At 43.4% G+C, this 115343-nt stretch carries 105 protein-coding genes, 1 tRNA gene and 9 pseudogenes (2 of these 115 running past the window's edge); 47 read left to right on the top strand and 68 right to left on the bottom strand.

The genetic code is table 11. From position 1 onward, the window contains the following. Nucleotides 1-564: the 3' portion of a rhomboid family intramembrane serine protease gene (locus ACRQ5D_RS07510; protein ID WP_091169304.1), read on the top strand. It extends 66 nt beyond the left edge of the window; 564 of the gene's 630 nt are visible here — the last part of the coding sequence; its start codon lies off the left edge, out of view; it ends in the stop codon at nt 562-564. Here ACRQ5D_RS07510 and ACRQ5D_RS07505 read toward each other — a convergent pair. Continuing rightward, complete coding sequence (locus ACRQ5D_RS07505) at nt 533-1540, bottom strand: hypothetical protein (protein ID WP_431199342.1); 1008 nt, start codon at nt 1538-1540, stop codon at nt 533-535. The genes ACRQ5D_RS07510 and ACRQ5D_RS07505 overlap by 32 nt on opposite strands. 36 nt (nt 1541-1576) lie before the next feature. Between ACRQ5D_RS07505 and ACRQ5D_RS07500 the strand changes: the two genes are divergently transcribed. Next, the gene (locus ACRQ5D_RS07500) at nt 1577-2590 is read left to right on the top strand and encodes a dipeptide epimerase (protein ID WP_091169719.1); all 1014 of its coding nucleotides are present in this window, start codon (nt 1577-1579) and stop codon (nt 2588-2590) included. A gap of 114 nt (nt 2591-2704) precedes the next feature. After that, complete coding sequence (locus ACRQ5D_RS07495) at nt 2705-2890, top strand: CsbD family protein (protein WP_091169309.1); 186 nt, start codon at nt 2705-2707, stop codon at nt 2888-2890. A 32-nt stretch (nt 2891-2922) separates the two neighbouring features. Here the strand turns inward: ACRQ5D_RS07495 and ACRQ5D_RS07490 are convergent, their stop codons facing one another. After that, nucleotides 2923-3474, bottom strand: coding sequence for a Uma2 family endonuclease (locus ACRQ5D_RS07490; protein WP_091169312.1), 552 nt, complete (start codon nt 3472-3474; stop codon nt 2923-2925). A gap of 131 nt (nt 3475-3605) precedes the next feature. On the opposite strand from ACRQ5D_RS07490, the gene ACRQ5D_RS07485 reads away from it, so the two are divergent. The 5 genes and pseudogenes from ACRQ5D_RS07485 (at nt 3606) to lpxB (ending at nt 7165) form a co-directional block, all read left to right on the top strand. Continuing rightward, nucleotides 3606-4703, top strand: coding sequence for a hypothetical protein (locus tag ACRQ5D_RS07485; protein WP_432328613.1), 1098 nt, complete (start codon nt 3606-3608; stop codon nt 4701-4703). 80 nt (nt 4704-4783) lie between these two features. Beyond that, complete coding sequence (locus tag ACRQ5D_RS07480) at nt 4784-4957, top strand: hypothetical protein (RefSeq protein WP_432328612.1); 174 nt, start codon at nt 4784-4786, stop codon at nt 4955-4957. Nucleotides 4958-4999: 42 nt separating this feature from the next. After that, entirely contained in the window at nt 5000-5773 is a 774-nt protein-coding gene (gene surE / locus ACRQ5D_RS07475; protein WP_091169318.1) for a 5'/3'-nucleotidase SurE, read from the top strand. A 2-nt stretch (nt 5774-5775) separates the two neighbouring features. Next, nucleotides 5776-6042 carry a hypothetical protein gene (locus tag ACRQ5D_RS07470; RefSeq protein ID WP_091169321.1) on the top strand — a complete coding sequence of 89 codons (267 nt, stop codon included), beginning with the start codon at nt 5776-5778 and terminating at the stop codon, nt 6040-6042. Then, a pseudogene (gene lpxB / locus ACRQ5D_RS07465) lies at nt 6042-7165 on the top strand (lipid-A-disaccharide synthase). Before ACRQ5D_RS07470 ends, lpxB begins: the two are co-directional and overlap by 1 nt. Before the next feature lie 130 nt (nt 7166-7295). Here the strand turns inward: lpxB and ACRQ5D_RS07460 are convergent. From ACRQ5D_RS07460 to ACRQ5D_RS07440, 5 genes are all read right to left on the bottom strand, one after another. Continuing rightward, a complete protein-coding gene (locus ACRQ5D_RS07460) occupies nt 7296-7424 on the bottom strand; it encodes a hypothetical protein (RefSeq protein ID WP_413321523.1) in 129 nt (42 codons plus the stop codon). A gap of 377 nt (nt 7425-7801) precedes the next feature. Then, nucleotides 7802-7966 carry a hypothetical protein gene (locus ACRQ5D_RS07455; protein ID WP_158604167.1) on the bottom strand — a complete coding sequence of 55 codons (165 nt, stop codon included), beginning with the start codon at nt 7964-7966 and terminating at the stop codon, nt 7802-7804. A gap of 38 nt (nt 7967-8004) precedes the next feature. After that, nucleotides 8005-8133 (bottom strand): hypothetical protein, encoded by a 129-nt coding sequence (locus tag ACRQ5D_RS07450; protein WP_255485329.1) that lies wholly within the window; start codon nt 8131-8133, stop codon nt 8005-8007. 54 nt (nt 8134-8187) lie between these two features. Continuing rightward, nucleotides 8188-8364, bottom strand: a complete 177-nt coding sequence (locus ACRQ5D_RS07445) for a hypothetical protein (protein ID WP_167516293.1) — start codon at nt 8362-8364, stop codon at nt 8188-8190. 201 nt (nt 8365-8565) lie between these two features. Beyond that, nucleotides 8566-9777 carry an MFS transporter gene (locus ACRQ5D_RS07440; protein WP_218134436.1) on the bottom strand — a complete coding sequence of 404 codons (1212 nt, stop codon included), beginning with the start codon at nt 9775-9777 and terminating at the stop codon, nt 8566-8568. A gap of 772 nt (nt 9778-10549) precedes the next feature. On the opposite strand from ACRQ5D_RS07440, the gene ACRQ5D_RS07435 reads away from it, so the two are divergent. Next, nucleotides 10550-10623 (top strand) — tRNA-Ala (locus tag ACRQ5D_RS07435). 161 nt (nt 10624-10784) lie between these two features. Here the strand turns inward: ACRQ5D_RS07435 and ACRQ5D_RS07430 are convergent. The 4 genes and pseudogenes from ACRQ5D_RS07430 to ACRQ5D_RS07415 all read right to left on the bottom strand — a co-directional run bounded on the left by ACRQ5D_RS07430 (nt 10785) and on the right by ACRQ5D_RS07415 (nt 13781). Further along, nucleotides 10785-11027: a hypothetical protein gene (locus ACRQ5D_RS07430; protein ID WP_431199340.1), complete on the bottom strand. Its 243-nt coding sequence runs from the start codon at nt 11025-11027 to the stop codon at nt 10785-10787. A 65-nt stretch (nt 11028-11092) separates the two neighbouring features. Then, complete coding sequence (locus ACRQ5D_RS07425) at nt 11093-12295, bottom strand: DEAD/DEAH box helicase (protein ID WP_431200966.1); 1203 nt, start codon at nt 12293-12295, stop codon at nt 11093-11095. Between the two features lie 30 nt (nt 12296-12325). Then, nucleotides 12326-12792 (bottom strand): annotated as a pseudogene (locus ACRQ5D_RS07420) (DEAD/DEAH box helicase); the annotation flags it as partial. Nucleotides 12793-12863: 71 nt separating this feature from the next. Next, nucleotides 12864-13781 carry a TOTE conflict system archaeo-eukaryotic primase domain-containing protein gene (locus ACRQ5D_RS07415; protein WP_432328611.1) on the bottom strand — a complete coding sequence of 306 codons (918 nt, stop codon included), beginning with the start codon at nt 13779-13781 and terminating at the stop codon, nt 12864-12866. A gap of 247 nt (nt 13782-14028) precedes the next feature. Here ACRQ5D_RS07415 and ACRQ5D_RS07410 point away from each other — a divergent pair, with 247 nt between their 5' ends. Together ACRQ5D_RS07410 and ACRQ5D_RS07405 are read left to right on the top strand one after the other, a co-directional pair. Further along, entirely contained in the window at nt 14029-14250 is a 222-nt protein-coding gene (locus ACRQ5D_RS07410) for an AAA family ATPase (protein WP_432328610.1), read from the top strand. Continuing rightward, the gene (locus ACRQ5D_RS07405) at nt 14237-15127 is read left to right on the top strand and encodes an ATP-binding protein (protein ID WP_432328609.1); all 891 of its coding nucleotides are present in this window, start codon (nt 14237-14239) and stop codon (nt 15125-15127) included. Before ACRQ5D_RS07410 ends, ACRQ5D_RS07405 begins: the two co-directional genes overlap by 14 nt. 367 nt (nt 15128-15494) lie before the next feature. Here the strand turns inward: ACRQ5D_RS07405 and ACRQ5D_RS07400 are convergent, their stop codons facing one another. Further along, a complete protein-coding gene (locus tag ACRQ5D_RS07400) occupies nt 15495-15668 on the bottom strand; it encodes a hypothetical protein (RefSeq protein WP_176844487.1) in 174 nt (57 codons plus the stop codon). A 132-nt stretch (nt 15669-15800) separates the two neighbouring features. Then, entirely contained in the window at nt 15801-16160 is a 360-nt protein-coding gene (locus ACRQ5D_RS07395) for a winged helix-turn-helix transcriptional regulator (protein WP_091169620.1), read from the bottom strand. Nucleotides 16161-16291: 131 nt separating this feature from the next. Here ACRQ5D_RS07395 and ACRQ5D_RS07390 point away from each other — a divergent pair, with 131 nt between their 5' ends. The 12 genes and pseudogenes from ACRQ5D_RS07390 to ACRQ5D_RS07335 all read left to right on the top strand — a co-directional run bounded on the left by ACRQ5D_RS07390 (nt 16292) and on the right by ACRQ5D_RS07335 (nt 32301). Then, the gene (locus ACRQ5D_RS07390) at nt 16292-16666 is read left to right on the top strand and encodes a DoxX family protein (protein WP_091169623.1); all 375 of its coding nucleotides are present in this window, start codon (nt 16292-16294) and stop codon (nt 16664-16666) included. Nucleotides 16667-16669: 3 nt separating this feature from the next. Continuing rightward, the gene (locus tag ACRQ5D_RS07385; protein WP_091169625.1) at nt 16670-17383 is read left to right on the top strand and encodes a DsbA family oxidoreductase; all 714 of its coding nucleotides are present in this window, start codon (nt 16670-16672) and stop codon (nt 17381-17383) included. 30 nt (nt 17384-17413) lie between these two features. Further along, nucleotides 17414-18099 (top strand): annotated as a pseudogene (locus ACRQ5D_RS07380) (SDR family NAD(P)-dependent oxidoreductase). 497 nt (nt 18100-18596) lie between these two features. Beyond that, nucleotides 18597-18878 (top strand): annotated as a pseudogene (locus tag ACRQ5D_RS07375) (two-component regulator propeller domain-containing protein); the annotation flags it as partial. Nucleotides 18879-18892: 14 nt separating this feature from the next. Then, entirely contained in the window at nt 18893-20281 is a 1389-nt protein-coding gene (locus tag ACRQ5D_RS07370; protein WP_431199338.1) for a ligand-binding sensor domain-containing protein, read from the top strand. Next, nucleotides 20272-22737, top strand: coding sequence for an ATP-binding protein (locus ACRQ5D_RS07365; protein WP_432328608.1), 2466 nt, complete (start codon nt 20272-20274; stop codon nt 22735-22737). The genes ACRQ5D_RS07370 and ACRQ5D_RS07365 overlap by 10 nt, the downstream gene beginning before the upstream one ends. Before the next feature lie 474 nt (nt 22738-23211). Beyond that, nucleotides 23212-26274, top strand: coding sequence for a SusC/RagA family TonB-linked outer membrane protein (locus ACRQ5D_RS07360; RefSeq protein ID WP_431199335.1), 3063 nt, complete (start codon nt 23212-23214; stop codon nt 26272-26274). A gap of 10 nt (nt 26275-26284) precedes the next feature. Continuing rightward, nucleotides 26285-27637 (top strand): RagB/SusD family nutrient uptake outer membrane protein, encoded by a 1353-nt coding sequence (locus ACRQ5D_RS07355; protein WP_431199334.1) that lies wholly within the window; start codon nt 26285-26287, stop codon nt 27635-27637. Then, nucleotides 27553-28202: pseudogene (locus tag ACRQ5D_RS07350) on the top strand (RagB/SusD family nutrient uptake outer membrane protein). The gene ACRQ5D_RS07355 and the pseudogene ACRQ5D_RS07350 overlap by 85 nt, the downstream one beginning before the upstream one ends. A 357-nt stretch (nt 28203-28559) precedes the next feature. After that, nucleotides 28560-29350, top strand: a pseudogene (locus ACRQ5D_RS07345) (glycoside hydrolase family 95 protein); the annotation flags it as partial. Further along, nucleotides 29351-30976, top strand: a complete 1626-nt coding sequence (locus tag ACRQ5D_RS07340; RefSeq protein WP_431200965.1) for a glycosyl hydrolase family 95 catalytic domain-containing protein — start codon at nt 29351-29353, stop codon at nt 30974-30976. 254 nt (nt 30977-31230) lie between these two features. Next, nucleotides 31231-32301: a glycoside hydrolase family 43 protein gene (locus tag ACRQ5D_RS07335; protein ID WP_091169641.1), complete on the top strand. Its 1071-nt coding sequence runs from the start codon at nt 31231-31233 to the stop codon at nt 32299-32301. A gap of 134 nt (nt 32302-32435) precedes the next feature. Here ACRQ5D_RS07335 and ACRQ5D_RS07330 read toward each other — a convergent pair whose 3' ends face one another. Beyond that, nucleotides 32436-34436 carry a family 43 glycosylhydrolase gene (locus tag ACRQ5D_RS07330; RefSeq protein WP_176844488.1) on the bottom strand — a complete coding sequence of 667 codons (2001 nt, stop codon included), beginning with the start codon at nt 34434-34436 and terminating at the stop codon, nt 32436-32438. 515 nt (nt 34437-34951) lie between these two features. On the opposite strand from ACRQ5D_RS07330, the gene ACRQ5D_RS07325 reads away from it, so the two are divergent. The 5 genes from ACRQ5D_RS07325 to prfH all read left to right on the top strand — a co-directional run bounded on the left by ACRQ5D_RS07325 (nt 34952) and on the right by prfH (nt 42239). Next, entirely contained in the window at nt 34952-36958 is a 2007-nt protein-coding gene (locus tag ACRQ5D_RS07325) for an alginate lyase family protein (RefSeq protein ID WP_091169647.1), read from the top strand. Nucleotides 36959-37284: 326 nt separating this feature from the next. Beyond that, nucleotides 37285-38898 (top strand): glycoside hydrolase family 43 protein, encoded by a 1614-nt coding sequence (locus ACRQ5D_RS07320; RefSeq protein ID WP_091169649.1) that lies wholly within the window; start codon nt 37285-37287, stop codon nt 38896-38898. A 586-nt stretch (nt 38899-39484) separates the two neighbouring features. Beyond that, nucleotides 39485-40216: a hypothetical protein gene (locus ACRQ5D_RS07315; RefSeq protein WP_091169652.1), complete on the top strand. Its 732-nt coding sequence runs from the start codon at nt 39485-39487 to the stop codon at nt 40214-40216. A 5-nt stretch (nt 40217-40221) separates the two neighbouring features. Next, complete coding sequence (locus ACRQ5D_RS07310; protein WP_091169656.1) at nt 40222-41622, top strand: RtcB family protein; 1401 nt, start codon at nt 40222-40224, stop codon at nt 41620-41622. A gap of 11 nt (nt 41623-41633) precedes the next feature. Beyond that, nucleotides 41634-42239: a peptide chain release factor H gene (prfH, locus tag ACRQ5D_RS07305; RefSeq protein ID WP_256337459.1), complete on the top strand. Its 606-nt coding sequence runs from the start codon at nt 41634-41636 to the stop codon at nt 42237-42239. A gap of 391 nt (nt 42240-42630) precedes the next feature. Here the strand turns inward: prfH and ACRQ5D_RS07300 are convergent, their stop codons facing one another. Genes ACRQ5D_RS07300 through ACRQ5D_RS07275 form a run of 6 tightly spaced genes read right to left on the bottom strand, consistent with a single transcriptional unit; the run spans nt 42631 to nt 48524 of the window. Further along, nucleotides 42631-44004, bottom strand: a complete 1374-nt coding sequence (locus ACRQ5D_RS07300) for a leucine-rich repeat domain-containing protein (protein ID WP_139160028.1) — start codon at nt 44002-44004, stop codon at nt 42631-42633. Nucleotides 44005-44030: 26 nt separating this feature from the next. Beyond that, nucleotides 44031-44801, bottom strand: coding sequence for a hypothetical protein (locus ACRQ5D_RS07295; protein WP_091169664.1), 771 nt, complete (start codon nt 44799-44801; stop codon nt 44031-44033). 19 nt (nt 44802-44820) lie between these two features. Beyond that, nucleotides 44821-45918, bottom strand: coding sequence for a hypothetical protein (locus ACRQ5D_RS07290; RefSeq protein ID WP_091169667.1), 1098 nt, complete (start codon nt 45916-45918; stop codon nt 44821-44823). 2 nt (nt 45919-45920) lie between these two features. Next, nucleotides 45921-46502: a class I SAM-dependent methyltransferase gene (locus ACRQ5D_RS07285; protein WP_431199332.1), complete on the bottom strand. Its 582-nt coding sequence runs from the start codon at nt 46500-46502 to the stop codon at nt 45921-45923. 20 nt (nt 46503-46522) lie between these two features. After that, on the bottom strand, nt 46523-46777 hold the full coding sequence (locus ACRQ5D_RS07280) for a hypothetical protein (RefSeq protein WP_432328607.1): 255 nt from the start codon (nt 46775-46777) through the stop codon (nt 46523-46525). Next, nucleotides 46770-48524 carry an FAD-binding protein gene (locus ACRQ5D_RS07275; protein ID WP_091169674.1) on the bottom strand — a complete coding sequence of 585 codons (1755 nt, stop codon included), beginning with the start codon at nt 48522-48524 and terminating at the stop codon, nt 46770-46772. The genes ACRQ5D_RS07280 and ACRQ5D_RS07275 overlap by 8 nt, the downstream gene beginning before the upstream one ends. A gap of 71 nt (nt 48525-48595) precedes the next feature. On the opposite strand from ACRQ5D_RS07275, the gene ACRQ5D_RS07270 reads away from it, so the two are divergent. The 3 genes from ACRQ5D_RS07270 to ACRQ5D_RS07260 all read left to right on the top strand — a co-directional run bounded on the left by ACRQ5D_RS07270 (nt 48596) and on the right by ACRQ5D_RS07260 (nt 51220). Next, nucleotides 48596-49762 (top strand): aminotransferase class V-fold PLP-dependent enzyme, encoded by a 1167-nt coding sequence (locus ACRQ5D_RS07270; protein ID WP_091169678.1) that lies wholly within the window; start codon nt 48596-48598, stop codon nt 49760-49762. 236 nt (nt 49763-49998) lie between these two features. Further along, nucleotides 49999-50934 carry a DUF6268 family outer membrane beta-barrel protein gene (locus ACRQ5D_RS07265; RefSeq protein ID WP_091169681.1) on the top strand — a complete coding sequence of 312 codons (936 nt, stop codon included), beginning with the start codon at nt 49999-50001 and terminating at the stop codon, nt 50932-50934. Between the two features lie 55 nt (nt 50935-50989). Continuing rightward, complete coding sequence (locus ACRQ5D_RS07260) at nt 50990-51220, top strand: hypothetical protein (RefSeq protein ID WP_218134438.1); 231 nt, start codon at nt 50990-50992, stop codon at nt 51218-51220. Nucleotides 51221-51338: 118 nt separating this feature from the next. Here the strand turns inward: ACRQ5D_RS07260 and ACRQ5D_RS07255 are convergent, their stop codons facing one another. The 5 genes from ACRQ5D_RS07255 to ACRQ5D_RS07235 form a co-directional block, all read right to left on the bottom strand. Further along, a complete protein-coding gene (locus ACRQ5D_RS07255; protein WP_176844489.1) occupies nt 51339-52847 on the bottom strand; it encodes a carboxylesterase/lipase family protein in 1509 nt (502 codons plus the stop codon). Between the two features lie 66 nt (nt 52848-52913). After that, complete coding sequence (locus ACRQ5D_RS07250; protein ID WP_431199330.1) at nt 52914-54458, bottom strand: S8 family peptidase; 1545 nt, start codon at nt 54456-54458, stop codon at nt 52914-52916. A gap of 116 nt (nt 54459-54574) precedes the next feature. Further along, the gene (locus tag ACRQ5D_RS07245) at nt 54575-56248 is read right to left on the bottom strand and encodes a tetratricopeptide repeat protein (RefSeq protein WP_091169688.1); all 1674 of its coding nucleotides are present in this window, start codon (nt 56246-56248) and stop codon (nt 54575-54577) included. Nucleotides 56249-56308: 60 nt separating this feature from the next. Then, nucleotides 56309-57097 (bottom strand): c-type cytochrome, encoded by a 789-nt coding sequence (locus ACRQ5D_RS07240; protein ID WP_431199329.1) that lies wholly within the window; start codon nt 57095-57097, stop codon nt 56309-56311. A 110-nt stretch (nt 57098-57207) separates the two neighbouring features. After that, nucleotides 57208-58062 (bottom strand): PQQ-dependent sugar dehydrogenase, encoded by an 855-nt coding sequence (locus ACRQ5D_RS07235; protein WP_432328606.1) that lies wholly within the window; start codon nt 58060-58062, stop codon nt 57208-57210. 194 nt (nt 58063-58256) lie between these two features. Between ACRQ5D_RS07235 and ACRQ5D_RS07230 the strand changes: the two genes are divergently transcribed. Then, the gene (locus ACRQ5D_RS07230) at nt 58257-59132 is read left to right on the top strand and encodes an amino acid permease (protein ID WP_432328605.1); all 876 of its coding nucleotides are present in this window, start codon (nt 58257-58259) and stop codon (nt 59130-59132) included. Nucleotides 59133-59143: 11 nt separating this feature from the next. Further along, nucleotides 59144-59572: a hypothetical protein gene (locus tag ACRQ5D_RS07225; protein ID WP_432328603.1), complete on the top strand. Its 429-nt coding sequence runs from the start codon at nt 59144-59146 to the stop codon at nt 59570-59572. A 13-nt stretch (nt 59573-59585) separates the two neighbouring features. Here ACRQ5D_RS07225 and acs read toward each other — a convergent pair whose 3' ends face one another. Further along, complete coding sequence (acs, locus tag ACRQ5D_RS07220; RefSeq protein ID WP_090532845.1) at nt 59586-61487, bottom strand: acetate--CoA ligase; 1902 nt, start codon at nt 61485-61487, stop codon at nt 59586-59588. Nucleotides 61488-61983: 496 nt separating this feature from the next. Here acs and ACRQ5D_RS07215 point away from each other — a divergent pair. Next, nucleotides 61984-63641, top strand: a pseudogene (locus tag ACRQ5D_RS07215) (glutamine--tRNA ligase/YqeY domain fusion protein). A 193-nt stretch (nt 63642-63834) separates the two neighbouring features. On the opposite strand, the gene ACRQ5D_RS07210 reads toward ACRQ5D_RS07215, so the two are convergent. From ACRQ5D_RS07210 to ACRQ5D_RS07175, 8 genes are all read right to left on the bottom strand, one after another. Continuing rightward, a complete protein-coding gene (locus ACRQ5D_RS07210) occupies nt 63835-64617 on the bottom strand; it encodes an enoyl-CoA hydratase/isomerase family protein (RefSeq protein WP_091166976.1) in 783 nt (260 codons plus the stop codon). 46 nt (nt 64618-64663) lie between these two features. Next, a complete protein-coding gene (locus ACRQ5D_RS07205) occupies nt 64664-65041 on the bottom strand; it encodes a cobalamin B12-binding domain-containing protein (protein ID WP_431199326.1) in 378 nt (125 codons plus the stop codon). Between the two features lie 644 nt (nt 65042-65685). Then, nucleotides 65686-66324, bottom strand: a complete 639-nt coding sequence (locus ACRQ5D_RS07200; protein WP_431199325.1) for a hypothetical protein — start codon at nt 66322-66324, stop codon at nt 65686-65688. Beyond that, nucleotides 66312-67040 carry an archaeosortase/exosortase family protein gene (locus ACRQ5D_RS07195; protein ID WP_431199324.1) on the bottom strand — a complete coding sequence of 243 codons (729 nt, stop codon included), beginning with the start codon at nt 67038-67040 and terminating at the stop codon, nt 66312-66314. Before ACRQ5D_RS07195 ends, ACRQ5D_RS07200 begins: the two co-directional genes overlap by 13 nt. Continuing rightward, nucleotides 67021-69528, bottom strand: a complete 2508-nt coding sequence (locus tag ACRQ5D_RS07190) for an XrtN system VIT domain-containing protein (protein WP_091166983.1) — start codon at nt 69526-69528, stop codon at nt 67021-67023. Before ACRQ5D_RS07190 ends, ACRQ5D_RS07195 begins: the two co-directional genes overlap by 20 nt. A 51-nt stretch (nt 69529-69579) precedes the next feature. After that, a complete protein-coding gene (locus tag ACRQ5D_RS07185; protein ID WP_091166986.1) occupies nt 69580-69882 on the bottom strand; it encodes a winged helix-turn-helix domain-containing protein in 303 nt (100 codons plus the stop codon). Nucleotides 69883-69901: 19 nt separating this feature from the next. After that, entirely contained in the window at nt 69902-70159 is a 258-nt protein-coding gene (locus tag ACRQ5D_RS07180) for a hypothetical protein (protein WP_431199323.1), read from the bottom strand. Continuing rightward, nucleotides 70141-70494, bottom strand: a complete 354-nt coding sequence (locus ACRQ5D_RS07175; RefSeq protein WP_431199322.1) for a hypothetical protein — start codon at nt 70492-70494, stop codon at nt 70141-70143. Before ACRQ5D_RS07175 ends, ACRQ5D_RS07180 begins: the two co-directional genes overlap by 19 nt. Nucleotides 70495-70809: 315 nt before the next feature. On the opposite strand from ACRQ5D_RS07175, the gene ACRQ5D_RS07170 reads away from it, so the two are divergent. The 4 genes from ACRQ5D_RS07170 to ACRQ5D_RS07155 all read left to right on the top strand — a co-directional run bounded on the left by ACRQ5D_RS07170 (nt 70810) and on the right by ACRQ5D_RS07155 (nt 73973). Next, nucleotides 70810-71478 (top strand): DCC1-like thiol-disulfide oxidoreductase family protein, encoded by a 669-nt coding sequence (locus ACRQ5D_RS07170; protein ID WP_432328602.1) that lies wholly within the window; start codon nt 70810-70812, stop codon nt 71476-71478. Nucleotides 71479-71495: 17 nt separating this feature from the next. Beyond that, entirely contained in the window at nt 71496-71627 is a 132-nt protein-coding gene (locus ACRQ5D_RS07165) for a hypothetical protein (protein ID WP_432328601.1), read from the top strand. Nucleotides 71628-71629: 2 nt separating this feature from the next. Then, on the top strand, nt 71630-72559 hold the full coding sequence (locus ACRQ5D_RS07160) for a TIGR01777 family oxidoreductase (protein ID WP_091166995.1): 930 nt from the start codon (nt 71630-71632) through the stop codon (nt 72557-72559). Nucleotides 72560-73118: 559 nt separating this feature from the next. Beyond that, complete coding sequence (locus tag ACRQ5D_RS07155; RefSeq protein WP_431199321.1) at nt 73119-73973, top strand: DUF3800 domain-containing protein; 855 nt, start codon at nt 73119-73121, stop codon at nt 73971-73973. Between the two features lie 11 nt (nt 73974-73984). Here ACRQ5D_RS07155 and feoB read toward each other — a convergent pair whose 3' ends face one another. From feoB to ACRQ5D_RS07130, 5 genes are all read right to left on the bottom strand, one after another. Then, nucleotides 73985-76099, bottom strand: a complete 2115-nt coding sequence (gene feoB, locus ACRQ5D_RS07150; protein ID WP_091167000.1) for a ferrous iron transport protein B — start codon at nt 76097-76099, stop codon at nt 73985-73987. A gap of 10 nt (nt 76100-76109) precedes the next feature. Beyond that, the gene (locus ACRQ5D_RS07145) at nt 76110-76325 is read right to left on the bottom strand and encodes a FeoA family protein (RefSeq protein ID WP_091167002.1); all 216 of its coding nucleotides are present in this window, start codon (nt 76323-76325) and stop codon (nt 76110-76112) included. 587 nt (nt 76326-76912) lie between these two features. Then, entirely contained in the window at nt 76913-77302 is a 390-nt protein-coding gene (locus ACRQ5D_RS07140; RefSeq protein ID WP_091167004.1) for a VanZ family protein, read from the bottom strand. Between the two features lies 1 nt (nt 77303). Then, on the bottom strand, nt 77304-77684 hold the full coding sequence (gene gcvH, locus ACRQ5D_RS07135; protein ID WP_091167007.1) for a glycine cleavage system protein GcvH: 381 nt from the start codon (nt 77682-77684) through the stop codon (nt 77304-77306). 230 nt (nt 77685-77914) lie between these two features. Then, nucleotides 77915-78754, bottom strand: a complete 840-nt coding sequence (locus ACRQ5D_RS07130; RefSeq protein WP_431199318.1) for a tetratricopeptide repeat protein — start codon at nt 78752-78754, stop codon at nt 77915-77917. Nucleotides 78755-78893: 139 nt separating this feature from the next. Here ACRQ5D_RS07130 and ACRQ5D_RS07125 point away from each other — a divergent pair, with 139 nt between their 5' ends. From ACRQ5D_RS07125 to ACRQ5D_RS07115, 3 genes are all read left to right on the top strand, one after another. Further along, nucleotides 78894-80105 carry a serine hydrolase domain-containing protein gene (locus tag ACRQ5D_RS07125; RefSeq protein WP_091167012.1) on the top strand — a complete coding sequence of 404 codons (1212 nt, stop codon included), beginning with the start codon at nt 78894-78896 and terminating at the stop codon, nt 80103-80105. A gap of 123 nt (nt 80106-80228) precedes the next feature. Then, entirely contained in the window at nt 80229-80543 is a 315-nt protein-coding gene (locus ACRQ5D_RS07120; RefSeq protein ID WP_091167015.1) for a YbaB/EbfC family nucleoid-associated protein, read from the top strand. A gap of 294 nt (nt 80544-80837) precedes the next feature. After that, the gene (locus ACRQ5D_RS07115) at nt 80838-81515 is read left to right on the top strand and encodes a metal-dependent hydrolase (RefSeq protein ID WP_091167018.1); all 678 of its coding nucleotides are present in this window, start codon (nt 80838-80840) and stop codon (nt 81513-81515) included. 201 nt (nt 81516-81716) lie between these two features. Here the strand turns inward: ACRQ5D_RS07115 and ACRQ5D_RS07110 are convergent, their stop codons facing one another. The 8 genes from ACRQ5D_RS07110 to ACRQ5D_RS07075 form a co-directional block, all read right to left on the bottom strand. After that, nucleotides 81717-81902, bottom strand: coding sequence for a hypothetical protein (locus tag ACRQ5D_RS07110; RefSeq protein ID WP_091167020.1), 186 nt, complete (start codon nt 81900-81902; stop codon nt 81717-81719). A 71-nt stretch (nt 81903-81973) separates the two neighbouring features. Continuing rightward, complete coding sequence (locus ACRQ5D_RS07105) at nt 81974-83236, bottom strand: glucose-1-phosphate adenylyltransferase (RefSeq protein WP_090532368.1); 1263 nt, start codon at nt 83234-83236, stop codon at nt 81974-81976. Beyond that, a complete protein-coding gene (locus tag ACRQ5D_RS07100) occupies nt 83233-84657 on the bottom strand; it encodes a glycogen synthase (RefSeq protein ID WP_091167026.1) in 1425 nt (474 codons plus the stop codon). The genes ACRQ5D_RS07105 and ACRQ5D_RS07100 overlap by 4 nt, the downstream gene beginning before the upstream one ends. 340 nt (nt 84658-84997) lie before the next feature. Further along, a complete protein-coding gene (locus ACRQ5D_RS07095) occupies nt 84998-86743 on the bottom strand; it encodes a TonB-dependent receptor plug domain-containing protein (RefSeq protein ID WP_431199317.1) in 1746 nt (581 codons plus the stop codon). 74 nt (nt 86744-86817) lie between these two features. Beyond that, nucleotides 86818-87381 (bottom strand): carboxypeptidase regulatory-like domain-containing protein, encoded by a 564-nt coding sequence (locus tag ACRQ5D_RS07090; RefSeq protein WP_431199316.1) that lies wholly within the window; start codon nt 87379-87381, stop codon nt 86818-86820. A gap of 138 nt (nt 87382-87519) precedes the next feature. Beyond that, nucleotides 87520-90327: a DNA polymerase I gene (polA, locus tag ACRQ5D_RS07085; protein ID WP_091167032.1), complete on the bottom strand. Its 2808-nt coding sequence runs from the start codon at nt 90325-90327 to the stop codon at nt 87520-87522. Nucleotides 90328-90485: 158 nt separating this feature from the next. Further along, nucleotides 90486-91055, bottom strand: a complete 570-nt coding sequence (locus ACRQ5D_RS07080; protein ID WP_091167035.1) for a DNA-3-methyladenine glycosylase I — start codon at nt 91053-91055, stop codon at nt 90486-90488. A gap of 126 nt (nt 91056-91181) precedes the next feature. Next, entirely contained in the window at nt 91182-91526 is a 345-nt protein-coding gene (locus ACRQ5D_RS07075; protein ID WP_091167037.1) for a carboxymuconolactone decarboxylase family protein, read from the bottom strand. Nucleotides 91527-91638: 112 nt separating this feature from the next. On the opposite strand from ACRQ5D_RS07075, the gene ACRQ5D_RS07070 reads away from it, so the two are divergent. Together ACRQ5D_RS07070 and ACRQ5D_RS07065 are read left to right on the top strand one after the other, a co-directional pair. Then, entirely contained in the window at nt 91639-92016 is a 378-nt protein-coding gene (locus tag ACRQ5D_RS07070) for a VOC family protein (protein WP_091167039.1), read from the top strand. A 67-nt stretch (nt 92017-92083) separates the two neighbouring features. After that, a complete protein-coding gene (locus tag ACRQ5D_RS07065; RefSeq protein WP_091167042.1) occupies nt 92084-92443 on the top strand; it encodes a VOC family protein in 360 nt (119 codons plus the stop codon). Between the two features lie 218 nt (nt 92444-92661). Here ACRQ5D_RS07065 and ACRQ5D_RS07060 read toward each other — a convergent pair whose 3' ends face one another. The 21 genes and pseudogenes from ACRQ5D_RS07060 to ACRQ5D_RS06960 form a co-directional block, all read right to left on the bottom strand. Continuing rightward, complete coding sequence (locus tag ACRQ5D_RS07060) at nt 92662-92994, bottom strand: MGMT family protein (protein ID WP_091167044.1); 333 nt, start codon at nt 92992-92994, stop codon at nt 92662-92664. Continuing rightward, entirely contained in the window at nt 92994-93653 is a 660-nt protein-coding gene (trmB, locus tag ACRQ5D_RS07055) for a tRNA (guanosine(46)-N7)-methyltransferase TrmB (protein WP_091167047.1), read from the bottom strand. The genes ACRQ5D_RS07060 and trmB overlap by 1 nt, the downstream gene beginning before the upstream one ends. 326 nt (nt 93654-93979) lie before the next feature. Next, nucleotides 93980-94141 carry a hypothetical protein gene (locus ACRQ5D_RS07050; RefSeq protein WP_432328600.1) on the bottom strand — a complete coding sequence of 54 codons (162 nt, stop codon included), beginning with the start codon at nt 94139-94141 and terminating at the stop codon, nt 93980-93982. Between the two features lie 11 nt (nt 94142-94152). Then, nucleotides 94153-94374 carry a hypothetical protein gene (locus ACRQ5D_RS07045; protein ID WP_432328599.1) on the bottom strand — a complete coding sequence of 74 codons (222 nt, stop codon included), beginning with the start codon at nt 94372-94374 and terminating at the stop codon, nt 94153-94155. A gap of 3 nt (nt 94375-94377) precedes the next feature. Next, nucleotides 94378-94767, bottom strand: a complete 390-nt coding sequence (locus ACRQ5D_RS07040; RefSeq protein WP_091167052.1) for a phage holin family protein — start codon at nt 94765-94767, stop codon at nt 94378-94380. A gap of 22 nt (nt 94768-94789) precedes the next feature. Continuing rightward, nucleotides 94790-95056 (bottom strand): YtxH domain-containing protein, encoded by a 267-nt coding sequence (locus ACRQ5D_RS07035; RefSeq protein ID WP_090532345.1) that lies wholly within the window; start codon nt 95054-95056, stop codon nt 94790-94792. Between the two features lie 163 nt (nt 95057-95219). Further along, nucleotides 95220-96254: an AI-2E family transporter gene (locus ACRQ5D_RS07030; RefSeq protein ID WP_091167054.1), complete on the bottom strand. Its 1035-nt coding sequence runs from the start codon at nt 96252-96254 to the stop codon at nt 95220-95222. A 78-nt stretch (nt 96255-96332) separates the two neighbouring features. Next, nucleotides 96333-96536 (bottom strand): hypothetical protein, encoded by a 204-nt coding sequence (locus ACRQ5D_RS07025; protein ID WP_091167056.1) that lies wholly within the window; start codon nt 96534-96536, stop codon nt 96333-96335. Nucleotide 96537: 1 nt separating this feature from the next. Then, nucleotides 96538-97984 (bottom strand): annotated as a pseudogene (locus ACRQ5D_RS07020) (sigma-54-dependent transcriptional regulator). 172 nt (nt 97985-98156) lie between these two features. After that, nucleotides 98157-98759, bottom strand: a complete 603-nt coding sequence (locus tag ACRQ5D_RS07015) for an outer membrane beta-barrel protein (RefSeq protein WP_091167061.1) — start codon at nt 98757-98759, stop codon at nt 98157-98159. Nucleotides 98760-99149: 390 nt separating this feature from the next. Beyond that, entirely contained in the window at nt 99150-99881 is a 732-nt protein-coding gene (pgl, locus tag ACRQ5D_RS07010) for a 6-phosphogluconolactonase (RefSeq protein ID WP_091167064.1), read from the bottom strand. A 6-nt stretch (nt 99882-99887) separates the two neighbouring features. Then, nucleotides 99888-101402: a glucose-6-phosphate dehydrogenase gene (gene zwf / locus ACRQ5D_RS07005; RefSeq protein ID WP_090532336.1), complete on the bottom strand. Its 1515-nt coding sequence runs from the start codon at nt 101400-101402 to the stop codon at nt 99888-99890. Between the two features lie 26 nt (nt 101403-101428). Beyond that, nucleotides 101429-102853: an NADP-dependent phosphogluconate dehydrogenase gene (gene gndA / locus ACRQ5D_RS07000; protein WP_091167067.1), complete on the bottom strand. Its 1425-nt coding sequence runs from the start codon at nt 102851-102853 to the stop codon at nt 101429-101431. Next, nucleotides 102850-103149 carry an HAD family hydrolase gene (locus ACRQ5D_RS06995; RefSeq protein WP_432328598.1) on the bottom strand — a complete coding sequence of 100 codons (300 nt, stop codon included), beginning with the start codon at nt 103147-103149 and terminating at the stop codon, nt 102850-102852. The genes gndA and ACRQ5D_RS06995 overlap by 4 nt, the downstream gene beginning before the upstream one ends. Continuing rightward, entirely contained in the window at nt 103146-103322 is a 177-nt protein-coding gene (locus tag ACRQ5D_RS06990) for a hypothetical protein (protein ID WP_432328597.1), read from the bottom strand. The genes ACRQ5D_RS06995 and ACRQ5D_RS06990 overlap by 4 nt, the downstream gene beginning before the upstream one ends. Continuing rightward, nucleotides 103285-103440, bottom strand: a complete 156-nt coding sequence (locus tag ACRQ5D_RS06985) for a hypothetical protein (protein WP_432328596.1) — start codon at nt 103438-103440, stop codon at nt 103285-103287. The genes ACRQ5D_RS06990 and ACRQ5D_RS06985 overlap by 38 nt, the downstream gene beginning before the upstream one ends. 136 nt (nt 103441-103576) lie before the next feature. Beyond that, nucleotides 103577-104664: pseudogene (gene tal, locus ACRQ5D_RS06980) on the bottom strand (transaldolase). Between the two features lie 269 nt (nt 104665-104933). Then, entirely contained in the window at nt 104934-105641 is a 708-nt protein-coding gene (gene rpiA / locus ACRQ5D_RS06975) for a ribose 5-phosphate isomerase A (protein WP_091167076.1), read from the bottom strand. A gap of 81 nt (nt 105642-105722) precedes the next feature. After that, on the bottom strand, nt 105723-107726 hold the full coding sequence (tkt, locus tag ACRQ5D_RS06970) for a transketolase (RefSeq protein ID WP_112653383.1): 2004 nt from the start codon (nt 107724-107726) through the stop codon (nt 105723-105725). Nucleotides 107727-107764: 38 nt separating this feature from the next. Further along, a complete protein-coding gene (locus tag ACRQ5D_RS06965) occupies nt 107765-108520 on the bottom strand; it encodes an ROK family protein (protein ID WP_090532325.1) in 756 nt (251 codons plus the stop codon). Nucleotides 108521-108764: 244 nt separating this feature from the next. Next, nucleotides 108765-111179 carry an alpha-rhamnosidase gene (locus tag ACRQ5D_RS06960; RefSeq protein WP_431199314.1) on the bottom strand — a complete coding sequence of 805 codons (2415 nt, stop codon included), beginning with the start codon at nt 111177-111179 and terminating at the stop codon, nt 108765-108767. Nucleotides 111180-111302: 123 nt separating this feature from the next. Between ACRQ5D_RS06960 and ACRQ5D_RS06955 the strand changes: the two genes are divergently transcribed. The 4 genes from ACRQ5D_RS06955 to ACRQ5D_RS06940 all read left to right on the top strand — a co-directional run. After that, a complete protein-coding gene (locus ACRQ5D_RS06955; protein ID WP_432328595.1) occupies nt 111303-113327 on the top strand; it encodes a DUF2339 domain-containing protein in 2025 nt (674 codons plus the stop codon). Between the two features lie 41 nt (nt 113328-113368). Further along, entirely contained in the window at nt 113369-113839 is a 471-nt protein-coding gene (locus tag ACRQ5D_RS06950; protein WP_432328594.1) for a DUF2339 domain-containing protein, read from the top strand. Next, nucleotides 113833-114912, top strand: coding sequence for a hypothetical protein (locus ACRQ5D_RS06945; RefSeq protein ID WP_432328592.1), 1080 nt, complete (start codon nt 113833-113835; stop codon nt 114910-114912). Before ACRQ5D_RS06950 ends, ACRQ5D_RS06945 begins: the two co-directional genes overlap by 7 nt. A 182-nt stretch (nt 114913-115094) precedes the next feature. Then, a protein-coding gene (locus ACRQ5D_RS06940; protein ID WP_090532317.1) for a SprT-like domain-containing protein crosses the window boundary here: on the top strand, nt 115095-115343 show its beginning. The gene runs 381 nt beyond the window's last position; the window shows 249 of its 630 coding nt (coding positions 1-249); it begins with the start codon at nt 115095-115097; the stop codon falls past the right edge of the window.

Raw genomic sequence — 115343 nt, 5'->3', positions numbered from 1 at the left:
TTAGCTTTTTCAAACAATAACCTTTATGGCCGTATGATGCTGCATCCTTACACCGTTTCGCGGGGAAAGGATATTCATACCATCATCACCAGCGGGCTTATTCACCGCGACTGGATGCATTTGTTTTTTAACATGCTGTCATTTTATTTTTTTGCGTTTGGGCTTGAACCGTTATTGGGTCACGTTCAGTTTGCCATATTGTATACCGTAAGCTTGATTTTGAGCGATATGCCTACTGTGCTTAAACACAAAGATCATTACAGTTATTACAGCCTTGGGGCTTCAGGAGCGGTAAGTGCGGTTATTTTTAGCGCCATATTATACAACCCTCTTGCTCAAATGATGATATTGCCGATACCTATTCCTATCCCGGCAGTAATATTTGGCGTGTTATATTTAGTGTATTGCCACTTCGCGTCGAAATATTCACGTGATCAAATTAACCACGACGCCCACTTTTATGGTGCACTGAGTGGTTTAATGATCACCATTATATTTCACCACGAAATTTTACCTGATTTTTGGCAGCAGATTACAATGGCAGTTTCAAATCTTGGCCATTAATAAACTCCCCATCGGCATTAAATAGAAAGCTTATAGGTTTTTCGGGGTTCTTGATGATCTCTAACAGCAGGAACCCCCAATTTTTCCAAAAGTTTTCCAGTACCTGCCCATAGGTTTTGTTCATCCAGTCATCAAATAGCGGCTTGCTGCTTGTGCCACGCAGGGGCAGGGCTTCTACGGAAATGGTATCGCCTATATTGAAAATATCATACTCAGGCAGGCGGTTAAACAAATAAGCCGAGTAAAAGAAGCGGGCGTTTAACTCTTCAAACTGAATGGGGTGTAGGACATGATCTGCAATTTTATCTAAAGCTTCTTTATGATAGCGGGCGTTGGCACCGTTATCCTGCAGGCAAAGTATCAGGCCAAAATCTTTTATCCTCAATGAAAAGGTAAGCGTATTGATTTCATCGCGGTAGCCAAAAACGTTTTCAGCATTATCAACCTTAAACAATACCAGGCTATACGGCTTAAAACCATCAAACTCAACCGGCAGATTGAGGCTTTGCAGCATCATGTGCAAGTTGTTAAACTTGTGGATGATAGATTGCGAAACATTAAACTCTTCGCCCTGCGAGTGCTGGAGTTTGATGCCGGCCTGGATCTCATTAAAAATAATTCCGTACAGCAATTTGCCCGCCCACAGAAACAGTTTATCCTCATCAAGCGCCTTTACAGCTTCGTAACCGGTCTCAAAAGCAGCAGCAATTTCGTTTTCGAGCGGTTCAAGATAGCGTTCGTTAACTTCGGCTGTGCAGGGGAGTTTTAGGTCTTTGTAAGTCGCCATGCTTTCGTCGAGCAACTTAAAAGGCTTATCTTCCAGCTCATAACGGCTCATGAGCCATTGCGGAAATACCTGGATCTGTTCCTCGGGCGAATTAAGGTTTTGCCCTGTAAGGAAACATTTATTGTTGCTGAAATTGAAATTAGTGAACGGTGAATAAATTTGTGCCGGCATGGCCGCAAAGATAAGCACGATTTTCGTACTAAAATTTTAGCTTTGGTTTTTAACATGGAACTGACATATCAACCTTACGAGCTTCAGCTGAAGCATGCTTTTACGATAGCCAAATTTTCGCGTACCTCTACCCCGGTTATGCTGGTGCAGATCAGCCACGAAAGTAAAACAGGTTACGGCGAAGCCTCAATGGTGCCTTATATGGGCGAAAGCCATCAAAGCGCTGCCGAATTTTTAAGCAAGGTTGATATCCGCCAATTTAGCTATCCTTTTGATTTTGGAGCGATCGTCAATTACCTTGATAGCATTGCCCCCGGTAATCCGGCCATTAAAGCAGCTTTTGATATTGCATTACATGACCTGGACGGCAAATTAAAAAAACAGCCATGCTGGCAGTTATTAGGAAGCAACCCAGCCCTGATGCCTGTTACCAGTTTCACGATAGGCATTGATACGCCCGAAATGATCATCAAAAAGGTAAAAGAGGCAGAGGGTTTTAAAGTGATCAAGGTTAAGCTTGGTCGGGATACAGATAAAGAATTGATTACCACCATTCGCTCGGTTACCGATGTGCCGCTTTATGTAGATGCTAACCAGGGCTGGTCAGATCTGCAGCAGAGTTTGGATATGACCCACTGGCTGCATGAGCAAGGGGTACAATTGATAGAGCAGCCCATGCTCAAAACTGATCCCGACAGCAATGCCTGGCTCACCGAACGCAGTCCTATTCCTATTATTGGCGATGAAGCCGTTCAACGTTTTGAAGATGTGGAAAAAGCCAAAGGTGTTTATACCGGGATCAATATTAAACTGATGAAATCTGCAGGTTTATATGAAGCGAAAAGAATGATTGACAAAGCCCGCGAGCTTGACCTGAAGATCATGATTGGATGTATGACCGAAACAAGCTGTGCCGCTTTAGCAGGTTTAGCCATTGCTCCGCAAGCAGATTGGGTTGACCTTGACGGCCCCTTTTTAGTAAGTAATAACCCTTATGTAATGCCGGAATTTAGTGGCGGAAAATACATACTAAACCACGATCCGGGCTTAGGGTTGAGATTAAGTTAAGTAGCTTTGATAACCATTCCAGGGCTTTCAACTTTCGGCATTCTGCTTTTGGCTTCTTTTAAAACCATCCTCCTATCCCATCTGTTATCCTGATGCATCTAAATAAAAAACATCATGGATAAATTAGAAATAAAAGGCGGATGGAATGAGCTGAAAGGCAAAATAAAGCAAGCTTACGGCGACCTTACCGACGATGACCTTGCCTGGCAGGAAGGTAAAGATGATGAAACACTTGGCAAGCTTCAGAAAAAAACGGGCAAAACCCGCGATGAACTGGTAAAGTGGATAAACAGTTTATAAAAGATCAGAAAAGCTCCGGGAACGGGGCTTTTTTATTTAAATAACTTTGAAAGTTCCAGTTTAAAACCAGGAATTACCATTGACGTTAGGGCTTCTGTTTTAAGAGCCTTCTGCTGTAAACTATAACCTTTATGGGTTAGCTTATACATGTCGGCATTTTCCTGTACGGGATCTATAATGATATACTCTGCTACGCCGTATTTTTCATAAACATCCTTTTTTTGCCTTAAATCATAGTAAGCAGTAGAAGGAGAACGAATTTCGATGATCAAATCAGGAGCGCCTTCAATCCTATCTTTTACAAGTTCGGCAACCCTACCTTCTTTTATATAAAGTATATCTGGCTGAAGCACATTTCCATCATCAAATTTTACATCCATTGGTGCGCTTACAAGAAAGCCATTATCATTTATGCTATCTAAAAAGTTAGACAATAGCTGTATAATTTTAGCAGATAACTGTTGGTGGGCAGGAATAGGAGAAGGCGACGTAATTAAATCATAGTTGATCAGCTGAAACGGCGCACCTTCCTCAAGCATCAAATAATCATCAACGGTGTATTTTTTCTTATCAGCCGTCAGCATAAATCAAATATAACTAAAATTCATTTTGTTACCAATATAGCCGCCATGTAAACAAACCCAATATTATTAAATATTATATATGCAACTATTCCGATGCAGGCGTGTCATATAAGTACTTATAACTACAAAACATGAAACTAAACCTCAACCATCTAATCTTATTTATTTTATTTTTTACATTCTCATCTACATTATCTGCACAGGAAAACGCTTTAGAAAAAGCCGCATCCAACGCCGAGAAAAGGATCAGCCAGATCCGGGTTAACAATGAGATCGACGCCGATTCAACCTTTAAACTGCTTAGCAACTGGCATACTTACCCGGATATAAAAGGCGGCAAAGACTATCTTTTCTACTATACTGATTCGCTGTTTGGTAAAGTGCCGTTCAGGGTGTTTGTGCCTGTTTCTTATAATAACATACGTAAATCCACTTGTATACTATTACTTCATGGTGCCGTTGGCCAAAGTAGTTTCGCCGATGCAGACAGCATTCAAAAATTTGACGATGATATCATTTTTGCCATCCTTAAAAAGCAGGATAACGTCATTATCAGGCCGATTGGTGACCCTAAAAAGTTCTTCAACTGGGTATTAAATAAAAAAGCTTTTCGCGATCGCGATGTGCCAAATTTTACCTATCAAACACTGGCCAATATATTAATTTCGGTAAAAAAGCAAGTTAACATCAACGACAGCGAGGTGTTTGCTTTAGGTCATTCAGATGGCTCCGATGGCGCTATTGGCCTGGGTATTTATGTCCCTAATCAATTCGCCGGCTTTATGGCGTATAATTCAATGTTCGACAATATCTTTGCCCGCGACTTTTATATCAGAAACATTATAAACAGTCCGCTATACGTGGTACATTCCGACCTCGACGACCTGCGCCCCATCCAACAAACCCGCATTGTTATGGATTGGTTAAAAGATAAACCAGACCATTTAATTTACAAAGAATACATCGGCTACCAACATTACGATAAGCATTTAAACACCGACCTTCCTTATACACCCGTATTTATAAATAGTGTGAGCCGTAACTTATTCAAAAACAAAATCTATTGGGAATGCTATAGCGATAAAATTTATAATTCGTACGCGTGGATAAAACTAACGGGTATCGATACCGGGCTTAATCGTGCTGCCTGGCATCAGTCACTTACTTTTCCTAATTATGATAAGATCAAAAAGAAATTGATACCAGGTACCGGCAGTATCAGGGCCTGAACAAAAGCGCCGCCGTTAAAGGGACATTTTTCAATAATACATTCAACCTTGAAACATCGGGTGTAAAAGAAACAGAGATAATGATTAGCCCACTAATGGTAAACCTGGAGCAACCGGTTGTTGTAAACATAAACGGCAAACAGGTTTTCAGAGGCAAAATACAAGCGGACAAAAACTTTATGCTTCGGAATTTCAAAGCCAGTTTTGACAGGGATGCCATTTGGGTAAACTCGGTTAAATTAAAAGTAGAATAAGCCTGGCCGGGTTACATTGTTGAGGATTGTTAACTTTGCCCAATGAAAGTTACCAAACCCACCATACTTGTTGTAAATGACGATGGCATCACCGCGCCGGGCATCAAAGCCCTGATGGATGCCATGGCCGAAATTGGCCGTGTTGTAGTTGTTGCTCCGGATAGTCCGCAATCAGGTATGGGGCATGCCATTACCATCGGCAAACCTTTACGGCTTGACCAGGTTGACATTTACGAGGGCATTGAAATGTACCGCTGCTCGGGTACTCCGGTTGATTGCGTGAAGCTGGCTGTTAACAAGATCTTTAAAGGTAAAAAGCCTGATCTTTGTGTTTCGGGCATTAACCATGGCCTTAATAACTCTATCAATGTGCTGTATTCGGGCACGATGTCGGCAGCGGTTGAGGGAGCCATTGAGGGTATCCCGTCGATAGGTTTTTCGTTAGATGATTATACTTTACAGGCCGATTTTGAGCCTTGCATCAAGTTTGTAAAAGAACTTGCTTTACAGGTTTTAGCCCATGGTTTACCACAAGCCAGTTTGTTAAATGTAAACTTTCCTGGCACCAAACACATTAAAGGCATTAAAATATGCAGGCAGGCGGCGGCCAAATGGGCCGAAGAATTTGATGAACGCATGGATCCGCATAAAAGGCCTTATTACTGGCTTACCGGTGTTTTTCAATTAAATGATGGTGGCGAGGATACCGATGTCTGGGCTTTGGAACAGGGTTATGCTTCGGTTGTGCCGGTGCAGTTTGATATGACCGCACACCACGTTATCCCCTACTTAAACAACTGGAAATTCAACCTGTAATTATGCTAAACAAAAACGACGTATCCTTAGGCCTGCTCATCGGCGCTATACTGCCAGGCGTTAGTCTGTTTGTTTTTGGATTTCTGCTTAAAAATCAACTGGTTTTCTTGCATAAGCCGGGCATTCCCTACTTTGTCGCTTTTGCCATCAATTTGTTTATCATCCGTTATTTTTATGGCAAAGGGGCCGATAAAACGGGAAACGGTATCGCTATGATCTCGCTTTTGTTTATGCTGGCCATATTCATTTTTAAATTGCAATCTCTATAATGAAATATTACCTGGTAGCCGGCGAAGCTTCGGGCGATTTGCACGGGGCTAATTTGATGAAAGCACTCAAATCGCTTGACCCTGATGCTGATTTCCGTTTTTTGGCGGCGACCTGATGCAGGCCGAGGGCGGCACACTGGTAAAACATTATGCCGATATGGCTTTTATGGGCTTTGTTGAAGTGGTTGCCAACCTGCAAACCATTCTTAAAAACATGAGATCGTGCAAGCGGGATATCTCTGCTTACCACCCCGACGTATTGATCTTGATAGATTTTCCCGGCTTTAACCTCAAAATAGCCGAATACGCCAAAGCTAACAGCATACCGGTTAACTACTATATTTCGCCCAAGGTATGGGCCTGGAACCAGAAGCGGGTGTTAAAGATCAAACGCATTGTTGACCACCTGTTTTGCATATTGCCTTTTGAAGTGGCATTTTACAAAGAGTGGGGAATGGATGTTGATTATGTAGGTAACCCTTTGCTTGACTCGGTTTCAGCATTTAATCCTGACCCTGATTTTCTGCAAAAAAATAAACTTGGCGAAAAGAAAATTATAGCACTGTTACCCGGCAGCCGCAAACAGGAAATCAGCAGACTGCTGCCCGATATGATCCGGGCTTCGGCCAACTTTCCTGAATACCAGTTTGTAATTGCCGGTGCACCGGCTTTTCAGGCTGATTATTATGCGCCTTACTTAAACCGCGAAGAGATCCCCGTTGTATTTAACTGCACTTATGATCTGCTGAATCATGCCCATGCAGCTATTGTAGCTTCCGGCACCGCAACACTTGAAACCGCGCTGTTTGATGTGCCGCAGGTAGTGGTTTATAAAGGCGGGAAATTAACCATCGCCATAGCGCGCATGCTGGTTAAGCTTAAATTTATATCGTTGGTTAACCTGATCATGGATAAAGCGGTAGTGAAGGAGTTGATCCAGGAAGAGTGTACGGCTAACAAGATAAGTGAAGAGTTAAAACTGATTGTCAATGATGTAACCTATCGCCAAAATATACTCAATAATTATGACGAGCTTGATGTGCGCATGGGGCAACCGGGCGCATCAGCCAAAACAGCCGGGTTAATTGTTAAATATACTGAAGCAGATAGGAAATCACAGTAAATTCAGCGACTTCTTTAAAGTAAAAGACCATTATTGCTGTACGCAATGACGCAGGGAAATGCTATTTAGCCAGGTTGTTTTTAACAACAAGCTCAGGATTCTATTTCTTTATCATTATTTTCTTCTGGTTTTAGTTCGGATTGGATGATATCCTGTTCCAGCTTTTTTCATCTTTCTGGTTTCGCCTGATGATCCAAACCAGCAAAATAATAACAGCAATAACAACAATTGTTACTATGGGATAATTAACCTGGTCCATAATGTTTGTATTTATGTAGAGTATGTAATTTCACAGATAACAATACACCATACAGACAATCAGTCTTTAGCTCCTGCTCGTGCAGGATCAATTGACCGTAACCGATTTGTTCATCACCTGGTTAACGGTACCACTCGTAAATAGATGGTGCAATATGATGTTCAACCGCATAGGCCATTCGCCCGCCGCTTTACCCAAATAACCGTTTCAGGCATTTACTTTAGGTGACCAAAGTGTTAATATATTGTTATTTAATATTAAACAAAGATAGCATTAAGCTTGCCCGGCTTTACTAAAAAAATAGAGCCCTGTTTTTGCAGGGCTCCACGTTTTCATAGGTGATGTTAGTACTCGATAGGTAGATATATATATGTTGATCAAGCGGCAGACAGCGTTTGCTGTGCTGCTACCTGCTTGTTGTTGCTCATGAATTGGGTTTTGGCCCTGTAGTTTTTCAGATCTTCCCTCAACAGCTCCAATAATTCGGCATCAAAGCGTGCAAGTAATTTAGTTATTGCGGGGGTTGGTTTATATGCTTTCATAGGTAGATGTAGTGTAGGTGATGTTTTTTATATTTAGTTTAAGCTGCCGGCGTTAAATAGGGCGTTTTAGTTTTAATAGCTTTTAAGTCGCTCATGATGATGTTTTTAAGTGCATTATCAAAGCTTGCTATTAGTTTGGTGGTTGATGTTTGTTTTTGCGTTTTCATGTTGTAGGTTTTGAATGTTTTATTTGAATGCTTTAATATTTTAATGTCTTCGTTTTAGTCTTTCTTTTTTTCGTTCCCGTTTTCGGTGAGGTTATCGTGGCGGCGTTTTGCTTCTTTATACTGCCTTAATATTTGTTCCTCATCGCGTGGGTCTGAAGTTTTTGTCGGTTCCACTGGGTTTTCCCACTCTTTCTCTTCTTCAGGTTTAACCGCTTTGTCTTTTGCCTTCATAACAACTGCGTTTGATAAGTACCAATCTAAATCAATGCCAAACTTTTATCGGAGAGCAAAAAAAGTCATTAAAAATTCAGATTTATTTTACAATTTGGTGTAAATGGCTGTAATACAGTGATTTTTTTTAGGAGAAAAAATTTAATTTTTTTGGCCAACTCTACCCGGGATAGCCATTCGGACCAGATAAACAGGTATGCGTTACCGAACATCAGGTGCATTACCGGACGATTTCCTGTAGTATAACAAATGCACCGCTATTACTATTACCGATAGGACAGCTCCAATAGCACATACCCCGTTCCACTCGTAGTTTTTCCAAACCAGGCTGGCGAAGAACGTGCCTAAAGCCCCGCCTATAAAATAAGACACCATGTACACTGTATTGATACGATTGCGGGCTTCCGGGATCAATGCAAAAATAATAGACTGGTTAGAGATATGAGTAGCCTGCACACCCATATCAAGCAGAATAACCCCGATGATGAGCCCTATTATACTATGGCTCGAAAAATAGAATACAATAAAAGAGATCAGGATAAGCGAAAGTGTATAAATTGATAATTTGTATGCGTCCATTTTATCACTCAGGCGCCCCATAAAGCCAACGGCTACCGCACCGAAAGCGCCAACAAGGCCAAACATACCCGCAGCGGCGCTGCCCTCATTAAACTGAGGCTGTTTTAACAGGAATACCAGCGTTGTCCAAAATGCGCTGAAACCGGCAAAACATAAAGCCCCTCTGAATGCTGCCAACCTTAACTTAGGCTGGGTTTTTACTAAATGGATCAATGATTTCATCAATTTACCGTAATTGCCTTTATAATCGGGTTCAATTTCGGGCAAAAACAAAAATATCATAATCCAGATGAGCAACATTAACCCGGCGGCTATATAAAACATGCTTCGCCAGCCAAAATGCTCGCCTATAAAACCGCTTAATGTGCGTGACAGCAAAATGCCGATTAATAAGCCGCTCATTACAAAGCCAATCTTCTTACCCCGCTCATGTGGCTTGGCTAAGTGGGCCGCCATTGGGATCAGCAATTGCGGAATAATCGATGATACGCCCACCAAAAAACCCGCTATCATAAGTATAGTTACCGAAGGCGCCATGGCGCAGGCTATTAACGATATGATCATGAGCACAAAATCAATTAAAATAAGACGCTTACGCTTAAGCATATCCGCCAATGGCACTATAAATAATAAACCTGTAGCGTAGCCAATTTGCGTAAAAAGCGATATTTGCTGCGCTTTTTTATCGCTTACGCCAAAAGTATTCGCCATATCGGCCAGTAATGGTTGATTATAATATATGTTTGCTACCACCAAACCTGTAGCTATGGTCATGATCCATAAAGTTAATGGCGTAAGATGCGGATGTTGTTTTGCGGTATGTGTTGATGACATATTTTAAAAGGCAGTATGTTTTTGCTGCAAAAGTGTTAAAGCATCTTTAAAAAAAGCCTTTGTAAAGTAATTTTTATTATGCAAGTGCGTTTAGAACATAAATTGTTTTAGCAGACAATCGTTCTTTAAAGAGCTAAAAGCAGTATTAAGGCAAAAAAAATGTGGTATTTTGGAGTTTTTTAAAGAAAAATTAGCGATTATTTTGCTTTAAAAACAAAAGACGCTTTGAAATTTAATTTTAAGCCGGGTTTAAATTCTAATTTTACTTTAAAAATCATTTAAAATTAAATTTTTGTAAACTTTATAAATAAAATCGTATCATTTTTGAATAAAAATGAACGAAGTAATAATTATTATCAAATAATTTGAAAAAATTAGTAAATTAATAATGTTTTATTCTTATTTTTGACAGTAAGATACCGGATGGTAGTGTAATTAATAAAACTTACAAAACAATTACAAAATATATTTTCCGAATATCAAAACTTAGTGTTACTTTTACACCGTGTTAAAAATAACGCAATACATAAAGTAGTCTTCTCATAATTTAGGTTTATAATTGGTTAGTAAAGGCCCCTGCCCATCAGGGGCTTTACTTTTTTATAAGCTTTTGTTCCCGCCCGTGAAGCAATTTAGGGCAGGCCAGGTGCATGTATATTTTAAGTTTAAATTAAACAAGCCGACGGTAAAGGCGCTGGGACAGGATCGGATAAAATAAATAACAATAGAATTTCATTTTAATTCACAAAATTCTATATTTGCAGCCCACCACGGGGGATTAGCTCAGCTGGCTAGAGCGCTTGCATGGCATGCAAGAGGTCATCGGTTCGACTCCGATATTCTCCACTTGAATGCCTAAATAATTGATTTTCAATTATTTAGGCATTTTTTCATGGCTCCCTGATGGCGGACTTCTTTTTACAATATTTTAAACCGCTGGAAGTAAGTAGTTTAATTACTGCTGTTTAAAATAATTTATTCTCCACAAGGAATGTTTTGGAAATGAATTAGAACAGTTTTTCTTCCAATAAATCTTTCCAAATAATAAGCCCTTTTGAGTCTTTTGAATAGTCATGTACGATACGGCTAAAATGTTCGGGATTTGTTTCAAGATATTGCTGCCGCCCCTTTGTTCGTATCTGTCCAAGCAGCCCATCTATCTTCTTGATACTTCGTTCAAGTTCATAAACAGACTTTTCTATATGCCATATATAGGTCGCTTCTTCGGTGTCTAATGTTTCCCAAACCAAATGATATTGATTATTACCGGAAAGTAAAAATACAAAGGAGAAAGGTTCTAATACAAAACGGAGCTTCAGTATCGTTCGTTCGTGTTTTTGAGAAAGGTAACGGAGGTGTCGGTGATGTTTATATTGCTTAAGAGCCAGTATGTTTTCCAAAAGGTCATCTTCGTTGGTGTAAAGCAATTGCTCACCGCCCCCTGTAATTGACCTCCCTGTAATTGACCCGAATCCAATAAATTTTCTTCGCTTGCCGGGATGCTCTTGATGATTTCTTTATTCAAGAACCGGAACTTGACACTTTCAATAACCTCGCGGTTTAATTTATCAAGATCATTAGAAGAGGCCGATTTAAATACCAACCTGTTATATTGAAAAGTAGCCCGGATATTAACTAATGCTGTTGTGCTTTTAAGAAACCGGATAAAGTATGGTTTAAGTACGGTAAACTCCGGTCTAACATTCAGGTTTTCAATCTCAAACTCGACCTCCTTGCCATGAAATTCAGCAATGGGATATTTGAAAGCAATGCTGCCAAATCTGAACTCTAATTGTTCAATTGGCACCTCAATCTTCTCATTGATTTGATCACTTACTATTTCACTTTCATCTATAGGAGTTGTTAAACCATTTTGATCAAGCTTCTTATAATACAGGTTTCTTTTTTGAAATAGCCTTTCCAGGTAGCTGATCTTATGGTCACGATAATCGTAAATAACAGGCGATACTTCTGATCGTTGCACCCTGCCAATATATTGAATGAGTTTACCCTCAAAAGCAAATGGATAAACTAAGAATAAACATTCTATGTTTTGAATATCAGTTCCTTCGCCAAAATACTGGCCTGTTGTGATCAATACCTGGAAATCGCCTTTATTTATAGCTAACCATTTGGATTTTTTACTTAAGTCGGAATCCTCACCACTCAACGCAATGGTGTCGTAATGTTGTTTTAAATATTGTTGTAGGGAGGTAATATGCTCTTTCCGCTCTGTGATGATAACAGCTTTCTTACCAGCATTTAGCTGTGAAACTACATCATTTAAAATGAGTTGATTCCGTGTTGAATCATGGATCAAAATCTTAAAAAGTGTTTCGAACTTATCTGTTTTGGTATTAAACGGCACAAACAGGTCAGTATCTTTGAGGATGATCTGCGTACCCGTTTGATTTTGTACCTCCGGCGCTTTAACTTCATGGATTATCTCACCCAAGTGGATAAATATCAATTTGCCATCGTTGTATTTTCTGAATGGTGTAGCTGTAAGCCCATACATATAATAACTATTCAGTTTCCCAATAACCCGCTGATAGGTTTCCGCCGGTATATGGTGGCATTCATCAATGATAATGGTACCAAAAGCATTCATTAGTTCCATAGCCTCTGTTGATTCCAATGCTTTTTCCATACTTTGGACCATGGCAACAGTAATATGCTTACCAGGCCTTTTTTTCCCTGACCGATGCGACCAATATTTTCCTTAGGGATACCCAGGAAAGATTCTATTCGTTCTATCCACTGATCGGCCAACTGCTTACGGTGAACTAAAATGAGTGCCGGTTGCTGTTTATCTTTTATGATAGCTAAACTTAAAACCGTTTTACCAGAGCCGGGTGGAGCAACTATAACTCCAAAATCCTTTTTAGAAACCGCTTGCTGCGCGGGTAATTGATACTCCCGTAGTGTTATTGAGCCTTTGAAATTAACAGGTTCTGCTTTTTTCCTTTGATCTTGAAGAACATACTCAATTTGTTGCTCTTTACAGAAACGCAACAACCTTCCAATAAAACCTCTTGGAACTGAAATCGATTCTGACGTTTCGTTAACCAATTTAAAATAACGCTTTACACCGAATGTGTTTTTGTTGATGTTCTTTTTACCTGATACTCATTGTTGGCAAAGTTTAGCTCTTCTTTTAGAAAAGCAACAAGTGAGGCAGGTAAACCTATACGGCTGATATGAATTTCGTTACGCAACACAATTGCCAACTTTCCTGTAATGGGTTGTTCGTTTCGAAATAGTCCTGTAGAAATTTCATCTTGATTTGTTTGCTCTTTATAAATATAATTGAGTTGGCTTGTAGTGATCCTATTGATTGTTTTTAAAAAAGCCCATTGGTCATCAAATGACTGTAAGGTTTCGGGATCAATGAAACAGCTATTGCCATTACTCAAACTCGTTTTATTTAAAGGCAAAGCAATAAGGTTGCCTAATCCTTTTTTTGAATGATAATCCTGGTTGGGGAAAAGCCGGTCGAAGCTTGAGTTTTTATCGAATACAGAAATTAAACCTGCTTTCTGCAACAACGTCATCATTATCTTTCTGCTTCTGAATGCTTCATAAGGCGCTTCAAAAAACATCCAAACGTGACCGCCTTTGCCGGAACGTGAGCGTTCTAAGTAAGCTGGTATATCATATTCCTCACAAATTTTAATAAATGTTCTGCATTCTTCAATCCAATTCGCCTCGTCAAAATCTGCCGCAATGAACCAGGAAGTGTTATCTTGTAACAATGGGTACAAGCCGATAACCTGTTCGCCTTTAAGGTGTTTTATTAAATGGTCATCTGTTAACGATTGATATGTTTTATCAGTAAAGGTTTGAAAAGTACCGCCTTTCATTTGATGCAACCTATATCGGTGGGGATCAAAATTGTAAGCTGGCATATAGCTGCTTTTACCACCTTTTTCCCATCTTAATGCAAATACATCTTCCCTGCCTTTGAATAGGGACTTGTATAAATTTAATCGGTCATCTTTCATTTAGCTTTCTCCAAATTTATGAAACTAATTAATACCCATTATTTTCAGATAGTAAATCGGATTACATACAAAAGTATGATGCGTTACTTTATTCATGCAAATCGTAAGTAATCCTTATGTATTTTGTAATTTTAACCCATGTAAATTGTAAGTAATTCTTACCTTTACTTAGATTTATAGCTATGAGCAAATTTATTCAAAGACAAATTTCGCCTATTATAAAGGCTCAAAAAACAAATTTCCGGTATTGGCTGTTACCGGACCAAGACAATCAGGTAAGACTACTTTGTTGAAAGAGTTGTTCAGTGATTACCGCTATGTAAGTCTTGAAAACCCCAATACCCGCTCGTTTGCTTTGGATGACCCGATTGGTTTTCTAAATCAGTATGACCAGAAAGTTATCCTTGACGAGGTGCAACGGGTGCCGGAACTGTTTTCTTATATACAAGGCAGGGTTGACAGAATCTAAAATGATGGGGCAATATATCTTATCAGGTTCTCAAAATTTCCATCTGTTAAATAATATTACACAAACTCTGGCAGGCCGGGTTGCTTTATTCAAATTACTGCCGTTAGATTTTACGGAGTTAAAACGAACAGGTTTATTAGAAAATTCATACACGCAGGCAAGCATCAAAGGATTTTATCCGGCCATATTTGACAGGGATATTGATCCGGCTATTTTTTATGCTAATTATATTCAGACATACATTGAAAAAGATGTGACAGAATTAATGAACATAAGGGACCTTAAGCTATTTCGTACCTTCTTAGGTTTGTGTGCTGGTCGTGCGGGGCAATTACTGAATTTTAGTGCCTTGGCTAATGAGTGCGATATTTCACATAACACCGCCAAAGCCTGGCTGTCTATACTTGAAAGTAGCTACATTGTATTTCTTTTGCAGCCTTACCATCAAAACTTTAATAAGCGGTTGATTAAAAGTCCTAAATTATATTTTTATGATACTGGCCTTTTAAATCACTTATTGGGAACAAGAACTACCGAAGAACTGGAAGAAAATAGATTGAAAGGGCACATATTTGAAAACATGATCCTGGCGGAATATCAAAAACAGAACCACCATTTATACCTGCATCAGGATTATTATTTTTGGCAGGATAGTAATGCTCATGAGGTTGATCTGCTAATGAAAGAGGGTCAAAAATTTTCCATTTTTGAGATAAAGGCAACACAAACTATAAGTACCGCTTTGTTTAAGGAAATGGATCGGTTTGAAGAAATTGCAGCTCCTGCAAAGGTAAATAAGACGCTGATTTATGGTGGACCTGAAAATGAAAAGAGAACAAAGTATCACGTCATAAGTTGGCAAAATATTTCCGGTTAATAGGTCATTTTTTCATAAAAAAACACACTCAAAAACGGTGAAAAATTGAAAATAATTCTTAATCTGGTGAAAGACTTTTTTTGAACGATCTTCAAAAACCGCTTTTACAGTATTAAAAACTGCGATTTTAATCGTTTTTATCTCGAAGAAACTCTGACAAAAGTCAGCCAAAAACACGAAAATGCATAACAAAAAAAACCTCTCAGAGCCTCAAAAACAGCGTTTGAGTGTTGTTTTGGAGGTATTGAATAATCCGATATTATCCACTTGATAATCAAGTATTTACGATTTGTAAATGCTTTTTTTGTGCTTTATCAGGTTGTTTGGGGGCTTATTCAAGAAATTTTTTTCAAAAATTACGTCATATTCACCACCAAAACAGGCTAAAATCGCTTAGATAAAGCTTTCTGAAAAGTTCTTCATGAAAAAAGCATGCAAGAGGTTGCTCCAGAAGGCTTAAGGCCAATTGTTCAAGGTAATCAATCAACGCGCCTAAATGATAAACCGACAAAGCACTTTCGGCGTTGATCTTTGTAACCATTAATAGAGATGAAAAGGTCTTGTGTATTTTAGGTATTTGCCGCAAAATGGGCTTATGCTCGACAAAGCGGAAAGGATCCTAAGGGTTTCAACTTAGTTGGCGTCAGTATGCATAATAGAATTCCTGTTTAGCTTATTTTTTAAACAGGAATTTACGATGCGTAACTCCCCAGGCCGAAATAGCTTCAATTACTCCGCTTAAAGTCTTACCATGTTCTGTTAACTCATATTCCACCGTTATCGGCTTCGTAGGCATCACGGTCCGGACTACTATTTGATTTTGCTCCAGTTCCTGTAACTCTTTGGAAAGCATTTTGGCAGCAATACCATCTATTCCACGCAGCAGATCCATAAACCGCACCTTGCCATATAGCAGAAGCCATCCGATAATCTGAATTTTCCATTTCCCAGATAATAAGATCATTGTATCCTTTATCGCAATCAATTGCTCTTTACAATCAGGTATTTCCGGGGCTTGCTTTTTTGTATTCATATACTGCAAAATTACGATGGTCGATTTATGGTTAGCGGCTTAGTTTCATAGAGGAAACCGGTTTCCAAAGGGTAACAGATAACATTTATAAAGTTACTTCAAAATAATTTTGTGCCGTAAATATTTGAACCATGCAGAAAGAAAAAAGAATTTATTGGATAGTTATCATTATCGCCATGGCGCTGATTGTGCTGCCGTCCTATTTTGCCCCGAAAGCGTATTTAATAGAGTCCATACACAGACTTGGCTTCCCGGTTTACTTTGGTCTGGAATTAGACATCTGTAAGATCGTTGGCGCCATAATTATCCTCATCCCCGCCGTACCCGTTATGTTCAAAGAATGGGCTTATGTCGCTTTCGGAATATTGCTGCTTTCCGCAAGCCTGGGGCACTGGCTCGCTGATGGCCCTGCAAAAGGTACAGCACCGCTGATCCCGTTTGCCATACTATGTGTATCCTACTATTATTTCAGAAAACTAAACTATCCGGTGACCGCAAAACGCTGAAAAATGAAAATAGAGATCTGGAGCGATGTGATGTGCCCGTTTTGTTATATCGGCAAGAGAAATTTTGAGGCTGCCCTGGCAAAATTTCCTGACAGGGATGATATAGAGGTAGAATGGAAAAGTTTCCGGCTTGACCCTGCCATGCCGGAAGTGCCGCGGTATCAGGAAAACATGTACCAGTTTGTGGCTGCACGTAAAGGGATCAGCTATGACCAGTCAGTTGCCATGCATGAACAGGTAGCAAGGATGGCTGAGAATGCAGGTCTTGACTATCAGTTCGATAAAATGCTTGTCACTAACTCGCTGAAAGCGCATCGTATTATCCAAATGGCAAAAACAAAGGGACTGGGAGAAAAAGCAGAAGAACGACTGTTTTATGCCTATTTCACAGAGGGCAAGAATCTTTCTGATGATGCGGTTCTAACAGAACTTGGAATCAGTATAGGCCTGACGGCTACAGAGGTAAAAGAAGCCCTCACCAATCCTGTTTTTCAACATCAGGTAGAAGCCGACGGTGCAGAAGCATCCAGGCTGGGGGCAAAAGGGGTTCCTTTCTTTGTAATAGATCGCAAATATGCCATCGCTGGCGCTCAGCCTGGTACTGAAATTCTTAAAGTACTGCAAACTGCTTACGCTGAATGGAAGAAGGACAACCCCGGCCTGATCCATGTTAGACAGGGTAATACCTGTGCGCCCGGTAATGACTGTACAAATTAACCGATCAATGAAAAAACAAAAAGAATAAAGATGAAAAAAACAATAGCCATTGTGGGTGCGGGTCCGGGTGTAGGATTTGCCGTGGCAGAAAAATTCGGAATTGAAGGCTACAATGTTGCGCTGCTTGCGAGAAATGTGGAAAAACTAAATGCGCTGAAAGACGATCTGTTAAAAAAGGCATTGAGGCTGCAACTTTCCAGGCCGATATATTAGACCGGGGGCAGTTGACCAGCGCGCTGCAAGAGGTTATCCACCATTACGGAGCAATTGATATATTGGAATTCAGTCCGACCCCCACCTGGGAAAGTATGCGGACTGCCCGGAATATAGATATAGCAAATGAACAATATCATCTCGACTACCAGGTACTCGCTGCAATAACTGCCGTGCAGGTTGTACTCCCACAAATGCTGGAAAGGAAAGACGGTAGCGTCTTGTTTACTACGGCATCCTCCGCCCAGCATCCAGTAAACAGAACCGCCAGCTTCGGCGTTGCCGCAGGCGCTTTATTAAATTATGCGCGGTTGCTCAACATGGACCTGAAAGAGGACGGCATTTTTGCTGGTATTGTGTCAATTGGTGCTTTGGTTGTAAGTGAGGGTAAACACAAAGGGGATTTTCCGGATGGAATGCCAACGATAACAGCAGCAGAGGTGGCAGAAGCGCATTGGAATCTTTATAACCAACGCAATGTTGCAGAAATCATGTTGCCTTAATTTGGCGGCGGAGTTTTGACTATCAGCGTTGAAGCAGATCCACGCAAATGCAATTGAATAAAAGTTTTTCGCGTTCGATTAGATCAAGTATATGGATATTTCGGAGGTCTTGGCCATTATATTCCATGCGCTTGAGGGCACAAAACTACTCTCAGAGCCCAAAAACCGTGTTTGGGAGTTGTTTTTGAGGCCCTGAATAATCCGATCTCCGCATCTTTTTCGCAAAATCCGCCGAGTTTCGCAAGAAATCGGCGGATTTTCTTTTTTACATACGTTTTTAAACAGTCTGGGATATCCCAAAAATGATGGCGATAAGACCCGCAGCCGCCTGATAAAAGGACGAAATCTTTGAGGATAAGCCTGGAAATACCATATAGTCATAAATTAACAATGATATTTGCATCAACCGGGTTATATTTGTCAAAACAACACCAATTAAAATAAATTACTGAAGCCTTTATTGGTTGCTGCGAGTGACTATTCATCAAATTTTAATCATGCTTAAGTTTAAAAGCTGTTATATATTGACATGCCTGCTCTTTTTGTGCGTCCCATCTCAAATTTATGGACAGGCTGCTATAAACTTTACATCTATTACAATAAAAGAAGGATTGTCTTCGAATACCGTAAATACCATTATAAAAGACCGGTTTGGATTGATGTGGTTTGGAACGGGAAACGGGCTTAATAAATTCGATGGCAGTAATTTCGTTATTTACAGGCATGGCGCATCTGGTAATAGTATTCCTTCCAACGAAGTTTTGTCAATGTTTGAAGATAAAAGTGGGCGGATATGGGTTGGTACCAGCGGAGGGGGCTTTCTTATTACAACCGCAAGTTTGATCGATTCGAGCCTTTCAGGGGAGACGGTTCCTGGCCAGAAATTTCAGACATATCAGTCAGGGCTATTTGCCAGGACCACCAGGGCAAATTATGGGTAGGCACCTATGAAGACCTCCGGATAATCGATCCGAAAACCGGCAGAATTACGCCTGTTAAGATTCCGGAACCTGATAAAAAGGACGCGGGCGCGTTTGTCGTGCTCTCTTTGTTCGAAGATAGTCGACAGCGGATGTGGGTTGGTACCAATTATGGGTTATACCTGTATGAATGGTCATCAAATTCCTTCAAAAGGTTTTCGCACAATGAGCAGGACAGGTACGTGTTAAGTAATAACACGGTTAAAGCAATCATTGAAGATAGAAAAGGCAGCATTTGGTTTGGTACGTACGACGGGCTGAACAAGTGGACAGATGACGGGCATTTTGAAATTTTTCGTTCTGGCAATCAATCGCCCCTGGGTCTGGACAATAACGCAATTTTCACGATGTGCCTGGCTAAAGACGGAAAGATCTGGATCGGAACAGAGGGTGGGGTCAATTTATTCGATCCTCAACTGGAGGTTTTTCAACAATTGACCGCAGATCCCAGGAATGCGGGCAGCCTGAAAAGCAATTCCATACGCAGCATATTTATTGACCCTGCAGGTATATATTGGGTTGGAACTTTTACCGAAGGGATCGGAAAATACGACCCTCATCTTGCACTCTTCAATCACAAGAAAAGTGACCCTTTCGATCCTCTCGGTTTAAAATCGCCGCTTGTAACCGCTTTCGCGGAATGCAGCAGCGGTGACATTTTTGTAGGGACCGACGCAGGTATTGCTTTGCTCGACAAAAAGACAGGTCTTTTGCATTCGTATGATATACAAAGTAAGTTGAAACGCCGCGGAAGCTCACTGGCCGTAACATCACTTTATATCGATAGGAAAGGAAACTTGTGGGCGGGAACTTACCATAACGGGCTTTTCCGAATCGACACCGCTACTCATAGATATGTACAATATACAGCTGACGGCAATGGTCATGGAATTTGTAGCAATGATATTACTTGTATTAACGCCGACGCGAGTGGCAGAATTTGGATAGGTACACTGGGTCGGGGAATAGATATATATGATGAAAATAGCCAATCATTTTCACATCTGACAAGTCAAAACGGGGCCGGCGGCCAGAGCCGGAGTTTACCCGTTAACGGTTTTATTTCTTCTGTTATTCCGGGCCGGGACGGGCGCATGTGGATTGCTTCGATGGGAACTGGAATTGTAGTGCTTGATACTGAGCATCAAAAGTGGACGCATTACAATAAAAAAATTCGGCACTGGCCGACGACGTGGTACTGAACTTATTTGTAACCAATGACGGCAGTGTTTGGTCTGGCACCAAACAGGGGATTAGCTACTTTGACGAGAAATCAAAAAAATTCATTTCTTACGGTGAAGATCAGGGCCTGGCTAATTCCTTCGTAAAATTAATTTTGCAAGACGATAAAGGTTTCCTGTGGTTAAGCACAGATCGCGGAATCAGTTCGTTTGATTACAAAAGAAGGGTTTTCCGCAATTTTACTAACGAAAACGGCGTACAGCAAGGAGCTTTTTCTTCAGGCTCAGGAATTAAAACCCGGGACGGCAATCTTTATTTTGGAGGTCAGGACGGCTTTAATTTTTTTAATCCATCGAGATTACCGGTTGTCTCTCGTCCCGGACGGGTAATTCTAAGCAATTTAACCGTTGATAATGCGATAGTAAATCCGGGAAATGAGTCGCCGATTCATGAGCATATCAGTACCGCAAAAGAAGTCACTTTGAAATATGGCCAAAATTTTTCCATCGGCTATGTGGCACTGGATTATACATCTCCTAAACAGAATTTATATGCTTACCGGCTAAAAGGTTTTGATAAAGCCTGGAATTATGTTCAAAATATTCGGACAGCCAGCTATACCAATATTGATCCCGGGACATACAGTTTTGAGGTGATGGCCAGTAAAGATGAAAACCACTGGAATAACCCGGTGACGACGATCAGGATAACTATATTGCCGCCGTTTTGGCGAACAGTTTATGCCTATATTGCTTACGTGGTTATTTTAGGATCGGCTTTGTTTTTCATAAGGAGACGTGGTATTCAGAAGATCCGGAGGCAATTTGAGCAGGCCCAGGAGAAACTTCAAGTTAGTCAGCTTATTGAACAGGAAAGGCGGGAAGCTGAACGTTTGCATGAGCTGGACGTGCTGAAAATAAAGTTTTTAACGGATCTAAGCCACGAGTTTCGAACCCCGGTGTCGCTGATCCTGGCCCCGGTCGAAAAACTGCTCGAAAAATCTGTTCCGGGGAATGACATCGAGGATCTGAAAATGATCAATAGAAATGGTCGCAGGTTACTCAACCTGGTCAACCAGTTGCTTGACTTTCGTAAAATGGAAGAGCAAAAGTTGAAGCTCAGCCTTTCGGCGGGAGAGATTATGTCTTTTATCACCGAGTCGTGCGAAGCATTTCAGGATCTTGCTTTAAAAAAACAGGTTACACTGGAAGTTGATGTGCAACAGGAAGAGGTGCGGGCTTACTTTGACCCCGATAAACTGGAGCGGGTTATTTTCAACTTGTTGTCTAACGCGTTTAAATTCACCCCTGCCGGCGGGGTGGTTTCTGTAAGCGCACGGACTGAAAAGAGTTCGTTGTTGAGCACAGGCTTGCTGCTTAAGGTTACTGATACCGGAATTGGTATACAGGCCGATGATCTCGAAAAAATATTTGAACGCTTTTATCAATCGCGCCAAAGCAGTGCAATAGTCAACCAGGGTACCGGCATAGGCCTCTCCATAACCAAGGAATTTGTAGAACTTCACGGCGGCACCATTCAGGCGGAAAGTATAGCGGGACAGGGAACAAGCTTTTTAGTAAGGCTTCCGCTCACCGCTGCGGTGGAGGCCGGTACCTGCGAAACACCTCCCGTTTCTAATGGAAAAAACGTTAAAGACAGGCAGACCGGCAATGAAAACCCTGAACTAAAGCCAACCGTACTATTGGTAGAGGACAATGACGAATTCCGCTCCTATTTGTCGGATCACCTGAAAAAATACTATCATATTATTGAGGCGGCCCACGGTAAAGAAGGATGGCAAAAAACACTTGGCGCCCATGTTAACCTGGTTGTCAGTGATATCAACATGCCCCACATGGATGGGATTGAGTTGAGCAAAAAAATTAAAGCCGATAAGCGCACCTGCCATACCCCTGTAATATTATTAACGGCAACAACAGGGGAAGAGCATCAGTTAAAAGGCCTCAAAACAGGCGCTAATGACTATCTTACGAAGCCTTTTAATTTCCAAATCCTGCAAACCAAGATCGATAACCTTCTTGACCTGAACAAAAATCTAAAGGATACATATTCCAGGCAGATACAGATGGTTAGCCCACAGGTTGAAATGGAGTCGGCCGACGTAAAGCTTTTAAATTCGATCATGAAATATATAGAAGATCAATTAAGTGAGCCGGGGCTGTCAGTTGAAGAACTGAGCCGGCATGTGGGCATGAGCAGGGGATCACTTTATTACAAACTTCTGGAAATTACGGGGCAAACCCCGGTGGAGTACATCCGCAACGTCAAACTTGACAAAGCAGCCCAGTTGCTGGAAATCAGTGATTATAATGTAGCTCAGATCGCCTATATCACAGGCTTCGGCACACCCAGTTATTTTTCGCGGATCTTTAAAACACGCTTCGGCATGTTACCGTCGGAGTACATGATCATCAAAAGGAATATGTCTAAAAACAAGCCCACTCCTGCAATTTAAGGCGTCCTATAGCTCCGCAGCCATCTTTTTATACAATGGTCATGTATCGGAAGCAGCATTCCGGATATTCGGGTGGTCAGACTCTCAAGGCAAAGTAATTCGGCAACACTGCAGAAACCACCCATAATGGCATCATTGAACAAATGTATCACGAATTTTGCGATTTGTCCTACCCTAATCCCTTTAAAGCGATGATCTTCGGCATAGCTATGAGGGCATTCCTGCCGCCATATACAATTTATAAACTAAAAAAAACATTCTGATTTATTTGATATCGTCCGGATTAAGGTCCGCATTATGTCACCATCAATTTCGCAATCGATTGCGAAGCTGGTCATAATAAAGTTACCTTTTTGATTTAACAAACTATAAAATGAAAAACCTGATTAGAGGCCCGGACGGGAAGCATATAAAATTCAAACCTGGGCGAATTGCTCCATGGCACAAAAACTTCAATTTTTTTAAACCTGAATTATGAAAAAATCATTACAAACTATTCAAAAGAAACCATTCTTGCTGCTGCTGGCGGTTTTGCTTTCCAGCCTTACAGCATTTGGGCAAGGCAGGAAAATAAACGGTACCGTAGTCGATGAGAAGGGTCTGCCTTTACCGGGCGCTACCGTAAGGGCAAAAACAGCTAAAGCAACGTCAGTAACCGATGTTGCCGGCAATTTCACCATAACTGTTCCTCCAACCGAGAAGGCGCTTATTGTGACTTTTATTGGTTATGCCGACCAGGAAATCCAGATTAACGGGGAATCCCATTTATCCATTCGTCTTAGCCAAAGCAGTAACAGCCTTAACGATGTGATCGTTATCGGCTATGGTAGCCAAAGGCGGGAAGCTGTAACAGGCTCAGTCGCGTCGATCAGCGGCGAACGCATCCGTGATATTCCAGCGCCTAATATCAGCCAGGCTATACAAGGCAGGTTACCCGGCGTAGAGGTTTCTCAAACTTCTACAAAACCAGGTGCAACGATGCAGATCCTGATCAGGGGCCAACGGTCGCTTACTGCAAGCAATGATCCTTTGATCGTACTTGACGGTATCCCTTTTACCGGCTCTCTTGGAGATATTAACCCTAACGACGTTAAAAGTATCGATATTCTTAAGGATGCTTCCGCCACAGCTATTTATGGCTCGAGGGGAGCAAACGGCGTTGTACTTATTACCACGAATAGGGGCCAGGTGGGAGGAGCTGCGAAAATTACCTATAACGCCTATTATGGGGAGCAAAAACTTTTCGCCAGGTACCCGATGATGACCGGTCCCGAATTTTTAAAACTACGTAAAGCGGCAGGCCTGTATACCAACGCCGTAGACGAAGCGGACGATGTTAATACCGACTGGCAGAAGCTTTTTTACAGAAGCGGTATGGTTTTCAGTAATGACGTAGGTGTTTCCGGAGGCAGCCAAACGGGTACATATAATTTCGGCGGCGGCTATTATAAAAATCAGGGCCTTATTCCCACGCAGCAATATACCCGCTACTCCATGAGAGGATCTGTTGACCAGAATGTAGGCAAATACGTTAAAGTTGGCTTTACCACTAACAATAACTATAACCTTACTGAAGGCAGCCAGGTGGGCGTTGGTAGTGTTTTGGGACTTTCGCCCCTTGCCAATCCCTATAATGCGGACGGAAGCCTGAAAAGAACCGTTAAAACGCCACTGTCCGAAAGTTTCGTATTGACCAAAGGCATCATCAATAACCTCCACGATCAATGGCTCAACGAAACAAGAAATTACGCCACATACAACTCCGTTTATGGCGAAGTAAAAATTCCGTGGGTAGAAGGCCTGAAATACAGGGTAAACCTTGGTCTCGATTATGTGCAAAGCAACAACGGCAATTATACCGGAGTTGGGATTGGCAGTGCCACGCCTACAACGCCGTCAACAGCGGGCGTAAGCAACTCAGCCCAATATCACTGGGCGGTTGAAAATTTGCTGACCTACGACCATACTTTCGCTCAAAAGCATAACATAAATGTCGTGGCCCTGTATTCTACCGAGCAAACCAGGTACAATTCTTCCAGCATGTCGGCCAAAGATATTCCAGCTGATGCTTTCCAGTTTTATAATTTGGGTGCAGCAACCGGCGAAATCACAATCGGCAACGGCAACTACAGCCAGAGCGGCCTGATGTCCTACATGGGGCGTGTGATGTATTCATACGATGACCGCTTCCTGCTGTCTGCCACCGTGCGCTCGGATGCCTCTTCCCGTTTAGCTCCAGGTCATAAATGGCACACTTATCCTGCGGTTTCAGCAGGCTGGAATATCATGAACGAGTCTTTCATGAAAGGCATTTCGGTCATAGATAATTTGAAACTGCGCGCTGGCTTTGGGCAAACCTCAAACCAGGCAGTAAACGCTTATCAGACATTAGGTACTTTGGGTACGCGTCAGTATAATTTCGGCGACACAAACTATGCGACGGGCTATTATGTAACCCAGCTTCCAAGTCCAACTTTAGGTTGGGAATATTCCAAGACATGGAACTATGGAATAGACTTTTCTTTGTTTAAACATCGCTTATCAGGTACTGTTGAATATTATGTTACAAACACAAACGACATCTTACTGGGCGTAGGGCTGCCGCCTACCGCAGGGGTTGGAAGTTATACAGCAAACGTTGGGCGGACTCAGAACAAGGGGCTTGAGTTAAGTTTGAATGGTACGCTCATCAATAAAAACGGGTTTACCTGGGATTTGGGTATTAATATCTATGGAAACAGGAATAAACTTGTGGCGCTTGCTTCAGGTCAGACACGTGATGAGGGCAACGCATGGTTCGTGGGCCATAATATAAACGCCATATACGATTACAAGAAAATAGGATTGTGGCAGTCTGGCGACCCTTACCTGAGCACCCTTGAACCGGGCGGAAATGTGGGCATGATCAAAGTGTTGTATACCGGTACTTATGACGCCAACGGTCAGCCAACAAGGGCTATCGGGGCTGCCGATCGTCAGATCATTGATGTTGATCCTAAATTCGAAGGCGGCTTTAATACGCGTGTGGCATATAAAGGCTTTGATTTTAGTGTTGTAGGTGCCTTTAAGAAAGGGGGCACGCTCATCAGTAGCCTGTACGGCTCAGGTGGCTATCTGAACCTGATGACAGGCCGCAGTAATAACGTTCAGGAAGATTACTGGACGCCGGATAACACAGGAGCAAAATATCCGAAACCAGGCGGCATCCTGAGTGGCGATAATCCGAAATATGGCAGTACGCTCGGTTACTTTGATGCATCCTATCTCAAAATCCGGACAATGACGCTTGGCTATGATTTCAGCAAGCTGCTCTCAAAGCACGCGAACATGCGCCTGCGCACTTACTTCACCGTGCAAAATCCTTTTGTATTTTTCTCGCCTTATCATAAAGAGTCCGGGATGGATCCTGAACCAAACTCTTATGGTAATGAAAACGCGGCGGTGCCCCTGTCAAACAGTCTAAGAAGATTCCTGACAGTCGGCAGCAACGCCCCTTCGACCACGAACTATGTACTTGGATTGAATTTGACATTTTAACATTATCAACATGAAAACTTTAAAGATAAAAAGCGTCATAAAATCCACGCTTTTGCTAACGGTCTTATCTACGGGATGTAAAAAAGTGCTTGATGAACAACCGCGTTCCTCCTTCACCCCGGAATATTTTAAAACGGTACAGGGTGTAAATGGGGGATTAACAGCCATGTACGCGCACCTGCGTAATATTTACGGGCAAGCTTATTACTATAATTCGGGTGTTACCGGTACCGATGAAGCTACATGGGGCCAGAGCGCCGACGGAAACTTCAAAGACCTGGATTGCTCAGGCGTCGGTATCATATCTTCAACCAGTTATCCTACCAGTATCATATGGGGCGAGTCTTTTACAGACATCAACACTGCCAGCGGTGTAATCGAAAACGCCAGTGCCGTGGGGATTTCCAGCGCTCTGATTGCTGAAGCCCGCTTCTTCAGGGCATTTGATTATTTTTTGCTGGTGCAATCCTACGGCGGCGTACCGCTTGATCTGGGTTCGGGAGCGTTGAAATTTAATATCACGCCTTCAAGGACTTCAGTGCGTAATACCGTACCCGAAGTTTATACAAAGGCGATTTTCCCGGATCTGCTGCAGGCGATCAATGATTTGCCGGAAACCGGCCGGGTAACCGGCGGACTGACCAAAACGGCAGCTCGTCTTTTCCTGTCTAAGGCCTATTTAACTTATGCATGGTGGTTGCAAAATCCCAATAGTATCCCGACCTACCCTGCAAGTAACCGGACAGATCCCAATGGACACGATGCTGCGTGGTATTTTCAAAACGCCTACGATATCGCCACCACCGCAATTGATAATCCGGGCTCGTTCAAATTACAGCCAACATTTTACGATGTGAATGTTGGCACAAACGACCGTAACAGCGAAATGGTGCTTTATGCAGACCATACTCAAAGCAGTGAAAAATATAACGGTTCGAGTTTGACCTACGGAAGCGGCGGCGCTCCGGATAACTTTGCCGGCTGGATGATGACCTGGAACTATCCCAACATAATCAGTGGCGGGGTGAACTCTGTTCTGCGTGAGGCAGATCAACATTTGGGCCGGCCCTGGGTTCGTATGGCCCCTACTGTTGAAGTACTGAAAAACACTTTCGCTGATAAAGTGAACGATTCACGATATGACGGAACTTTCACAACCGTATATCGCGGAAACTGGCAAAAGGGCGGAAATACGGCCCAGACCTTAGCTAACGCCAACGGCTTGCCCGTTGCACAGGGGGCGCGATACTCTCGTTCCTGGATAATGACGATCCGAACGTGGTATATGCCAAAGGAAACGGGAATGTTGGTGCCGGGCTGCTGCCAGGTAGATCAGATTGGGTGGTCAACCCTGGCGATATAAGCCGGATAATTTATCCGGGACTCTGGAAACTGGGGCCTTATCGTACAGATAACGGCACAGGTTTGGGACAGCCAAATGCCGGTAGTACGCGTCCTTATCCAATTGCAAAATTCTCGGAGCTATACCTGATCGCAGCAGAGGCAGCAGTTAAAGGCGCCACTGTTAAACCAGGAAAATCCGCACGTGAACTCGTTAACGTGCTGCGGGCACGCGCAGGCAAGTGGCGTTTCAATAATAATGGTAATGTAGTAAAGATTGAAGACGATAGCCAGGCTATGATGGCGGCTACGCCCGCAATTATCGACATGAACTATGTATTAGCGGAGCGTTCCCGGAATTTTATGCAGAAGGCGGCCGCTGGTTCGATCTGGTACGGACACAAAAGTGGGGGGAACTTGCTGCTTCCTTTACAATTGCAGGAACCACCTTTGGTGACCATACGCCGGTTAAAGTTACACGTTCCATCGACTCACATCTCTATCTTCGCCCTATTCCGCAGGGGCAAATAGATGCATTGGTTATGAGCGCTGCTGATAAGGCTGCCTACCAGAATCCGGGCTACTAAGCTGGAGAAATAATGATTTTTTAACGAGGCTGTTCAATTGTGAACAGCCTCTTAATTTCTTCCGGTCGGTAATGCTTAGCGCACAGCATTTGCATAAATTATTCGATGATCTTTCTCGTGTTTGAGGGGCAATTTATACGGCTTAATGCAGCTTTCCGGTTTAACATTTGCGCAATTGTATTGCGCAGGCCTATTCGGCGAACCCTGTTTTCTTTAAAACGGAGCTTGTTCGAAAATCAATCGGGATAATTAATCCGGGGATAAAATATTGTTCATAAGGCTAATAGTCAATATATTGTAAGAAAAAAGCAGCCATACTTAAAAAAGTGACTTGCCGCTATAACCCAATAAACTGACTTGCAAACCGGCACGGGCTTGTATACCCCTGTCATAACTAAACTGATAAAATTGAAAAAGACATTTTTAGCAATAATTGCAGGCCTTTTTTGTGCCGTTGCCTGGGGCCAAAACAGTCAATCCGCTCTTCGGGATCTGCGTTATAGGCTATGGTACACCAGGCCCGCCACCAACTGGAATGAGGCCCTGCCGATAGGGAATGGTTTTATAGGTGGAATGGTCTTTGGCGGCGTACAGCAGGAACGCATCCAGCTCAACGAATCTACCATCTGGGGAGGCGCCCCTAACAACAACATTGATTCGGCCGCTAAGCCTCATATTGAAGAAGTACGCGTGCTTTTGGCGCAAAAAAATACCTGGAGGCGCAGGCGGCTGCCAATAAATATCTCGGCCCGAAGGGCAACAGCGGCATGCCCTATCAACTCGCCGGAAATTTGTATATCAATTTTCCCGGCCAGACAGATGTTAGCAATTATTACCGCGACCTGGATATCGAACATGCCACAGCTACAGTACGGTACAGCTCGGGAGGTGTTCAGTATAAGCGGGAATACTTTACGTCGTTCAAAGAACATGTGTTACTGGTACGGCTGAGTGCTGATAAACCGGGAATGATCAATTGCAAGGTAAGGCTCCAGAGCCCGCTTGTACAAGAGCTTACCGCAGCTAACCAGGAAATCGTTCTTTCAGGTAAAAGCAGCGATCACGAAAATCAAAAAGGCCAGGTTAGGTTTAACATGATCGCCCGTGCAAAAAATCATGGGGGTACTATACAAACAGATACTTCCGGGATGACCATCGCCCATGCGGACACGGCGACTATTTATCTCTCCATCGGCACTAATTTCATCAACTATCACGACCTGTCAGGAAACGCGCCTGGGCGGGCCCGCAACGATATGCAGGCTGCCTGTACCAAATCGTTTAATACCCTGCGCCAATCTAATATCAGGTTTTATCAATCGTACTTTAACCGAATAAAACTGGACCTGGGCATGACAAATGCGATCAAGCTGCCCACAGATGTGCGGATACAAAACTTTGCAGGTAACAACGACGCCCAACTGGCCGAACTGTATTTTCAATTCGGGCGTTACCTGCTGATCTGTTCGTCACAACCGGGATCACAACCGGCCAACCTCCAGGGCATATGGAACGGGGAACTGAAAGGCCCGTGGGATAGTAAGTATACCGTCAACATCAATACTGAAATGAACTATTGGCCGGCTGAGGCCACCCAGCTGTCTGAGCTGGGCACGCCTTTATTTAACCTCGTCAAAGATGTTTCCGTAACCGGTAAGGCAACAGCCAGGCAGATGTATGGGGCCAGGGGCTGGATGCTTCATCATAATACAGACATCTGGCGGATTACCGGTATAGTGGACGGCGCATTCTGGGGTTTATGGCCAACCGCAAATGCCTGGCTATGCCAGCATCTGTGGGAACATTATCTTTTCACAGGAGATAAAAAATTTCTGAAGCAATATTACCCGGTAATGAGAGGTGCCGCTGCCTATTTCGTTGATGTGCTGCAAAAAGAACCGGATCATGGCTGGCTCGTCGTAAGCCCGTCCGTTTCGCCCGAGCACGAATACATAACCGGGAGCCATGAGGTGTCGGTTGCTGCCGGGACCACGATGGATAACCAATTGGTATATGGCTTATTTACAGATGTTATATATGCTGCGGCAGACCTGAATACGGACAAAACATTTGCCGATTCGCTGAAAGCGCTGCGCGAAAAATTGCCGCCAATGCAGGTGGGCCGGTACGGGCAATTGCAGGAGTGGCTGGACGACCTTGACCGGCCAACTGACAATCACCGCCACGTATCGCACCTTTACGGACTTTTCCCGGGGAACCAGATATCTCCTTTTATACATCCGGAATTATTCGCCGCGGCCAAAAATTCATTGGTATACCGCGGTGACGTATCTACCGGCTGGTCAATGGCCTGGAAGATTAATTTGTGGGCCCGGTTATTGGATGGCAATCACGCTTACAAGCTAATCAAAGACCAGATAAAACCAGTCATGACCAGATCCGGAGGCACATATCCCAATTTATTTGACGCACATCCCCCATTTCAGATTGACGGCAATTTTGGCTGCACTTCGGGGATCACCGAAATGTTGATGCAAAGCCATGATGCTGCAATCTACCTGTTGCCTGCTATGCCCGACGACTGGGATAAAGGCAGTGTAAACGGGCTGATGGCCCGTGGCGGATTCAAGATAGACCTGGCATGGTCAGGCCGTCACCTAACAAAGCTCGTTATACATTCGGCCCTTGGCGGGAATTGCCGGCTGCGTGTTAACGAACTGCTGAACAACCGGATGTTAAAAAAGCAAACGGTGTTAACAGCAATGGATTCTATCGTATCACCGACATCGCGCAACCCATTATCAAAAAAATGATAAAGATCTAAACGTAAAACTCCCGAAAAGTTATTTATATGACCTTCCAACCCTGGCAGGTAAAACATACCGCATTATTTGAGTAATTAATAAGATGGCTTGTAGTAGCTATTTCGCTATAAGCATATAACAGGGAATTGGCCGGCGATATGATGAAAAAAATGCTGGACAACCGGGGCTATCCAGCCCCGTCAAATTAAACATCGAAGTATAAATGCCCTGCCTGCTGCCTTTGGAAAACAATATTAACAAAGATGAAACAAACCCAATTTAAACTTATCTGCACACTCATGGCGGCGGTTTTCACCGTAAGTCAGGCCGCCGCCCAAACAAAAGAAAAACAAATATTTTTATCTCCTCCCCTCATCAGATCGATTTATACCGCAGACCCCTCCGCACATGTTTTCAATGGTAAAATTTATATTTACCCTTCTCATGACATTGACACAGCCGTAACCGACAACGGTAGCGGCGATCACTTTGCGATGAGGGATTATCATATCCTTTCGCTCGATCATATCAACGGGCCGGTAACCGATCACGGGGTAGCCCTCGATATAAAAAATATCCCCTGGGCGGGAAGGCAGCTATGGGCGCCGGATTGTGCTTACAAAAATGGCGTATATTACCTTTACTTCCCGGTGAAGGATAAACAAGATGTTTTCCGTATTGGCGTTGCTACTTCCAAAGATCCCGCCGGGCCTTTTAAAGCCGAACCACAACCAATTGAAGGCAGTTTTAGTATCGATCCGGCGGTTTATACAGATTCGGATGGCCAAAGTTATATGTATTTTGGCGGTATCTGGGGAGGTCAGTTACAGCAATGGGCCACGGGTAAATACCAGCCCAACGGTTCCAAAACCGACCTTCAGAACGATGATGCCCCGGCGCTCAGCTGTAAAGTGGTCAGGCTAAGTTCGGATATGAAGCAATTTGAGGGGCCGGTGAAGGATGTTATTATCCTGGACGAGAGCGGGCGCCCGCTGCTGGGAAAAGACCATGACAGGCGTTTTTTTGAAGGGCCCTGGATGCATAAATTTAAAGACAAATACTATTTCACCTACTCTACAGGTGACACGCATTACCTGGCATACGCTACAAGTGATAAGCCATTCGGCCCCTTCCGCTATAAAGGAATATTTTTGAAACCGGTGCAGGGCTGGACCACGCACCATTCTATCGTAGAGTTTAAAGGAAAATGGTACCTGTTTTACCACGACACGGAAATCTCCGGCAAAACACACCTGAGAAATGTTAAGGTAACGCCGCTTTACCATCGTTCAGACGGCAGTATTGCCCTGATTGACCCGTTTAAATCAAAATAAATTTAGAATAAGCTACGGCCTTCAATTAAACTAAAGACCGTAGCTAATTAATTTATTATCTTTTTTCCGCCCATGGATGGCAATCGGAAAGCACTGAGAACGCCTGCCTTTATGATTAATTAGTTTGGGGCAGCTTATTTAAACAATAATGATCTTATTGCCAAAGCATTCTTAGATCCTTTTATCTTGACATATAGATCATGCTGACCGGCAATGGCGGGTATCTTTGCAGATATGGCCGACCATTTATTCAATGAGCCTGTACTTTTAACCGGTATAACCGCGATTCTCCTGCCGTCTTTGTTTAGGTCATCGATCCATATTTCAACGCTGCCGTTACTAAGCGCCGCGGCGGTCAAAGAAATATTGGTTGCTTTGTTTGCCCCTCTCCCCATATCCACTCCGCCCAACATCACCCAACCTCCGGCATCATTATTTAAGATAGCGCCATCAACCTGAGATAACGTAACGCCCCAATAATTATTGGCGCCTGCTAAAGGCTGCTCCGAATAACCGTCTTTATAAACGAAAAGATCGAAATCCGCTTCCCTGCCTTCAGCAAAAAGGCCCAGGCTGGTACCTACCCACGAATTAAAATTAGGCTGGGCTTTGTCCAGTTCACTTGCATTGATGACCGTACCGATTTGATGCCATTGCAGACCATCAGAACTGTAGTAACCGGTTAGCTCATGCGCTTTTCGCTCCAGCTTCAGCCATACGCTTTCCCCAATTTTGTTTTCTGTGCTGAACGACTGGCCGCCCATCGCGAAATTGAATGTTTTTCTGCCTTCTTCAAACCCAGTACAAAGACGCACGTTTACCGATTCATTGCCGGAAGCAAGGTAAATCCCCGCCTCTTGCCCTGATGCCAGGGCATTCAGCCTTACCCGCGTAACGAGCGAATAATAATGTCCCGCCTCTTTTTGCAGAATGTGGGTCCTGCCAATTTTCGGCTTAAGCCTAAGCCAGCCTTTATTGTCAGTGACTGAATACTGTTGAGCAGCGTTCTTGTTGAAAAAATGCCAATACAACGACAAATTTGAACTTGAAAATTCATCCGACCTCGGTAAGCGCCAGGCCAGGCCGTTATTTGTAAGATTTGGACGTGTAAGGGGCATATCTGAGGGATAAGGAACAAAAGGATGGCCGTCGGCTGTCCACTGAACCTGCAAAATCAGGTCCTGTCTTCCCTGGCCGCTCCAGTCATCCCCTTTGGGTGCATCGTAACTTTGCGCGATACACCACCAGGTACCGTCACTTAACCGAAATGGAGACGACATGTGATTGACTGATCTGAACCTGTTATCCGGATCTTTTGAAAATGCGAATATTTTTCCAAGGTTCTCCCATTTCGCTGAATCCGCAGTAAGTGATCTTGAACGAAGTACATACTGCCCGCCTGTAACATCACCAGCCATGAAGTAATAATACCAGCCGTCTCTCTTACACATCACAGGGCCCTCAGCCCAGCTGTATTTCTTGTCGTGATTGATCCAGTCCAGGTTAATCAATTTGCCTGTCAGGTGGCCAGAACGATCGATCTGCTGTATGCGGTTAGCTGTCTGACTGGCTTTAATGATCATGTAAGGTGTGCCGTCGTCATCTACGAAAATAGAATTATCGTAGCCGATAGGACCTGTATCCGGGGTTGTTTTAACTTTTTCAGGCGCAGACCATGGCCCCGACGGTTTCGTGGCGCTTGACATGTATTGCCCGCCTCCTGCGCTGTTTGAAAAATAAATACGATAAACGCCATAAAAATAGGTTATTGCGCCTTGCCAAATGCCGGCACCCGGCGCCCCGGACTTTAACTCATCCCAATCCGCGGGCACAACCCTTGAAATGAGCTCCCAATGCAACAGGTCTTTGGAATGAAGAATTGGTAAGTTAGGGACGAAATGAAAACTGGAGCCGCACATGTAAAAGTCATCGCCAACCTTTAAGAGTGTCGGGTCCGGATGATCCCCGGCGAGCACCGGATTGACATAAGTTCTAACCAGGGTTGCTGCATCCTGGGGGTAAGGGGCCGGCTTGATATCTTCTACCTTACTGAACTGAGCTATAGCGCCATGATACCAGAAGAAAGAACAAACAACTATTAAACTACAACGGGAAATAATGGATTTGAAAGTCATCAGTGTACAAATGAATATAAGACCTAAAAATATGATTACAGCATTCGCCCGGATGTCCTGTATGTAACTAATCGTACAACGAATGTGCAAAATCGCCATATTGATAACGCTCATTGCAGATATCGAATAGCTGATTATCCATATTGTGATTAGACTTTAGATGACATGATCAAAGGCGCCGAATTATCAAAACAAGACTATTGTTCCATTTTTAAGTCATTGCGGCAATAGTAATGAGTATAAAAAAAGGTAAAAAATGTCTTTCCTGTATGTGCCTTTTTTATAAAAAACTGTTAAGAGTTGTACTGTGTGCTTTCCTGCTGATATAGTGAGTATCTTCCGGGCTGAACGTGTGCAAGGCGTCCGATTTGTCACTTATAATGACTATAACAAATGATAAACATTAGGCACAATTGGCGTATTACCGGGCCTTTTGTAATATCCGCAGGGCCGGTTGGTTTAAATTTTCGACGAGATTAAAAAAATATTCAATTTTAATTATTTAAGACACGTTTATGAAAACAGTTGTCAGGTATCTTATTAATGCTTCAGCGCTGTTGTTTTGCTTTCAAACTTCAACAGCACAACAGTTTGTCCATCCGGGGCTGCTTCAAGGCCGCGAAGACCTGGCCAGAATAAAAAACGGCGTTGCCATGCGCATTGAGCCCATTTTTACGGGCTATAATCAATTAAAAGATAATCGCCAGTCGCAGTTCGATTATAAAATGCAAGGGCCAATGGAGATGGTTGGCCGAAATCCTACCGTGGGCCAGGGTGTTTATGATGCTGACGCCAATGCGGCCTATCAGAACGCCATCATGTGGACCATAACAGCCGATCAACGTTATGCGGAAAAAGCAAAACAAATTGTTGATGCCTGGGCATCGAAATTAAAATCCATAACAGGCCGTGACGCCGTATTAATGGCCGGTCTTGGACCGTTCAAAATGGTTAATGCCGCGGAAATTTTGCGCTATACCAATTCAAACTGGGCACCTGTCAAAATTAAGCAGGCTGAGAAGCACTTTAAAGAAGTGATTTATCCGGTTATTAAAGATTTTGCACTTTTTGCTAACGGCAACTGGGATTCAGCTGCACTAAAAACAATGATGGCCATAGCAGTATTCTGCAATGACCGGCCAATGTTTGAACGCGCGATTGTTTACTATCAATACGGCGAAGGCAACGGCAGCCTGCCCAATTATATTATTAATGAAGAAGGACAGTGCCAGGAAAGCGGAAGAGACCAGTCGCATACGCAATTGGGTATTGCGCATCTTGCCGATTGCGCCGAGATAGCGTGGCAACAGGGACTAAACCTTTACGGTATACTCAATGATCGCCTGCTCAGGGGCTTCGAGTACACCGCGAAATATAATTTGGGGGAGAATGTTCCTTATTTGCCCGCAATGGACCGGACCGGAAAATATTTGCATGCTCAGATAGCTACAGAAGGGCGCGGCAAACTGCGTGCGGTTTATGAAGAGGTATTTAATCACTATGTTCACCGGGCGAATAAAACGGCCACTTTTACGCAGAAAGCTGCTGAAAAGGTACGGCCGGAACCGCAAGGCACGCCGGGTGCAGACCATATTGGCTTTGGTACTTTATTGTACTCACGCAGCCTGCAAACTATTGACCCCTATGCAAAGGTTAAGCCGTGCACACCGTCGGGATTGACGGCTATGCCTGAGAACAGATCCATTCAATTGACGTGGGTACCGGTACGGGGAGCCATTTTTTATCAGGTTAAAAGGGCAGTCAACAGGAAAGGAAAGTTTAAGATAATCTCCTCCAGGGTTATCAATGCACAGTTTAAGGATAAAAATGTAGCCTCGGGGCGCAAGTACGTGTATACCGTATCGGCGGTGAATAATAAAGGTAAAAGTAGGGACGCCTATCCTGCTGCTGTTACAGCGGGATTGCCCGCAGGATGGTCGGTTACCGATCTCGACCCCAAATCAAAAAAAGGACAAGCACGGTCATTGGATTCTGGTTTTACTGTTGAAGGTACCGGCATGGGATTTACCGGAAACGAAGAGCAGGCTACCTACATCCATCACAAATTAGTGCCTTATCAAACGCTCGCCGTTCATTATCAGCCGCAGTTGACTTCGCAGTTCACCGGTTTCGGCATTTCGTTCAGGCAGTCTGCGAAGGAAAAGGGGATCGGGGTAAATTTGCTTATCTATCCAGAAGTTTTGCAACAACTTGAGGCCCCCAAATGGGTAGTAACCTGTACGGCTCGGCTTCACCCGGGCGATAGTTTAACACAGGCAGGAGCAACGCTCAATGTAAAAGAACCTGTAGTATCTTTTAACCGCATGACGGGCGGTTGCTGGCTAAAGTTAGTTCAGGAACAAAACCAGGTAAACTCATTTTATTCCGCAGATGGCAAAGATTGGCAACTGATCGGGACTGTTGCGCGAAACCTATCGCTGACAGAAGCCGGCATAATCGTTTTTTCGGGGCTTGAAGCGGTATCTACAACGGTCAAATTTGATCAGGTTAGGTTAGAATAACCTTTTAAAAATATTAGCATAGCCGGAAATGCTGACATCGTCAGGTCGGGTTTATATAACAAAAAGTCTATTTGGAACAACAATATTCTTTTTGATACCCATAAATTCGTATCAACCATTTAGCCTGAGCAAACAAACCGACGATCATGTCTGCTGGTTGCACCATCAATTTTGGTATGCCTGCGGTCGGAAAGCCCGGATTTTTACAGTGCTTGATAAGCCGGGTCAATTGAGGTGCAATTATAAACTTTGTTTAAACGGGTTATGACGTTACAGAATTTTAAACCGGAAAATGAAAACTAAGCTTTCCCTGATTTTTTAATACTATGCTCGGTAATATTTCTTTTGCGCCCATTATTGCTGGCCTTGTTTCAGCCCTGCTTTGTTTTAATAAAGCCTGTTGCCAGCCTAAACAAGTAGCTCCGCTATGGGGCAACTGGACTCACTGGGGCGACCAACTTGACGGTACTTACCGTAACCCTGTCTTACCTGGTGATTACAGCGATGTGGATTGCATCCGGGTGGGTACTGACTATTATGCCGTGTCCTCTACGTTTCAGTATTCCCCTGGTTTTGTGATCCTGCACTCTAAGGATATGGTAAACTGGCGCATCCTGGGCCACGCTGTCAACGATATTTCGGTGATTTCGCCCGCTATGAATTATACCAGGATGGACCATTATGGCCGTGGGATCTGGGCGGGGGCCATACGCTATCATAACAACCGTTTCTGGATCTACTTCGGTGATCCGGACGAGGGCTATTTTATGAGTTCGGCCACACGGCCTGAAGGCCCCTGGGCGCCTTTAAAACATGTACTGAACGAAAAAGGCTGGGACGATTGCTGCCCGTTTTGGGATGATGACGGCCAGGGCTACCTGATAGGCACCAGGTTTGCCGATAACTATAAAATCCACCTGTTTAAAATGTCGGCCGATGGCTCGGTGATTGACCGGGAAAGCGACAAGGTGATCCACCAGTCGCAGGGCAGCGAGGCAAACAAGCTGTACAAAATTAATGGCTATTATTACCACCTTTTCAGCGAGGTGCGCAACGACGTAAGGGTGCTTATGATGGAGCGGGCCAAAGATATTCGGGGCCCTTACGAAGGCCCGCAGCAATTGAGCGAAGGTCAGCCGCAATTTAACGAACCCAACCAGGGCGGATTAGTGCAGACTGCTGACGATAAGTGGTACTTTTTGACCCACCATGGCTCGGGCGATTGGTCGGGCCGGATATTGAGCCTGTTACCTGTAACCTGGACTAATGGCTGGCCTATCATTGGCCGGCCTAATGCAGCGGGCCTTGGCGAAATGGTGTGGCAGGCCCCTATGCCCGTAACCGGCACCGGTCGGGTTGTTCCGCAAAGTTCGGATGAGTTTAACGGCAACACGCCTGGCCCCCAGTGGGAATGGAACTACCAGCCCCGCGCCGCCAAATGGTCCTTAACTCAGCGAAAAGGCTGGCTCAGGCTGCACGCCTTCAAACCACTCAAAAACGATTTGCTGTATGCCGGAAACACCATAATCCAGCGCTGCTACCGCACCAACGCCAACGAGGCCACCGTTAAAATTGACCTGAGCGGCATGGCTAACGGCCAGCGCGCCGGGCTATCGCACTTTGGAGCACCCCATTATGCGGCGGCCGGTGTAGTGCAAACCAGCCGGGGTAAACAGTTGCAGTTCTTTACTGAAAATGCCGTAACCGACGGCCCCATCATCAAGGGCAATAACATTTGGTTACGCACAGTGTGGGGCCTGGATGGCAAAAGTAATTTTACGTACAGCACGGATGGCAGGAATTTTAAACCCATTGGCGAAACCTATCAGTTAAGATGGGGATCATACAGGGGCGACAGGCTGGCCATTTACAGTTTTAACGACCTGCAAGATGCCGGTTTTATTGATGTTGATTACCTGCACTATCAATATTCCCATTAAAACAGATCCAAACAGAGAGCAGACAAACTGACCCTATAACACGCCTAACCCGCACCAACCTGATGATCCGCCTGAGATTTGCACTGCAATTATTACTCGGTTACAGTATATTGACCACGGCCCCGGCCGCCGCGCAATCCTGGACGGCAAGTAGAAAGCTGATAATTCGCCAGGTATGCTTTACAATTCTATGGTAATAGATACGCGCAGTTTAAATCATAAGCAACAAGCGCTGGCGATGGAAATTGTAGCTACGTTGCGGCCCAAACCTGCAAACTAAATAACCGCCTCTTGATATTTCGAATTAAATTCTATCTTTGCATCCAATTCCTGATTTGTTAATCTTTTAAATATCAAGGAATCATGACAGAGCAAATCTACATATCGCCCCTTTCGCTCATTGCCTGATCAGGCAGGCAAACCCTGTATTTTATTAAATAATTAAACGGTTGCATCAGTAACCTGTGCATTATTTTGCCTGCCCCCCAATTCACTGGATTTTTTGAGCGCTCTAACAAGGGTATATCCTTACTCAAGGACGAACTGAGATCAAAAATCAAATTCAAGAAAATTAAATGAAAGTGTGATGAACACACATGAATGGCCGCGCTGTATCAAATCGGCGCGGCGCAAAAGGCGGCTCGTTAAAACCGGTCGGGATAAACAACTGATACAGATGGACAAACGGCGCGATGAACTAAGGGAGCAAAGAAGGCTTTTGCCGATGGTTGCGCTTGAACACCCGTATCAACGTGGCTGGAAACGTTTTTTTGTGTTGCGGGATGACCATAAGCATAACCCCAGGAAGGACTTTTATGAAGCCTTATTAATGAAAATTAACACGGTTGAATATCATCAGGACAAATCCTTCAAACGGAAAAAACGACGCAAACAACGTTATGTGTACCAGGCTAAACCGCAAATACTGCGTGAGTTGTCGCAACATAGTTGGGATATCAACAGGATCAATTTAACCGAGCAGGAAAAGGTTTGCTTTACCCGTGTTGAAACTTTTGATGTTAAAACCTACCGTACCGAGGTGAAATACGTGTTTGCCGAGCCCTGGCGATATGTGCTAAAGGTAGCGCCGCATATGGTAACACATACTAAAATGATCGATGCGGATATTGAACGGGAATTAGCGTGGATAGACGAACACATTGATAACAACCACTTGTGGCCGCGCATCAACCTGTTAACCCGTGGCCGGAGCTATCGCTGGAAAGATGAGTTTAACGACCGGCCAAAATACATTAACAAATTTAAAAACACACCAAGGTATGCCTGTAAAGAAGCTTACCTGGAATTAGAAACATAACCCACATGGGCAATTTAAGAACAAAAGATTTAAGTAAAATAGGTTATCATAATGATCAGCTGCGAAGCCTGGTTATTGGTATAACCTCTAAAAATTTCAAGCACCATAGTAAGCAGCAGCTACTGGACCTGTTGGTGAATATTAAGAACGATCCGGAAGTATTTCTGGATGATGAGTTAACAAGCAAGATAGCCGAAAAGGTAATTGGCAAAACGGATGCTCCATCCTTTAAAGCGTTTGCACTGCGTGATGAACCGGTATACTGCAAAACTTACGGTGGCAAGGGTATTGAGCAATCGGCCAAAAAACAAATGGAGCTGGCTAATATGCTGCCAGTAAGCGTTCAAGGTGCATTAATGCCTGACGCGCACATGGGTTTTGGTTTGCCTATTGGTGGCGTACTCGCTGCAAACAACGCGGTAATTCCCTATGCTGTAGGTATGGATATTGGCTGTCGCATGGCGCTGTCCATTATCGATGAGAGCGATGGTTTTCTAAAACGGTTCGAATATCAAATTAAACAAGCCTTAAAAAATCATACTCATTTTGGTATGGAAGGAGGCCTGGATGTAAGGCAGGAGCATGAAGTGCTGGATAGCAGGGTATTTAATGAGATCCCATTTTTAAAACCGCTGCGGAGTAAGGCGGTACGGCAATTAGGCACCTCGGGCAACGGAAACCACTTTGTGGAGTTTGGCGAGATCGAACTTTTGGCTGATAACGCTTTAGGTTTACCCGCTAAAAAGTATACGGCCTTGTTAACACATTCAGGCAGCCGGGGTTTAGGTTCGGCAATAGCGAGGCAGTACACGCAGATAGCCATGAATACCTGCAAACTTCCGCGCCACGCACAGCAACTGGCCTGGTTGGATATGAACAATGAGGCGGGCCAGGAATATTGGTTAACCATGACCCTGGCCGGAGATTATGCCAAAGCTTGTCACGAGCGCATACACGCCAACCTGTTAAAGGCTTTAGGCTTGAAAGCTTTGCACGTGGTGGAAAACCACCACAACTTTGCCTGGAAAGAACAATTGGCTGACGGCCGGGAGGTTATTATTCATCGCAAAGGCGCGACACCGGCGCATCAAGGCGAGCTGGGCATTATCCCTGGCAGCATGACCGCGCCGGCTTACCTGGTATCGGGCAAAGGTGCAAATGATGCTTTATATTCTGCATCGCACGGTGCCGGCCGGGCCATGAGCAGGCAAAAGGCTAAGGACAGCATGACGGTTTCGGCCATGAAAAAGTTGCTCACCAATGCAGGTGTAACCTTAATTGGCGGTACCGTTGAAGAGAACCCCTTAGCTTATAAGGATATCGAGGCCGTGATGGCGGTGCAAAGCGACCTGGTTGATGTCCAGGGCAAGTTTTATCCACGTATCGTTCGGATGAATAAGGAGTAGTGATGAAAAAGATGATGATACAAATCACTTCAGGCAAAGGCCCGGCAGAATGCAGCCGGGTTGTAGCCCGCGTACAAAACCTGATGTTGAAGCAAGCCAAACAGCAAGGCATTCAGCTTGAAGTACTGGAAAACAAAGCCGGCGGGTTAAACGGCACTTTACTATCCGCTACGATGATGGCTACCGGTAATAACCTGGATGCTTTTGTAAAAGAATGGACCGGTACTATACAATGGATAGCGCAAAGCCCGTATCGAAAATACCATAAACGTAAAAACTGGTTTGTGGGCGTATCTGTTTTTGACGTAAAAGAACTGATGCAATGGAACCCTAAAGATGTAAAGCTGGAAACCTGTCGTTCGTCGGGACCAGGTGGCCAAAATGTAAACAAAGTGGAAACCGCGGTTCGGGGAACACATTTACCATCGGGACTGCAAGTTATGGCAATGGATACCCGGTCGCAGCTCGAAAACAAAAAGCTTTGTTTAGCCCGGCTGGAAGCCAAAGTACTGATCTGGCAAACAGAAAAATTGATAGAGCAGCAGCAAAGTCAGTGGCAGGAGCATAACGCCCTGGAGCGTGGTAATCCGGTTAAAACCATCAGGGCAGTAATTTAAAACAGGCGGCAAAAGTAACCGGGTTTTTTCGTGAGAAAAGGTAAAAAATCGATGTTTTTATAAATGGTGAGGTTTAATAAAAGCCTCAAAACGGCGTTTGGCTGTTGTTTTAGAAGCTTTGAATCCTCTGATATTCTCCATATATCGATTACCAGGCTTTTAGATTAATTTCTAAAAGCCTGTTTTTTTATGGGCACTACGCCGGTACAACACTTTTCGTAAGTTTTATTGATATGTTCCAATCCCAAACTGCGTAAAAAATAGACTTGTAAGGTTTTTGGCCAAAACGTTGTTGTCCCAGCGGAAAGTATCTTGTCATCCGTTTTGTTAATGAATTAACTATCGGCTGATCCTATTGATACTGTCGACACAGCACCAGCATATTAATTATTTATCTGGTTTGAAAGTGAATATCACAATGCGGCAACCACTGCTTTAACTGTGTCTTGTCTTCTTTTGATAAGTAATTGTCATCCAATCTTATCTCTTTTAATTTTGTTAATTTTTTGATTTCAGGAGAAATATAACGAAGTGGGTTATTCCAAATTTCAAGTTTTTCGAGATTAACCAACGAACCTATACAGTTAGGGATACTATCTATTTGGTTATCAAAAATTAGTAATTCTCTAAGATTTGACAGATAGCGAATATTATCAGAGATGCCTTTAATCTTATTGCTATAGACCTGTAATGTTTGAAGCCCACTTAATTTATTATCTACGAAGCCCAAATCTTTAAACTCATTTTCTTCAATTGAGAGCCATTTTAGGTGGGGAACAGTCTTGATTTTTTCAGGAAACATTGACAATTTATTGCCAGAAATATCAAGGTATTCTAAACTATCAAGGTTTGAAAGATCTGTTTTAATTTCGTTGATTTCCGTTTTTCCTACCAGCAGGCTTTTTAGCCCTCGCATTTTATACAAATCATCAGGAAGTGACTTTATGGGGTTTGCACCCAAATAAACACTATGAAGTGATTTAATTTTATAAAGCTGTGAGGGTATTGTTGTAAATTTATTCTGTGCGAGGTAAATTGTATTAATTGGTAATGTGCTGACAGCATCGGGCAGGTAAGCAAGTCCGGCACCTTGAAGATTTAGATACGCTCCCTCATTAGCCATTACAATTGACACTCCTGAAGACGTATAAAGGGTTTTCAATTTGCCTGCATCAATTTTGTTCACAATTTCTACTATACGCTTCTGCGCTAATGAATCGGATTGCCCCCTTTTGCTAAATAACCATGCCTTTACTATTCCCTTGCTTTTAATGCAGGGATATTGAAAGTTTGGGTTCCATTCAATGTCATTCGTTTCAACTGCAGATCTATCGGAGTACCGGTATCGTTGCCAGGTTGGCATCTCTTCCTCTTTTGTAGACGTGATGACAATACCGCTATCCGGGATGATAACAGTTTTAGTCCAAAGAAAAGCTGGAGGTAGCTCAGGGTAACCTTGAATTCCGAAAACTATCCCTGCTGCGCCCCTGGATGCTTTAGAGAAGATAAAAGTTGTATGTTCCTGCCATTTCAAAGCACAATAAGAAACAGTAAGAATATATACTGCCGATACTCCCATCTGTATTAGTTTAAAATGTTTAGTCTTGGAAGCAAAATAATTAATGAGATAAAGTAATATTGAACTTATCATCATCAATATCCCTATTCCCAGTCCAAACCCACCGGTGAAGTAAATTATTGCAAGGCCTAAACAGATGGCCAATATGGCAAGGGCTTTGAGCGGAGTTATGTTTGATCTTTTCAATTTTGTCAAGCTTGGAATCGCTAATACTAATATGGCAACAACCAGGAATCCTTCCCTGTACTCAGATCGTAATGATAAACTCCCGCGCGCATGCCTGCGTAAATAATATTATTTCTGATAACCATTGAATTGGGATAAAGAGCCGCGTACCATAATCCTTTATCTACTAAAAAAAATATTTGTGCATTTCGACCTACTTTTAACAAACTTTTAGAAGTAATAATGATAAAGTTATCTTGATGATCTAATGCGATAACTGCTGGTGCTGTTGGTAGTTTTAAGTGTTCTCTCACAGCCCACTTATCATTTGGTTTGTAGATTTCAATAATGCTTCCTTCCGAGGTTCCTAAGTGTGCAAGCCCTTCAATGGCGTATTGTTTGCCTCCTCTATTAATAAACTGCACTATCTCATGACTTGATATTTTATAATAATTCTTACCATCACTTGAAACCCAGTATAGAGCACCACCCCATTCACCTCTGTAAAAGCCTACTAAATAACCATCTTCTACTTTCAAGATTGAAGCCCTTCCTCCAAAGTCACGACTATCAGCTTTTTTAACTTTAATTTTAAAAGGTAATTGAGGAGATGGAAGTTCTTTCTTATCTACCACAAAAACAGAATCGTTTTTCTTATAGACAGCCCATTCGTGAAAAGAGAAACCATATTTTCTGAGGCTGTCCGGATTAGTAGGAATTGGATGCGTATTCCAGTTACTGATTAGCTTTTTATCAGTTTGGCCTAAACAACTTTCGAGGCTAAATACTATTAATATAATAAGTAGGTTAACTTTCATAAGTTGTAGAAAGAATTAATTAATAATCATAAATATGCTCTATCGTCACTCCTTTTAGTTTAAGTGTTCTTACAAGCGAGCTAAGGTTTCCCACCGTTGTCACTAAAGCAACCCTGCTTAAGCCCGGCCTGGTAAAGATTGGCTGAGTAAATAGTATTTTATAATTAGCGGTTATATTTAAAGGTTTTTCAGTTAAAACGGTAAGCATAATAGCACTTTCATTTCCGGCAATCTCAGTAAAACCAACACCATTTTTTGCCAGCTTACTAACCGCTGTATTAAATTCAGCATAACGGGGTAAATTAGCCAGCACCATACCGTTTGGCAATACTTTTATATTATGCACAAATCCGGTTGTATCCAACCCTGTGGGTAGCCTATCCATCACTACTGCTGTTTGCAACGAGGCTGTTTCATAAGCCGATTTGGTGCCGAGGCCAATCAGCCAGCCATAGCCGCTTTTAACCAATAGTTCGGTGGTTAGATAATAGCGCCTCTCCAGTTTACGCAGCAAATGCGGACCGGAGAAAGAGGCGCTGCTCCACAACATTTTAAGCTGATGGTTAAAATCATACTCGTACCATGGCAGCGCCTCAATAAATTTTACATAGCTGTATTCATAATCAGCATTAAACTTATCTTCGGCGGTCATTTCTTCGTTGGGGCTGATATCGGTCACCCGGCCAATAACGGTCTCGTAAAATGATTTGATACCGTACTCAACGGTTGTGCTGCCGGCTATTACCCATATCATCACATGGTAGCCGGTATTGAAAGGGAAATTTCCTTTAATCTGATCGTACATTACACCGTAACCACCCCACATCTGGTCAACATGTTTCAGGTATGGAAAGGTGGTTGAAGTATGGGTTTTAAAGTAATCTGCCTGTTCAGCCGGACTAAACACCAGGAACCATTCGGGGTAGGTCAGAAAAGTTTGATCAGGCGGACGTACGGCTGCCTGAGGTGTTAGCGGGTGCTTATTAATTGACAGCCAGGCTTTATCCACCAACAAACCCTTCCCGGCAGGCACAGTGGATGGCTTCCTGTTTTTAACAACAAAAGTTATGATAGCCAGTAGCAGCGCAATTAATGTCAGTATCCTTAGCCTTTTCATGCCTATATTTTGGTAAACAACATTAAGGTATTATCGGATGGATCTTTATCTTGTAGTATTCGTTTACCGGCATCTTTAAATCCCGCCTGCTCAATAATGGCTGCCCATTCATCTGCGGACTTGAAGTTTTTAAAATCTCTGGCTTCAAACTCCCAGGTTTCGTTCAATCCCACATTAAATACCGTATGCACCAAAGAAACAAAGGTGGCCATTTCTGGCGTTTTAACATTATGGTCGCGGATAACAAACGAGCCGCCGGGCCGTAGGATTCGGTATATCGATTCCACAAACCCATCCAGCTTCGCTACCGGGCAGTGGTGTAAACCAATATAGCACGTAACCACGTCCAGGCTTGCATCAGGAATAGTTAAACTACTAATTGGGTTATAGCCATTAATATCCACAAAATTGCCCTCCTTGCCCAGCTGCCCCCGCTCCATAATGTCTCCCGGCGAATTGGTTGGCGCGAGATCATTAATAAGATATATCGGGCCGGTGACCTTGATTTCTTTTCTTAGCTGACTAATATAACGACCGGTAGAACCGATCTCGCCATAACCGGAGATCTGTTTAACATCGCCCAATAACCCCAGTGTTTGCCTGACTATTTCTTTTTTTGCTTTTTAAGCGCTGGCAAGGCATAAGTCAGTTCTGATAAGAATGGCTTAATGCCTTTCAATTTGCTTTGAACTGATTTATAGATCTCCTCATCGGTTTTGCCTATGGCGGTTTCTTCTTTTATTAATTGATGGAATTTATCCTCGGGATACAAATGAAATATCACCTGCAAAAAGCGGTAAAAATCGTCGCTCCATTTGGTATCGTTAAATACTGCTTTAAATTCGGATGTATTAGCCATTGCTTGTGGGTTTTAATGGTTGATAATAGGTGTCCCAAAAAATGTTCCTGAATTTATAGTCAGGATCAAGCTTGGTTTTCAGGTCGAATAACTTTTGCGCGTTAGGATATGCTTTATGAAACTGTGCCGCGGTTGGATGTACCTGATAAGGTAAATAATAAGCGCCGTTTACAGCAATTACGGCATCAGCCAGCTCACGGGTCCATACAGCAACAGCATGTTTAGATGCCGGATCTGTGCGTTGCTTGTAATAAACCACAAAAGCAAATACCTCTTCCCGTGCCCATGCCAGGTAGGTGCCCGGGTCGGCTTTGGCATGTCTGATGGATACATTAAGCACGTTAACATTAAAACGGATAAATATTTCGGCCATGGCTTGTTCAAATTCCTCAAAGCGCTGAACAGGAACAAAGTATTCCAATAATACATAAGTGCTGTTGATTCGTGATTTGGGTTCCAGTTCGGCAACATCATAACCGGCTTCGTAGTTGCGCCAGTGGATCTTTTTGCCCCTGAACAGTAAAGGGTCAATTATAAACTCCCGGTAAGGCTTGCCTAATGGTCTTTCTGTAAACGCCCACAGGAAATACCGTTCCAGCGGATAGGATTCTTTCAGTGGCATCAGCCGGGTTTTAACTGTCGGCTTTTCGGTGGTTTCTATCCAGCTTACAGCTCTTAAACGCGTGTATTTTGGAGGGTAAATATCACCATTATGGAAAACTACCTGTGAATTATCGCGTATGGTTTTGAAGAAGTAATCTTTATATTCTTCAACTTTCATTTTTTTATCAATTCGTTTAATGGCCAGGTTATCGGCTAACTCGAGTTCAGCCTGAACGATAACGCCAATGCCATTATAACCGCCAATTGCGCCAAAGAATACTTCCGGGTTTTCTGTTTTAGTAGCATGTACTAACGAGCCATCGGCTAACACAACATCAATTGACCGTACTGATAAAACAACCGGCCCCATGCCCATGTATCGCCCATGGGCATTAACACTCAATGCGCCGCCTACCGTGAAATTGGCATAGGTTTGCATGATCTTGATGCTTAGGTCATACTCATCAATATATTGCTGAATATCGCACCAGCGGATACCCGTCTGTACTTTGATGAGTTTATCTGTTGCGGAAAACTCCAGTACCTTGTTCATTCCGCGCATATCAATATGCAGACTATGCGGGCTTGCTGTTTGTCCACCCATGCTGAAACGGCCACCGCCTACGGAGATAGCGCCGGTAGCGTTTTTAACAATTTCGCAGATTTCTTCGACCGAAGTTGGACGCGCAATTTTACTAACCAATACGGGATTCAGCCGGGTTACATCGTCAATAATACGCTCATCGGTTTTAAGGTGGGGGATCTCTTTACCTTCATCGTTTTTCAAATAATCGGGTGCCGACCCGGGTACCGAACCATATTGGTTTGTCGTGTAATCCCCTTTTTTGAAACCTAACCGCCAGAATAACCATAATGGCCCAAGCACGGGTATTAAAACAGTAAACAGCCAATAGCCTGAATAGCCCTGATCATGCAGGCGCTTAATAGAAGTAGCTATAATGATCCAGAATAATAAAGGATATAGAATAAACGTAGCTCCTTCGCCAGCAAGCAATAAAAAGTTGTACAACACGTAAAAAGTGCACCAGTAAAACAGGGAAGCCAGCCAAAAAGCCCCTTTTGATAAGCGGCCGTTAAAAGTAAATAGCAGATAGGTTACAGGTAGTTTTTGTTTCAGGCGCATGGATGGTCTTGGCAATACGCTAATATATCATTACTTTCAATTATAATTATAGCCGCGTATATAAATGTAACATGATACCCAGAGGTAAATTATATATCAGCTATAAGAACTTGGTTGAAGGTGCTTATTACTGCCTTACTGATCGCTTTCGCTTACCAGGGCCGGATGTTGATCAATGCGCTAACGAAATGGTTTGCCTCTCGGTGAGAACTGGAATCGATCTGGTATTAAACGCTTTGAATTTTCCGCCGGGCTTCGAGATGATTGTTACTGATATTAATATCCCGGATATGTTCGCCATAATTAACTGGCACGAATTAACGCTTGTTCCGATCCCGGTTAATAAGTATACCTTAAATATGTCCCCGGCCCAGGTGGAAGCAGCAATTACACCTGCAACCAAAGCCATACTGATCACTCACCTTTTTGGCGGTATCATGGAAATTGAAGCGATAGTTGCCATAGCAAAAAAGTATAACCTCATTATATTTGAGGATTGCGCACAAGCATATGCCGGTAATTTATATAGCGGGAATCCCGCATCAGACGTAGTGATGTTTAGCTTTGGCTTTATTAAAACCAATACGGCTATTAGCGGGGCGATGATCAAAATAAAAGACCCGGCGTTGTACGCTGAGGTTGTTGCGCAAAATGGGCACTACCATCAACAAAGTACTGCAGGCTATTTTAAAAAGCTTTTTAAAGTGCTGTTTGTAAAACTGCTCACCAATAAAGTTATTTATACCGGGTTTTATAATTTAGTAATGGCTTTGGGAAAGGACTTTGAACAGGTATTAGGTGGCTTTACAAAGGGCTTCCCCGGCAACGATATTTTTAGACAGATCCGGCATCAGCCTTCCACTCCAAATCAAAGGCTGCTCCGAAAAAAACTTGCTAACTTTGATCAAAATAGTATTACTAAAAGGATCCAATTAGCCAAAGATATTTTATCAAAGATCCCCGATAATTATAAAATTGGTTTTGAGAACAAGAGGCATTCTTACTGGGTGATGCCTGTTGAAACCCATAATCCGGATGCACTGATCAAACACTTGCGTAATAACGGTTTTGATGCTTCGCAAAAAGCATCAAGCTTAATCAAGTTGAGCGAGGCGGGCGGCGTTCCCAAACCTGAAGAATTAGCATTAGACAATCTTGTTTATTTACCAGTGTATCCCGCTATGAGCGCAAAAGACCGTAATAAACTAATACAACTAATAATCAATTTTTCGCACTAATCTCTTCTTATGCTGACAGGTTGTGGTGCTTTAACGTTTTCCATAACTGGGCTTCAATTGCTTAACCATATCCCTGGCCGAAAGACGTCCGTTTATTAATAAAAAATAGCCCGAACTATCCCACCCCACCCATCCAAATCCACTTTAAAAAAATATCATCAACAGCAATGAGGGTAAAACGCTTCAGGCGTGTTTAAGAGACAAATTTTAATAATCGTCTTAACAACACAAATGCTATGAAAGCAACATTCCTGATCTATCTTGTTATCTTTTTGATTTCGTTTAAATTTACTGCAGGCGCCCAGCAAAAAACGGCAACCAATGCCGATTCAGTATTTAAGCCCAAAATCGGATCATTCGATGCCGGTTACTCCTACTCGCCGTTTACCGTTAAAAATAAAAACATGAACATCAGGCAAGTGAATGCTTCGGTCAACGTACCGCTGATAAATAATTTCAGGGACGGAAAGCTTGATTTTTTACTTGCCGGCGTTAGTTACAGCGGGCTTTCCTTATCCGAAACAGGAAAATCATTCGGTGGTACTGATTTTTATTCTATTTCGGTACCCATCACTTTTCAAAAATCGTTTTCTGCAAAGTACGCGCTGCTGGTATCAGCAATCCCTACCTTATCATCCGACCTGAAAGATGTTTCGGGCGAAGACATGCTATATTCAGGCTTTGCCATGCTCAAGATCCGTAAGTCCAAAAGCTTTTCCTACGCCGTTGGTGTGGGTTATTCAAGGCAGTTTTTTGGTACGATACTGCTGCCGGTTATCGGGATAGAATGGCAGATCAGCGAAAAACTGAGCCTTAGCGGCACCCTGCCCGTTTCCGAAAAATTAAAGTACCAGCTCAACGATAAAAGTATCCTTGGTTTCAGCAGCGACTTTGGCATTGGCGGGGGCTCATACCGGTTGTCGAAAAAAACAGGGTCAAATTATTTACAGGTACAGCAGTATAAAAACACGCTTTTTTATAATTACCAGCTGGCTAAAAACTTTTCGGTACAAATAAGCGGTGGTTACAATTTTGTGCAACAGCTTGACTTGTACAACAAAGATCAAAAAGTTAACTGGGCACCATTTAACGACCTGAACAAACGCGTTCACCTGGCCGAGTTAAAAAAGACCGGCTTTACCGTCGAATCAGGGATCAGCTACCGGTTTTAACCCGAAACCGGTGCAGGTCTTCCTTTTGAATGTATAACATCAATCAACCGCAGCAATGGAAACAACTATTAATTTAATGGTCGAGGTTTTTAAAACAAATGTTGAGGATCCGGCGCAGGCAGCAAAATTGGTGGGCCTGCTTCAAAAACATATTACCAATAGCAGTGTAAATTTTGACCTGGAAGATTGTGATAAAGTATTGAGGATAGAGGGCCCGGAGGTTTCACCGCAATCGGTCGTGGGCATCCTTAAAGATTATGGCTACAAGTGCCAGCCGCTCGAATAAACACAAAGCCCGGATTATAATGCTTGTACTCCGTTTCATTTGTTAAACGTGTAGGTTTAGCGTAACCTGCACGTTTTTCAATTGCGTGGACTTAACAAACTATGAATAGCTAAGACAACTATTTCAGCACAAAGCAGGAAGAAGGATGGGCCCTGTCGTTGTAAATGTAGTTAAGCTGCGTTGGTCCCGAAACCGTATCAAAAACCATGATATTATTTTCGCCGGCTACAAAATGAGGCCATTGCTTATCATTAACCTGGCCCGGAGCTTTGCCTTTTATAAAGTTTACCCAGGTTTGGTGTATTTGGTTAGCCAGTTTTAGTTCTGTATCGTTAAAATTGTGTTGTTTAGGTAAAAACCAAACATAGCCTAATTCATCGGCATGGGTTGCACCGGTACCATCGCGCTTGTAATCAAAACGGTACATCCAAACGTGGTTGCCTGCCTGCGCTAATGTGTTAGCCAGCCGGTAGCTGTGCATCTGGTACATGTATTGGGTGAGTACTTTTATGGCAGCGCTATCTGCATTGCCATTTTTAGCCTCGCTTTCAAAGTTTGATAAAATATAACGGTAATTATCACCAAACCAACCATATAGCACCGTGCTATCGGGGTGGTTGAGGCGTTTGTCAAAATTCATAAACATTTTACTTTCAAACTTATTGGTACCGATGAGGAAGCGTACTTTATCATTTCTGTTTTTGAGGATATATTGATATGGATCCTGCGAAATCACCGCGCCATCTATCACCGGGCCAAAATAGTTGGTGCCCTGTGCCCCATTGCTGATCTTTGCCTGTGCTGCTATAAATTTTTCGGCGGAGATTTTGAGGAGGTCGGCGGGTTTGCTAACACCCAGCTCGGTCATTAACCGCTGCCTGATGCCTTTAGCGGTAGCAGAATCCCGGATGCATTGCACGGCGCCGCTTTCTAAAATCTGCTGGTTGAAATAGCCTTTGGATTGTGGTGTTGCCAACAGGGCACTGGTGAGTTTTGCGCCTGCCGATTCGCCCATGACGGTAACCTTCGAAGCATCACCGCCCATCGCCGCAATATTTTGCCTGATCCATTTCAGCGCCATGATCAGATCGAGCAGGCCATTATTTCCAGATGATTGGTAAGCTTTGTTTACATCGCCCAAATACATAAAGCCGAAAACACCAAGGCGATAATTAATGGTAACAGTAACAACGCTGTCATCGTCGGCAAAAGCGTGGCCGTTCATTCCCATACCCGAGCCGCCTGTAAGCGAGCCGCCATGTACCCATACCAGTACCGGAAGCTTAGCGTCCCTTGCTGTTGTAGGCGTATATACGTTCAATGTGAGACAATCTTCGCTGCCTTTTAGTCCGCCTGCGCCGCCGCCCTGCGATGCCGGGCTTCCAAATTTTTCGCATGAAAGCGTGTCTTTCCATGCCGTCATTGGCTGAGGGGGCATAAAACGCAAAGGGCCAACCGGCGGTTTAGCATACGGGATGCCTTTAAATACCAGGGTTGGCCCTTCTTCGATACCTTTTATCCATCCACCTGATACTTTTGTTACAACTGTTTGGGCAGAGGTAGTAAAACCTAAAAATATGCCCAGTAAAAACGTGTAAACCGGAATCAGGCGGATGATGTTTTTCATAAAACGGTTGATCTTAATAAGTGGCAGCCAGCTGAAGCGCGTTATAAGCATTAACAACGCCACCGGTTACACAAAGATCGGTAAACGGAACTTCTTTTTTGTCTCCCCATCTTTAATCTCTACATTATGTGATATTTTCACTACTGATTTCATGATGATCTCCTTAACCTGTACAGCCGTTAATTTTGGATAATATGAACGGATGAGCGCTGCCAGGCCGGTTACAACCGGTGCCGCCATGCTGGTACCATCATGCTCGGCATAGGCTGATTTTGGTGTGGTTGAATTGATGGCCACACCCGGTGCAAACACATCAACACTGGTTTTGCCATAATTGGAGAAGGACGCTTTCAGCGTTTCATCGTCTTTAGGGCCCGACGCGCCAACTTCTATCCAGGCACCGGCTACACCGCTTTTATCTTCATAAATACGGTTAGGGACGTTCAGTTCAACTTCGGTGTTATTGTTGTCATTACCCGCGGCATGTACCAGCAACACATCCTTGCTTAACGCAAATTTTACTGCATCATCAACTGCTTTTTTATTGTACGAGTAACTTTTGCCGAAGCTCATGTTGATGACCTTAGCGCCGTTAGCCGCAGCATAACGAATAGCGTTTGCTACATCCTTATCGCGTTCATCGCCGGTAGGTACTGTACGTACCGACATGATAGCTACATCATTGGCCACACCCATAACACCAAGATTGTTATCCCGTATCGCGCCAATGATCCCGGCAACGTGGGTGCCATGATCAGCATCCGGGCCGGTTACGTCATTATTGCCGTAAAAACGCTCATTAGCATTGTTATAGTTATCGCCCACGGTATCCCTCGAATTGAAATTAAGGTTGAGGTGATAATCCAACTGCTCTTTAAAGTGAGTTAAGCCGCCGTTTACCTCTTTCTCCCTGAACTCGGCTACATTTTTAAACGAAGGCAGGGCGCTTACCAATACACGTTTAACATAGGCCTCGCCATTATCTTTAGGCTCAAATTTGGTGATATCATCAAGGCTTGGGTTTTGGTTGCCCAGCTTGGTCAGTACCCCATCAAGCAGGGTATTGAATTTATTGATCACCGTATAGGTTTGCTGTGCTTTGGCAACCTGCTTAGCCATATCGGCTTTCATAGCGCTGTACGCTTTAAAATCGGCAAGGTCTTTTCCGGTAAGCTTGGTACTGTCAACGTTGGCAAAGCGGGCGTTGTTGATCCGCACCAGCCGGGTTAGCTCCAGGTTATCATAATGTACATCTCCTTTGGCCGATCCTATAAAATCCCAGCCGTGCATGTCATCGGCATAGCCGTTTTTATCATCGTCCTTTTTATTCGCGGCGGTTTCTTGCGGGTTGTTCCAGATCACCTTTTTAAGGTCTTCATGGTCCACATCAATACCCCCATCAATTACGGCTACCAGCACGGTAACGTGTTTTTTGCCTTTTAACAGTTCGTTGTATGCTTTTTCGGTACTGATCCCAAATACAGAATCGGTTTTAAGATCAAGGTTTTGCCAGTTAGGTTTAGTTTTTGGAGCTTCCTGCGCATAAGTGAATACAGGTAAGCAAAGCCCGGCTACCAGCACAAGCTTTTTAAGCGGAAAATTGTTTATCATTAATACTTTCAGTAATAGTTTATAAGTACAAAAACTCTAAAGTAGGTTTTTAATTGTTTAAAAAATGTGCGGGTTTGGTGATTTTAACACGTTTTCAGGAAAAAATATTTTTCTGATCACTCTACTTTTTGCTCAAAAATATGTTCAATTATAAATTTTGATTCTGCTACATAAACCTTTTTCCTGATCAGTTCCCGTAAATCGTCGGTGGCACCATCCCTTATCTCATACTTCTTTTCTTTGCAGGTTTTTATAAAACCTGTATACAATTGTTTCGCTTTGCCTGTTTCGCCTTTTGCAAGTGTGGCTAGCGCTATATTAAACATGGCGTAAGTGGCGTCATCCTGGTATTTCAGCGCCTTGTAAGAGTATTTTATACAGTCATCAAATTTACCAGCGCAATAATATGACCACCCCAGGTTCCCCAATGCATTGGCATAAGTGCTGTCAATAGCTATTGCTTTTTTGGCGGCATCAATAGCTGCCAGGTAGTTACCCGATTGCGTATAGCTTAAATTGAGCCCTACATAGGCGTATTTATAGGTCGGGTCGGCCTTTACTGCTTTCTGATGATAAGTTATGGCTGTTTCATATTGCTTTTTCTGATAGTAGCAATCACCTATCCTGTCGTATGGAAAAGGATATGATTTATCAATGCTGATAGCTTTTTGGAGATCTTTTATGGCATCATCCAATTTATCTGCGTAATAATAAGCGTCGCCGCGATCAACATAAAAAGTCCGTCGGTCGGGTTCCAGGTTGATGGCCTGTGTGTAAAGACTGATTGCTGTTTCGTATTCGTTTCTGTCGCAATAAATATCGCCTTTCAGGTTATAGCCGTCACCATCGTCGGCATTTTGGTTAATATGCAGATTGATAAAATAAAGGGCGCTATCAGGCATATCCATATTTTTGTAGCACCTGGTGAGGTTGTAGTAAGTCCAACTATAATTGGGCTTTAACTGTAATGTCAATCGCAGATCAGTTGCTGCTTCCTTATATTTTTCAAGATCGATCAGGCAGTCGGCCCGGTCATAATAAAGTACAAAATAGCCCGGAAAAAATTTAATGGCCTGGTTGTAATCAGCTATCGCCTTGTCAACCTCATCAAGATTATAATAGCACTTAGCCCGCATCTGGTATGCATGGGCATACTGTGGCCATACCGCCAATATTTGATCACAATACGTTATACATTCCCGGTATTTATGTTCATCAAACAGCATTTCTGCTTTCATTGTGTTGGCCGAAATCAATTCCGGACTGTCTTTTAGCAACCGGTTCAATTCAGTGCCCAAAGCCGATTTTCCTTTAAATGACGCGGTAAGTAATTTTAATCGTTTAGCAAAAACGGTATTAGGAGCATTTTTTAAAAAGCCGTCTAAAATTTTATCGGCATTTTTATCGCTGGGCTGTGATGTGAATACCAGTTTAAAAAAATCTTTCCCCAGCTGTTTTTCCGCAGGCGAAAGATTGCTATTGTCAGCAATATCCTTAACAAGGCTAAAAACTTCATAGCCCTGATAGGGCATGATCCGCGTTACATCTTTTTGTAAAGTGATGTTTTTAATGCTTTTGGATAGCAACATCATTCCTTTATCAATGCTGTCTTGCCTGAAACAGGTGATAGCCTCTTTTAAATAGGATGCATAGTCGCTGATCTGATAACCAGGTGCGGTTATTGGTACAGAAATTTTTTTACTGGAAGTATCCGCCGGTACTAAAGCCCAGGTGGTTAAGGGTCCTAAAATAAACAGCCAAAAAGCTATTGGTTTGAATGATAAGGTCATGCTATAAAAATAGCATATCCGGTTAATATTAAAAAATGGAAATGGGTTGCCTGCTTAATCCTATTTACCCAGCTCGGCCCTTACCTTTTTTACCTCAGCCGCAGTAACCAGGCTGCTGTTATTACCAAAGTTATTGCGGATGTAAGTGAGTACCGACGCGATATCAGCATCACTTAAAAAGTTATGCTTGGGCATGGCGCTGTTGTAAGGCCTGTTTTTGACTTTGATCGGCCCATCCAGACCGTTAAGCAGTACCCTTATAGCGAGGTCTTTTTCCATAAATTTACCACCGGTTACCCATTCCGATCCGCTAAGCGGCGGGATCATATTACCATCGCCGCGGCCATTTTTTTGATGGCAGTTGGCACAATAGGTATTGTAAATTTTAGCGCCGCCTTTGAGCATGCCGGTTTGCAAATCGCTCTTTAAAACATCGGGCAATCTGAAACCCGGCAGTTTTTTACGGAGCTCCATTTTGGCAAGTTCGGCCTTGCCAAACCCGGCTTTGTTACCCGTGTAGGAAATTTTCCAGATCTTTCCTTCCTCTGTTTCGCTGATGTATAAGGAACCATCGGGCCCCATGGCCAGCCCCATTGGCCGGTAAGCCGCGTCACTTACGCTTACTACCGTGTTTTTTCTGGTAAAGCCATCGGCAAAAACTTCCCATTGCCCAAAAGGTTTGCCGTTTTTAAAGGGTACAAAGCATACAAAAAAGCCGGCCTGTGGGTAAGGCGATCTGTTGGTTGAACCATGAAAGGCAATAAAAGCCCCGTTTTTATATCTTGCCGGAAACTGATCGCCGGTATAAAAAAACAGGTCGTTGGGGGCCCAGTGCGCTGGGAAAGCCATAATGGGCTGGGTGTATTTAGCACCGTTGCCGGCTTTTATGCCATCGCCGCCATATTCGGGGTTCAGAAGTTTTTTCTTTTTAATGGGATCATAATAGTAGTAGGGCCAGCCTACATCAGTGCCCTTTTTACTTTAATAAACTCTTCAGCAGGCAGCACCGCGCTTTGCCAGGCACTGAATATTTTAGGGAACTGCAGACGCAGGTCGTCGCGACCGTGGGCTACCACATACAGGCAATTGTCGGCAGTATTCCAGTCCATAGCAACAACGCTGCGCATACCTGTGGCATAACGGATACCATCGGTCTGTACTTGATTAGGTTTAGCCTCATCAAACTGCCAGATGCCCCCATATTGCTGCAGCAAGGGGCAGCCCTTGATCCCTTTTGAACCGGGCACCCTGTTTTGCTCCTGGCAGGCGTTTGAGGGCGCGCCAAATGCCACGTACATGTGCCCGGCATTATCAAAGGCCAATGGCTTAGCGTCATGCTCATGCGGGGCGGTAGCATCATGCAAAATCAATTCGAGCGGGGCATCGGGTACCAATGTTTGCGGATTTAATTTGGTTCGATAAACATTTGCCTCCGAGCTGAAGTACAGGTATCCTTTATGTACCCTCATGCCTGTGCCATAGGGACCTTTGTCTTCATAATTGGCAAACTTTTTAATGATGTCTGCCCGTCCATCGCCGTTAGTATCACGCAGGGCAACGTTGCCGCCGATAGAATCGGGGAAGCGGAGTTTTACATAAATATCGCCATTGGTGTTCACCGCGATGTGACGTGCGCGGCCTTCCAAACTATCCACCACCACAACCGCTTTAAATTTGCCGGGCAGGAATAAGCCGCCATTGGTGGCAGTATCCTTAGCTGGCGGGACGGTGTTATTCCCGATGTTTTTAAAACTGACTATAAGCAGGGCACACAGTACCAGCATCACGCCGGTCGCGTTTTTTTTATTTTTCATTTGAGACGAACAGGTTATCTAAATGCAGGATTGGTATTAAACGGCAATGTCCTGCTATAAAAGCGATTTTGCAGGTAAATGTTTAGGAAGATTCATTTTTATTGCCTGAGAGACTAAATATTATAACATGGGCCGGATGTAAGGATATCATATTATCCCAAAAAGTCCTATCTTTTCAACAAAACAAAAGATCCATGCCCGAAACACATCCCGAAAAAAACAAATTAGGCCTGTGGACCAGTACTTCGCTGGTGATTGGCAATATGATTGGTGCAGGCATTTTCCTGATGCCAGCGGCTATGGCTTCGTTCGGGAGTATTGGTTTGCTGGGCTGGGTGTTCTCGGCAATAGGCTCGTTCTTTTTAGCGAAGGTTTTCAGCAACCTGAGCAAGCTGTTGCCCCATGCTACCGGCGGCCCATATGCCTACACCCGCGACGGGCTGGGCGATTTCATTGGATTTTTAGTGGCCTGGGGATACTACCTTGCTGTGGCCTGTGCCAACGCTGCCATTACTATCTCGTTTGTGAGCGCCTTAAGTACCTTTTTTCCAATATTGGGAAGCAGCAGTGTTATTGCTGTGATTACCGGTTTATGTTCTATCTGGTTATTAGCTTATATCAATACATTGGGCGTCGTTACCGGCGGCAAGCTGCAATTGGTTACCACTATTTTAAAGGTGTTACCACTGTTGCTGGTAGCTATCGGCGGTTTGTTTTTCATTAAGGCGGTAAACTTTAAACCTTTTAACGCCAGCGGGACAGGCATAGTCACCGCCCTGCAGGCAACCGCTACTATGACCATGTTTGCGTTTATTGGTATTGAAAGCGCCACCGTACCATCTGGCAGCGTGGCCAATCCCGAAAAAACAGTGGCCAGGGCAACTATGCTGGGACTGCTTATTACCACCTTTATCTATATACTGGGGAGTGTAAGCGTTATCGGTATTATCCCGGCGGCGCAGCTGCAAAAATCACTTACGCCTTATGCCGATACCGCGGTGATCATCTACGGCAGCAGCGCCGCTACTGGGTTAGCGCCGGTATTGCCATCGCCGCTTTCGGTTCACTGAACGGGTGGACATTGCTACAAGGACAAGTGCCTTATGCCATTTCAAAAGATCAACTTTTCCCGCCGATATTCAGCCGCACTAATAAAAAGGGTGTACCTTATATGGGTATTATCATCAGCAGTATCATGGTATCGCTGTTTATGGCCATGAATTATACCAAAGGTCTGGTAACACAATTTAAATTTCTGCTGCTGCTTTCGCTGTTGAGCGTTTTGATTCCCTATTTGTTATCGGCAGCGGCTTACCTGGTTATCCGGGTACGAAAAAGCCCAAAGGCGGGCGGCTGGGCCGGAGCTATAGCACTGGCTATGCTGGCTTTTGCCTATGCGCTTTGGGCTATTGCGGGAGCCGGGCAGGAAGCTGTGTATTACGGCTTTTTACTGCTGATGGCCGGGATCCCGTTTTATGTTTGGGCCGCATTCACAAAAAATGCGAATTAGTTTTTCTTAAATATTATAAGGCCCCTGCCTTGATCTCGTCAACTACTGCCGGATCAAGCAAAGTACTGGTATCGCCCAGGTTTGAGGTATCCCCCTCGGCTATCTTGCGCAAAATGCGGCGCATGATCTTGCCCGAACGTGTTTTTGGCAAGCCGGTTACAAACTGGATCTTATCCGGTTTGGCTATCGGGCCAATGATACGTGATACCGTCATGATGATATCCTTGCGGGTAATGTCCTCATCGCCATGCTTATCGGGGCTCACCACATAGGCATAAACACCCTGGCCTTTAATATCGTGCGGATAGCCAACCACCGCCGATTCAACTACGCTGCTATGCATGTTGATGGCATTCTCCACTTCGGCAGTGCCTATACGGTGACCGGATACGTTCAATACGTCATCCACGCGACCGGTAATGCGGTAATAACCATCCTCATCGCGCAGACAGCCATCCCCGGTGAAATACATGTTTTCGTAAGTGGCGAAGTAAGTGGTGCGGCAGCGCTCATGATCGCCATAAGTAGTACGCAGCATGCCCGGCCACGGAAATTTGATACACAGGTTGCCGCTTACACCGTTGCCTTCAATCACTTTACCGTTCTCGTCAACCAATACGGGTTGCACGCCTGGTAATGGTAAGGTGGCATACCCCGGTTTGGTTGGGGTAATACCGGCGATAGGAGAAATCATGATACCGCCATTTTCGGTTTGCCACCAGGTGTCAACAATCGGGCAGCGGTTTTTGCCGATATTGTCATCAAACCAATGCCATGCTTCTTCATTGATTGGCTCACCTACAGAGCCTAATTTTTTGAGTGAGCTCAGGTCTTTATTATTTACATTGTCCAGCCCAAAACTCATCAACGAGCGGATAGCTGTTGGCGCGGTATATAATATGTTTACTTTGAATTTATCTACAATCTCCCAGAAACGACCACAATCAGGATAAGTTGGGATCCCTTCGAACATCAGCGTGGTAGCCCCCTGCGAAAGCGGGCCATATACGATATAAGAGTGACCGGTGATCCAGCCAATATCGGCAGTACAGAAATATACCTCGCCCTGGTTGTACTGGAATACGTTGGCAAAAGTATAACCTGTATAAACCATATAGCCGCCGCAGGTATGTACCACCCCTTTGGGTTTACCCGTTGAGCCAGATGTGTACAGGATGAAGAGCATATCTTCGGCATCCATTACCTCGGCAGGGCAGCTTGGGTTACCTTGTGTTTCCACTTTTTTGATCTCATCTTCCCACCAAACATCGCGGCCTTTGATCATGGATACCGGCGTGCGGCTGCGGGTAAGCACAATAACTTTTTTAACCGAGCGGCATTGTACCAACGCATCATCAATCACAGTTTTAAGCGGTACTTCTTTGTTGCCGCGTTTACCGCCATCGCAGGTGATCACGATGTTACACTCGGCATCGTTGATCCTATCGGCAATGGACTGTGCAGAAAAACCACCAAACACTACCGAGTGGATAGCACCGATACGCGCACAAGCCAAAACAGCAATAGCCAGCTCGGGGATCATGGGCATATAAATACAAACACGATCACCTTTTTTTGCACCGTTGTTTTTAAGTACGTTGGCAAACTGGCAAACCTTATCATGCAACTGGCGGTATGTTAAAATGCGGTGATCCTCTTCCGGGTCGTTAGGTTCCCAGATGATGGCCGGTTTATCACCAAGGGTTTCGAGGTGACGGTCGAGACAGTTTTCGGTTATATTGAGTTTTGCACCCTGGAACCATTTGATCTTAGGCTCCTTAAAGTTCCAGTCCAGTACGGTGTCCCACTTTTTTTGCCATAAAAAATTATCGGCAATGCCGGCCCAAAACTGCTCGGGCTGCTCAACACTTTGCTGGTAAACTTTTTTGTACTCTTCAAATGATGTAATTTTCATCGGTTGGTTGTTTGGTTGATGAAGCTGTTCCGGGTTTAAATTGTTTGTTTTTTGTCCTCCGTACCAAGTTTCATGCTGGTTTAAATGGTGGGCGTAATTTAATAATTTATGTGTGATGTATATATTAAAATTCTATCTTTTTAAAATATTTTAAAAAGTACTTATTGGATTAATTGTGGGCTCCGTTTGTTGTTGTTCCCGGCCGGGTGCGCGGGCGGCGTTAGGGATTGCAGTGGAAAGCCCGCAGCGAACGAGAGGGAGCGTAGGGGCCAAGCGAGGACTTGCAACGGAAAGCCCGGGCCGCAGGCAACGCCCATGTTATAAACCCGATTGCGAGGGCCATCTCCTTGCATTGGATACACGGCATGTGGGGCACCGATAAATCCGGCATGGCTTCCTGTTTTGATTGGCCAATAATACACAACCGAATATGCTATGATAATGCGCACAGCCGCCTAAAATTTTGTTACTTTTGCTCATATTGCTATACTAATTTATGAGCGAAGAAAGATCACTGAACTTTATAGAGGAAATTGTTGAAGAAGATTTGGCTGCCGGTAAAAACGACAACCGTGTACTTACCCGTTTCCCGCCCGAACCTAATGGTTACCTGCATATTGGTCATGCCAAGTCAATTTGCCTTAACTTTGGTTTGGCAAAAAAATACAATGGCCTTACCAACCTCCGTTTTGACGATACCAACCCTGTTAAGGAGGATGTTGAATATGTTGACAGTATTAAGGAAGATGTAAAATGGCTTGGCTTTGATTGGGCCAATGAGCTTTATGCTTCTGATTATTTCGATCAGCTGTATGCCTTTGCCGTTGAACTGATCAAAAATAACCTGGCCTATGTTGATGACAGCACAGCCGAAGAAATAGCCGCCCAGAAAGGTACGCCTACCGAACCGGGCACGCCAAACCAATACCGCAGTCGCTCAGTAGAGGAAAACCTGCAGCTGTTTGCCGATATGAAAGATGGCAAATATCCTGACGGCGCGAAAGTACTGCGTGCCAAGGTTGACCTCGCGTCGCCCAACATGCACCTGCGCGACCCATTGATGTACCGTATTAAACACGCTCATCACCATCGTACAGGCGATAAATGGTGTATTTACCCCATGTATGATTTTGCTCACGGGCAATCGGATGCTATTGAAGAGATCACGCACTCTATCTGTACGCTGGAGTTTGTACCTCACCGTCCATTGTACGATTGGTTTATTGAAAAGCTGAATATTTTCCCGTCAAAACAGTACGAGTTTGCCCGCTTAAACCTGAACTATACGGTAATGAGCAAGCGGAAATTGCTGCAACTGGTTAACGAAAACTATGTTGATGGCTGGGACGATCCGCGTATGCCTACCATCAGTGGTTTACGTCGCCGTGGTTATACCCCTGCTTCTATCCGTGAGTTTTGCGAGCGTATTGGCGTTGCCAAACGCGAAAACATGATAGATGTTGGCTTGCTGGAGTTCTGTATCCGCGAGGACCTGAACAAAACCGCGTGGCGCCGTATGGCTGTGCTTGATCCGGTTAAGCTGATCCTGGATAATTATCCTGAAGGCGAAACCGAAGTAATGCATGGCGAAAACAACCCCGAAGTTGAAGGTGGCGATGGCGGCAGGGATATTCCATTTGGCCGTGAGTTGTGGATAGAGCGTGAGGACTTTATGGAAGTTGCGCCAAAAAATTCTTCCGCCTGGGTATCGGGCTGATGGTTCGCCTAAAAAATGCTTATATCATTAAAGGCGAAAGCATTGTTAAAGACGCCGATGGTAACATCACCGAGATCCATTGCAGCTACCTGCCCGAATCAAAATCGGGCCATGATACCAGCGGCATTAATGTAAAAGGCACCATCCACTGGGTGAGTGTTGAACACGCCAAAACTGCTGAGGTGAGGTTATACGACCGTTTATTCCAGGTTGAAGACCCTTCAAATGAGGATGGCGACTTTAAAGATTATATCAACCCTAACAGCCTGCATGTATTATCAACCGTATACATTGAACCAGATTTAGTTAATGCCGAGTTAGGCAAGCCGGTTCAGTTTATGCGTAAAGGTTATTTTACTTTAGATAAAAACTCGACTGATGATAAACTGGTGTTTAACCGCACCGTTACATTGAAGGACGGTTGGGGTAAAAAGTAATCGCCGCTGGCCCCCTTAAAAAAATCATGTCATTGCGAGCGTAGCGTGGCAATCGCACGGAAGCATATCCGCCCTGTATAGCATGCGATTTGCTTCGTCGTTCCTCCTCGCAATGACATGTTTTTTGTGTTCCGGACACCCGTGACGACAACAACGGCATAGCTTTAAGCTTTCTGCATTCCGCTTTTAGCTTCTATTCTCCCTTAAACTCAGCCTTCCGTTTTTCCATAAAGGCTGCTACGCCTTCTTTAAAATCTTTTGTGCCGAAGCATTTGCCAAACTCGGTTATTTCAGTTTCATAGCCATTAATACCATCGGTATAAGCGGCATTGATACTGCGGATGGCTGCCGCGAGGGCTAAAGGGGCACGGGATAATATTTTATTCAGGATCTCTTCGGCTTTAGTTAATAGTTCTTCGGGGTTAACTACGTGGGTAACCAGGCCATATTGCAGGGCATCACCCGCGGTGATCATATCTGCGGTCAGGATCATTTCCATCGCTTTGCCTTTACCAACCAGTTGGGTAAGGCGCTGTGTACCACCATAACCAGGAATCAGTCCCAAAGTAACTTCAGGCAGGCCCATTTTAGCATTGTCAGATGCTATGCGGATGTGGCAAGCCATGGCCAGTTCGAGCCCTCCGCCCAAAGCAAACCCATTTACCGCTGCTATTACAGGCTTGCTGCCGTTAGCTATTAAATCAAAAACTGCGCTGTGGCCAGTACGCGAAAGCTGTGCGCCTCCTTCAATATTCAGCGCTGCAAACTCACTGATATCAGCCCCGGCAACAAATGCTTTTGGTCCGGCTCCGGTAATGATGATACCACCTACCTCCGGATTTTGGAAAGCTTCAGTAAAAGCGCTATGCAGTTCGGCCAGCGTATCTTTATTAAGAGCGTTCAGTTTGCTTTCGCGGTTAATGGTGATTTGTTGAACGCGGCCCTTGTTTGCTATCAGTAAATTTTGAAATTCCATAGGTATTAGAAATTGCGGTGTTCATGTACCCAACCGGTTATATATTTTACAATATCCTGCGTACTGGTGCCGGGCGGAAAAAGCTCGCCAACGCCCAGTTTTTGCAACTCGAGCATATCTTCATGCGGAATAATACCACCGCCAGTAACCAAAACATCATCCATTTTTTCTCTTTAATGAGATTAATGATGCGCGGAAATACCGTCATGTGCGCACCCGAAAGTATAGAAATGCCAATGGCGTCAACATCCTCCTGCAGGGCGGTGTTTACCACCATTTCGGGGGTTTGGCGTAGCCCGGTATAAATAACTTCCATACCTGCATCGCGCAGCGAAGTGGCAATAATGCGCGCGCCGCGGTCATGGCCATCGAGCCCTACTTTGGCAACTAAAACACGGATTGGTCGGTTAAAGGTATTACTCATGAATAACCTATTGGTTTTTGTAAAAGTAATAAGAAAATTATGGAAGTTGTTTGTGTTTATTATAGGCTGTTAAAACGATAGTTTTTGAATGTAGAGACGCATAATTGCATCTCACACTTGCAATTTACGGCAGCTGAGGTGCTTTTGAAATCGGCTTGTCCTTCAGGAGACGCAATTATGCATCCCTACAATTTTTCTCATTTTTAAGCAAGTTCTTTATAATGGCTTGATCTTAAGTTGGTTTTTTGGTCGATTTATAAATATGGGCGTTGCCTGCGGCCCGTGCTATCCACTCATACTACACGGGCATTAGCCACAAGGCCGGTATCCGCTCCTATCACTAACGCGGCAACGCACACCATCGCTATGTATCTTAGAACCTGTTTAAATTTGACGAATATCGTTTACAGGTAGATAAAACTTCATTGCCGTTGGTTTTAACCAACGGAATAAAGCATTCACAACAAGAGGGCTTCAGCCCAAATCCGCTTGCATAATTAGGCTAAAGCCAGGAGTTTTCGGCTCTTAATCCGTTGGTTAAAACCAACGGCAATTAATATTCTTCATTCTTAAACAGCTTCTTATACGTCATCATGGTTCTTTCCGAAAATTTCCCCTATTGTTATTCGGAAAGGCGACAAGTATCATTGCTTAATAGCCGGCAGATTTTTCACCGCCTTTAACAATGCTGTCTCTGTAGCTGCGTTAACGTTTACCAGGTAAAACGGCTTGGCTCCTTTTGCTGCTGCCCATCGCCATTCAAACTCATTGATTGATTTCATGTTACCATTATCAAACCACCAGGCAGCATAAATCTTATCCTTTGCCTTGGTAAGCACTCCTAAATAAACCTGCCGACCGGCTATAAGCTCTTTTTTTATGTTACTGAAAACATAGCCGCTTCCCTGCCAGCAAATCATGGGGTCATGTTCGGGGCAATAAAATCGAGAGGGTTTCACATAAACCAGCGCACCGGTATTTTCAAATTTAATTACCCCGCTTTCCAATACCGATTTTTTATAACCGCGTAAGGATACGTTACTTACGCTTTTGTCCTCCAGGTCATCTATCGATTTGATGTTTATAGTTATTACAACTAACGCAACGGCCAATACAAGGTGTATCAGCGGAAAGCGCAGTTCATCCGGCGCCAGCCTGATGGTTTTATAAAACCGCGGGTCGATGTATGGTTTTTCGGTTCGTTTCAATACGAAAGAAGAAAGGAACAATAAAGGCAATACCACGTAAATGAGCAGGCAGATAATCCCGGTCAGGTCATGCATCGTTGTACCCGCCGGTATTTTAAAAAAACCAGCAGCAGGATACGGCAAAGGTTGCACAGGATGTTTAACGCAAAAGTAAACACCAACAAAAACAAGATCCACACCAGGTGCAGTTGCTTTGCCGCCTGCCGCTGGTAATGAGCTATTATAAACAGGCAGATCATGAACGAGGTGGCAAGCATATGCAAACCTGCGCAAGCCTGGTCCACAGAAAATTCGAAACCTTTAAACCGGATGATGTTGCCTGCAGCGTTGGCTTCCATTCCCATACTTGCAAACAGAGAGGCTGCTACTTCACTGAGCCAAATTCTTAAAGGGAAACTAAAAGTATTGCTGATATACTCAAATGCCGGCGAAATGAGCAATAACAACAGGAACAATGCCAGGCTTATTTTTCCTTTTAAGTTCTCAAAGAAAAGCAGTGCAGAAAACAGCAAGGCCAGGAACAAATTTGTTTTAACCGGAAAACAAACAGCAACTGTCGTAAAAACAATGGCCGGGACGAGGTGCCTTAGTGAAAGGCCCCCGCGCTTTACCTTGCAGATATAAGGCAGCAGCGCCAGGCCAAGCACCATATTGGCATCCCACTTAAAATAAATGATACCTAACCTCGCTGCAATGCCAATGTATATTAACCAGCAACTACTGGTGATTAGCCTGCTGCCGGTTAATTTAAATGAGATATGCTCCTGCAAATTATAGCTCCGGCTGAACATGCTTGCTCTTGTATACTAAGAAATTTATCACCGCTATTACAACCAGGATCAACAACCACTCACTGGGTTCGGGTACTGCGCCCGATGATTTTGCAGAAGCGTTTTGAAGGCTGTTCTTATTTTCATCAATCCCGAAGCGTTCATAATCTTTTTGAGTTTCGAGTACAATAAGGCTCGAAACAGGCGAGGCTATAAAAGCCTGGTTAGCCTCATCGATAATATCCGGCTGCACATAGGTTTTATCAAAATAATGCGGACCAACCTTTTTCATAATATCGTTATAAGCAAACAGGCGCAGCAGGTGGTCAGGCGCATTGCCTGCTTTTAAAGTATCGCCAGTTTGTTCAATAACTAAGCCCGATTGAGCGAGCACAACATGGGTTGAATCTTCCTGCGAATGGCTAAATTCATTTTTCGCAAGCCTGCTTTGCAGCATTGCCATATCACCCTCATTATAAGTAAATACCCGCATCTCTTTCAATGCCTTTAAATAAGGCGTTAGGTTGGTGCCGATATTGTATAACTGCAATTGTTTTGCACCCGGCAGATAGCTGGTTAACGCTTTGCCAAACTCCGATTCGTCAAGATCGCGCAGGTTAGGAGAGGTTTCGGCGCATTTGGTAATCAGCAATGAACTTTCGGGGTGTTTGATCTCATTAACCGGGAATATACTGAAGTTGAGTTTGCCCATCCTGCTGTAAACGCTTCCGAGGTTATCTTCAGTTAATGTTTCCAGCTTGCCATCGTAATAGTAAACTTTTTTGGTTTTGATGGCCGGCCAAAGCTCGTCCAGTTCGCTGGCCGACCAGCTTGCATTAAGGTCGAGGTAGACGGCTTCAGGGTTAAAGTTTGTGGTTTGAGGCACATAATCTTTCAGCTGATAGCCTTTACCTGCAAATGCGAACGGCATATCGGCAAGCGGCGGGGCTTTAAACGTGATCTGTTCATCCGGTTGATAAGGCCGGTCGGCAGTGTAAACGCCCTCGCTGATCTCATCAAAGTTTGGCATGTTGAGGCCTGCGGGCTTCTTCGAAAAAGATACCTGGATGGCTTCGGTTGCGTCTTCGGGCGATGGGCCATCGAAATAACTGCTTTCATAGGTAAGCATATCACCTTGCTTGCGCAGCGGACTGGTGATCCCCACCCTGAATTTGCGGTTTTCTTCGGGCGTACATGGAAAAATTCGTGCCGTTACTGTATTGCCCTCCTGCCAGTGAATTACCGATGGGTCATGCTGTTCAACACCCACAATCTCACGATAAGCCGATTCGGCTTTACCTTTAGTGGTTAATCTTGATTGCTGTTCTTTACCGTCTATCCATAATGATAAAGAACTAACAACCGAACCCTCCGGAACATGGAATGTATAAATGGCTTCTTGTTTGCCCGCCCAGGCCCGTACTCCTCCTTTTTCGGTGTTATGTACGGTTAGTGTTTTTTCGGTATAGGCTAAGCGGTATTCCGGAAAGATTTTAACATTGGTGATCACGTTAGCCGTTTTTAGCTTATCCCCGCTCCAAAGCCGCTCCTGTGCCTGGTGCCGTGAATCATACATGGCTTCCAATATTTTTATGCGCTCGGCTTCGTCAAGGTTTAAGTCGCCGCCAAACAGGCTTGCTATCACTATAAAAGGATCATGCTGCTTGGGTTCATCAAATGATGCTTTACGCCAGCCGCCCCAAAACCAACTGTCGTTAAGGTTTGCGGTTGTGTACACAATGCCGGCTTTAATGATTCGTTGTGCTATGGTGCTTTTAGGAATAGTTTGGCTGATAACTACCCAGGTTGGCAGCTTGCCTTCAGACAGTGTATTGTGATTGATAGAAAGGTTAACCTGGTTATTGATACTTTTCCATTGCCATATAAATATGCTGCATGCGATGACGGGTACTAAGAGGCCGGCCCCAAGCGCCATTTTTAAGGACTTGCTGCCCCTTACTGTTTTTTTAACGGTGATAAACGTTACTATAGCCAAACCCATCGGCACAAAAACATGCAGCGAAAGCCCCAGCGCGATAGCTGCAAAAATGCCGATGAGATACATGGAGGTAAGATATACGCTGTAGTAAATAAAAAGCAGGAAAGCCATCCCCAGGAAAAATGTCACCACGTGTTTCATTTTTGAACTGAGCTCATTCATAAATACAGAAAGTATAATGCTGATTGTGGAGATACAGATAACAACCGACAGCCAGGTAACCGAAGTGTTGAAAACAGGGATGCTCAGGTTAAGTGCGAACGCGCTGATGAACCAAAGTGCCAGGAGGAGCACCCAATAATGTAAGCGTCTGAATCCTTTATATATCACCACAAAGAAAAACACAAGTGAGGCGGAGTAATTGAAGCAAAAAGCACCAAAAGCAGTTCCTTCGGTAAGTTCAAAAAGGCCGGACCCCTCCATAAGGAAGAATCCGGCAGATATAGTGATTAGGATTAGGCCAAGTTTAACAACACTATCTTCAAATAAAATTGCTTTAAGGTTTTTCATATTTTATAAATTAAAAGTACTTTGTATTTCAAAGTTTATAGATAAAAAAAATTACAGTTTTTGTTGTTTGATCAAATTTTCGAGGGCAAGGAGGTGCAATTTGAAGGCGGCCCGGCCTTTTTCGGATGCCAGGTAACGTGTATTGGGTTTGCGGCCGATGAAAGTTTTCTCCACCTGGATGTATTCTTCCTTCTCCAGCGCTTTCAGGTGCGATGCCAGGTTACCGTCGGTAAGGTTAAGCAATTCTTTAAGCGAGTTAAAGTCGTAACTTTCATTGGCAACCAATACGCTCATGATTTGCAGGCGGATGCGGTTTTCAAAGGCTTTATCAAACTGATCTAATGATATCTTCACTTATCGTATCTAAAATGCATTACTGTACCATAAATAATGTGGAGCAGACCGAAACCCACACTCCAAAAATTAAGCCGTAGCCCGGCATTATGGCACACAGCAAACCTAATAAAATCTCCAATATCCCCAAGCTCCTAATACCCGAATATGTATAATGACTGCCTGCAACTAACGACATGCCATAAAATATCAATGTAGCAGGGGCCACAACACCATAATAACCGCGATAAACAAGTATAAGAGTAAATAAACCGCCGCTTACCAGTGGGATTGCCATATTAATGAGCAGGCGTTTGCTGCCGGCGCTCCAAAATGGCTGACCATTTTTTTAGCCTTGCGTACCGATAACCAGATCCCCGTGCCAATAGACAATACAAGCACCGCAATTGCCACGATAAATAATTTTATGATCAGCAATTCTTCATTGTAAGTATGGCCCTCCCTGAGGGTAGTATACTCGCCCTGCAGCAAACTGTATCCTATGCCGGCACCGGCGAAGGCATAGATGCCCGCCATCACACCCGAAAGGCCGCTAAGCGAAATAAACTTGGCCGAACGCTCCATCAGGTCGCGGATGGAACTTAACTCTGCATGAATATCTTGTTCTTTCATCAAAAGTACTTTGTTGTTCAAAGTTAAATATAAGATTTGATTTTGCAAGTGGGGGATTGAGTTTTCTCAAATTATTTGCATCGCGCATAGTTAACTCACCCGGTCTGCCCTACGCTGGACCACCCTCTCTTCGCCTTCGGCGGAAAGAGGGCAGGGAAAAAAGAAAAACCCCTCTTTACGCTTGCGTAGAGAGGGGTGACAAGCGCAGCGATGTCGGGGGTGAGTTAATACAATGAGTTGTTTTAACTTTAATTTTCAGTATTTATTGAAAGTTTAAAATATATTGTATATTTGTTTCAGAAAACACTGAAAGTTATGAAAACGCTCAAAAACCACATGATCCTGTTTGATGCAGAATGCCCGATGTGCCGTGCTTATACCGGTGCCTTTGTAAAAACAGGGATGCTTGATCCTACCGGCCGCGCTGCGTACCAGGAAGCACATGCGGGTACCTGCCCTGTTTATGACAGGCAACGGGCTGTTAACGAAATAGCCTTAATTAACCTAAAAAGCGGCGAGGTTACCTACGGCGTTAAAAGCCTTTTCAAAATAATTGCCAATACCTGGCCTGTATTTACTCCCTTATTTGCTTTTAAACCATTCATCTGGCTCATGAGCAAGGTTTATGCTTTTATATCATACAACAGGAGGGTAATTATCCCTGCTGCCGAAACCGGCTTCGAATACCAGCCTACGTTTAAGCTGCATTATCGTTTATTGTATTTGCTTTTCACCTGGTTTTGTACCGGTTTTATCTTAACAGCTTACGCACATCTGCTTACGGGGATTGTTCCTTTAGGCAGCCCATACCGTGAGTACCTGATCTGCGGCGGCCAAATCCTTTTCCAGGGAGCAGCTATATGCAGCTTTGACCGCCGTAACCTGTGGACCTACCTCGGCAATATGATGACCATCTCTTTTGCCGGCAGCTTATTACTGCTGATCGGGTTGGTTGTAAATCATTTTTTCAATTCGGTCCGCTGATTTACACCCTGTATTTTATGGCGGTAGCGGGATTAATGCTCCTTGAACATATCCGCCGTACCAAATTGCTTGGGCTTGGCTGGGTACTCACCGTTACCTGGGTAACTTATCGTATCGTTTTATTATTACTTATTTTAAACCTTAACTGATCATGAAAGCTTATAAAAAAATCGTACTGGCCGGCGGCAACGGTTATCTCGGTACCGTGCTGGCCAAATACTACCGCGATTTGGCAGACGAGGTGATCATCCTGGCCCGCAAACAAAAACCTGTTGATGGCAACGTACATACCGCTGTTTGGGATGGTGAAACCGAAGGGGGATGGACGGTTCACCTTGCCGGTGCCGATATGCTAATCAACCTGTGCGGCAAAAATGTAAACTGCCGCTACACCGAAAAGAACAAGCGGGAGATCATCCGTTCAAGGGTAGTACCTACCGAACTATTAGGCAGGGTGATCCATAAGATGGAAAACCCGCCAAAGGTTTGGATCAATGTGACTTCTGCCACCATTTACCGCCATGCCGAAGACCGTCCACAGGATGAGGATACCGGAGAGATTGGTTATGGTTTTTCTATTGATGTTTGTAATATTTGGGAAAGCACTTTCTTTAAAACAGATACGCCCCATACCCGTAAAATTGCCCTGCGCATGGGCATTGTTTTAGGCCGAAGCGACAGTGTTTTTCCGCGGTTGCTTAACCTGGTTAGGTTTGGCCTCGGCGGTAAACAAGGCGATGGGCAGCAATACATAGCCTGGGTGCATGAACATGATGTGGCCCGCAGCACCCAATGGCTGTTAGACCACCCCGAATTAAATGGCATATTTAATTGCACTGCCCCTGAAGCCGCAAAGAATACTGATATGATGCAGATTATCCGCAAGGCTTATGGTGCGCCTTTCGGTTTACCTGCCCCTCAGTGGCTGCTGGAAGTCGGCGCCATGGTAATCGGCACCGAAACCGAACTGATATTAAAAAGCCGCTGGGTAATGCCTAAGCGTTTACTGGATAGTGGGTTTAAATTTCAATATGAAAAAGCGGAGCATGCGGTGCATGATATTTTGAGTTTGAATAGGTAGCGGGTTGCTCATGTGTCAACGCGTGATGTTACTCGTTTGACGCTGTCCAACGTCTCTGACTTCAGATGGCTGTGCCTGTAGTCTGAAGACTTCGAGCAGCAAAGGTATTTCTCTAAAACCTTTGCTTTATCCAATTTTACCTCAATACAAATGCAAGAAAAGATTATCCATAACTAAATGCTGCAATCCCATTTCGAGATAGATTGAATTTCTTTTTTTCTTTTAATATTTATATTTAATTGTTGATTATCAATTAATAAACCTAAGTCACAATGGAATCTACAATAACATCGTCTCAAGTTAACTCTGATCTCAATATTGAATCAACTGAAGAATTAGATGAAAAAGCAATTGCGAAGCTTAAAAGAATTGAACAAGAAAAAAAGAACTAATAAACAACGTAGTAAGCGGAAATATTGAAAATATTAAGGATCGCGTAGCTTCGATTTTAAATAATTCCACCGAAGCACGGAATTCAGATACAGCTTTAGCTTATGCGTATTGGGCGGAATTTGAGCCTGAAAATTTTAATGATGGCATGATTACAAAAGATTGTGCTATGAAATTAACTAAAATGAATTCCCTTTCAAGGGTTCGTGCGAAGATTCAAAATGAATACAAGTTATTTCAAGCGGACGAAAAAATAAGAAAGCATAGAGGAGTATTGGAGGGGCAATTCCGACAGGAAGCAATTGATGATAAGCCATTAGGCCTTGGAACGTATTCAGTTTACATAGATGAAACTGGCAAAAACCAAGATTATCTTTCTGTTGGGTCTCTTTGGATACTAAAGTCCGGTTACTTTATACATGAATCCAAACGTAAACTTGTCGAATGGAAAAAGGCTAATGACATAAACTATGAATTTCATTTTGTAGACATATCTAAACATAAGATAGCAAGTTATAAAGAATTTTTTGCAAAATTTCTTGGTTTGCATCCAGAAGTTGGCTTCAAAATCATTGTTATTAATAACAAAGGCTTAGCAAATAAGAATTCCGCGATTGTGGATTTGACTTATCATTTGTTGATCAAAGGAATTAATCATGAAAATGATACAGGAAGAGCTCCCTTGCCAAGAGTATTACAAGTATGGATTGATGAAGAAGAAACGGGAAGCGACCAATTGAAAATCGAAAATATCAAAGAACGAATTGAAGGACAAAAAGTAAATGGATTATATTTTGGGGATTTTCAGGCAGTGTCTTCAGAACAAAATTTTTTTATTCAAATAGTTGATCTTTTCACGGGCTCAATTAATCGAAAACTTAACACTCAAAACGGAGAACATCCGAAAGATGAGTTTGCAGATTTCGTATTGAACACCATCAACTTTGACATTAATTCCATAGATAGAAATAATATTGAAATTGATAATTCAGCAGTATTTAATTTGATGGAAAATAGTCAATAAATCTTAAAAAGCTACTTGAGCCAATGGTATACGATAAAGCTCGCCGTATAAGCCAGCGCGGTCATATAGGCAAACTGGGCAGCGGGCCAGCGCCAGTCTTTGGTTTCGCGGTAAACAACGGCCACTGTACTGGCACATTGCATGGCGAAGGCATAAAACATCATGAGGGAGAAAGCCACCGCTAAGGTAAACACCGGCCCTCCGGTTTGCGGATTTTTAGCCTCGTGCATTTTTTGCTGAACCGATTGCATCTTATCGGCATCGCCCTCCACGCTGTAAATGGTGGCCATGGTGCCCACAAATACCTCGCGGGCAGCAAAGGAGCTGATGAGTGCTATCCCTATCTTCCAATCGAAGCCAAGGGGTTTAATAACGGGTTCAATAACATGCCCAAATACGCCGGCGTATGAGTTTTCCAGTTTTTCGGATGCGATAACTTTAGTGAGGCTATCCGGCGTCATGGTTTTGGTGTATTGGGGCTGGGCGTATTGTTTATCTATCTGCGCAAACCTGTCGCCGGGGCCGTATGATTTCATTACCCACAGGATCACCGAAACAGCAATGATCACTTTACCGGCCTGCAGTACGAAGGTTTTTGAACGGTCATACATGGTAAAGATCACGTTTTTCCACCTTGGCATGCGGTAAACGGGCAGCTCCATTATAAAGTAACCGCGTTCGCGGGCTTTGAGGATAAACTTCATCACAAAAGCCACAATAACAGCCGAAAAGATGCTGAGCACATACATGGCTGTAAGCGCCAGTCCCTGCAGGTTAAAGACCCACCAAACGTTGCGGTTGGGCACTACCAACGCGATAAGCAGGGTATAAACAGGCAGGCGGGCCGAACAAGCCACCAGGGGTGTAACCATGATGGTGATCATCCTGTCTTTCCAGTTTTCGATAGTACGGGTACTCATGATAGACGGTACAGCGCAGGCAAAACCGCCGATAAGGGGTACTACTGATTTGCCGTTAAGCCCTACCTTGCGCATCACCTTGTCCATCATAAAAGTAACGCGCGACATGTAGCCTGTATCTTCCAAAATGGAGATGAGCGCGAACAGGATGGCGATCTGCGGGATAAATACCAATACCCCACTCAGGCCAGCTAATACCCCATCTATGATGAGGCTGCTCAGCGGACCGGCAGGTAGTATTTTAGCAGCGCCGGCCTGCAGCCAGATAAACAGGTCTTCGATGAGCGACATCGGGTAGGCCGACCATGAAAAGATAGCCTGGAATATGAACAGCAAGATGGCGAAGAAGATCACAAAGCCAAATACTTTATGGGTAAGGATCTTATCTATCTTGTTGCTTATGGTTTCGTCGTGCGCCGTTTCAGCTTTTTTAACCGTATCGTAAAGCAGGTCGTTGATGAAGTTGTACCGGGCGATGGTTTCTGTAGCCTGTGCCTTTTGCGAGTGGAAAGAATGCTCCTGCTCCAGTTGTTCAATCCGGTCGCTCTCGGCTGCTGAAAGGTAGCTTAGCGTTTCGTGCTGGTGGGCAAGTTGCAAGGCTATATATGGATTTTCAACCTGCATCTCCCCTTTTATTTGCGCTATGATGCCCGGCGCGATGCTTTCGATATCAATAGTATCCTGCTGCAGCGGCACGCTGTTGGCAAAAGCAATGGTGCTTTTAAGCTTGTCAATGCCTGTATTTTTCCTGGCAGAAATAGGGACTACCGGAACGCCCAGTTTTTGGGCAAAAAGATCAATATTAATTTTGATGCCCGCCTTGTCCGACACATCTACCATGTTGAGCGCCACCACTACGGGGATCTTGAGATCCGCAACCTGGGTATAAAGCAGCAGGTTGCGTTTTAAATTGGATGCATCAAGGATCACCACAACCAAATCGGGCACCATGCCTTTTGATTTATCGGCCAGTACCGAAAATACGATGGATTCGTCTTTACTTTTGGGATAGATGCTGTAAGTACCCGGAAGGTCAATTATTTCGGCCATGCGGCCGTCAGGCAGGGTACAAAAGCCTGTTTTTTTATCAACAGTAACCCCCGGAAAGTTTCCGATTTTTTGATTTAACCCGGTTAATATATTAAAGAGAGTTGATTTACCGGTATTTGGATTTCCTACAAGTGCAACTCTTATATTGGTTTTCAACGCTTACAAACTACTGCAAAATGATGGTGGATGCTTCAAACCTACGTAAGCTAAGCTGGTAGCCAGATACGTTGATGGCAATAGGATCGCCAAGTGGAGCGATACGCGAAATGCGGACCTCTTCGCCGGGTAAACAGCCCATCTCCATCAGTTTTACTGACATTTCAAGATCGGTAAATTCCTTTACAATACCAGTTTCGCCTACTTCCAGTTGTGACAGCTTCATCATTTATAATATATAACGTAGCAAATGTAAGCTTATTTATATTAAATCCAAATAAGATTTGCTATGATGTGCAGATTTTAAATAGGCAGTTGTACAAATGACTTTAGTATGAAGTTTGTACGTATACAGGGGGGACAGACAGGCAGATTTAGGATATGCAAACAGGTTTAAATAGTATTGACAATGCTTCACTGACACGATTATGTCAGTGTTCAATTTTTAAAAAGCGGGTGTTCAACGTTCAATCTCTGAAAAATACAAGTCGCTGATTATCAATGATGATGTGTTCATGTTTGATACTTTGCTAATAGTCATTGAAATCAAGTGGCTGATTATCAGCGATGTTTTTTTGAAAATAATTGCAAGTGTTTACACTTTAAAAAATTGAACACCCGCAAATTGAATAGTAAATGTGCTTTGCTGATATAGATTTACCTGGCTAAGCCATCATTTGCACATCTGCACATCTGGAGTCGGCAGATTTAATTTTCCCGAAATGCGGACAGCCGCAACCCTTATGGAAAATGCCGCATGATGAACCGGCTGTTAACAGCAGCGCGCCCAATAAAATGACCAGTTTATTTTTTTCATTTTTTCCCAATTGCCTCAACGGTTAGCATTACACTAAAAATCCCCATACACGCTCCAAGTACATCGCAAAAAAGATCGTTCCAGTCGCCGCTGCGCCAGGTAAAAACAGATGCCTGCAGCACTTCAATAAGCGCCCCGAAAAATACGCTGGCTGCCCATATCACGAATGCCCTTGTATACGTAATCCGCCGTGGTTTTTGTTGCCTGATAACGCCAAAACAAACCAGTACAATAAGGGTGAAAAATAAACCGCAGTGGGTTAGCTTATCAAAACCCTCAAAAAACATCGGGGATTTATCAACAGAATCAAGATGTACGGAGCAAATAATTAAAACAAATAAGGCCCACAAAATAGCGGGCCCATGATATTTTAAAAACAGCTTCATCTTATACGCCGATAACCGTTTTATAATCGCCGGCAGATAAAAGTGAGTCAGCATCGGCAGCGTCAGCTACAGTGATCTTTACCATCCAGCCTTCACCATATGGGTCGCTGTTAACCAGTTCGGGTTGGTTATTTAATGCCGGGTTAACTTCGGTTACGGTGCCGGCAACAGGCATAAACAGGTCTGATACTGTTTTTACTGCTTCAACGGTGCCAAAAACTTCGTCTTTAGCAACCTCTTTACCTAATGAAGTAATATCAACATACACAATGTCGCCCAGTTCGCTTTGAGCAAATTCGGTGATGCCTACGGTAGCTACATTGCCTTCAACCTTAATCCACTCGTGGTCTTTGGTGTATTTTAATTCAGCCGGAAAATTCATGTCGTTAAATTTTGTGTGCTCAAAAATAGTAAAACTTTGGCTTTCGCAATTATTGATATGTAAATTATAAAATCATCATTTTCTATATGGCATAGTCATGATTTATCGTTGATAAATTTGTAATTAAAACTTTCTTTCGGCAGATGCCATCCAATCTTCCAGGGCCTTCCGTTGGTCTGCGTTGTTTTGCAGCCACTTTGCTCCTGTTGTTTTATCGGCGCTTAAGCCAATTAATTTAACCGCCGTTGAAAAGCTTTGAGATTGTGACATCTTATAAAAAAAGCTGCATAGTAATTCCAAAAGAAGGTTTGTCTGCCTGGTTTTTCACCAAGTTTGCCAACCGCCGTAAAAATGTTTTTCAACTGGGTTTCCAGCTGACCGCCAGAAACCGAAACGGCGGTGCTTAGGGTTTTATTTAGTAACAGGGTTTCCGGATCTGCTTTTCCTGCTTTCAGGTCGCCTCCCTTTAGTAAACTTTGCAGGTTGGTATAAGCTTCGTCGGCGCGCGGGCCTTCCGGGTCGAGCAGCAGGAAGCTGCACAGGCCCATCAATGCCGGTACCCTTTTGTTTTGGTGGAAAGTTACCAGCCCGTATAAGCGTTGGCTATTAGCATGTTTAGGATCGAGTTTAATGGCTTCAATGGCAGCCAGCTCGGCATCGGCATATTTTTGCGCGCGGAAATAGGCTATCCCCAGGTTAAAATACAGCGGCTGATACCCCGGCTTCAATTTGATCCCCTCTTTATAAGCGTCGATGGCCTGTTGGGGTTGATGTGCAGTATCATAAATGCTGCCCATTAATTCATAAGCAGGGCCTGTTAGGTCGCCACCTGTTTTTATCACTTTGTTGAGATAAGGTACCGCTTCCGCACCCTTGCCCGATGCATTGAGGCTGAAGGCAAGCTGGTAGTTGGCCTGCGCATTATCTGGCTCGGCAGTAAGTGCCTCTTTGTATTTTTCAATAGCCGCCGAATAATTTTTTTCGCTGTTAAGTTTGATACCCTCCTTAATAATACTATTGACATCCGTATTTTGAGCATGCGCCAACCCTGTGCTAAGCACGAGGGCCATAATAAACAAGCCTTTTTTCAACAAAACCATACTTAAACATACTAATTGTGCTAACTAACAGAAAATTTTAAAACTTTAATCAATACCTGCTGTATAATTTCTAATTTTCGCATTCGTTTAGTGTGAGATAAATTGATTTATGAGATTAGTGTACAAAAGCCTGGTAGTGTTTGCTGCCCCAGTGTTACTGTTAGCCTGTTCATCCAAAAATAAAAATAACGACCAATCGCAGTCGCAGGTTGCCGCCAGGCCGCTTGATACTACCGCGTTGCTGGCCTACAATCCTAAAAATGCCGATAAAAAGATAGATGCCGTAATGCAGGAGCTGCACCGTACCCGCGGTTTTAACGGTAATGTGCTGGTGGCAAAAAAAGGAAAAATAGTTTATGAAAAAGCCATTGGCTGGGCCGACTACCTGCATCGCGACAGCCTGAAAATCGGTTCGCAGTTTGAGCTGGCTTCGGTAACTAAAACTATGACATCAACCGCCATCCTCCTGCTGATGGAACGCGGCAAATTGAAGCTTGACGATGACGTTAAAAAGTTTTTCCCTGATTTTCCCTACGATGGTGTAACCATTCGCTTGTTACTTACCCACCGCTCGGGTATGATGAATTATGTATATTTTATCGACGATATTTACCGGAAAAATCACCTGAACCAGCGCAAAGGACTTACCAATGCCGAGGCTATGAAAATGATTGCCGATTATAAGCCAACACGTTTCAATGAACCGAATAAACGCTTCCTGTATAACAACTCCAACTTTATGGTGCTTGGTTCCATCATTGAAAAAGTGAGCGGAATGAGCTATGCCCAATTTATGCAGGAAAATGTGTTTAAACCAGCCAGTATGGCACATACCCATGTTTACTCAAAAGCGGTTTATGATAAAATCCCGGTTGATGTTGTGGGGCATGACCGCGGCCAGTGGCGTTATTCGGTAGTGCAGAACTTTTTGGATGGCCCCGTAGGGGATAAAGGCATTTACAGCACGGTTGGTGACCTGTTCCTTTTTGATCGTGCTTTGCGCGCGGGGTTGTTATTAAAACCAGCTACGCTTGATTCGGCCTACGTGCCACGCAACCCGATGGTGCACGGACATTTCAACTACGGCTACGGCTGGCGTACATTTACAGCACCGGGCGAGGAGGTAATTTATCATACCGGATGGTGGCATGGGTTCAGGCATATTTACCTGCGGGATATGAAACACGACATTACCATAGTATTGCTTACCAACCTGGCCAACGGGAGTTTATTAAAGCTCGATGACTTGTTTAAAGCTGCTGGCATGCCTATTGTACGTAAAAGTGCATACAATGGTAATGGCGATACCAGTGACGATTAATTTTTTTGGAATGGTTGATTGAAGTTATTGGGTGAGTGGTTTTAATAAACCGATTGATCATTTTTCCTCTATCCGTATTCCAACCATTCACCTAATTAACCACTTACTAAAAACTAAAAAATCATGTTTGATAAATTAATGGAAGCCCAGCAAAAGGCTGGCGAAATGAAAAAACGCCTTGATGCCATCAGTGTATCAGGCACAGCCGAAGGCGGCAAAATAGTTGTGAACGCAAATGCCAATAAAGTGATCCAATCGGTACAGATCGATCCTGATTTTTTAGCCGATGCCGATAAAGAAGAACTGGAAGAGTTGTTGGTTGTTGCGGTGAACAAGGCACTTGAACAAGCCGAAAACATCAGCCAAAGCGAAATGGCTGCCATGACCCAAAGCATGTTTGGCGGCTTAGGAGGCCTGGGTAATATGTTTGGTAAATAAAATTATCCCATCCCATCTTAACAATGTCATTTCGATGAGCGAGGGCGGGCAACAGCGGCAGCGCGAAGAGAAATCGTATACGCCATTCATAACAAAATATTCATGGCGGGTTCACAGACTTAGGAGATTCCCCCTCGCCCAATGCACAAGTCAACATGGCTCGCTCTAAATGACATTTTCTTTAAACTTGCAATTCTCTCTGTCTGTTTGAACACCTATGTGTAACTTTTCTGCCACTAAATCAAATCGTTGACATAACTGTTTACTTTTGATCAGATCATAAAATAACATTCTATGAAAACTACTTATTATGGCCAGTCGGCCCTTGAGATTGTAGCTGGTGGAAAGAAATTGCTTTTCGACCCATTTATAAACCCTAACCCACTGGCAAAGGATATTGACATTCACAGCTTACAACCCGATTATATCCTGGTATCGCATGGGCATGGCGACCATGTGGCGGATCTGCTGGAAATTGCTAAAAGTAGCGGTGCAAAGGTAATTTGCATTGCCGAAATTGCCGGATGGCTTGGTACTAAAGGCATTGAAAATGTGCATGGCATGAACATAGGGGGCGGTTTTAACTTTGATTTTGGTAGGGTTAAAATGGTAAACGCGGTACATTCAAGTACCTTGCCCGATGGCTCGCCGGGCGGTAATCCTGCCGGATTTTTAATTTATGCAGAAGGGAAAGTGATCTATTTTGCAGGCGATACTGCGCTTACCTATGATATGAAACTCCTGGCCGATGAAAATCTCGACTGGGCATTTCTGCCTATAGGTGATAATTATACCATGGGTGCGGATGATGCCATTAAAGCGTCGGCGTTTATCAATTGTAAAAACATCATTGGCATTCATTATGACTCATTCCCGGTTATCAAAATTGATAAGGATGAAGTAACAGAGAAGTTTATCAAAGCAGGTTTGAATTTGAAGTTGCCGGCTATTGGTGAAACTATTGAGTTGTAGAATCGATAGAAATAAAATAATCGTCATTGCGAGGCACGAAGCAATCCCCTATTAGCAGGCAAATCCCTTTGTATAGTTCGCGATTGCTTCGTGCCTCGCAATGACGGTAGGAGATGTACAAACAGCAAAAGGCCCGGTATTACCGGGCCTTTTGCTGTTTGATACCACCGGGCTTAAAAGTTCCGGCTTCCGACTAAAGACTTATTTCCTTTTCATCTTCATAGTGTCTTTTTTCATGATGGTATCTTTTTTCATTTTCCTCGTTTTCTTCTTCTTGGTTGTATCAGTTTGCATAATGCCTTTTGACGGGCGAACCATTGTACCATGAGCGAAAACGCTGCTGAACGAGATCGCTGCTAAAGCGATCATACATAGTGCCTTTTTCATAGTTGATTATGTTTTAGATGGTTAGTTCTATCTATAACAAATTAACTATGGTTTGTTTTTTTATTTTTTAATTAAATAACCGTACCGCTTGGTATTATAGCGCGCTTCTTAACTACCACAATACCGTCCTGCACGGTATGAGTGCCGTAATCGCCGTCTTCAAGCTTCTCGCCGCAGTTAATGGTTACATTGTTACCGATGTATGTATTTTTATCAATAATGGCGTTTTGAATATGGCAATTATCGCCGATGCCCATAATTGGCGAACCGCTTTCTTTGCATTCGGCAATCTCCTCAAGAGTTTGATAATTGTCGCTGCCCATTACGTAACAGTTTTCGATAATGGTATTAACACCAATGCGGGTGCGGATCCCTATTATAGAATGGATGATCTGTTTGGCATTGATAATACAACCGTCGGCAACAATAGATTTTTCCATCAGCGTGCCTGATATTTTTGACGGAGGCAACATGCGCGCACGGGTATAGATCGGGTTTTTATCAAACAGGTTAAACTTGGGGATGTTATCAGTTAAACCCAGGTTGGCCTCAAAAAATGAAGGGATAGTACCAATATCTGTCCAGTAGCCTTCATATTGATAGCTGGCTACGCGATGGCCTTCAATTGATTGTGGGATGATCTCTTTACCAAAGTCGGTACGCTCGTTGCCTTCAAGCAATTCATATAACAATTTGCGATTAAAGATGTAGATACCCATTGACGCCAGGTATACACGGCCTTCAGCTTCCATCTCCGGACTAACCTCTGACGCCCAGCTTTCGAAATTGCTTTTGGGTTTTTCGATAAATGAGGTGATCATGTTGTTTTCGTCAGTTTTCAGGATCCCGAAGCCCGGAACGTCAGCTGCATCAACAGGGATGGTAGCTATCGAAATTTCGGCATTGGTTTCGATATGATGGTTGATCATATCTTCAAAATCCATCTGGTACAATTGATCGCCCGACAGGATCAGCACATACTCAAACTCATGCACCGCCAAATGGTGTAAGCTTTGCCTAACAGCATCGGCCGTACCCTGGAACCAGGCCACGCTTGACGGCGTTTGCTCTGCCGCAAGAATATCAACAAAAGCATCGCTAAAGCTGCTGAAATGATAAGTGTTTTTGATGTGCTTGTTTAAGGATGCCGAGTTAAACTGCGTCAACACATAAATACGCGTAATACCCGAGTGCAAACAGTTTGAAATGGGAATATCCACCAAACGATATTTACCCGCAATTGGAACTGCCGGCTTTGACCGCGTTGCGGTAAGCGGTGATAAACGGCTGCCCTGGCCGCCACCGAGCACAATGGAGATTACTTTGGATGTCATAAAGTTAGTTTTAAGCTTTCGTATAGTTCAGTGTATTGTTGTGTTGAGCGTGCCCATGAAAAATCAAGGGCCATCATTTGCTTGCGTAGCTGCTGCATTTTTGCGCTATCCTGGTAAAGTTGTTTTGCCCTGAAAACCGAGTGGCAAATATCTTGTACGCTGGCCTGTACAAAGCGGATCCCGTAGCCTCCCTCATCGCCAAAATCAATGACAGAATCTTTCAATCCACCGGTGGTACGTACAATTGGCATGGTGCCGTAACGCAGCGCATACAACTGGTTAAGGCCGCAAGGTTCTACGCGTGACGGCATTAACAGGAAATCGGCCCCCGCATAAATTAAGTGTGCCAATGACTCGTCATAACCAATAAAAACATTACAATGCTCAGGATATTTATTTTTAAGCTGAAGCAGCGCCAGTTCATTTTCCTTATCGCCGGCTCCTAATATTACAAAGTTTACTTCGCCTTCGTTTTCGAGCAGGCTGCGTTCAATAGCGGCAGGCAGCAGATCTGCGCCTTTTTCAACAACCAGGCGGCCGATAAAAGTAAACAATGGTTTTTCGGGATCGAGCTCAAAGCGTTTGCAAATAGCTTCTTTATTAGCCCTTTTGCCTTTAGCCAATGTTTTAGTTGAAAATTTGGTTGGGATCATTGGGTCGGTTTGCGGGTTCCAAACCTCGGTGTCGATGCCGTTCATGATACCGTAGCCCTTTGCCCGTTCAATGTAAAACAGGTACTCCAAACCATTGGAGTTATAAGTAAGCTCCTCCAAATAAGTTGGAGACACCGTTGTATAACGCCAGCTGCATTTAACCGCAGCCGCCAGTGGATTGATCCCGCCGGCCCAGTCAAGCAAGCCTGTTTTGGTCAGGTCAATTTCAGGTAATAAGGATAGTCTGTCCCAGCCGAAAGCGCCGTGGTACTGGCCGTTGTGTATGGTAAATATGGTTGGGGTATTGGCCAGCCTTGTATATAGCTTGGAATGATAAAGTAAAAACGGGACTAACCCGGCGTGGTGGTCATGACAATGGATCAAATCGGGCGTTTGCTGTGAATAACTGATCCAATCTAAAAATGCCAATTGAAAAGCCATGAACTGGTCACGCTCATCAGGGTAACTGTAGATATTTTCCCTGTCGAGCAAGCCAGGAATTTTTACTAAATAAAGTTCAAAACCGAGTTTGTTTGTTTTCTCTTTCAATATCTCGAAGAAAAGTCGGCGATTACCGAGTAAGGTTGCAGCAGCAAACACAATTTCAAAGTCGTTTTCCTGGGTAAACTTACGATCGTAAAAAGGCATAACAACCGCAGCCTGCAAACCTGCAAGGTTCTGGTACTTAGGCAATGCGCCAACAACATCGGCAAGCCCGCCAACTTTAGCAACGGGATAGCACTCGGCACTCAAATGGTATATTTTCATTCAGGTTTTATTGGCTCAATTTAAGCAAAGATTACCAAAAGAGAAACCTATGAGAATTAATATAGTTTTGGAAAATTTAGATAAAAAGCGCTGAAATTTTATTATCGTTAAGATGTTATAGTTGTAAAAATGATAGGGAAAAGGAAGGATTGAGAAAGCACCTGCGCTTACGAATTATTGCTATAACCGGTACACTAAGGATAAAAGTGCAGGAAAGTGCGATTACCCTCTTGAGAGCTGAGGAACGGAGTGTCTATGCTTTGTTTTTTTAACACAGAAACACAGCCCCGCCTTTGCTCTTCCCCGCGCTTACCCTTGAGAGCGAAGTTTTTTAAATTGATCAAAACTCAAAAATACCCCCAAGTGTCGGCTGCACATTCCCGCCTTTGCGGTTAAGCAATTTGGTTTGAATGTGCGACGGGTCGCCTGGCTGATCCTGAAGGTTTCCTGAAGCATCTTTCACCGCAACTACAACCGGTTGTTCCTTATAGGTATGAGCTGTTAAATTTTGAATGTCGAAGTAAACGTTGAACGTGTAATGTTTAAAATAGTACTTTTTATCAACCCGGGCGTCAAGCTGGTAAAAAGGATCTAAAACCCGGCCGTTCAATTGCGTGTAATTGAAAATTCCCTGCGGATAGGTACTGTAATTTGTTTTAAGTGACGATAGCTGCTGATCATAAGGCGTGTACGGACTGCCACCTGTAAACCTGAATTTAGCACCTATTTCCCAGTTGCGTTTAAGGATTTTGCCGGCGGTCATGCTTAAAATATATCGACTATTCCAGGATGATTGCACATAGTTGCCATTTTTGTTCTGAAACTCGCTTTTAAAAAGTGTAAGCGCGAAAATGCCATAAAAACCTTTGTTTAGCTTTTGCTGTGCGAAAAACTCCACGCCATAACTACGGCCGTTGCTTTCGCCAACAACCGCATCGTTACCAATAACACCAAAGTCGGCACCAAGATTAGCCAGCGGGATGGAATCATTCAATTGACGAATAACAGGATAATGTTTGTAATGTTTATAAAAACCTTCAACCGTAAAGCGGGTGTTTTTAAGCGTATTATACTCAAAACCTAATACCAGCTGTTTGTTTTCAATATAATTTACATCCCGGTTTACCAAACGATTAGTGCTATCCCGATAGCCCATAACAGTATAGGCCGGCAACTGGTAATAAATGCCAGTATTAAAATTGATGCTAAACTGATCGGTAAAGTTATAGGAGGCAGAGAAGCGCGGCGAAAAGGTTTTTAGCAGGTTGTTCATCCGGCTTGAATAGTTGTTGGCATCGGCCCTGGCACCGAATGAGAGTGATAGCTTATTGTCAAAAAATATTCGGCTGATTTGGCCAAACAGGTTATACTTAAAAAAATTAATCTTTGATTGGTAAATATGGTTGCCGAAGGGTAGCAGGTTAAACGTATTGGTACTGTAAGACGCCGTTTCTTCGCCGGTACCGAAGTTTACACGATAATTGCCCGCCTGTTCGGTATGCTCAAACCTGAATTTGTTCTCTGCCTCGGCCGACCGGTAATTGAGCGTTTGGCCCAAACTCTCGTCATTATCCCTGAATTTTTGGGCTCCATTATCCAAATAACTGCGACTAATCACCACTTGTGAAAAGCCATGTTGCCCAAAGTGTTTATAAACCGCACCAACTGAATAGTTTTTCTGATCGTTGGTTGGGATTGTTGCCAAAATGTACTGGTTTTCTTCGGTTGGATCGGTGCCGAAGTTGAGCTTAAACTTATCGAGCGCGCCGAGGCCGATGAGTGTAAGCTCATTTTTGTTGTCGAATTTGGTTTTAACCTTAAACTGAAAATCCTGGTATGATGGTAAAAAAGGCAGTTTAAGTAATTTAAATAAACCTTGCAGGTATGAGTAACGGTACGATGCCAGATAGGTGGTTTTTGAACCCAGCGGACCTTCAATAGTAGCACCAAAATCGCTCGAGCCGATGGTAAGGGTGGCCCCCATTCTATCCGACCGGCCATTTTTTTGGTTGAACTCAAATACAGAACTTAAAGCATTGCCCCGGTTTGAGGGAAAAGCCCCCGAATAAAAATTAACCTCTTTCACAAAATCTACGTTGATCAGGCCAACTGGTCCGCCGGATGAGCCCTGTGTGGCAAAGTGGTTGATGTTAGGAATTTCTACACCGTCGAGATAAAATCGGTTTTCGTTAGGTGCTCCCCTCTTATAATAATATCATTACGGAAACTTACCGGCGCCGAAACACCGGGTAACGATTGGATAACTTTTGAGATATCACGATTGCCGCCAGGGTTTCGCTTAATTTCGGATACGACGATGCTACGTAATGATACCGGGCTTTCAAGCGTTTTGTTGAGGCGGCTGCTTGCCGTAATTTTTACCTCATTAAGGCTGGCTACCTCCTCATCAAGTGCTATATCCACAATAGTAGCCTTAACGTTATTTACCTGGATATCTAACGAGGATTTGCTTTTAAAACCGATTTTTGAAAACGATAAGCCAAAATTTCCCGGTTTTAAGACAATCTTATAGTTGCCGAGTGAATCGGTGATTGTACCGATGGATGATTGATTAATAACCATTACAGAAACTCCCGGAAGTGGTATGTTTGAAAGCCCGTTGGTAACAGTCCCTTTAATAACAGCTGTTTGGGCATTTGATGATGAAGATGTAAACAAAGCACAAAGATATATTATGCTAAGTTTAAGTAACGCTTTATTCACCGGTGCCTCCGTTGTAATGGTTTGTCATGGAGCTTAATATATTAAAGCGATTTTTGCTTTCATAGTTTTATCAGGAAAATGTGCGGGCAAATAAAATGGGGATAAACAAGGCCGATATCCCCATTAAAGTCTGAGGACTTAGTGCGCTTCAAGCCAGTTCAAACCAGTGCCGATTTCAACCATGATGGGTACCTCGGTTTTGATAGCGTTTTTCATGTGATGCATAATGATCGGTTTCACGATCTCTACTTCATGATTCGGAACGTCAAACACCAACTCGTCATGTACCTGCATGGTCATGCGGGTATCCAGCTTTTGTGCCTTAAGTTCTTTGTGGATATTGATCATGGCAATTTTGATCATATCGGCGGCTGAGCCCTGTATTGGGGCATTGATAGCATTTCGCTCGGCAAAACCGCGAACGGTTGCATTGGCCGAATTGATATCGCGCAAATAGCGGCGGCGGCCCATCAGCGTGCACACGTAGCCATTTTCGCGGGCGAAGTTCATGGTATCGCTCATGTATTGTTTAATGCCGGCAAACTGCACAAAATATTGCTCGATGATCTCGGCAGCCTCCTTACGCGGAATCCCCAGGCTTTGTGATAAGCCAAAGGCCGACTGGCCGTAAATAATGCCGAAGTTAACAGCTTTGGCATTACGGCGCTGATCGCTGGTTACCTCGTCAAGCCCGATGCCGTAAACGTTGGCAGCTGTTGCCGTGTGGATATCGTGGTTATTGATAAAGGCCTGCATCATGTTAGGGTCCTTACTGATCTCGGCAATGATGCGCAGTTCTATCTGCGAATAATCCGCAGAGACGATGGTATGGTTGCTATCTCTCGGGATAAAAGCTTTCCTTACCTCGCGGCCGCGCTCGGTACGGATAGGGATATTTTGCAGGTTGGGGTTAACGCTGCTTAATCGGCCTGTTGCGGCAACAGCCTGGTTGTATGATGTATGTACCCTGCCTGTTTTAGGGTTTACCATCTGCGGCAGCGCGTCAACATAAGTCGATTTTAATTTTTGCAGCTGGCGGAAATCAAGAATATCACGCACAATATCGCTCTTGGCAGCTAATGAAAGCAATACGTCTTCTCCGGTTTGATACTGGCCGGTTTTGGTTTTTTTGGCTTTAGGGTCAAGCATCAGTTTCTCGAACAATACTTCACCCAGTTGTTTTGGCGATGCAATGTTAAATTTTACGCCTGCTTTTTCATAAACTGTTTTTTCATATTGGGCAATATCTGTTTCCAGTTGCTTGCTAAACTCACGCAGGGTATCATGGTCTATTTTCACACCTTCGTACTCCATATCGGCCAGTACGTAAATAAGCGGGTGCTCTATTTCATTCACCAGTTTTTCGCCCTCTACCTCTTTTAGTTTAGGCTCAAAAATATCTTTTAGCTGCAGGGTGATATCCGCATCCTCGGCGGCGTATTCTTTTATTTTTTCAAAATCCACATCGCGCATATTGCCCTGGTTTTTGCCTTTGGGGCCAATAAGTTCGGTTATAGAAACCGGTTTGTAGCCCAGGTAATTTTCCGACAGGATATCCATATTGTGGCGGGTATCCGGATCAAGGATGTAATGGGCCAGCATGGTATCAAACAGAGTTCCTTTCACTTCGATGTTGTACCATTTGAGCATCAGGATATCAAACTTAATGTTTTGCCCTATTTTGCCGATATTTTCATTTTCAAGCACTGCTTTAAATTCGGTAACAATGCTTTGTGCTCCCGCCTGGTCGGCAGGGACGGGTACATACCAGCCCTGTCGTGGTTTAACAGAAAATGACAAGCCTACCAGTTCGCAATGATTAGGATCGGTACCGGTGGTTTCGGTATCAAAGCAAATGGTTGGCTGCTGCGCTAATATGTTGATCAGTTCGGCCCGTTTTTCAAGGGTGTCGGCCAAATGATACTCATGCGGCGTATTGTTAATATTTTTGGCAGCGATGATCAGGTCCTCACGAATATCTTCCACATCAACCGTCATGGTGGTGCGACCAGTTGCTGTTGGATTGCCAAAAAGATCGATCTGGGTTCCGGCCGGTTTCAGTTCAGTAATACTGAAATCATCACCAAATACACGCTTGCCTAAAGTACGGAACTCTAATTCGGCAAAAAGCGGCTCTAATAGTTCCTTACTTGGAGCGCATACTTCGAGGCCTTCTTCATCCAGTTCAACAGGTACATTTAGCAATATGGTAGCCAGTTTTTTCGACATCAGGCCCTGCTCTTTAAACTGTTCAACGTTTTCGCGCTGCTTTCCTTTAAGCTCATGGCTATGCTCAAAGATGTTTTCCATTGAGCCATATTGCTTAATGAGGGCTTTTGCCGTTTTTTCGCCGATGCCCGGAATACCCGGAATGCCGTCTACCGCATCGCCCCATAGCCCTAAAATATCTATCACCTGGTCAACACGCTCAATCTCCCATTTGGCTAATATCTCTTTCACTCCTTGTATTTCCATCTCGTTGCCCATGCGGGCCGGTTTGTAAATGAAAATATTATCTGATACCAATTGGCCAAAATCTTTATCGGGAGTCATACAATAAACAGTGTAGCCCTTTTGCTCAGCTTTTTTTGCAAGGGTACCGATGATATCGTCAGCCTCGTATCCATCCGACGTGATAACCGGGATGTTAAACCCCAATATGATTTTTATAACATAAGGTAAAGCCTTTGCCAAATCTTCGGGCATGGCTTCGCGGTGAGCTTTGTAGCCTTCAAAATCGGTATGTCGTTCGGTTGGTGCTTCGGTATCAAAAACCACGGCCATGTGGGTGGGAGCCTCCTTTTTCAAAACATCCAGCAGGGTGTTGGTAAATCCCATCATTGCTGAGGTGTTTAGCCCGTTTGAGGTAAACCGTGGTGTTTTACTTAAAGCAAAATGCGCCCGGTAAATAAGGGCCATGCCATCCAAAAGAAATAGTTTTTTCATAATATCATTGACACTAATTGCACGAATTTAAGCTAATTGACTCGAAATTTTTGATGCCGGTGTTTATGCAAAGAACACGATTTTTAATGAATTGCATGGTTTTAATTTCATTATCAATTTGCGTAATTCGATCACATTCGGGAAAATTCGTGTTTGTTTTATTTGAAGCTGCAATCAGGAATATGATCATTTACCATACCGGTAGCCTGCATGTGGGCATAACAAATAGTACTGCCGAAAAACTTAAAACCCCGTTTTTTCATATCCTTACTGATAGCGTCAGATTCGGGGCTGGTAGCCGGTATTTTATGCGAATGATTTACGATAGGTTTTCCATCGGGCATAAAGCTATACAGGTATTTATCAAACGAACCAAATTCTTTTTGTATACCGATGAACAGTTTAGCATTGTTGATAGCGGCTAATATTTTAAGCCTGTTGCGGATGATACCCTCGTCATGCATTAAGCGCTCAACGTCTTCATCGGTAAAAGCTGCTACTTTTTGCACATCAAAATTGGCAAATGCCTTACGGTAGCCTTCGCGGCGGCGCAATATAGTGATCCAGCTAAGCCCGGCCTGTGCAGATTCTAATATCAGAAATTCAAATAAGGTATGATCATCATGAACTTCTTTGCCCCACTCTTCGTCGTGATATTTGATATATAATTCGTCGGTGCCTGCCCAGGAGCAGCGGATTAGGTCTTTTGGATTTGTTTGATCGGTCATGTTTTACAAGGTTTATGTTGATTATAAATCACGTCATTGCGAGGAACGAAGCAATCCTCGATTAGCGGAGCCGCTCTGTATAGTTCGCGATTACTTCGTTCCTCGCAATGACGTGGTGAGGTTATTTTATTGTTCATTCAACTCATCCCAATATTCAACAGCTCTGCGATAATGTGGAATAACTATTGAGCCTCCAACCAAATTGGCTATCATAAAAATCTCGTTCATTTCATCGTGATTAACGCCCGCTTCGTGGCATTTGCCGAGGTGGTATTTAATGCAATCGTCGCAGCGTAAAACCATGCTGGCAACCAGGCCGAGCATTTCTTTGGTTTTAACATCCAGTGCGCCTTCGGCATAGCTGGTGGTATCGAGTGCAAAAAAGCGTTTAATATTGGTATTGGCGGTTTCCATGATCCTGTCGTTCATTTTAGAGCGATAGGCGTCAAATTCTTCTACAAGTTTTCCCACGGGGTGTTGTGTTTGTTAATAAAAATTTAAGCTAATTAAGCTAAAATATTTAGCATTTAAAAGATTGGATCGTTATTTTTATGGCGTTAACCAAATTCTTTACACACTAATTATGGAAAGTTTATCACCTAACATTTTTGTAAACGATATTAATGCAACCATCAGCTTTTATGAACTGCTTGGTTTTAAAGTGGCAATGAGTGTTCCCGAAACCGGGCCCGATCTTGTTTGGGCCATGATGACTAACGGAAGCGTTACCATGATGTTCCAAACCTTTAGCAGCCTGGCCGATGATCTGCCCGAGATAAGCCGTACCGATGGCGGCTCATTACTGTTGTACATCAACCTGAAAAATATCCGTACTTTTTTCGAAGAGATAAAGGATAAGGTAACCGTACTAAAAGGCCTCGAAACTACTTTTTATGGTGCTACCGAATTCTCCATAAAAGATAATAACGGTTATGTGCTTACTTTTGCCGAGCATGAATAACCGAGGTTATCATAGAAATTAATAATTTAATTAAAATCGCCTTCTTTAGGGGGATTTAGAGGGGCTTATGATCAACTTTAAACGCGCCGACCATATCCAGATTTGTGTTCCGTTAGAACGGCTGGAAGAAGCAAGAATTTTTTATACCGACGTTGTGGGGTTACAGCGGATAGAACGACCGGCCTTTAATTCAAAAGGCTATTGGTTTCAGATATCAGATATCCAGCTTCATTTAAGTACCGAAGATGCTTTACCGCGAACATCGCGGCATACGGCCTTTGAGGTTACCGATATTGCAGAAGCCCGCCGGCACCTGGAAAGCTATGGCGTTGAGTTTTGGGAAGAACCTGTTCTTCCGGATCGCACGCGGTTTTCATTTATTGATCCATTTGGAAACAGGATGGAGTTGCTGCAGTTTACAGAGTAAACTAATAATTGCTGCTGGAGCCAACAAGTGTTGGGATGATGAAATTATCTATATCTTGAAATAGAAAAAATGCCATTGCGAGCGTAGCGCGGCATCTCGTCCGTTTAGGTTGGTCTGTACTTGACTTTTATGCATTGGCTACGAGATTGCCATGTCGCGCTCACGCACTATCCGGCTCGCTCCTCGCAATGATATGGTTAAATAAGTTTAGCGGTAGATTACAACGCCAGCTCTACCATAGGGTCCCAAAAAACTGTTTTGAAATCCTGGATCTGATCGTCAACTACTTTTACGCCTTCACTTTCCAGCATTGCAGCCATGCGGTTGCCGCCGAAATGGGCTTTTGCCGTTAGCAAGCCCTGCCGATTTACCACCCGGTGAGCCGGAACTGCTGGTTTGGCATTGCCCGCTGCCTGCATGGCCCAGCCTACCATGCGCGATGAGCCTTTGGTACCAAGATAGGCTGCAATAGCACCATATGAGGTCACCCGTCCCGGCGGAATGAGTCGGGCTACCTGGTAAACTTTTTCAAAAAAATTAATGTCCTCCATCAGGCGTTTTCAGGAAATGAAAACTTAAGGTAGTTAATGTTTTTGTTATCCTTTAAATATTTTTTCTCGTAGTAGGTTTTAATAGAAAGTACCTCGTCCGCATATACCGAATTGTATAGATCTTCAGTTTTAACGTACAGATTCAACTTCAGCTCGTCAATTTTTTCGGCGGTATAAGCATGCAATCCATCGTTATCTGTTTTAAGGTTAACACAGCCACCAGGTTTTAAGACGATGATATATTTATCTAAGAACCGTGGTGAAGTTAATCGCTTTTTCTCGCGGCTTAATTGCGGCTGCGGGTCGGGAAAGGTGATCCAGATTTCATCAACCTCGCCGGGGGCAAAATAATCGAGCAGGTTTTCGATCTGGATGCGTAAAAAAGCAACATTAGGCACACCATCTTCGATGGCAGTTTTGGCGCCGCGCCAAATGCGGTTGCCTTTGTAGTCGATACCAATGAAGTTTTTATTGGGGAACATCCGCGCGAGGTTCACGGTATATTCGCCTTTGCCGCAGGCCAACTCAAGCACTACAGGATTGTCATTTTTGAAAAATTCAGAATCCCATTGTCCCTTAAACGGTTTGCCGGCATCTAATTGCAATACATTACTAAAGGTTTCAACCTCGGCAAAACGCCTTAACTTATCTTTTCCCACTTTACGTTTTTAAAATAAAGCGCAAAAATATTGAAATTATTTTAACACGAATGATTTGCTTGTTGCAGAGCAATTAAATCGAATTAAACGAATTGGTTTAATGGATCTGTATAGCAGGTTTGAGAAATTCGAATAATTAGCAAAATTCGTGTGGGAATTATTAACACGAATTGATTTGCAGATTGAGCAGCAACTAATCGAATTACACGAAGTTCAAAGGTTAAACTTTCTAATTCGTGAAATTCGTCTCAATTCGAAAAATTCGTGTAAAAATTATTATACCACAGCCCCGCCCACAGGCTTAACATATGGCGTAGGTTTATATGCTACGTCATCTTTCTTTTGGTGAATTTGGCGAAAAGCGTTTTTGCTTTGTCCCAAATGCTGCTCACGGTATCTTCATTAACATAGTTTGAAGCTTTTTGTGATACCAGGCCAACCAGTGTTTTTACCAAAAAGTTGGAGTGTTTAAAAAGCGTTTTATTCAAGGTAAGCGGAATCACGAACCTAGAGATGAGGTTGAGGATATCGGGATGAAAAAACTGGTATTTTTTACACCATCGGTATCATTTGAACGCGGGAACAGCGTAAGCACAGTTGAAAATAAAGCAGAAGGGCTGTTAACGCGCGCTTTCAAAGCCACCGATTGCTGTTTTTCAAGTGTTTTTAACCTGAATATTTCGGCTTGCAGATCGCTGATGTTGGTGATATGGAGATCCATGGTTTATCTTTTAAATATTTTTTGAATAAAGATGTTGATAAGCGGCCTTTCAAGGTGTCGTTTAAATATCTTGATAAACATGGCTATCAAAAAGTATAGCACGGCAATACATCCAAAACCCATCCAGTAAGAGTGTAAAATATCGGCAAGAAAAAAGCCTAAGGTAACACTTGCAAAAAGAAAAGCCAGTACCATGCTTATTACAGTCACCAAATCGGCAATAATGCTTGCTAATATGGAGGTGCCACCTTCAATAGCTTCGTATTTTAAAAGCTTAAACCGTGTTTCGGCATATTCCTTTAATTGATCAACTATTGGGGGTACTGGTGGTTGAGTCTCTTTTTTATCTTCCATGAGTAAGGTTATATATCCCGGATGTTGTTTTATCGGCATCCGGGATTGGTGTTATACATGCTTATGCGTGCTCCAGGTCGTCCTGATATTCTTCTTCGGCACCTTTAATTTTCGACTTGATGTTTTCAACAACTTTGTCTTTTAAGCCAACCAGGTTGTCAATTTCGGCAGCGGCAGTATCTTTTATCGACTCTCCAAGATTTTTTAATGATTCGGTAAGCTTGTCGCGGGTTTCATTGCCTTTATCAGGTGCAAACAAAATACCTAACGCTGCCCCTGCTGCTAAACCGGCAAGCAATGCAACAACTACTTTTGAGTTATCATTCATTGTAATATAATTAAAAGTTGAACATTTTATTAGTTACGTGTAAATATCCTGCCAAATATGTGCATTTGGCACAATTATTTTTATTTAAGTATAAATTAACTTTTATCAGTCAAATAAATTTTACCCTGTGTTCACAAAACTATTCAGGGCTGTACGATATATTTTATAAGCTGTTTATCCGTTCAAGCCTGTCGGCCGCCATGCGGTTTGTTTCATAAATTTCCATCAGCAGCAGGAAATAGGATAGCAGTACCGGGCCAAACACCAGGCCCAGGATCCCGAAAAGGGGCAGGCCTATAAAAACGCCTATTATTGAAATAATAGGGTGTGTGTTGGCAACACGCTTGTTAATGATCATGCGCAAAAAATTATCAATATTGCCAATGAACAATAAACCATAAGCCAGTAATGCTACCCCCTGCCAGTTGTGCCCCTGTGCAAACAATACAATGCTTGCCGGGATACATAACGTTGGTGCACCTACCACAGGTAAAAACGAAATAAAGATAGCGATAACCCCCCAAAAAATCGGGTCGGGAATGCCAAATATCCAAAATCCGTTGGCCAGTAGTATTCCCTGTGTAAGTGCTATAATTCCCTGGCCTAAAACGTTTGAATAGGTAGAATCGCGCAGGGCATTGGCAAATTTCAATGCATGCTGCTCCCTGAATGGCGCATATTTCAATAACCCGGCCTCAAATTCACGTATTTGTGTAAACATGAAATATAGTATAATATACAATACCAGCAGGGTCAATATGGTGTTGGCCGCGCTGCCCAGTATAGACGGGAAGAGACCGGTAGCAAAAGTGCCTAATTTTTGTAATGTCTCTTCGGCAAAATGAGGTTGATTAAGGTTTGCGCCGGCAAATGCATCGATTTTTGAAATCCACTGGTCAATAGGAAGATCTTTAAGGTTGATGCTTGAAATTTTGCCCACAACCATTATGCTTAGTGTTAAGAAGGGGATCACAATCACAATAAGCGATATAAAAATAATAAGCAGGGCCACCAGCGAGCGGTTCCATCCTTTGTTTTCGGCAAGATTAATGTAAAGGGGACGAAAAATGGTGAACAGTACCACTGCGCCAAGGATTGAGCTAAACAAGCTGCTGAGCGCATATAATAAGAAACAGCCAAGTATAATGATACTCGCCAGGATAATATTGTTGCGCTGCTTATAATTGAAGACTGACATGTAGGCTGTTGATTGATACTTGCTTAAACAAAAAAACGCCAAAAAGTTTTAGCGTTTCAATCATTAATTGCAACGCCTTTAGTTGGTATCGTTAAGCAGGGTATTGATCCGGATTGAACTTATTTCTATGGTATCCATGTAAAACAAACAGTCTGATGTTGGATTGGGTATTTCATACCGTAATTGCTCAAGCGCCAGGTGAATGTTTGATAATTGATTTTTTATGTCGTGCCTTAGTTTACGCAGGGTCTCGGCATCGTCTTTTTCTTCATGAGCCCCCATTTTACTTAAGGTTAATGGCCTTCATTTTATTATAAAGGGTTTTGCGGTCGATATTCAGGATTTCGGCAGCTTTGGTTTTGTTGAAATTAACTTCCCTTAACACCCTTATAATTGTTTCATACTCGGCCTCGAGCGCGGCATTTTTAAGGTCATGACGGGGTTCTTTAGCCTCGGGCGCTTCTTCTGTATGCGATGTGGTATGATGATGTTGCGTATAATGATTAGCCGTTTCGTATGATAATTTATAGGTCGACATTTCAAGCGGCAATGCTTTAAGCGTGATCTCATTGCCCTCGGCTAAAAGCGCTGCCCGGCGGATCACGTTTTTAAGCTCGCGGATGTTGCCCGGCCAGCGGTAGTTCATAAAGCAATCTACAACCTCCTGTGAGAAGGATTCAACGTTGCGCCCGAGCTCCTGGTTGGCTATTTTTAAAAAATGTTCTGCCAGTAATATAATATCATGGCCGCGCTCACGTAATGGCGGCATGTAAATGCTAAACTCGTTAAAGCGATGATAAAGATCTTCGCGGAAGCGGCCTTTCTGAATCCCTTCCTGTAGGTTCTCATTGGTGGCTATGATAATGCGTACATCAAGATCTATCTCTTTGGTACTGCCTATTCTTTTAACTTTACGTTCCTGTACGGTACGAAGTAAAGCTGCCTGGATCTCGTACGAAAGGTTGCCCACTTCATCTAAAAATAAAGTACCTCCGTTAGCCATTTCAAAGTGGCCTATTTTAGTATATAAAGCGCCGGTAAATGAACCCTTTTCGTGGCCAAAAAATTCACTTGCCGCGAGCTCCTTGGTTAAAGAACCGCAATCCATGGCTATAAAAGGCTGGTTATGCCGCGGACTGTTGAGGTGAATACTTTTCGCTACGGATTCTTTTCCGGTACCGCTTTCGCCTAAAATAATAACACTGTAGTTTGTTGGTGCCACCAGTTCTATCTGCCGGGCAAGCTCTTTTGACGCGCGGCTGGTGCCAGTTACAAATTCGGCTGCAAAAACGGTTTTTTTACGGTGCTAACTTTAGTTTTCTCAGGTAAAATAGTCGCCTGTGGCTCCTCGTCAATTTCAACCAGGGCATGGTGTGTTTCAAGGGCCTTATTAATAGTATTTAATATTTCATCGGGATACAGCGGCTTGGTGATATAATCATAGGCCCCCATTTTAATAAGCTCAACCGCCATTTTAATATCTGAATAGCCGGTGATGATGATAACCCCTGTTTTTGGATATTGGATTTTAATATTGCGGAGCATTTCACGGCCGTCGGTATCTTCGAGCCTGAAATCACATAGTACAAGTTGATATTCACCATTTTTCAACGCTTCCATCCCCCGGTACCGCTTGATGCCGTACTAACGTCAAACCCATTCCGCGTCAAAAACTTCGATAGCAATAACGCCACATTAACTTCATCATCAATGATGAGGATCCTTTTCATATTCAGCAATTATTGTGCGGTAAATGTAATATTACGTGTCAAAATACAAACAATGTGCTAATTTATACGATTTATTTAATTATAAAGGTTCATATCAACTAAAAAAACATAATAAAAAAGGGGAGCCGAATGAGCTCCCCTTTTTATATCAAGGTATTTGTAGGGCCATATATTAAAAGCCGTACGCTACACGTAAACCTATAAAGTTAACTTTGCTTTGATCAACACCTGTTGCATATTTGGTAGTTGCTTCATAGCGGATACCAGCATCAATAAAGCTGCTTGCACTTACCGGGAACTGAACACCAACTTGCGGAGCATAAACAAATGCAGTTGATTTATTAGCGCCAACGTCAGATTTGTTTAACAGGAATGCAGCACCGGCTTCGCCCTGAACATAAAAATTGCTGATAGGGAAGTATTTCAAACCTGCCTTAACCGGGATTAAATGAAAATCAGGTGCGTCAAGGCCTTGTACACCGCCAATATCTTTTTTACCGAATACGTTGTTATAGCCTGCGTTAACAGTAACAAATAACTGGTTTGAAAGAACCGGGATATCAGCCTGTACCGAACCGCCTAAATTCCACTTGTAGTTATCTTTGAAATTGCTAAGAGGAATGCCTGCGTCAACACCGATGCTGTAACGGATGCCGCTTTTAGTTGTAGTTGATGTTGTAGTAGTGGTGGTAGGTGTAGATGTTTGTGCTTTTGCACCAAATGCTAAGCCTGCAAATGCAAGGGCTAATGCTGAAACTTTGAATAAATTTTTCATAACTATTGTTGTGTTTTTGATATATGTTGTTTTAAACACACAGCAAATTAACAACACAAATCAGATGCGATTTTTCATCCAAAAGTCATGAATATTTAATCGATTGATTAATAGTAATTTATTTTTTGACCCTATGGGTATTTTAGTCAGGCGAGTGTAAAATGGACTTGTAATTGCTGTTTTTTTGTCAAAATTAACATTGGCTTAACATGGGCTTTTGACCCGAAAAATGATGAATTCTGCGTGAAATTGGGCGAAACGAGTAAATGCCGAAAAAATCCTGTGAATTTAGTTTACAATATACATCCCGTAATCATTATAGAACTACTCAAAACAAAAAGGGCTTAAGCAAACGCCCAAGCCCTTTAGTTGCTAAAATAATAGCAGATATTATTCTTTATTCTCCAAATCGGCAGCAGCGGGTTCGTCAAGGAACCATTCTACTTCGCCGGATATGGAATCAATAAGCTGTGCCGGATAAAGCTCAATATCCTCATCATCTTCCAGGATGTGTTTTACAGCTTCGGCCTTGCCTGCGCCGTAAACTAAGAATGCTATTTGAGCAGCATCATTAATAAGCGGTGCGTTGAGGGTAATGCGCCATACCTGCTGATCTTCAAGCCATACTTCTTTTACACCAGGCACACGGTCATGCAACACCGGCGTATAAGGGAATAATGATGCGGTGTGCGAGTTATCGCCTAAGCCTAACAGCACCAGGTCAAAGCTTGCTTCGCCGTCATCAAAAAACGCCGAGATCACTTCCCAGTATTTGGCTGCAGCTTCGGCAGGGCCAAACGATGTCTCAACCGGGAAAATCTGTGCCGGACTGATCATCAATGGCTCAAACAACGCTTTTTTTGCCATTAGGTAGTTGCTGTCTTTATGGTCATGTGGCACGTTGCGCTCATCGCCAAAAAAGAAGAAAACTTTTTCCCAGTTCACCTGGTCGGCGTATGTTGTTGAAGCTAATAGCTCGTATAGCTTTTTAGGTGAGCTGCCGCCCGAAAGCGCCACACTGAACTTCCCGTTTTTGTTGATGGCTTCGGTAGCCAGGATAACAAAATGATCGGCCAGCCCGGTTAAAACTTCACCTTCTGTGTTATAGATATTCAGTTTCATCAGCTTTTATTTTTTACCGTTTACAGGTAAAGTAAACCAGTTATAGCCATCACGGGCAATTAAAGCTTCTGCAGCTTCAGGGCCCCATGAATCGGCCGAATAATTAGGGAAGTTAAGGCTCTTTTTATTTTGCCATGTGTTTAGTATCGGCATTACCAGTTCCCATGCTGCCTCAACCTGGTCACCACGCATAAACAGGGTTTGATCGCCCATCATGGTATCCAGTATCAGTGTTTCATAAGCTTCAGGTGCCTGGTTGGTATAAGTACCTTTATAGTCAAACACCATATCAACGGCGTTTAATACCATATCGATACCGGGGCGTTTAGCCTGAACCTGCAAACGGATGCTCATCTCTGGCTGAATGCTGATGATCAACCTGTTTTGCTGCCAGCTTTCGGTAGCTTCGGCCGGGAAAATCTGGTGAGGGACATCTTTAAACTGGATAGTGATAACTGATGATGACTGGTGCATTCTTTTACCTGTACGCAAGTAGAATGGTACACCTTGCCAGCGCCAGTTGTCGATGAAGAACTTAATTGCTGCAAAAGTTTCGGTATTTGATTCCGGATTAACTTTTGGTTCTTCGCGGTATCCCGGTACTTCTTTACCTTTCATCCATCCGCTGCCGTATTGGCCCCTAACGGTCGAATTACGAACATCTTCGGCGGTAAATTTGCGCATTGCTTTCAATACGTCAACTTTGCGGTCGCGTACTTCGTCGGCGCTAAAACTGATAGGAGGCTCCATAGCCACGTGGCAAAGCAACTGCAGCAGGTGGTTTTGGATCATATCACGCATAGCGCCCGAACCATCATAATAGTCGCCGCGTTCTTCAACGCCTAATTGCTCGGTAACGGAGATCTGTACGTGTTCAATGTGGTTACGGTTCCATAGCGGCTCCATAATGGAGTTGGCAAAACGGAAAGCCATGATATTTTGAACAGTTTCTTTACCCAGGTAATGATCGATACGATAGATCTGGCATTCATCAAAAATGCTTTTCAATAACTGGTTCAGATCTTTTGCAGTTTCCAGGTCGTGTCCAAATGGTTTCTCAATGATGATCCTTACACGTTTTTTATCATCGGCCAATTTAGCTTTTGATATGTTTGAGGCAATGATCGGGAAGAAATTAGGCGCTACCGCAAGGTAAAACAACACGTTTGCCTTAGTTTTCCACTCGGCGTTGTGTTTCTCAATGCGTTTGCCAAATTCTTTGTATGTTTCAAAATCAGTAGCGTCAGATACCTGGTAATAAACGTTTTTTACAAATTCGGCCCATTGTTTATCATCCGTTTTACCGCTGCGCGAAAACTGGTTGATATCTTTATATAGGTTTTCTCTGAACTGCTCGTCGGTTAGCTTGGTACGACCGGTACCAATAATGGAAAATTGTTTGGGCATCCATCCATCTAAAAATAGATTATATAGGGCCGGCGCAATTTTCCGGGAGTTCAAATCTCCCGTTCCACCAAAAATGATAAATATGGTAGGGTCTGATTTAGCTGTTGTGCTCATTGTTTTGTTTTAATTAATAGCGTCAATTAGTCGTTTGCCGGAGCCCATTGTGTATGGAAAGTGCCTTCTTTACCAATCAGCTCATAAGTGTGCGCGCCAAAATAATCACGCTGGGCTTGGGTAAGGTTTGAAGGCATTCTTTCGCTGCGGAAAGCATCAAAATAGCTCAATGCTGAAGCATAACCGGGAGCAGCAACACCGGCAGCAATAGTAGCCGATAATACTTTCCTGATGCCTGGTAAGGTACCGGCAACCAATGCCTGTATATCACTGTCAAGCAAAAGGTGAGGCAGTGCCTGATCTTTATTGTAAGCATTGTAAATGTCATTCAAAAATTCTGAACGGATGATACAGCCGCCTCTCCAGATCTTGGCAATTTCGCCCAAATGAAGGTCATATTTATACTCTTCAGATGCTTTGGTAAGCAGGTGCATACCCTGTGCATAAGTAAGGATGCTGGTAAAATAGAAAGCCTGCTCTAAAGCAACCAGTAACTCTTCTTTATCTCCTTTAAGCTCAATAGGGTCGTTATAAAGGGCAGAAGCTTTTTCGCGCAGTGATTTGTATTTAGACAGGTCGCGCATAGATACCGATGTATCGATGGTTGGGATTGGGGTTACCAAATCCATAGCCACCTGCGACGTCCATTTACCTGTACCTTTAGCTTTCGCTTCGTCTTTAATATCATCTAACAATAAATGATCGGTTCCAGGTGCTTTGTATTTGAAAATATCTTTGGTGATATCTAACAGGAATGACTGTAAACGGCCTTCGTTCCATTTAGTGAACAGATCGCCAATTTCGTCGTTACCTAACTTTAAGCCTTTTTTAAGGATCTCATAAGTTTCGGCAATTACCTGCATGATACCGTACTCGATACCGTTGTGAACCATTTTAACAAAGTGACCTGATGCGCCAGGGCCAATGTAAGTAACACACGGTTCGCCGTTAACTTTAGCAGCAATGGCTTCAAAAATAGGTTTCATGACAGCATAAGCATCCTTATCGCCACCCGGCATCATGCTTGGGCCACGACGGGCACCTTCTTCACCGCCTGATACACCCATGCCAAAGAAATGCAGTCCTTTAGCCTCCAGTTCCTCAACACGACGGTTTGTATCAGTAAAGTGCGAGTTACCGCCATCAATCAGAATATCGCCTTTTTCTAATAACGGGGTTAATTCCTCAATTACAGCGTCAACAATTTTACCGGCAGGCACCAACATCATGATAGCCCTTGGTGTGGTAAGGCTCTGTATAAATTCTTTAACATCGGCAAAGCCCTTTGCGGCCCTGTCACCAGCTTCCTGGTTCAATGAATCTACTTTACCGGTATCTTTATCGTGCCCGGCCACCGCGAAGCCATGATCGGCCATGTTCAGCAGCAGGCTGCGACCCATAACACCCAGGCCTATCATACCAAAGGCGTATTTATTTTCTGTTGCGCTCATGTTGTTTTGAGGTTTTCTTTTTTAAGAGTTTCTAAAATTTTCTTAGTGTTTTCGAGGCTGGTGTGCTGAAAAGAACGGATGCCTAATTTTTGCGCGGTATCGACAAACATTTTCCTGTCGTCGAAATAAACGCATTGCTGAGGCGATACCTGGGCTATACCCATAGCTAACTGCCAGATACCCGGATCAGGTTTACGCATTTTTACTTCGCATGATGATACAAAGGCATCAAAACACTCATGCAGCTTAAACTTACGTACCCTGTAATCGTTTAGCTCCTTACCCTCGTTGTTCACTGATATAATGCGGAAGCCGCAATCTTTTTCCAATCTTTCAGGAATTGCAGCATAGGCAATTCCACAGATGTAGAATAGATGAAATCCTTAAAATCTTCGCGTACAAAATCCCGCGGGTGGTTAAATATCACCGTATCAAGGTATCTCGTCGAGCGTGATACTGCCAATTTCATATACGTTAAAAATGAAATTATGCAGCGCGTTAACTTCTTCGTAATCAAGGTTAAAACGTTTGGCCGCTTCTTCGCGCGCCTCATGCCCCCATCCGTTCGACAGCAAAATGCCGCCCACGTCAAAAAAAGGATCTTTAGATCAGCAACTTCCATAGATGTATTTTTTTAGTCGTAAGTCTTTAGTATTAAGTCCGAAGTCAAAATAATTACCCCGACTTCGAACTCATCACTTTCGACTTAAGACTTCGAACTTATTACTTATTCTTTTGTGTTTCGATGGCGTTCAACAACTTTTCAAATGGCTTGTTGAATTTCTCGATACCTTCGTCTTCCAGTTGCTGGGTTACAGCAGCAAGGTCGATACCTAAAGAAGGTAGTTTGGCTAAGATCTCGGTAGCTTTATCTAAACCGGTTTCTAAAGTGTTGGCAGCAACACCGTGATCACGGAAAGCGTCAACGGTTTCCAGAGGAACGGTATCAACCGTGTCCGGGCCAATTAATGCCTCAACATATTTGGTATCTTTAAATGCAGGGTTTTTGCTGCCTGTACTTGCCCATAATAAACGCTGTGGTTGTGCACCTTGCTCGGCAAGTTTTTTCCACCTTTCACTGCTGAATACCCTTTTATAAATTTCGTATGCTTTTTTAGCTGATGCGATTGCGACCTCACCATACAGCTCTTTTTCGCCTTTTGCTTCAATGATCGGGTCCACAACAACATCAATACGGCTCAGAAAGAAACTGGCTACTGACGCAATGTGGGCAATTTTATGACCTGCAGCTAAATGCTCTTCCAGGCCTGCAATGTAAGCTTCGGTCACTTCTTCATAACGCTCTAAGCCAAACAGCAGGGTAACATTGATATTGATACCTTTTGCAATTGATTGCTGAATAGCAGCCAAACCTGGTTTAGTACCAGGGATTTTGATCATTACGTTTTCGCGGTTAACTTTTTCCAAAGTTCTTCTGCTTGTTTAGCAGTACCTTCGGTATCTAAAGCCAGGAACGGAGAAACTTCAAGGCTTACGTAACCATCAACTTTGTTTGATTCTTCGTAAACACCTTTAAACAGGTCGGCAGCAGCCTGGATATCTTTAACAGCTATTTCAAAAAACAGCTTTTCGTTGTCGCTTTCAGATTTAAGAGCAGCGATATCAGCATCGTAATCAGAACTGCTGCTGATAGCCTTTTCAAAAATTGCAGGGTTTGAAGTAACGCCGCGTACGCCGTCAACGTCAATTAATTGTTTAAGTTTTCCTGAAGAAATGATCTCACGGTCAATAAAATCAAGCCAGATACTCTGACCAAAACCATGTATCTGTGCTACGTTATTAGTTGCCATAATAGGGTTTGTTTTTGTGTTTGTTAATTATTTTGTTAAAAGCGCGATGAAGGTAGTAAAAATTGCTACCAAATCGGTCTATTATGTAAAGTTCTTAATAAGAATGTCAGTAATTGTAAGATTTATATCATACTTTGTTAATATTTCCGGGTTAAGTCTGCAGTTTTTAGCAGTAAATGCCGGTTTTTAGTCTTAAATTAGAATTAGCAAATCAAAAGTCTCATTTTCTTTAAGATTTCGGACTAAAGATGTCGAACTTAAGGCTAAATCTAACTGTTCGAGGCCATGATAATATTCACATCAAAGCCGATAAAAAGCCCGCTTTCTATTACCCCTGTTATCGATTTAATATCCCTTTCAAAACTTTTACCAATTTCATCGAATTTGCAATCCAATACAAGGTTGCCATTTTCTGAAATTATTGGCCCATCCTTACCTTTTGCCGGACGGATAGCTATTTCGGTGGCTCCTAAACTTTTCAGCTCCTTTTCCACATAAGGTAATGCCTGTGGGAAAACCTCGATAGGCACCGGAAATTTCGAGCCTAATTTATCAACCATTTTCGACTCATCAACTATAATATAACTTACTTCACTTGAGCTGATGAGCAACTTCTCTTTAAACATAGCCCCGCCGCGCCCTTTGATCAGGCTTTTGTCGGGGTCAACCTCATCAGCTCCGTCAAAAAGCCAATCGGGTTTATGTTCATACAGCGTTGTTATTGGCAGGCCCAGTTTACTGCAAAACATAGAAAGCTCTACCGAAGTTGGGATTGCTTTTACATTCAGCTTTTCATCTTTTACCCTTTGGGCAATGGCCACCAAAGCCAGGTATGATGTTGAACCCGAGCCAACACCTATAATATCGCCATCCTTAACTTTTGCTGCAATTTCGGCAGCTACCTTTTGTTTGCCTTCGATATTGATGATCTTATCGGCCCACTCAAGGTTATTTATCAGGTTGCTGTTCCAGTTCATGTTAGTTCAGAATCAAGAAGTCAAGAGTCAAGAGCCAGGAAGGAAGAAAGATCTTGATTCCTGACTCTTGATTTCTTGCCTCTATAAAAGAGCTTTTGCTTTTTTAACAACGTTATCAACAGTAAAGCCGAAGTGTTTGTACAGATCTTCGGCTGGGGCTGATTCGCCAAAGGTGGTCATACCCAGCATATCGCCTTCGTCAGTGATATATTTGTGCCAGCCCATTGGTGATGCCATTTCAACCGCCAAACGTTTTTTACTTGCTTTAGGGAATACTGATTCTTTGTAAGCCGCATCCTGTTTTTCAAACAATTCCCATGATGGCATACTTACCACGCGGGTTGAAATGCCTTCAGCTTCCAGTTTTTCCTGTGCCTGCATAATTAAAGCTACTTCAGATCCGGTAGCGATCAGGATCAGATCCGGGCCTTTGCTGCCTTCTGAAAGGATATAAGCACCTTTTTCCAGGTTTTCGGCTTTGCCATATTTATCCTGGTCAAGGATAGGTAAGCCCTGGCGGGTGAAGATCAGCACAGTTGGGCCGCCTTTTTTCTCGATGGCAACACGCCATGCATGCGCGCTTTCGTTGGCATCAGCCGGACGGATCACGGTTAAGTTTGGTATCGAACGTAAAGAAGCCAATTGCTCAATAGGCTGGTGAGTAGTACCATCCTCGCCCAAACCAATACTATCATGCGTATAAACAAAAATCGGGTTTATTTTCATGATGGCCGCCAGGCGGATTGGCGGGCGCATATATTCAGAGAACATCAGGAAGGTAGCACCAAACGGCAACACACCTTTGGTTAAAGCCATACCGTTTAATGCAGAACCCATAGCATGCTCACGGATCCCGAAGTGGAAGTTGCGGCCTGCACGGTTTTCTGATGTAAACGAATCGTACTCTTTCAGGTTAGTTTCGGTTGATGGGGCAAGGTCGGCCGCACCGCCAATAAGGTTTGGCAATGCCGGCGCAATAGCGTTTAATACTTTGCCTGAGGCCTGGCGGGTTGCCATTTTAGGGTCGGAACCTTTAAATACCGGCAATTTATCTTTCCAGCCTGCAGGTAGTTCGCCTTTCGCGGCAGCTTCGTATTCGGCGGCTAACTCAGGAAATTTTGCTTTATAATCTGCAAATAATTTGTTCCATTTTTCTTCAACTGCAGCGCCGCGTGCACCTTTTTTGTGATAGTAATCCAGCACCTCGTCAGGTACGTTGAATGATTTTTCAGGATCGAAACCGAAGAACTGTTTTACCAGTTTAATTTCGTCGGCGCCAAGCGGCGAACCATGTGAACCTGCAGTGCCCGATTTATTAGGGCTACCATAGGCAATCAGCGAGCGAACGCGGATAAATGATGGTTTCTGAGTTTCGGCTTTGGCATTGATCAAAGCCAGCTCAAGCGCGTGGGTATCGTTTACGTCAGTAAGGTCCTGCACGTGCCAGCCATATGCGCGAAAACGGGCGCTTACATCTTCATTAAAAGCAATATCAGTGCTGCCTTCAATAGAGATGTGGTTGTCATCATACAAATAGATGAGGTTACCCAATTGCAGGTGACCAGCCAATGATGCTGCTTCGGAAGTTACACCTTCCATCAAGTCGCCATCGCTGCAAATGGTGTAAATATTGTAGTTGAACAGCTCAAAACCAGGTTTGTTGTAACGGGCAGCCAGGTGTTTTTGAGCAATGGCAAAGCCCACAGCATTGGCAAAGCCCTGTCCCAGCGGGCCGGTAGTTACTTCAATGCCCGGAGCCAAACCATATTCAGGGTGACCGGCCGTTTTGCTGTTTAGCTGGCGAAACTGTTTGATATCATCTAATGAAAGATCATAGCCCATTAAATACAAAAAGTTGTACTGTAAAATACAAGCGTGGCCTGCCGAAAGGATAAACCTGTCGCGGTTTGCCCAATCAGGGTTTTTAGGGTTGTAGTTTAAAAATTTTGTCCATAAAACGTGGCCCATTGGTGCCAGCGCCATAGCTGTACCCGGGTGGCCTGAGTTTGCTTTTTGCACAGCATCGGCTGCCAATACCCTTACGGTATCAATCGCCAATTTTTCTATGTCTTGTTGGTTTTCCATTTTGTTATCAGGTATTGTAGTTAGTGTTAGTTTTTAATTTACTCGGTAGGTGTTGCTATTTTGCGCTTGGTTTTACTTTCGTCCTCACTGAGCCAAAGCCTTGCGCCGCCTTTGATACCATCGGCATTGGTAACTATTTTCATGTTTTTGTCGAGCTTAAAGGTAAGCTCATCTGAATTGCCGCCGCCAATGTATAAAGTATCGTAATTGAATACAGTTTTCAATATTTTGAAAACCTTTTTCATGCGTTTGTTCCATTTCTCTTTGCCTTCTTTCTCCAAAGCTTTCTCGCCGATATAGTTATCATAGGTAATGCCTTCTTTTATCGGGAGGTGTGCCAGCTCAAAGTGGGGCAATAAATGACCGTCCATTAACAAAGCAGTACCAAAACCTGTGCCCAGGGTTATCACCATTTCGAGGCCTTTCCCGGCAACTACGCCAAGCCCCTGCATATCGGCATCGTTTACCACCTGTGTTGGTTTGCCTAATGCTTTTTCCAGTTTTTTGCTTAAATCAACATCGGCCCAGTAATCGGTACCAAGGTTAGGCGCGGTTTTAACAACCCCGTTTTTTACATAACCCGGAAAACCAACCGATATTTTATCATATGCCGGAAAATCCTTCACAAGGGTGTTGATAGCTTTTATAACGTTTTCGGGATTTGCAGGAGCGGGAGTAGGTATCTTGTCGTACTCCATTTTTAAATCCCCTTTTTTATTCAGGATAGTGGCTTTAATGTGTGATCCACCGATATCGATTGAGAGAACCCTTAATTGGGATGGTGTTTTTTTCATTTAGCGTAATTTATTTAGCTGGTTGGCAATTTGGTGAAAACCTTAGTTCCCAGCGCATAAATATCACATTTTAATAATATCAAATTGTTAAATAATGTGATAAAATCAATTTATCCCATTGAAGCAACAAAGGTAAAGTTAGCGTTGCTTTTATTTAACGAGTCAATATTTAAAAGTATTTTACTTATGCGTGGCAAAATCAGTGCAATTAAGGTAAAATGTAAATAACCCCCGGTTATTTTTTTCAAATGCTTAAACTGTTATTACCTGTTTTAAGTGTAAAAGTTTTCCCTTTCCACACAAAAATGCCTGATGTGTTTTTGGGGAGCACTATGTTAATACTCCATTTACCATTATCGAACACGTATTTGGCATAAACTTTTCCGTTAGGGTGGGGCACTTCACCGCTGATATTTCTGATCTGGCCCAAATGCGGCTCAATTTTTATTTTGCTGAAACCCGGCGCGTACGTATCCACGCCTAAAACAGTACGGTAAAATTCAATATTCGGACTTGCACCCCAGGCGTGACAATCGGAGCGGTTATGGTCAAGGTCGGAGATTTCGGCCCAGGTAGTCAATCCCATTTTGATATTATCCCGCCAGATGTTGAGCCAGTTTAAATAATCATCGCCGAAACCGCCTTTAACCATGGCCTGGTGCAGGTAATATTTAAAGTAGATAGTGCATTGGGTAAGTGTGCTGTCATTCAATAGTTTTAAGCTGATATCATGCGCAATCGCGCTATTTACCATACCAGCCAGTATAGCGATGGAGTTAGTATGCTGAGAGAATAGTTGCTTATCCTCGGTATCGGCATATAGTTTTTTGCCCGCGTCCCAATATTTATTTTGGATAGCGATTTTTAACTGTGCGGCTTTTGCCTTATACATTGCAGCAAACGTGGGCATTCCCATTTTTGCTTCCATTTCGGCGGCCTGCCGATAGGCCCACATCAACTGCAGGTCTAATATAGCCGAAGTGCCTTTGGCGCTTTTGGGGGCCTGGCCAAAATCCCAGCCTTTGTCATTAACCCAGTCAACAAATGTCCAGTAGGGTGTATCTTTTAAGGAGCCATCGGCTTGCTGATACTTGCTGAAAAAATTGAGCACATCGCGCATGCCGGGCAGCTTGTCTTTAATAAATAAACTATCGGGCCGGTACATCCAGTAATCATGCAGCATGCCGATATACCAAAGCGAAAAGGTGGAAATAATTTGGGGCGAGAACGAGGGGTGACGGCTTAGCGTGATCCCTTCGGCCAGGCGGGAATGATCCATCTGGTTGATGGCGTTGCGCACCAGGCGGTCATCGCCGCTATTATAAAAAGATACCAGCGCCTGGATGCGGGTATCGCCAACGTATTGCAGCTGTTCATAGTATGGACAGTCGGTATAGGTTTCACCGGCGCAAAGGCGGGCGGTGCGCCAGCCAATATCCAGTATTTGCTGCATTTCGGGGTTGGGCGTTTCCAGTTTGGCATTCATTTTAAACGGATACCCGGTAAACGTTCCGTAAATATCGTCAATAACCAATGGCTCATCTTTGGTGGTTATTTTTACTTCGATATACCTGAAAGTGCGCCATGTTAAGGTAGTAAATGAATTGCCGGAGGCGCCGTCAGCAATTATGCTGTCGCGCCTGCCAACAAAGATCTTTCCCTCTACATCATTCCGGTTGCCTTTAACAGTACCCTCCGGGCCGGTAAGCGCTTTAAACAACGATTCGGTATAGCTAATGCCGATACCTGCATTTTTTCCGTTGCTAAAATTGAGTGTTAAAAACGCGTTAGTAAGATACGTTTGGTCGAGTATCAGGGTAGCCGAAGTATTAGCCGGGATAGTGACCACAGTTTTGCTTGCCGGGAATGAAGAAGGAATAGTTATGCCATCCGCCTTTCTTAAAACCGGGATCCTTTGACGGGTCATTTCCATGGCGGGTATTGACGATGGCACCAGCATCCAGCCAAAGGCATTGGTTACGCCTTTTGGATTTCCGTTGTCAATACGGATAGCATTTTTCCAGCTACTGTCATCAAGCCCGGTCGCGTTCCAATCTTTTATAGATTGGTTTAAATCTACCCACTCGCCCGGCCCCGCAACGTAATAAGGATGCCAGCCGATACCGGTAATAGGCTGAAATGATTTATCACGGATGCCTTTCCATGTTTTATTGGTATTGATGATTTCTTCATTTGGCGTATCGCCCTGCATAATGAAACCTGTTTGTAAGGAGATCTGTGCTTCGGGGCGATAATCGCCATCATTCCAAACTACAGCGGCAATGAGGTTTTTGCCGGGCTGAAGATATGGCGCCAGATCAACCGTTTCATAATTCCAGTAATAAGTATCTCCGCGGGCGGGGCCTAACGAAACCAAAGTTTGGTTAACGTATAGTTTATAACGATTATCTGCCGATACATGAACGACGAAAGAAGCAGGCTTAGCTGAAAGCTCAATGCTTTTCCTGAAGTAATAAACGCCATATTCTTTTAATGATTCCTGTGGAACAGTGATCCACGATGCTTTCCACTGGTGTTTTAAAAGCGCCGGACTGATGGTTTGCGCATAGGTGGATGCTGTAATAAAAAGAAAACACGAAAAAAAGTAACGTTTAAAAGATGTCTTCATGAAATAGGGTGGTTTATAGGTGATCGGCATTTGCCTGTACAGCTAAATTACAATTAAAGCTTTAATTTATATGCAATATGGCTATTGGCCGGCAGGCCTCATAGTGGAATATTTCATAATTCCGTTATCTTTATTTTTTACAAACCTAAAACTATGGATGTATTAGCCGTCTTTTTATTAGTGGTGATCATTATAATAATGCTGAACCACAAGGGCAGTTTAAACAATAAGATCAAAGAACTTGAATTTAGAATATTCGAATTAAAAGGTATTATTGAACAGCTTAAGATAACCCGGCCGGGTGCTGAAGATGTCAAAAAAGCAGAAGAACGGGCACCTGCAAGCGTTTCGCCTCCTGCGCCTGTTATACCACAACCTCCTGTTGAAAAAGTAAAACCTCCTGTTGAGGCAGAGATAAAACCAGAGCCTATCACGCCTCCTAAAGTTGAAAGACAACCCGAAGTTATTGAAGACAGCTTATCCATCATCAATCGCCCTATAAAAACGCGCGATTTTGAACCCGCGAAGCCTTTGCAGCCCAGGCCGTCTTTCTTTGAGCGCCACCCCGACCTGGAAAAATTCATCGGCGAAAACCTCATCAATAAAATAGGCATAGCCATCCTGGTGCTGGCCATTGGTTTCTTTGTAAAATATGCTATTGATAACGATTGGATAGGCTTAGTAGGCCGCGTGGGTATAGGCATTGTTTGCGGTGGTATTTTAATTGCTGTTGCACATGCGCTGCGTAATAGTTATAAGGCCTTTAGCTCGGTGCTTGTAGGCGGCGGATTGGCCGTGTTTTATTTTACCATAACATTGGCATTTCAGCAGTTTCACCTGTTTAACCAAACCACGGCGTTCATCATTTTAATTGTGATCACCGTTTTTGCGGTGCTGCTTTCCTTATTATATGATAAGCAGGAACTGGCCGTAATTGCATTGGTAGGTGGTTTTGCCAGTCCGTTTATGGTAAGTAACGGCAGCGCCAACTATAACGGCTTGTTTATTTATCTGCTGATATTAAATACCGGGCTGCTCATCATTGCGTACTATAAAGCATGGCGGGTGCTTAACATTGTTTCGTTTGGGTTTACGGTAATTGTTTTTTCAACGGTGCTGTATACACTTACACCTCCCACCTACCATTTCGGCTTTATTTATGCCAGCATTTTTTACGCGCTTTACTTTGTTATCAACATAGCCAACAACGTACGCGAAAACAAAAAATTCATTGCTTCCGATTTCAGCATCTTGCTTCTTAATACCGGGTTATATTTTGCTACCGGCCTGTACCTGTTAACCATGATGCATGATGAGCAATACCGCGGCTTGTTTTGTATTTGTCTGGCTGTGGTAAACCTGGTGCTTTCATACGTCCTGTTCCGCAATCGTAAGGTGGATACCAATATATTGTACCTGCTTATCGGCATTACACTCACCTTTATTTCGCTGGCTGCTCCTATTCAATTGCATGGCAATAACATTACCATTTTCTGGGCTTCAGAAACGGTGTTGCTTTATTGGCTATACCTGCGCTCGGGCATCCAGCTCATGAAATATACAGCTGTGTTTTTATGGATAGCCATGCTGCTAAGCTTATTAATGGACATGTACCAAACTTATAGTAACTACAGTTTGAGTTTGACCATAATTGCCAATAAGGGTTTCATCACTACACTTTTCGCTGCTGTGAGTTCGTTTTTACTTTCGGTATTGGTTAAAAAGGACGCAACCAAGCTGGAGCATATCGATATTTTTACCGGGCAGCTTTTCGGGGTAGCCGCGCTTGTGCTTTTATTTTTAAGCGGTCTGCTGGAAATCAATCACCAGTTCCTGAACCACTATCCGGATACCAACCTTAATATTTTATATGCGATGGTTTATACGCCAGTGTTTATATTTATCTATTATACGCTATCGCCCAAAATACAGGTTATCAATTTTAGCAGCGACGCAAAGTTTGTGATATTACTCGCCTGCCTGATTGTTTACCTGTTGCTTACGCCACAATATTATTCGCTGCAACATTTGATGCTCGAAACTAAGAAGCCGTCGACCAGCCATTTTATGGCACATTGGATAGGTGCTGTATTTATCGGTTTGTTGTTTTACAGGGTGATCCGCCTGTGTCAGCAAAGCTTGAATGAAAGTTTGAAAAAGTATTTACCTGGGTATTAAGCGCGGGTGTCGTATTGTTTTTAAGTTTTGAGGTAAGCCTGATGAGTAACCTGATGTTCTTCAGCAAGGCCAATTCTATCGATCAAATAGAAACTGTGTATGTAAAAACCGGCTTACCCGTATTATGGGGATTGCTTTCCTTTGCGCTGATGTGGCTGGGCATGAGGTATAGATTGCGGGTAATGCGGGTGGCTTCGTTAACGCTGTTCTCGCTTACTTTATTAAAATTATTTTTGTTTGATATTAAAAACATCCCGGTTTGGGGTAAAATAGCTGCTTTCTTTTGTTTGGGAGTACTATTGCTTATTGTGGCATTTATGTACCAGCGAACAGCTAAAAAAACTATTGCCGATGATGAGGCTAAAAAAATGAATAAGCTAACGCTTTCAACGCTGCTGCTTTGCGGAGTCATATTATCCGCATCGGCACAAAAAAATTTAAATATAAAGCCGCGCTGCACAAGATTGACAGCACCGGTTTTTACCGTATTGGCCTACAACCCGGTTTGGTAGCGAAAGCCAAACCCGATCTGTCGGACATTCGCATTGCAGACGCGAAAGGCAACTTTGTGCCTTACATCCAGGCTGGTAGTCTCCCGCAAAAAAGCCAGAAAAATTTTGTTGTTTTCCCGGAGATCAGCAACACGCCAAAAACCGATACCAGTACTGTTTTTATCATAGAAAATAAAACCGGGCTGGTACTCGACCGCCTTTGGATCAGGCTGCAAAACACAGCCGTAAAACGTAAAGTGAACCTGCTGGGCAGTGATGATCTGAAACAGTGGTTTGCCATTCAGGAAGAGATCCCCTTGCAGGAAGCTGTACAAAACAGTGAAGGCACCTACCTGCAATCGTTATCGTTTCCGGCGAGTAATTATCGCTATTTAAAAATCCAGGTAAACGATAAAAACAAAAACCCGGTTAAGTTTTTGGAGGCCGGCATTTATACAGAGTACGCATCAACAGCTCAAAGTTACACGCCTGTTGCGCCTTTAAACATCACCCGTACCGATAGTAATAAAACTACCTTTATCGACATTAAGCTGAACGATAATTACCAGGTAAACAAATTGCACCTCAATATCAGCGCGCCGAGGTATTATAAACGGAGTGTTACCGTTTACCAGTTTGTAAACAATGGCAGGGAGCTCTTTAGCGAAGCCGAACTGTCATCAGATAAAACAACTGATCTGTTAATTGCTGCAAAAGCCAACCACCTGTTAATAGAGATAAGCAATGGCGATAACCAGCCGCTGAGCATCGGCGAGATCAAAGCGTTTCAATCTGACGAATATTTCATCAGCTACCTTGAAGCTAAGCAAAGCTACCGGTTCCTGGTCGGTGATTCGTTGGCTCAGGCACCGGAATATGATCTTAAGTTTTTTGCTGATAGTATTGGAGGGAACACCCCGGTTATTAAACATGAGGCTGTTGTTAAAAACACCGACTATGCAGTGGCAGTAAAACCTGCCGGGAAAGATTACACCGTACTGATTTGGGTAGCTATTATTGTTTCATTAGGGTTGTTGTTGTTGTTGACTTTGAAGATGACCAGGGAGGTGAAGAAAAAAGAGGGGGAAAGATAAAATTTACACCCTTTAATTTAGGATGAGATTGGATGTAGAGGCTTGCCCATCCCGGCAAACTTATATTTTAGAGCAAATAACCGTCATCAGAAACTTAGAGAGTAAATCAAAGTTTTACAAACCATCGACCATGGTTTATGGACTATCAACCACAAATTCTTACATTTGTATTGAGGTAAAAATTGGATAAAGTAAAAGTTTTAGAGAAATATCTACCGGCAGAAGCGGCCCCGCTCATTGCCCGATGGATTGACTACTTCAAGTGTGAATTTAAAATTTCGCGCAACCGTAACAGTAAATTTGGCGATTACCGTTCACCTTATGGCGGCAAAGGTCACCGTATCTCGGTTAATTACGACCTTAACCCCTACGCTTTCCTGGTAACTACAGTGCACGAGTTTGCACACCTGCATACCTGGAACGAGCATAAG

It is taken from the genome of Mucilaginibacter sp. P25, from assembly GCF_050859465.1.
GTDB classification, from domain to species: Bacteria; Bacteroidota; Bacteroidia; order Sphingobacteriales; family Sphingobacteriaceae; genus Mucilaginibacter; species Mucilaginibacter gossypii.
This window is presented reverse-complemented; position numbering and strand designations above follow the sequence as displayed.

Coding starts and splice junctions, on each gene's coding strand:
- ACRQ5D_RS07500 (WP_091169719.1), top strand. CDS start 1,577: ATGGAACTGACATATCAACCTTACGAGCTTCAGCTGAAGCATGCTTTT.
- ACRQ5D_RS07495 (WP_091169309.1), top strand. CDS start 2,705: ATGGATAAATTAGAAATAAAAGGCGGATGGAATGAGCTGAAAGGCAAA.
- ACRQ5D_RS07490 (WP_091169312.1), bottom strand. CDS start 3,474: ATGCTGACGGCTGATAAGAAAAAATACACCGTTGATGATTATTTGATG.
- ACRQ5D_RS07485 (WP_432328613.1), top strand. CDS start 3,606: ATGAAACTAAACCTCAACCATCTAATCTTATTTATTTTATTTTTTACA.
- ACRQ5D_RS07480 (WP_432328612.1), top strand. CDS start 4,784: ATGATTAGCCCACTAATGGTAAACCTGGAGCAACCGGTTGTTGTAAAC.
- surE (WP_091169318.1), top strand. CDS start 5,000: ATGAAAGTTACCAAACCCACCATACTTGTTGTAAATGACGATGGCATC.
- ACRQ5D_RS07470 (WP_091169321.1), top strand. CDS start 5,776: ATGCTAAACAAAAACGACGTATCCTTAGGCCTGCTCATCGGCGCTATA.
- ACRQ5D_RS07460 (WP_413321523.1), bottom strand. CDS start 7,424: ATGGACCAGGTTAATTATCCCATAGTAACAATTGTTGTTATTGCTGTT.
- ACRQ5D_RS07455 (WP_158604167.1), bottom strand. CDS start 7,966: ATGAAAGCATATAAACCAACCCCCGCAATAACTAAATTACTTGCACGC.
- ACRQ5D_RS07450 (WP_255485329.1), bottom strand. CDS start 8,133: ATGAAAACGCAAAAACAAACATCAACCACCAAACTAATAGCAAGCTTT.
- ACRQ5D_RS07445 (WP_167516293.1), bottom strand. CDS start 8,364: ATGAAGGCAAAAGACAAAGCGGTTAAACCTGAAGAAGAGAAAGAGTGG.
- ACRQ5D_RS07440 (WP_218134436.1), bottom strand. CDS start 9,777: ATGTCATCAACACATACCGCAAAACAACATCCGCATCTTACGCCATTA.
- ACRQ5D_RS07425 (WP_431200966.1), bottom strand. CDS start 12,295: ATGTATGGGCTTACAGCTACACCATTCAGAAAATACAACGATGGCAAA.
- ACRQ5D_RS07415 (WP_432328611.1), bottom strand. CDS start 13,781: ATGAAAGATGACCGATTAAATTTATACAAGTCCCTATTCAAAGGCAGG.
- ACRQ5D_RS07400 (WP_176844487.1), bottom strand. CDS start 15,668: ATGGTTACAAAGATCAACGCCGAAAGTGCTTTGTCGGTTTATCATTTA.
- ACRQ5D_RS07395 (WP_091169620.1), bottom strand. CDS start 16,160: ATGAATACAAAAAAGCAAGCCCCGGAAATACCTGATTGTAAAGAGCAA.
- ACRQ5D_RS07390 (WP_091169623.1), top strand. CDS start 16,292: ATGCAGAAAGAAAAAAGAATTTATTGGATAGTTATCATTATCGCCATG.
- ACRQ5D_RS07385 (WP_091169625.1), top strand. CDS start 16,670: ATGAAAATAGAGATCTGGAGCGATGTGATGTGCCCGTTTTGTTATATC.
- ACRQ5D_RS07370 (WP_431199338.1), top strand. CDS start 18,893: ATGGGTTGGTACCAGCGGAGGGGGCTTTCTTATTACAACCGCAAGTTT.
- ACRQ5D_RS07360 (WP_431199335.1), top strand. CDS start 23,212: ATGAAAAAATCATTACAAACTATTCAAAAGAAACCATTCTTGCTGCTG.
- ACRQ5D_RS07355 (WP_431199334.1), top strand. CDS start 26,285: ATGAAAACTTTAAAGATAAAAAGCGTCATAAAATCCACGCTTTTGCTA.
- ACRQ5D_RS07340 (WP_431200965.1), top strand. CDS start 29,351: ATGACCATCGCCCATGCGGACACGGCGACTATTTATCTCTCCATCGGC.
- ACRQ5D_RS07335 (WP_091169641.1), top strand. CDS start 31,231: ATGAAACAAACCCAATTTAAACTTATCTGCACACTCATGGCGGCGGTT.
- ACRQ5D_RS07330 (WP_176844488.1), bottom strand. CDS start 34,436: ATGACTTTCAAATCCATTATTTCCCGTTGTAGTTTAATAGTTGTTTGT.
- ACRQ5D_RS07325 (WP_091169647.1), top strand. CDS start 34,952: ATGAAAACAGTTGTCAGGTATCTTATTAATGCTTCAGCGCTGTTGTTT.
- ACRQ5D_RS07320 (WP_091169649.1), top strand. CDS start 37,285: ATGCTCGGTAATATTTCTTTTGCGCCCATTATTGCTGGCCTTGTTTCA.
- ACRQ5D_RS07315 (WP_091169652.1), top strand. CDS start 39,485: ATGAACACACATGAATGGCCGCGCTGTATCAAATCGGCGCGGCGCAAA.
- ACRQ5D_RS07310 (WP_091169656.1), top strand. CDS start 40,222: ATGGGCAATTTAAGAACAAAAGATTTAAGTAAAATAGGTTATCATAAT.
- prfH (WP_256337459.1), top strand. CDS start 41,634: ATGATGATACAAATCACTTCAGGCAAAGGCCCGGCAGAATGCAGCCGG.
- ACRQ5D_RS07295 (WP_091169664.1), bottom strand. CDS start 44,801: ATGAAAGTTAACCTACTTATTATATTAATAGTATTTAGCCTCGAAAGT.
- ACRQ5D_RS07290 (WP_091169667.1), bottom strand. CDS start 45,918: ATGAAAAGGCTAAGGATACTGACATTAATTGCGCTGCTACTGGCTATC.
- ACRQ5D_RS07280 (WP_432328607.1), bottom strand. CDS start 46,777: ATGGCTAATACATCCGAATTTAAAGCAGTATTTAACGATACCAAATGG.
- ACRQ5D_RS07275 (WP_091169674.1), bottom strand. CDS start 48,524: ATGCGCCTGAAACAAAAACTACCTGTAACCTATCTGCTATTTACTTTT.
- ACRQ5D_RS07270 (WP_091169678.1), top strand. CDS start 48,596: ATGATACCCAGAGGTAAATTATATATCAGCTATAAGAACTTGGTTGAA.
- ACRQ5D_RS07265 (WP_091169681.1), top strand. CDS start 49,999: ATGAAAGCAACATTCCTGATCTATCTTGTTATCTTTTTGATTTCGTTT.
- ACRQ5D_RS07260 (WP_218134438.1), top strand. CDS start 50,990: ATGGAAACAACTATTAATTTAATGGTCGAGGTTTTTAAAACAAATGTT.
- ACRQ5D_RS07255 (WP_176844489.1), bottom strand. CDS start 52,847: ATGAAAAACATCATCCGCCTGATTCCGGTTTACACGTTTTTACTGGGC.
- ACRQ5D_RS07250 (WP_431199330.1), bottom strand. CDS start 54,458: ATGATAAACAATTTTCCGCTTAAAAAGCTTGTGCTGGTAGCCGGGCTT.
- ACRQ5D_RS07245 (WP_091169688.1), bottom strand. CDS start 56,248: ATGACCTTATCATTCAAACCAATAGCTTTTTGGCTGTTTATTTTAGGA.
- ACRQ5D_RS07240 (WP_431199329.1), bottom strand. CDS start 57,097: ATGGCTTTCCCAGCGCACTGGGCCCCCAACGACCTGTTTTTTTATACC.
- ACRQ5D_RS07235 (WP_432328606.1), bottom strand. CDS start 58,062: ATGAAAAATAAAAAAAACGCGACCGGCGTGATGCTGGTACTGTGTGCC.
- ACRQ5D_RS07230 (WP_432328605.1), top strand. CDS start 58,257: ATGCCCGAAACACATCCCGAAAAAAACAAATTAGGCCTGTGGACCAGT.
- acs (WP_090532845.1), bottom strand. CDS start 61,487: ATGAAAATTACATCATTTGAAGAGTACAAAAAAGTTTACCAGCAAAGT.
- ACRQ5D_RS07210 (WP_091166976.1), bottom strand. CDS start 64,617: ATGGAATTTCAAAATTTACTGATAGCAAACAAGGGCCGCGTTCAACAA.
- ACRQ5D_RS07205 (WP_431199326.1), bottom strand. CDS start 65,041: ATGAGTAATACCTTTAACCGACCAATCCGTGTTTTAGTTGCCAAAGTA.
- ACRQ5D_RS07200 (WP_431199325.1), bottom strand. CDS start 66,324: ATGCATGACCTGACCGGGATTATCTGCCTGCTCATTTACGTGGTATTG.
- ACRQ5D_RS07195 (WP_431199324.1), bottom strand. CDS start 67,040: ATGTTCAGCCGGAGCTATAATTTGCAGGAGCATATCTCATTTAAATTA.
- ACRQ5D_RS07190 (WP_091166983.1), bottom strand. CDS start 69,528: ATGAAAAACCTTAAAGCAATTTTATTTGAAGATAGTGTTGTTAAACTT.
- ACRQ5D_RS07180 (WP_431199323.1), bottom strand. CDS start 70,159: ATGGCAATCCCACTGGTAAGCGGCGGTTTATTTACTCTTATACTTGTT.
- ACRQ5D_RS07175 (WP_431199322.1), bottom strand. CDS start 70,494: ATGAAAGAACAAGATATTCATGCAGAGTTAAGTTCCATCCGCGACCTG.
- ACRQ5D_RS07170 (WP_432328602.1), top strand. CDS start 70,810: ATGAAAACGCTCAAAAACCACATGATCCTGTTTGATGCAGAATGCCCG.
- ACRQ5D_RS07165 (WP_432328601.1), top strand. CDS start 71,496: ATGGCGGTAGCGGGATTAATGCTCCTTGAACATATCCGCCGTACCAAA.
- ACRQ5D_RS07160 (WP_091166995.1), top strand. CDS start 71,630: ATGAAAGCTTATAAAAAAATCGTACTGGCCGGCGGCAACGGTTATCTC.
- ACRQ5D_RS07155 (WP_431199321.1), top strand. CDS start 73,119: ATGAAATTAACTAAAATGAATTCCCTTTCAAGGGTTCGTGCGAAGATT.
- ACRQ5D_RS07145 (WP_091167002.1), bottom strand. CDS start 76,325: ATGAAGCTGTCACAACTGGAAGTAGGCGAAACTGGTATTGTAAAGGAA.
- ACRQ5D_RS07140 (WP_091167004.1), bottom strand. CDS start 77,302: ATGAAGCTGTTTTTAAAATATCATGGGCCCGCTATTTTGTGGGCCTTA.
- gcvH (WP_091167007.1), bottom strand. CDS start 77,684: ATGAATTTTCCGGCTGAATTAAAATACACCAAAGACCACGAGTGGATT.
- ACRQ5D_RS07130 (WP_431199318.1), bottom strand. CDS start 78,754: ATGGCCCTCGTGCTTAGCACAGGGTTGGCGCATGCTCAAAATACGGAT.
- ACRQ5D_RS07125 (WP_091167012.1), top strand. CDS start 78,894: ATGAGATTAGTGTACAAAAGCCTGGTAGTGTTTGCTGCCCCAGTGTTA.
- ACRQ5D_RS07120 (WP_091167015.1), top strand. CDS start 80,229: ATGTTTGATAAATTAATGGAAGCCCAGCAAAAGGCTGGCGAAATGAAA.
- ACRQ5D_RS07115 (WP_091167018.1), top strand. CDS start 80,838: ATGAAAACTACTTATTATGGCCAGTCGGCCCTTGAGATTGTAGCTGGT.
- ACRQ5D_RS07110 (WP_091167020.1), bottom strand. CDS start 81,902: ATGAAAAAGGCACTATGTATGATCGCTTTAGCAGCGATCTCGTTCAGC.
- ACRQ5D_RS07105 (WP_090532368.1), bottom strand. CDS start 83,236: ATGACATCCAAAGTAATCTCCATTGTGCTCGGTGGCGGCCAGGGCAGC.
- ACRQ5D_RS07100 (WP_091167026.1), bottom strand. CDS start 84,657: ATGAAAATATACCATTTGAGTGCCGAGTGCTATCCCGTTGCTAAAGTT.
- polA (WP_091167032.1), bottom strand. CDS start 90,327: ATGAAAAAACTATTTCTTTTGGATGGCATGGCCCTTATTTACCGGGCG.
- ACRQ5D_RS07080 (WP_091167035.1), bottom strand. CDS start 91,055: ATGACCGATCAAACAAATCCAAAAGACCTAATCCGCTGCTCCTGGGCA.
- ACRQ5D_RS07070 (WP_091167039.1), top strand. CDS start 91,639: ATGGAAAGTTTATCACCTAACATTTTTGTAAACGATATTAATGCAACC.
- ACRQ5D_RS07065 (WP_091167042.1), top strand. CDS start 92,084: ATGATCAACTTTAAACGCGCCGACCATATCCAGATTTGTGTTCCGTTA.
- ACRQ5D_RS07060 (WP_091167044.1), bottom strand. CDS start 92,994: ATGGAGGACATTAATTTTTTTGAAAAAGTTTACCAGGTAGCCCGACTC.
- ACRQ5D_RS07045 (WP_432328599.1), bottom strand. CDS start 94,374: ATGGATCTCCATATCACCAACATCAGCGATCTGCAAGCCGAAATATTC.
- ACRQ5D_RS07040 (WP_091167052.1), bottom strand. CDS start 94,767: ATGCCGATAAAACAACATCCGGGATATATAACCTTACTCATGGAAGAT.
- ACRQ5D_RS07035 (WP_090532345.1), bottom strand. CDS start 95,056: ATGAATGATAACTCAAAAGTAGTTGTTGCATTGCTTGCCGGTTTAGCA.
- ACRQ5D_RS07030 (WP_091167054.1), bottom strand. CDS start 96,254: ATGTCAGTCTTCAATTATAAGCAGCGCAACAATATTATCCTGGCGAGT.
- ACRQ5D_RS07025 (WP_091167056.1), bottom strand. CDS start 96,536: ATGGGGGCTCATGAAGAAAAAGACGATGCCGAGACCCTGCGTAAACTA.
- ACRQ5D_RS07015 (WP_091167061.1), bottom strand. CDS start 98,759: ATGAAAAATTTATTCAAAGTTTCAGCATTAGCCCTTGCATTTGCAGGC.
- pgl (WP_091167064.1), bottom strand. CDS start 99,881: ATGAAACTGAATATCTATAACACAGAAGGTGAAGTTTTAACCGGGCTG.
- zwf (WP_090532336.1), bottom strand. CDS start 101,402: ATGAGCACAACAGCTAAATCAGACCCTACCATATTTATCATTTTTGGT.
- gndA (WP_091167067.1), bottom strand. CDS start 102,853: ATGAGCGCAACAGAAAATAAATACGCCTTTGGTATGATAGGCCTGGGT.
- ACRQ5D_RS06990 (WP_432328597.1), bottom strand. CDS start 103,322: ATGAAATTGGCAGTATCACGCTCGACGAGATACCTTGATACGGTGATA.
- rpiA (WP_091167076.1), bottom strand. CDS start 105,641: ATGAACTGGAACAGCAACCTGATAAATAACCTTGAGTGGGCCGATAAG.
- tkt (WP_112653383.1), bottom strand. CDS start 107,726: ATGGAAAACCAACAAGACATAGAAAAATTGGCGATTGATACCGTAAGG.
- ACRQ5D_RS06965 (WP_090532325.1), bottom strand. CDS start 108,520: ATGAAAAAAACACCATCCCAATTAAGGGTTCTCTCAATCGATATCGGT.
- ACRQ5D_RS06960 (WP_431199314.1), bottom strand. CDS start 111,179: ATGCCGATCACCTATAAACCACCCTATTTCATGAAGACATCTTTTAAA.
- ACRQ5D_RS06955 (WP_432328595.1), top strand. CDS start 111,303: ATGGATGTATTAGCCGTCTTTTTATTAGTGGTGATCATTATAATAATG.
- ACRQ5D_RS06950 (WP_432328594.1), top strand. CDS start 113,369: ATGAGTAACCTGATGTTCTTCAGCAAGGCCAATTCTATCGATCAAATA.